The sequence below is a fragment of the Teredinibacter sp. KSP-S5-2 genome (genome assembly GCF_032773895.1).
Classification (GTDB): domain Bacteria; phylum Pseudomonadota; class Gammaproteobacteria; order Pseudomonadales; family Cellvibrionaceae.
Genome location: NZ_CP120416.1, coordinates 4,813,676 through 4,929,018, shown reverse-complemented (window position 1 = coordinate 4,929,018; position 115,343 = coordinate 4,813,676). Strand labels below are relative to the sequence as shown.

The following is a 115,343-nucleotide window of genomic DNA, read 5'->3' as shown; positions in this document are numbered from 1 at the left end:
GCGCACGGATAATAGGCAAACGATTCAAAATCGTCCACGTTCGTTTTGGCCGTGAGATCATTGAAGTCACCACCTTCCGCGGACACCACAATGATGCGGACAGTGATACACAAGCTTCCCAGTCCGATCACGGCGTGATTCTGCGAGACAATGTCTACGGCGATATCGAGTCCGATGCCATTCGCCGGGACTTCACAGTTAACGCTCTCTACTACGACCCCAACACCCGGGAAGTACTGGATTTTACCGGCGGTGCCGCAGACCTCGATAAACGCTTGATACGTATTATTGGCGATCCTGAAACCCGCTACAAAGAAGACCCTGTGCGCATGCTCAGAGCTGTGCGTTTTGCGGCAAAACTGGGCTTCAGGATCGAAACAACAACCGATGCTCCCATCCGCGCTCACGCGGACTATTTGAGCCACATCCCCCCCGCGCGCCTGTTCGAAGAGGTACTCAAGCTCTTTATGGCAGGCTACGCGACAGCCACCTTGAATCTGTTACGCGATTACCACTTATTTGGCTACCTGTTCCCAGGCACAGAGCAACAGCTGGAAAAGGGAGCCGAATATGATATTGAATTTGTTACCCAAGCCCTGATCAATACCGATAAACGTATTCGCCAAAACAAACGTGTTACCCCGGCATTTATCTATGCCGCCATGCTTTGGCCACAGCTGCAGGCAGAAATGCGGGCCCTTAAGGAACACAATATTTCCCCTCAAGAGGCCATGCAACGTGCAGCTCAGGGCATTATTAGCCAACAACTTGGGCATACAGCGATACCCAAGCGTTTTCTGATTGTTGTGCGAGAGATATGGAGCCTGCAACTGCGTCTCCCAAGACGGGACGGAAGAAGAGCCTACGTACTGATGGAACACCCAAGATTCCGCGCGGCCTATGATTTTATGCTGTTACGGGAACAAGCTGGCGAGAAACTCGATGGCTTGGGACTCTGGTGGACTCGTTTCCAGTCTGTAGACAAAGAGGGCAAGGAGAAGCTGATTGCTTCGTTAAAAGGAAAAGGTAAGAAGCGACCCAATAGAAACCGACGTCCCCGCAAAAACCCGACAAACAAAGCAGACTCATGACCAACCGAGTGATATCTTATGTCGGCCTCGGTAGCAATCTTGCTAACCCCTTGGCTCAGGTGGAACAGGCCTGCCAATGCATAGAAGCCATTCAGAGCACACAAGTTCTGTCACGTTCCCCCTGGTATAGCAGTACAGCTGTAGGTCCGGGAGATCAACCGGATTATGTCAATGGCGTCATTAAGATTGAGACCGAACTGTCGGCTGATTCGTTACTGGACGCGTTACAATCCATCGAGAATCAACAAGGCCGAACCAGAGAAATACGCTGGGGAGCAAGAACGCTGGATTTGGACATATTGCTGTACGGCAACTCGATCATAATGAGTGAGCGACTAGAAATACCCCACCCTCGTATAGAAGAACGGAATTTTGTGGTATTTCCACTATACGATTTGGATAGCGAACTTTTACTGCCTGATGGCAGAAAAGTTGCGCAACTAAAACACCAATTAACGTCGGTAGGCATAACCCGACTAACATAAAAAATGCTTTATTGAGAAGACGATTTTGATTGATACCGAAGACCTTCAAATTGATCTTATAGGAAAAGACCTACCCAGATACATCGCAGTCGAAGGCCCCATTGGTGTGGGCAAAACCACTTTGACAAAAAATCTGGCACAAACATTCAACTACGAAACACTATTAGAAAAAGCAGAAGAAAATCCTTTTTTGGAACGGTTTTACGCCGGCGAAAAGAATTCTGCCCTATCTACCCAGCTTTTCTTCTTGTTCCAACGAGTCCAGCAAATTAATGAACTCAGACAGGCAGACTTGTTTGAGCCAGTTCGCGTTGCAGACTTCTTAATTGAAAAAGACCAACTTTTTGCGCAAGTCACTCTGGATGATGACGAACTCAAGCTTTACCAACAGGTCTACGAGCATTTAACTATCAATGCCCCGGTACCGGATCTGGTTATTTATTTACAAGCACCCGCTGACGTGTTGATGGAACGCATTGAGCAACGGGGAATTGCAGCTGAACGTTCCATAGACGGCGATTATTTAATGCAATTGAACGACGCCTATACTCGCTTTTTCCATTACTACGATAGCTCTCCTCTATTAATCGTAAACGCGGCGGAAATTGACTGGGTAAATAACCCGGAAGACTATAAAGCTCTAGTTGAATACATGCTATCTATTAGCAGCGGTCGCCATTATTACAACCCACAACCATCTGCCCTATTAAGTTAGACGCACTTAGCATCCTTCAAGCAGGAGAAAGTAAATGGTTTATGCCTCTCACTCACCGAAACCACTTGAAAAAAGCATCACCAACCTGAAACTTCAGGCAATGAAGGCACAAGGGGAGAAGTTTGTCACGGTTGCACTTTACGATGCCCCCATGGCAGCAATGGCTGAGCGCAGTGGTGTTGAAGTGGTGCTTGTGGGAGACAGCCTCGGCATGACAGTTCTGGGATACGACAGCACCATTCCTGTAACGATGGAGCAAATGATTTACCACATTGAAGCAGTGAGTCGCGGGAATAAAAAATCTTTGATCATGGCCGACTTACCGTTTATGACCTACGCCACACCAACACAAGCAATGGAAAATGCAGCGAGAGCCATGCAGGCTGGTGCACACATGATCAAAATTGAAGGTGGCAGCTGGCTGACAGAAACCATAACCATGTTGGCTGACAGAGGTATACCCGTATGTGCACATATTGGCTTAACGCCACAGTCAGTTAACAAACTGGGTGGGTTTCGAGTGCAGGGCCGCACAGAAGAAAAAGCGCAAGAACTTTTTGACGACGCAAAAAAACTCGAAGCCGCAGGAGCAGATATTTTGTTAATGGAATGCGTTCCAGCCGATCTTGCAAAAAAGATAACTGAAGCGTTAACAATTCCAACCATTGGCATTGGTGCAGGAAGAGATACAGACGCTCAAGTGTTAGTCATCAACGATATTCTGGGCCTTACTCCAATACCGCCAAAGTTTTCAAAAAATTTCTTGGTGGAAACGACAGATATCCCTGGCGCTCTAGCAAAATATGTCGGTGATGTAAAAAACGGTGTGTTCCCTTCTAACGAACATATATTTGAATAGACAGAATTAATAATAAAAATAACAACAAAAACATCAGGAGAATATCGCCAACTGGCGATACGGTTTCTTATATATAAATAACGGAATTATTATGCTTAAAAAAATTGCATTTATCTCTTTAATTATCCCTGCAAGCAGCTGGGCTTATCAGTTTGAAGGAAGCCTTGGGTACACCGAAAGCGAGACGACATACGATTCATACTTTTTAGAGTACAAGAGAGAAACTCGACAATATCTAAGCTCTCTTAGCTATTATTTTTCCCCACTGCATGCGAACCAATACCCTCTGGATAAACTAGCCTTCAGTCAACATGCTTCCAGCCTAAGCATCTATCAGATGCGAGAAGAAACAGAATACGAAGGAGACAATGAGGCAAAAACGGACTACAACGGCGGAGCGCTTCGCGGCGTCTTTGCCAACAACCTGATTTTTTTAGCCGAACAGGACGAGAACGATAGTTCCACCTTCAAGTATGAATCCCTCAGCCTCGGATTAGGTTATTATTTCGCTGACTTACAGGAAGTAAGCGCCATTTACTCAAAGAGTGAAGCGAAATACAAACACAGCCACACCAATAATTATGAAAAAACCTCGTATGCTTTACGCTACGAAGGACTATTTCCAATTGGTAATAGCCAGCATCTGAACATAGATGCAGCATACTCAGAAGATCTGAATAAAGATCTCACTCATCCCCTTTATATTGATGGTGGCGGTGGTGGCAGCCTCATAGATGAGGAAGAAGATGACTTGAATAAAAGCTACTTGATCGCCGCAACCTATTATCCGATCCAAACCTTTGGAGTAGGCGTAAACTACAACCGAACTACAAACAATAATATAGATATCGACAGCTACCAAGCAGAAGCTAAATACTATTTCACGCCAAGCTTTGCACTGAAAATCGAGGCGGAATACCTTTCTGTTACACCCAACAAAGGCAACTATATTGAGACTGAGACAAACTCTTTATCTGCCACAGCTTCGTTCAGATTTTAGCTAAATCAATACGGGCAGGCTATTCACGAGCTTGCCTGCCACTTTCTGAGCCATTGCCTGAATTCTTCCTCGCACATAGGTTCAGCATAGTGATAGCCTTGAGCTTGATCACAACCTAGATCCATTAATGCCTTGGCATGCGCTTCACTTTCCACGCCTTCCGCGATCACACTCCGATCAAATGCCGTGGCCATAGCGAGTATGCTTTTTACAATAGCCAAGCTATCCCGATCCTTTAGCATTTCCTGCACGAACATTCGATCTACTTTTAACTCTTTCACAGGAAGTTCCTTGAGAAAACTCAGCGTCGAGAACCCCGTACCGAAATCATCTAACGAGAACATCAGGCCAATTTTTTCGCATTGTTTTATAACGGTAGCAATACGCTGCGTATCATTCACAGCACTACTCTCCAGAATCTCGATAATGATTTTTCCCGACGGGATACCGTTAAATATTTTTTCCACTTTTTTGTAGAAAGCTGACCCTTCAATACTTTTAGCACTCACATTGACACTTATATTTAAATTGAAACCCTGCTTCAACCAACGATCCAACTGACGTCTAGCCTGATCCATCACCCAGTCATCCAACACAATTGCTAAAGGATCTTCAATAATTGCCGGAATAAAGTAATCTGGAACCAGCAAACCTTTATCTGGATGAACCCAACGAGCTAATGCCTCAACACCAAATACCTCTTTGGTGCGCATATTGATTTTTGGCTGATAATACAAACACATTTCACCTTCCATTAGAGCCCGCTTCATATCCGAGCGAATCTTACCAAAGTCTTTAAGATTTTTTTCTGTCCGGGAGTCAAAGATAGAAATGCGCTTATCGGAACGCAGCTTTGCCTGGTACATTGCCAAGTCGGCTTGACGGATTAAGTGATCCACTTCTACCGGCTCTTGCTGGGGATAATAAGTCACACCAACACTAGCCATAAGAGAAAGTTCGTGCTTACCTATACTAATTGGACGAGAAATACTGTCTAACAACCTGGCTATATATTTTATATGTTCTTTTTTTGATTCAACTCTGGGAATAACAACAAGAAATTGATCACCACCAATACGACCAACAACATCATCTTCGCCAAGCTGGCTCTCAATTTTTCTAGCCAGGGAAGCCAAAACAAGATCACCCTGCTGATGACCATGTAACTCATTAATGTTTTTAAAATTATCAATATCAATATGTAGCAGGGCTAAGGTTGTACTTTCGCGCAAGGCTTTATCCATCGCCATACGCAGTAATTTATCGAAGAAATACCGATTGGGAAGATTGGTTAACGTATCATAATGTGCAATATGCTCTAATTCCTCCTGATGCTTATTTTGCGCAGTAACATCAGTAAGCAACACAACAACATTCGGTATATCTTGATCATCATTGGCAACAAAACTTATCGCAGCGATAACATGCATCAGCGAACGACTTTTGATTCTCATTGTCAGTTCGCCACGCCAGGAATTATTGACCCTGGCTTTTTCGATTGCATCCTCTAACGAACATTGATCCTTTCTCGGATCAACAAACTCATCAAAACATTTCCCGATTAAATCTATTCGATTTAGACAGGTTAAATCCAGACAAGCTTGATTGACATTTTGTATCTCACCATCTAATGCACAAACCAAAATCGCCTCACTGGCATACTCAAATACGACAGAAGCTTGGCGAAGCATTTTTTCCTGTTCAATTTTCTGTGTGACGTCAATGCACGTCAGGTAATAACACGCCCCCAGAGAGGTAATATCCACCACAGAAAAACGGACTTGATAAATAAATCTCTCATTATTCTCATCAAGAACGGAAGCAAAAAAAGGATGTGCACATGCACCTGTTTTAGCTATATCGACAACCTGCTGAAAGTCATCTTCGTTTTCTGGAGATAACAACGTATAGACAGATTTGCCATAAAGACTTTCGACATTTTCATTAAAAAATGCTTTGTTCAAGTAAACGATCTCAAGATCCTGATTTAGCAGGACAATATTATCCGGCGAGCAACTAGCGATTGTGCGAAAAAGTAATTCATTACTCGTTAGTTTCTGTTCCCTTAAAAACTGCTGGCTGATATCCCAATAAACACCCTGAATCCCTATGATATTACCCGCACCATCCCGCATCGGTATTTTGTATATCTCAACGTATTTTACCTGCTGGGTTTTAGTATCCAGATTCTCTTCAATATCGTGGTAAATACTGTTGGAATCGATAACCTTTTGGTCATCTTCACTGTATTTTTTTGCGAATTCTTCAGGGTGAAGATCAAAAGCAGTTTTACCTTCAAGCTCTGACCATTCTTTCTGCAATTGGTCAGTGAATGCCTTATTGGCATAAGTTAACTCACCTGCCAGGTTTACCCGGTAAATAAACAGCGGCAAAGCATCGAGAGTCTCTGTTAAAAATATCGAATCAATTTCCAAGCGACCTCCCAACATTTCGTTACCCTCTTATTTTAGTAAAAACCATTCTATTGTCGTGGCCACCATGTAAATTGAATTTGAAATTAGCGAAGATAAAGATGATTAACGCGACAGCTCTTGAGAAAAATGAAAGATTAGACGATTAACTCGCTTTGAGTGAGAAAGATGAACAAGATGATTGGCACCAGGAATTTTTTCCACCGAAATGCGATTTCCGGTTAACAGTTTTTCCGCGTAATCTGCGTTCATCGGGTCAACCAAATGGTCTTTGGTTCCCTGAACAACCAACATGGGTACTTCAAACCCTGGCCAGTACTGCTCCAGTTTTTTTAGGCTTCGCGACAACCCAAGTACTTCCTCATTGGCTTTGCACAGTGTTTTAGGTACAAGCGAATTAACCCACAACCAACTCAGTACATGGTTATACCAACGTAGTTGCATGCGCTCAGCAGAAAGGTCTCCGGCAATAACAATCACACCATCAACAAGTTCGGGATATTTATACCCTAACAGTGGCGCCAAAGTACCCCCCAACGAATGCCCCACCACCACAAGAGACGAATGCTTTTGACGCAATAGCCTGAGCAACGGAGCAAGATATTCCACCTGCTTTTCCAGGCTATGCTCAGCACCACCGTCAACAAAAGCTGAACCGCCCCAACCAGGTCGATCAATCGCAACCAAGGCCGCTTTGGCCTGCATTTCGGAGTCGTTCATTTGTGGCCCAAACATGGTCCAGTCCCCTGGCGTACCATGAATAAAGACAATAACCAGCTCTTTGTCTGAAGCTGTAGTCACATAATGCAGGCTCATGCTGCCCATTATCTTTTGGTGTGATGTCAAAATCCCGTGATCATATAAACTCTCCGACGTTACTCGGCTGCGCTTAATCTCTTCCGGCATGTAACAGCTGGAAAGAAATACCACACAAGCTATAAGCACAAAACGAACAGGGGATATAGAGAACACAATTAAAACGCCTTCACTCTCAGACCAGAGTTTTTTATACCCGGGGTTGATAATCCCAACTTCTCGACCCACAAAAACACCGATGAAAACCGCAAATCCTAACCGCTAGCTTTAACTGGGAGCCCAATTCGGTGGCTTTGGTTCCAGAACCAGGAGTTTTAACACGCTTAACGCTTTCAAACTCCCCGTGATGACAATACAATAGCCCGTTATCCAACAAGTCCACACTGCCAACATCGACACACGCCATCTGGTGGCATAGGATTAAACGTGCTCATGCCATTAGGAAGTTCGCGTTAAAAAAAGTTATAACGAATTACACGACATGTTTGATCAAATCCCACTAAAGCGCCCAGATACACCGTTATTGGATACTATTAATGATCCTGCGGATTTAAAAAAGCTTGAAGTTGAACAACTTGAAGTACTGGCGCGCGAGCTAAGAGAATATCTGCTTTATTCAGTGGGACAAACGGGTGGGCATTTTGGCGCAGGCCTTGGTGTGGTTGAACTCACCATCGCATTACATTACGTACTTAACACACCTGATGATCGCTTGGTCTGGGACGTAGGCCACCAGACTTACCCTCACAAAATCCTGACCGGTCGGCGCGAAGAATTAACCACCATGCGCCACAAAAACGGCCTGGCGGGCTTCCCAAAACGCTCGGAAAGCCCATATGACACCTTTGGTGTTGGCCACTCCAGCACCTCCATCAGTGCCGCCTTGGGCATGGCCATAGGCAAAGCCCAGGTTGATAGTCAGAATCACTCGGTGGCGGTAATTGGCGATGGGGCTATGACTGCTGGCATGGCCTTTGAAGCACTGAATCACGCTGCCCACGTGGACACCAACATGATGGTGATCCTCAACGATAACAATATGTCGATATCTCCCAATGTTGGCGGCTTGGCAACGTATTTTTCCAAAATATGGGCAAGTAAAACCTACACCGCGCTAAGAGAAGGCAGCAAGCGGGTATTGACCAAAATTCCCCAAGCCTGGGAATTGGCTCGCAAAACTGAAGAGCACATGAAAGGGATGGTTTCTCCCGGAACTCTGTTCGAGGAACTGGGATTTTATTACGTAGGGCCAATTGACGGCCACGATATTGAGCGGTTGGTACACGATATTGGCAATATGCTGGAAATTAAAGGCCCAAAACTTTTACACATAATCACGCGTAAAGGTAAAGGTTATACCCCCGCAGAAGATGATCCCGTTGGTTATCACGCCTTAAATAAAATTGAACCCAATCCTAAAGTTCAAGTTGCTACCGGCCCCAAAAAGAAAAAGTATCAAGATGTATTTGGCGATTGGTTGTGCGATGTCGCACAAGGCGATCCGCACTTAATCGGCATTACACCAGCGATGTGCGAAGGCTCCGGCATGGTCGAATTCGCCGAGCGCTTTCCGGAGCAATACCACGACGTCGCCATAGCCGAACAACACGCCGTTACCCTGGCAGCGGGTTTGGCCTGCGAGGAATTTAAGCCAGTTGTCGCCATATACTCCACGTTTTTACAACGAGCCTACGATCAATTGGTTCATGACGTTGCCCTGCAAGATCTCAATGTGACCTTTGCCATTGATCGCGCTGGCGTGGTTGGTGAAGACGGACCAACCCACGCGGGAAGTTTCGATATTTCCTATCTGCGCTGCATACCCAACATGGTTATAGCCTCGCCCAGTGATGAAAATGAATGCCGTCAGCTTCTCTTCTCTGCATACCATCATCAAGGCCCCGCAGCAGTACGATACCCCAGAGGTACAGGCACAGGACAAACAATCATTGCAGAGAACCTGCAATACCCAGTCGGCAAAGGCAAAGTCATTCGTGAAGGCCAGGGGGTATGCATTCTTAATTTTGGCGTGCTATTGCCAGAAGCATTAAAAGTCGCGGAGCAATACAACTACACGGTGTGCGATATGCGCTGGGTAAAACCGCTTGATGCTGAACTCATTTTGGAAATGGCGGAAAAACACGCTCACATCGTGACACTGGAAGAAAATGCCATTGCAGGGGGCGCAGGTTCAGGAGTCATAGAGTTACTTATGACACAGGGAATAGCATTACCCGTGCTACCCATTGGCCTACCAGACAGCTATCTGGATCATGGTAAACGTGAAGAACTATTGGCAGACGCGGGGCTAGACGTGTCCGGAATTGAAAGCAACATTCAAGGTTGGGTACAAAAAATTCGGATGCGCTTGGCAACAACCCAACCCAGTGCCGCAAATCTGAATTAGTTCATTAAAAAATCAGGCGTTTGAGTTAGAAACTGACGGTATTTTTCTTTGGTATACTCGAAGTCACTTAAATCTTTTTCGCTCAGCGCTTGAATAATGACGGATTCCACTTCGACAGGGAAATTCTTGGTTCTGAATATTTTCTTCACCAATCTGCAGGCAACCGCATTATCATTTAAGTCCCCCAAGCCTCGCTGTAGCCTGGACAACAAATAAAAATATTCGCTTTCCGTTTCAGATAAAATAAATTCCATCACAAAACGCTGGCGTTTTATTTCAATCCTTAATTTATGCCGACGCTTTTCCGACAGTTCATCCAACTTTCTCAACTGAGCCAGTAAATGCCAGTGATTTTCTCTCAACAATTCACATGCAAAATTGCGAGAAGAATCACCATCACCTTTAGTATTAAGGTCAAGCTCATAGGCTCCGCGTTGGGCATTTAAAATTAGTTGGTGATATCTTGCTGATGACAAACATCCGACCATGGATTTTCGTAATTTTTCTGCTTTGCCTTGAACAAAATCCAACACATCATCACAACCACCTCCCGTCAACGCCATCTTCTTGATAGATTCAGCGAGCACCTCAAAATCCCTGACTTTTCCTAAACTGCATCCAATCCAGCGAATATCTTCAAGCAAAGAATTCGGGAAAAGTGTATTCGAATCAACCAAAGCAATGGCAAATCGCAACCGGCGTAAACCAACTCGAAATTGATGAACAGGTTTATTATCACGCCCAAACATCACACCAAGTTCATTATTTTGCATTTGCTGCAAACACTGAAATAACGCCTTGCGTATAGCAAACTTTATCGGGTCAGGAGAGTAGAACAGTATCTTTTTTTGCTTTCCAGGTTTAGCCACAACCGACGTTTCTCAGGAATAACGGAACTTAGCATTTCAAGGTCATAATCCATTTATAGCCACTATCCTGCTTATATTCCACAAATTCACCGGCATAAAAATTAGCAAACCCTTCCAACAGAAGATGTTTAGAATCCTTATGGTCAACATCCAAATACCCAAGCCTTTCCTTTGAAATCAAAACAATTGTCAGAGTATTTGAGTCTTTTCCCGAAGAAAAACTTGCCGTCAAAGCAGCATTCCCACCTTTAACAATACGAACAAGAGTTTTGAGCATGAGTTGTATATGGCTTCTTTCCAGACGCAAAAATTCGCTCACCCCACACTCACCAAGTTCCGTCAAATCGAACCCCATCTCATGGAAAAGTTCACCAAGCTCTGACTGTTTAATCAACCCACCTCTGTCTCTCTCTTCAAGATTGGCGAGCTCGTAAAAATCATCAAGACTGTCCTTCATATAACGACTTCCCTCGTAAATTTTTTCCACCGCAAACCTTTCCCGTTCAGAAAACCGATTTTGATCACGGGCATACAAATAGCTGCAAAAACCATAAATATGATTTAACGAAGTACGAAGAATATGAGAAGTATTTTTCAGGAACTGGCTACGCGTACTGGCCAGCATGACTAACTCTCTTCGATGCAGCTCAATTTTGGCAACATACGCAAGAATCTGCCGGGAAAGGGGGCGAAAGATGAACAGCGCTTCAAACAGCAAAACCAGAAGGGCAAAAACAAACAATGACGATTCAATGGTTTTGATATGCTCCACATCATCTTCAGCCTCTTGCTGCAGAAGTAATACGAGGTCATCCAACTTTTTCAGCAGTCCATCTTCAATCTCACGCAGATCGGTATAGGTCACTTTCAGATTGGTATTATTATCAGACGCCTGCTGCTTAAACGTTTTAATCTGCTGAAAAAAGCTTTGTACCAACTCATTAAAACCGATTTGATCGGAAAAATAATATTCTCTTACACTTTCCGAGCCTTCCGGCAAACCGATAGTTTTATCGCCATTAATTAGTCCAACATGGACCATTTCCATTTCTTTCACCAATTCATCCAATTGGCTCAAGGATAAATCATCATCCGACGATTGATATCGACGCTCTACATCTAAAAATATTTTTTGCGACAACATTCGCTGCCGACCGGCGAGATTAATAATAAGAGATGCGCTTTTGTTGCTTTCCAGAATATTGGCAACAACAAAGAAATTAACGACAATAATAGCTGCCACAAGACTGAGTGCGGCAACATAAAAGAAGGTGATCCAAGAAAGACTAACCGGTCTATTTTTCATGGCATGCGTAATAATGATTACTCTCGCCACAAAAAGTATAGTTGATAGAAAGGGAGTTATTCCCCTTCTTCAAACAAATGGCCAAGCTTACCTTTTTTTGTCTGCAGGTAATGGGCGTTATGGGGGTTACGTCCTGTCTCGTGTTGAATGCGTTCAACCACGTCAATACCGATTTCCTGCAACGCCTTAACTTTCCTGGGGTTATTTGTCATCAATTTGACTTGCTTAATTCCCAGGGTTTCGAACATGGGCTTCAGAATGGAATAATCCCGCATGTCCGCACCAAAACCCAACTGTTCATTGGCTTCGACAGTGTCCGCACCTTGATCCTGTAATTTATAAGCACGGATTTTATTGAGTAAGCCAATACCTCGCCCTTCCTGCCGAAGATAAAAAATAGCGCCACGCCCGGCCACAGCAATTTTATGCATTGCGGATTGAAGTTGCGCGCCACAATCACAACGCAACGAAAATAAAGCATCTCCAGTCAAACACTCTGAATGCACACGAATCAACAACGGCTCATCAGCTTTAAGGTTTCCCATGGTCAGCACAACATGTTCTTTGTCGGCCTCATCATCAGCAAAACCGTGCATTTCAAAAGTCCCCCAGGAAGTGGGCAACTTGGATGACTCTACATATTTTATCGACACACAAAAACCTTACGCTTAGTATTTTGTTTGCAGAATAAGCACACCGCTTTCAACTGCATAATCAATTCGGCTTAGAAACGTATTTCCCAATAAAATATCAGATGGGAAGCCGCCCTCTGTTACTATGGCTTCAACATTCTCAACTTTGATGTCCCCAATTGCCACACTGAGCAAATTCACTTTAAATCCGGGGACAATTCCACTGGCGGTCTCAACATTTAAACGCCGGCCAAGTTCATAGCGAACGCCGAGATAATTCGCCACATCAGAATTTAAGGCGATAGTGCTTGCACCAGTATCAACCACAAACTCCACAGCTTTGCCGTTAATATAGCCACGAGTGTAATAGTGGCCATTGCTACCGCTATTTATTCTCACTTCTTTTTTTTCTGCCTGGGAAAATTCACTGGCTATTTGTTTAGACAGGTATAACTTTTTCTGTTTACCATCGATTTCCACCAGGGCAAACTGGCTATTGGCATCCACCAATAAAATCCCTTCCGGGGTCGACTTTCCTTTTTTAACCAGCCGCTGTTTACCATTCACAACAATAATGGCGCCATTCTTGAACAAGCCTTTTACGACCATGTCCAATTCGGCAAAAGCCTGATTAATTCCCCCTAAGAGCAATACTGCAGTAACAATAATTGATACCGACAGTTTCATCTCACACTCCCTAAACCCATCCCAGGGTCATAAGTAGATACAAGGCTATCCAGGCAAATACTCCGGCGAGAATATCGTCAAGCATGATACCGAAACCACCGTGAACTTTTTTATCCGCCCAACTAATCGGCCAGGGTTTTACCATGTCAAAAAAACGAAAAAGCACAAAAGCAACGGCCAAAAGCGGCCAGTTAATTCCCTGTGTCGTTACACAGGGCACAGCAAATAACGTAATCCAGAAACCGGTAAATTCATCCCAAACAATGCCTTTATGGTCATGCACCCCCAACGTTTTGGACGCGTAACCACACAAATAATTGCCTATAGGAATTGAAAGGAGGGTGATTGCGCCATAGAGCCATAGAGGTAATTGCGCGATAAGTAAATACAGGGCTCCTGCCACAACTGTTCCGCATGTGCCTGGCACAACAGGCGACAAACCTGAACCAAAACCAAAGGCCAATAACATCCTTGGGTCTCGGAAAACAGTGGACACACTGGGATTAAGCAAAATGGTTGTACCCCATCGTTTTTAGGGAATCCGGTAAATCCTGTCCGACAAGTTCTATGCCATTCCCACTTTGGATTTCGCCAATTTTGGTTAAACGCATATTGTTTTGCTCTGCGCTATCAAGCATTTTCTGCTGCTTGTCTTCGGGCACGGTAAAACATATCTGATAATCATCGCCACCGGTTAACGCCCATTGTCGCATTTGTTCACGGCCGTATAAGTCCAGAGGCCATTGCCCAAGCGGTAACAGGTCAACATCAAGTACAGCTTTTACACTACTCGCATCACAGATATGCCGCAAATCCGCATACAATCCATCGGAGACATCAATCGCTGCGTTAGCGTATTTCAGCAGTTCACGGGCAACATCAAATCTGGGGGTCGGCCGGTAATATCGAACTTTTAAAAACTGCTCTACCGGTTCCGACGACCACGCTTGTTGCTTCATTAACACTGAAAGTGCTGCAGCACTATCGCCAAGCGTTCCACTGACATAAATATGATCACCCGGTTGTGCTCCAGACCGGGGCACCGCCCCACCCGCAGACACAACGCCCATCACCTGCACACCAACAGATAACGGCCCCCGCGTGGTATCACCACCGATAAGCGGACACTCGTATTCATTCAATACGGAAAACACGCCCGCGCTGAAACCCTCAAGCCAGGACTCTTCCGCTTTGGGTAACGTCAGGGCAATTGTCACGCCAATCGGCTCAGCGCCCATAGCAGCAAGGTCGCTCAGCGCCACGCACATGGCTCGGGTACCAATGTCGAAAGCATCTGCCGATGCCAGGAAGTGTACGCCTTCAACCAAAGTATCTACGGAAACAACAAGCTGCTGCCCGGGCGCGATGGATAAAACCGAGCCATCATCCCCAATGCCAAGAACAACCTGTTCCGACTTAAACGGTGCCTTTTCTGCCTGTTGACGAAAATAGCGATGGATTAACGAAAACTCTTCCACAGCCCCGCCGTACCTATTTGCCTGCGCCGACTTCCGCAGCACGCAATTGGGCTGCAGTTTTGTCCAGCACACCATTGATAAATTTGTGGCTGTCCTCGGCACCAAACTTCTTGGCCAAGTTGAGTGACTCGTTAATTACAACTTTATAAGGAACATCAATCCGGTGCTTTAACTCATAGGTGGACAAACGCAAAAGCGCCATAGTGACCGGATCCAATTGGTCTATTACCATGTTTTTTAAGTGCGGCTGAAACAGCGCGTCCAGTTCCGATTTCTGCGCGGCCACGCCATGAAATAGCTCGTGAAAGTATTCGGTATCCACTTTGGACATGTCATTATCGGTGTGAAATTCCGCTTCGATAACGTTCAAAGGATTACCTGTCATTTGCCATTGATATATGGCTTGCATGGCATAATGTCGCGCTCGACTGCGAGTTGCAGCCGTCAGTTTCATACTCACAAAAATCTACCTTTTATAGCTTCTTAATCAGAGAAACCATTTCCAACGCAGTGTGCGCGGCTTCAGCTCCCTTATTACCGGCCTTGGTGCCGGAACGTTCAATCGCCTGCTCAATGCTGTCTACAGTCAACACACCGAATGTCACTGGGATGCCAGTATTTAATGAAACCTGGGCCAGACCCTTGGTACATTCACCGGCCACATAATCAAAGTGCGGTGTTCCTCCACGAATAACTGCGCCTAACGCGATAATCGCATCGTATTTTTTGGATTCCGCCAGTTTCTGCGCAGCCAACGGAAACTCAAACGCGCCCGGGGCATAAATAATTTCGATATCGTCGTCAGTAACACCTTGGCGACGTAAGGTATCCAGAGCGCCTTCTTTCAAGTGTTCAACAACAAAACTATTCCACCGGCTAACCAGTAGCGCGTATTTACCACTGACCGACTGAAAATCGCCTTCAATTACGTTTATCGCCATGTTACTTATCCGTTGTCTATTTCTCGTTTTTTACGTATTCAGTGACTTCCAGGTTAAAGCCTGAAAGTGCGTTAAATTTAAAGGGTGCGCTCATTAAACGCATTTTCTTGACGCCTAACTCACGCAAAATCTGTGAGCCGGTGCCAACCTGTTTGTAAGCCGCATCGCCTTTGGGTTTGAGTGCCTTGCCGGACATAACCCAGTCAATGCTCTCTTCAATTTCTTCTGCTGTTTCATTGTGGCAAATAAGCACAACGATACCAGAACCTTCCGCTGCCACCTTGGCAATTGCTGCCTGACAGTTCCAGCTTGGCGATTCCTGCTCAGGGCTTTGAATAGCCAGGACATCCCGTGAGGTGTTACTGACATGCACCCGTACCAGCGTCGGAGTTTCCGGGTCAATATCCCCTTTGATTAAAGCAAAATGCTTTTCGTTGCGCGCGGTCTCGAGGAAGGTCTTCAGTATAAACTCACCGTACACGGTGGTAACCTTTCGCTCGCTAATGCACTCCACCGTCTTTTCATGCTCAACACGGTACTGAATCAGGTCGGCAATTGTACCGATTTTCAGCCCGTGGGTTTGGGCAAATTTTTCCAAGTCTGGACGGCGCGCCATAGTGCCGTCTTCATTCATAATTTCAATGATCGCTGCAGCCGGCTCGTGGTTCGCCAGCTTGGCCAAATCACAACCGGCTTCGGTATGCCCAGCACGACTTAGCACCCCCCCTTCCTGCGCCATGATGGGGAAGATATGACCCGGCTGAACAATATCGGAAGGCCTAGCATCTTTGGCGACGGCAGCACGAATAGTTTTTGCTCGATCCGCAGCGGAGATACCGGTTGTTACCCCTTCGGCCGCTTCAATTGAAACGGTGAAATTGGTGGAGTGTGATGAACGGTTATCCCGCACCATAATGGGTAAGTCAAGTTGCCGGCAACGCTTCTCGGTTAAGGTCAGACAAATCAGACCTCGCGCGTATTTGGCCATAAAATTGATATCTTCAGCCCGCACCTGATCCGCAGCGATGATGAGATCCCCTTCATTTTCACGGTCTTCATCATCCATCAAGATAACCATTTTGCCCAGACGGATATCTTCGATCAGCTCTTCAGTGGTATTGAGTTTCATAATTTTCTCATGCGAAAAATGGTTTTACTTGGACATACCTACTTAACAAAACCGTGCTCTGCCAGGAAAGCCATAGAAAGTGTTTGCTCACCGGGTTCTGCGGCTTTTTCGCCCAATAGTAATCGCTCCAGGTATCGTGCAATCACGTCAACTTCGAGGTTTACTTTGGTGCCCTCACTGTATGTGGCCATAATGGTTTCTTGCAAGGTATGTGGCACGATATTTAAATCAAAAACCGCCCCGCTGACTTTATTCACCGTCAAGCTTGTGCCATCTACAGTAATAGAACCCTTGTGCGCGATGTATTTCGCCAGCTCTTTTGGCGCGCGTATCTGAAAACGCTCAGATCGGGCATCCGGCGCACGGGAGATCACCTCCCCAACCCCATCCACATGGCCGCTGACAATATGCCCACCCAAACGTGATTCAGGGGTGAGGGCTTTTTCAAGGTTTACCCGAGTCCCGGCCTTCCAATACTGGGCACAAGTCAGGTCCAGAGTTTCGACGGAAACATCCGCAACAAAACCATTACCCGGCAACTCTACAGCCGTTAAACAAACGCCATTCGTTGCAATGGAATCCCCCAATGCGACATCGGACCAATCCATCGATTGGGATTGAACATGAAGTCTTAAGTCTCCGTCTTTTTTTTGCGCGGAAACGATTTCACCTGTTGCTTGAATAATTCCGGTAAACACAATTTCAACTCTCTATATCATGTGGCTTAAGGTGAAGATCCACTCAAGCTTCTAACCACTTGTGTCGCAGTAATAAATCAGATTCCTATGCGTCCGGATCAGGAACCGCAGTAATTTTCCAATCACAACCTACTGCACGAATATCTTTTATGGAAACGGCCAACTGCCCTGCCATGGTATTAATGGGCAACTCGAATAATGGTCGGGCAGATGAGCCCAAAAGCTTTGGCGCCATATAGACGATAATTTCGTCTACCAGCCCGGCTGACAAAAACGCTCCTGAAAGCGTCGCACCCGCTTCAACCAATACTTCGTTGCACCCTTCTTCCGCCAACTTCATCAGCAAGCGCAGCAAATTCACCTGACCGTTTTTTTCCGACATCGGCCAAAACACTTTTTTGCTCGATGCTGGACACGCAGCATTTTCTGAGCAGGCAATAATGGTTTTCCCCGGTTGCTGTAAGATCTCAGCATCTTCAGAACTTCGGTTATGGCTGTCCACCACCACCCGCAGAGGCTGGCGATCCTCACCAGACAGTCGAACCGTCATCGCCGGTTCATCATGAATAACGGTTCCAACACCGGTAACAATGGCGCAGCTTTGCGCTCTCAAACGCTGTACATCTTCTCGTGCAGCTGGTCCAGTAATCCACTTACTCTCACCACTGGCCATGGCTGTTCGTCCGTCCAGGCTCATGGCTAATTTGCAGCGAACATAGGGGAGTTTTCTCTGCATTCGTTTGATAAAACCGAGGTTCAGGGCTCTGGCCTCGTCCTCCAAAACCGGCCCCACAACCTCAATGCCTGCATCGGATAATTTTTCCAAACCACGCCCCGCAACCAAAGGGTTAGGGTCTTCCATGCCAAAAACCACTCGGTTGATTCCCGCCTGAATTAATGCGTCCGAACACGGGCCTGTTTTACCGGTATGACTGCAAGGTTCAAGAGTGACGTAAGCACACCCACCCCGAGCATTTTCGCCGGCAGAATTCAGCGCATTAATTTCAGCATGAGCCTGCCCGGCAATCTGGTGGTAGCCCTCACCAAAAACTTGACCGTCATTAACAATGACGCAACCGACACGGGGATTGGGAGTGGTGGTATAGAGGCCTTTTCGCGCCAGCTGAATGGCACGGGCCATGTATTCGATGTCTTGAGCACTCACGAATTAATATCGCCAATTTGCTCGTGCTTTTTCTGCAGACGATTGATTTCTTCCTGAAACTCGCTGATGTCCTGAAAGCTTCGATATACAGACGCAAAACGCACATAAGCAACCTGATCCAGGCTGCGCAGTTCGTCCATAACCTTTTCGCCAACAACCCGAGAATCCACTTCCCTCTCACCTAATGCCTGCAAGTAAATCTTGACGTTATTGATAGCCGATTCAATGTCTTCTACGCTCACAGGGCGCTTTTCCAATGCCCGCTGAAAACCATTGCGCAGCTTGTCTTCATTAAAGGGCTCACGCTTGCCATCCTGCTTGATGATTTTTGGCATCAAGAGTTCGGCAATCTCAAACGTGGTAAATCGCTCTTTGCATGATAAACACTCCCTGCGTCTTCTGACCTGACCGCCATCAGCCACCAGGCGCGAATCAATCACTTTGGTATCAGTTTCTTGGCAAAAAGGACAATGCATCGCGATATCTCACTATTGATAGAACGATACCCGCACAGAAACAATCCATGGAGCATCTCATCTTACCCACCCTCAAATGAAGGCAAAAAAATAGAAGCGGCGCTTCCCATACCGCGATGAGAGCGCCGCAAGATAAGCTAATTACTTACCGTAAACCGGGAAACGAGAACAGATATCAAGCACTTTCGCTTTCACTTCTTCGATAACTGCATCCGCATTACCCGCTTCAAGGCCGTCCAATACATCACACATCCAACCGGCCAATTGCTTACATTCCTCTTCTTTAAAGCCACGAGTGGTAACCGCAGGCGTACCCACACGCAAACCAGAAGTAACAAACGGTGAACGAGGATCATTTGGAACGGCGTTTTTGTTTACAGTAATGTTTGCTGCACCCAATGCGGCGTCAGCATCTTTACCTGTGTACTCTTTGCCAATCAGGTCAACCAGCATCAAGTGGTTTTGAGTACCGCCAGAAACAATTTTAATTCCACGCTCGATAAAGGTTTCTGCCATTGCTTGCGCATTTTTAACGACTTGCTTTTGGTAGGCTTTGTAGTCATCGCTCATTGCTTCTTTGAAGCTAATCGCTTTGGCTGCAATAACGTGCATTAATGGGCCACCCTGACCACCAGGAAATACTGCGGAGTTAAGCTTTTTCTCAATTTCTTCGTTGGCTTTGGCAAGGATGATACCGCCACGAGGACCACGCAATGTTTTGTGGGTAGTCGTGGTAGTTACGTCAGCAATTTGAACTGGAGATGGGTAAACGCCCGCAGCAACCAAGCCGGCAACATGGGCCATGTCTACAAACAGGTATGCGCCCACTTTATCTGCAATTTCACGAAAACGCTGCCAATCAACAATACCGGAATAGGCAGAGAAACCGGCAACAATCATTTTTGGCTTGTGTTCAACAGCCAGGGCTTCAATTGCGTCGTAGTCAAGCAGGCCGGTTTCAGGGTTCAAACCATATTGAACAGCGTTATAAATTTTACCGGAGAAGTTTGGCTTGGCACCGTGAGTCAGGTGACCACCGGCATCCAGGCTCATACCAAGTACGGTATCGCCTGGAGAAACCAAAGCCTGGTAAACAGCGGAGTTGGCTTGAGAACCAGAGTGAGGCTGAACGTTTGCATAGTCTGCACCAAACAGCTCTTTTGCACGCTCAATGGCCAGCGCTTCAGCCTGGTCAACGTACTCGCAGCCACCGTAATAACGCTTATTCGGGTAACCTTCCGCGTACTTGTTGGTTAACTTGGTCCCCTGAGCCGCCATCACTAACGGGCTGGTATAGTTTTCAGAGGCGATTAATTCGATATGCTCTTCTTGACGAGTGCCCTCGTTCTGAATCGCTTGCCAAATTTCAGGGTCAAAATCAGCTATGGTTTGGTTCTGATCAAACATGGATATCCTCAAGATAAAAATACGCAGGAAGTGCGGCTATGAGCTGCGAGAAAAAAGAGGCGAAATTGTACACCAATCAGATCAACAACTCACGCCTCAATAAAGAGGAAAATCAATCGCTTAAATCCGCCAAAGGCGTTTGAATTTCTGATGCCCTTGCAGTAAATTGCCTCACCAAAATCTAGTCTCATTTGGTTACGCCAGAGTCCAGAAAAACCTTTGGCAGCCCCTTCTACAACGCAAGGTAAAACACTTTATGGCTCAGTACGTCTATACGATGAACCGAGTGGGGAAAATCGTTCCTCCAAAACGCGAAATTCTAAAAGACATTTCGCTCTCGTTTTTTCCGGGCGCCAAAATTGGTGTTCTAGGCCTTAACGGCTCCGGGAAATCCACTTTATTGCGCATTATGGCGGGGGTTGATACGGACTATATTGGTGAAGCCCGCCCTATGCCGGACATCAAAGTGGGCTATTTGCCACAGGAACCGGCTCTGAACCCGGACAAAGATGTCCGCGGCAATGTCGAAGAAGGTGTCCAGGAAGCGGTGGATGCACTAAAAGGTCTTGACGCTGTTTACGCCGCCTATGCCGAACCTGACGCCGATTTTGATGCCCTGGCCAAAAAACAGGGCGAACTGGAAAACATCATTGAAGCCTGGGATGCCCACAATCTGGATCACCGCCTGGAGGTCGCTGCCGATGCTTTGCGCCTTCCCGCCTGGGATGCAGACGTAACCAAACTTTCCGGCGGTGAAAAACGCCGCGTTGCATTGTGTCGCTTATTGCTTTCCCGCCCGGACATGCTGTTACTCGACGAACCTACCAACCACTTGGATGCCGAATCGGTATTCTGGTTAGAAAAGTTCCTACAAGAGTTCTCAGGAACTGTGGTGGCGATTACCCATGACCGCTACTTCCTCGACAATGCTGCCGGCTGGATTCTGGAACTGGATAGAGGCTACGGTATTCCATACGAGGGCAACTACTCCACCTGGCTGGAAGCGAAAGAAGCACGTTTAGCCCAGGAGGAACGCACTGAAGCCTCGCGCAAAAAAGCCATCGAAGCCGAACTGGAATGGGTACGCAAAAACCCGAAAGGCCGACAAGCCAAGAATAAAGCGCGTATTGCCCGCTTCGAGGAAATGCAATCTCAAGAGTTTCAGGAGCGAAATGAAACCAATGAGATCTATATTCCACCCGGAGACAGACTCGGCGACAAAGTGATTGAGTTTAACGGCGTAACCAAAGGCTACGGCGATCGACTGCTCATAGACAACCTGACCTTCTCCATCCCCAAAGGCGCTATTGTTGGCATTGTGGGCGGTAACGGCGCGGGTAAATCCACACTATTCCGTATGATTACCGGTAATGAGCAACCAGATAGCGGCACTATCGATATAGGTGAAACCGTGAACGTGGCCTATGTTGAGCAGGGCCGGGAAAACCTGGACGATAACAAAAGCGTATGGGAAGCCATTTCCGGTGGCCAGGACATCCTCAAAATCGGTAACTACGAAGTCAGTTCCCGAGCTTATGTCGGGCGCTTTAACTTTAAGGGGACCGATCAGCAAAAACGCGTGGGCGACCTTTCCGGTGGTGAGCGCGGCCGCTTACATTTAGCCAATACCCTTAAACAGGGCGCAAACGTATTGCTACTCGATGAACCTTCCAACGATTTGGATGTGGAAACCTTACGGGCACTGGAAGAAGCCATTCTGGCCTTCCCAGGCTGTGCATTGATCATTTCCCATGACCGCTGGTTCCTGGATCGGGTTGCCACCCATATACTGGCCTACGAGGGAGATAGTGATACCGTGTTCTTCGAAGGAAACTTCACCGAATACCACGAAGACTTCATTGCCCGCAAAGGAGAAAATGCCCAACCTAAGCGAATGAAGTACAAACCTATCAAAACCTAATCCTCCTCTCTCCACCAGCCCCACTCCGGGGCTGGTAAACTTTCCCCGGCCATTCTGGTCTACGTATACTTAAGGAACGCTAAATGCGTCCGCACCATCTGGATGAAAAACGTCACAGGGTGGGATAAAGTGGTAGACTGAAACCAAAATAAGTTTCTTTTTCCAATACAACTTATTGGCCAATAATTATGTTTCTCTCTCTTAGCTCAAAATTGAATTCCCCGCATAACAAATATCTGTATGCATGTTTTGTATTCCTGTTTTTATTCAGTCTACCCAGTTACAGTCAACAGCCATTAATCATCTACGCCAATTCAGGTGTAATGGAAATCTATGACGACTTTATCGCGGGAAGAAATAAAGTAGACATTAATGACTACACACTGAACTCTCTTCATTCTTCCCGTTCAGTTACGGAAACCTTATTGTTTGAACAGGCATTGGCATTAGGGGGGTTTGATAAAAAAATCAAACTCGCCAGTGAACGGATAGATTACGACAATAAGTTATATCTTTTGCTTTCGGGAAAAGCGCTGGCCTACACAGAAGCCTTTTATCTAGACGATTTTCTTCCACACCAAAACGACTTACTCATTTCCGACCCAGTAATTCGTAAAAACGAATACTTTGTTGGCCTATACACATCACCAGACAATAAAAAAGCATTATCGGCTACAGCCGACAGCTTAGGTGAACTTACCGCAACCTCCAATAATACCTGGGTGCAGGATTGGAAGGCGTTGAATAGCATTGGGCTGAAAAAGGTTTACCATGTCGCCAGTTGGATATACATGATCAAAATGGTGAAAAATCAACAAGCCGATTTCATTCTCTCCCATTTCCAACCGGGCCCTGAGATGCGATTAATGTGGGAAGGCCATAACCTCGTTCCCATCCCAAACCTGAAACTGGCATTACCCGGCAGTCGTCATTTTGTTATATCCAAAAAACATCCCAACGGACCAGAGCTATTTGAAGCACTGAATAAGGGGATAAAAATCTTGCGGGAATCGGGCCGAGTATCAAAAGCCTATGAACAAGCAGGAATATTTAACGCTCGAGTCAAGGACTGGGTACCTTTAGGGCTCGAAAAAGAGTAAGGCATAAACCCTGGCTTGCCGTTGCAAAAAGCTTATAAATACAAAACAACTGCAAGCCACACAGTCCAAATCAATCACAACCCCGGCAGTTCCTCTACAGAATCAAGGCAATATCAATCATACAGTCCTTCAATTCTCGTAAAACGCCAAACCTATCCTTATCAGCAAGCCATATGCGAGATAAAATATTTGATGCTAAGGTAAGCATAGAGCCATCTCAGCCTCCTACAACACGAATCATTTAGATTCAATTTCCTTGCCAACATCCCCTGTTGCAAAGAACTTAGGATAGGGTGTTTAATCATACACAGCGCTAGAAGGCCCGATAACAATAAAAAATAAGCGGCAACCCCGTTCGTCTTTCAATATGATAGGGCTGACGGTTATAGCTTAATGAATTATCACAACAGGAGCCGATACATCTAATGGCACCCGAAGTCAGCAGAATCAAGTTTACTGATGGCCTTTCGTACAAACAGGCACGGCTGACCATTATTGTGGCCATGATTCTCGGTTTGATTGTTTCTTTACGCGAAGTCAGTGCCGACCTGGATGATACTCGACGCGCAATTGATGAAACCGTGCGAGCCATTATCACCAGTAACCTGAGTGCTGCCGCACATATTACTCAAAGTATCGACTCCGAACTGGCCAACGAATTAGCCGAGGGAATGATCAAACACCCCAGTATCACCCGAGTGTTTCTGGTGGACAGCTTCAACGATGTAATCGGTGCAGCGGAAGAAAAAATTGATCCATCCAAACAAAACCCCCTTATCGAGAGACTATTCGGCAAACCCTACCAGGTAACTCAGTCACTCATTAACCCCTATGCAACGGAATCTGAGCTGGCTTCTCTCGGCCAACTGGTTGTCATTGTCGACAGTTACGAAGAAGGCAAACACTTTCTGGAAAACTCCATTTCCACTTTTGTTGCGACCTTTATTCAAACCCTGGCGTTATCCCTGATTCTCATGACGCTGTTTTATTTCAGGGTTACACAACCATTGAAACGAGTAACGGAAGCGGTGGCCTCACTCGACCCAAGAAGGTCGGACAACCGAAAAATCACTATTCCAGACAGTCATAAGAAAGACGAAATCGGCCAACTGATTCAAAGCTATAACAATCAACTTATGGCAATTAAAGAGCACCTGATAAAACGCCAGGATGCAGAGAAGGAATTGAAGTACTACATGGCGGATCTGGAAGAGCGGGTTGAAGAAAGAACAGCAGAAGCCAATGAAGCCCGTCAGTATATGCAATCCATTCTGGATAACTCACCGGTTGCCATCGCTCGGCTTGATGGTGACGGATTTATCCAACAGGTCAACCCCGCGTTCATTGAAATGTTCGGTTATAGCGAAGAGCAACTTCTCTATCATTCCCCGATCAATCTCTTTGAAGATCCGGCAATTTATGAATTCATATCCGAGACCATAGACCGGGTTGTATCGTATACCCAAAGTTACGAAGTAACTGTCAATATGGTTCGTCGGGATGGGACAGTATTTAGTGCCGCTTCGGGCAATCGCCCTATTGACCCCAACGATTTGAAATCCGGTTACATTTGGTCTCTCTGGGATATGAGCGATCGGGCCAAAATGGAAAAAGCATTGCTTGCAGCAAAAGAGCAAGCGGAAGCAGCAACACGAGCCAAGAGTGACTTCCTGGCAAACATGAGTCACGAACTGCGAACACCGATGAATGCTATTTTGGGGATGACGTGGCTGGCCCTGCGCACGGCACTGGATGATCAACAAAAAGATTATTTAACCAAAGTTCGCACTTCAGCAGAATCGCTTCTCACTATTGTTAACGACATTCTCGACTTCTCCAAAATTGAAGCGGGCAAGCTGGATATCGAAGTTGTTCCATTCACGCTGGAAAATGTTTTGCAAAATCTGGCGGCAATGATATCGCTTAAAGCAGAGTCCAAAGATATTGAGATTATTTACCAAACGGATCTCAACATTCCCTTTGATTTACGCGGCGACCCGTTAAGAATCGGTCAAATACTACTGAATTTATCTGATAACGCCGTGAAGTTCACCGAACGCGGGCAAGTCATTATCAGCAGTAAACTGGTAGAAAAAAATAATAACGAAGCCACCATCCACTTCACTATTGAAGATACAGGCATAGGCATGACCGCAGCCCAACAGAAGCGTTTGTTTGAGGCTTTTTCCCAGGCAGACACATCGACCACACGTCGATTTGGCGGAACCGGTTTGGGGCTTGCAATCTGTCGCCGACTCGTCCAACTCATGCGGGGAGAAATATCCGTAGACAGTAAAGTGGATCATGGCAGCTCGTTCAGTTTTTCAATCAAAGTCGGATATTCGGGAGAGCAAAGTATTGGCTCCGCGGCTTCAACAGAAGAGCTGAAATCACAACACGTTCTGGTTCTGGACAAAAACCAAAGCACCACCAACGCCATCGCAACCATTCTCTCAACCTGGGGGATGCACGTTGACTGCTGCCAGGAAGAACGCGACTTCCTGACGGCACTGGAAAAACTCGCCAGCAATAATAAGCCTCCCAAGTTTGTTTTATTAAATAGAAAACAAACGGCAAAACATCTTCTCAGCTTGAGCCGAACAATTATTCACTGCCATGACAAAGTGAAGCCGCAAATTATTCTAATGGCCAACTCCAGCAACGCAATGCTGAGCGAAAAGGAAAAGGATGTGGGAGTTTCGTCTTTAATTACCAAACCAATCACCCCCCGCAGCTTACTAGACCATGTTCTGGCCAAGAAATCCGATGATCGTTCATCTTCGTCCGCGGTATTCGACCGGATAAATATTGATCTGTCACAGTTCAGTAAATTAAAAGGCCTCAATGTATTATTGGTTGAAGATAACGAAATAAATCAGGTGCTGGCCAAGAAGCTTCTGGAAACAATTGAAGCTGAAGTCACCATCGTAAACGATGGATTAGAGTGTGTTCACGCAGTTAAGAACCGTGACTTTGATATCATATTAATGGATATTCAAATGCCTGTTATGGATGGGTATACCGCGACACGCACTATCAGAAAAAGTGATCCGGATAAAAAAATTCCCATCGTTGCCATGACAGCACATGCGATGGCAGGCCAAAAGGAGAAATGCCTGGAAGCAGGGATGAATGATTATATATCCAAACCGATTGATCCCTACGCGTTATACCAATGCCTGAAAGACTGGACGAACGCCGAGCCAACCGAAAACCACGAAGAAAATTCTATGACTCATCTATCCTCCTCCTTTGAAGTAGAGTTTCCGGAGGAATGGCCCGAGGCCTTACCGGGAATTAATGTCAAGGAAGGCTATTACTACGCAAGTTACAACGAAGAAGTGTTTAAAAAAATTATTTACCGCTTCCTATCCAGCTATGAAAACGGTGTGGAGGAGTTTAAACAACATCTTCTGGACAACGACATGCAATCCGCTTATCGTTGGGTGCACACGCTCAAAGGTGTAGCAGGCAGCGTTGGCGCTGACGGGTTGAACGACGCATCGCAAATGCTCTGCGAAGTATGCGATGAAAATTCAAAGAGTGTCGACAAAGGCCTGGTGAAAGCGCTTGAACAAAAACTGGCTGAAGCCACCCGCTCACTAAGAACTCTGTTAGAAATACTCGAACACAACAATAAGACGAGTGTATGCGGCGAAAAACGTCTCACAGATACTTCCGTTCAAGCTCAACTGGTGAACCTGCAAACTCACTTAAAACATGGCGATGCCAATAGCGGTAATCTGTTGAAGGATATTCAGGAACAATTGACGATAGAGGATCAGGAAAGCTTACAACCGCTAAACTTACTTATTGACGAGTTTGAGCTTGATGAAGCAGCAAGTAAACTCTCACCGTTTATACAGAGATAAAACGAATATCAGAACTTGGCAAGATGACAGGAAATAACGACGGACACTACCAGAAACAGACCGTATTAATCGTTGACGATGAGCCAGCGAACTTACAACTGTTAAGTAATCAATTGCGAGAAGAATATCTGGTTCTTGTTGCCAAATCCGGACAACAGGCCCTGCATCGACTTGAGACCAATAACATCGACTTGGTGTTGCTGGATATTGTTATGCCTGATATGGACGGCTATGAAGTCATTTATGCCATTAAGGAAAACCCCAAATTCAAGAACATCCCAGTCATTTTTATTAGTTCCCGCACTGAAAGCGAGGAAGAGATCAAAGGTCTTCGGCTAGGCGCAGTGGATTACATCGGCAAACCGTTTCAACCGGCCATTGTCCAGGCCAGGGTTAGAACGCATATGGCATTAAAACGTCGAACAGAACTGTTGGACAAAATCTCCCACGTCGACGGCCTTACCGAATTAGATAACAGACGCCGGTTCGACGAGCGCTTGGAATATGAATGGAATCGAGCCAGAAGAAATGGCAGCCCACTCAGCGTGATCATGATCGATGTCGACTTTTTCAAACGTTTTAACGACAGCTTAGGACATATTGCCGGAGATAACTGCCTGCGTAAGGTAGCTCGGGTGCTTGAGTCATTGGTGCAAAGGTCAACCGACGAAGTTGCTCGTTACGGCGGAGAAGAATTTGCCATTATCGCTCCCGAAGTGGACTTGGAAGGGATCTCAGTATTGGCAAAGCGCTGCGTTACCGAAGTAAACGATTTACACTACCCCCACCCGGATTCGGACGTATCAGCTTACGTATCAATCAGTGTCGGCGCAGCCACAGTAATGAATATTTCTCCTGAGGCCAACGCCAGAGAACTGGTCGCTGCAGCAGATCAACAACTGTATCAAGCAAAACAAAGGGGCAGGAACCAATCCTGTACAATTTTGCTCAACAGCTGACGATAGCAAGCAATCACATTGGGTTTTTGTGCGGTTTTTTTGGCGAGGCCTGCCAGCCATGTCTAAACTCAGCATAGGATCTAATCATTTGAGTTACCCCTATGCCCGAAAATACCGCTGAGCGACGAAAATATACGCGTGTCGAATTTAATGCCGACGCATATCTTTCTCAGGGCTTTAAAAAAATCGCAACCCAGATTATTGATATATCACTCAACGGCGTCCTCGTTGAAACACCCGCACACTACGAATTAAATGTTGCGGAACCAGCCACAATTGAAATTGTGCTCTCCAACGACACTCAGATAAACATGCTGGTCAACCTGGCGCACAGTAGCAGTGAAATGCTCGGCTTTCATTGTGTCGGTGTCGACATTGAAAGCCTGGGACACTTACGCAGGTTAATAGAACTGAATATCGACGATCCATCCGCTTCAGAGCGTGTGCTCGCAGAACTACTTCAATCCAACTGTTAACGACGGGGTTATGATAAAACAGAAGAGAGTGGAAGAGATTTGAGTAAAGCAGTACCGGAGTCAACATCAGATAGACGTACTTCCAAACGCGTCAACTATCGCACCCAAGGCAACCTCGTCACCCCGTCCGGGGACTGGTTCGTGTACGTTATCAACCTTTCAATTAACGGCGCACTTATCGCGTTAATCGAACCTCACGATATTCGCCAGGGAACGCTGGTCACATTACACCTCGAACTAAATGACGGCAGTAATCTGATAATGCACGGAGAAATTGCACACAGCAAAGAACATTATATCGGCCTGTCATGCCAACCCCATTCTGAACAAGATCGGCAAGCACTCAAGCAATTAATCGACCATTTAAGCCCATTAGAATTTTAAGCCTGAGCCAATCATATCGCTTCCAGAGCCTCATCCAATTTGCGAATGGCAACAACCTCCATTCCGGGAATAGATTCACGGGGAGCGTTTGCCACAGGTACTATCGCTTTTTTAAAGCCGTGTTTTGCAGCTTCCCTCAGTCGTTCCTGACCGCTGGGTACAGGTCGAATCTCACCCGCCAACCCCACTTCTCCCAGTACCACCAGATCTCTGGGTAACGCCTGATCACGAAAACTGGAAACCAATGCTAACAACAACGCTAGATCAGCGCTGGTCTCAATAATTTTTACACCCCCAACCACATTCACGAAGACATCCTGATCACCTATCATAATGCCGCCGTGTCGATGCAATACCGCAAGAAGCATCGCCAGTCGATTCTGATCTAGCCCCACAGCAATACGCCTTGGATTACCCAGGCTCGATGAGTCCACCAAAGCCTGGATCTCGACTAACAGCGGCCGTGTACCTTCCCATACCACCATCACCACCGAGCCCGCCGATATTTCATCGGCTCGCTGCAAAAAGATAGCGGAAGGATTAGTGACCTCTTTTAACCCCTGCTCTGTCATACCAAAAACACCCAGCTCATTCACCGCACCAAAACGGTTTTTGTGGCTGCGTAATGTGCGAAAACGGGAGTCATGAGAGCCTTCCAACATAATCGAACAATCGATCATATGCTCCAATACCTTGGGGCCGGCAAGACTGCCTTCTTTAGTGACATGACCAACCAGAATCAACACCGTACCGGATTGCTTGGCATAGCGGGTTAGCACCGCAGCGCATTCCCGGACTTGAGATACACTGCCTGGAGCCGACTGAATTTCTCCGTGGTGCATAACCTGAATGGAATCCACCACCATCACCTTAGGCACAACACGCTGTGCGCCTGTCACAATGGCATCGACATCGGTGGCAGACATCATCTGCAACTTATCTGTAGGCAACCCCAAACGCTGTGCTCGCATGGCAACCTGTTGAAGCGATTCCTCCCCCGTCACATACAAAGCCAGTTGCTGTTTGGCCAGCTGACAGAGGGTCTGCAATAATAAGGTCGATTTCCCCGCCCCTGGATGGCCGCCAATCAACACCACAGACCCGGGAACAAAGCCACCCCCAAGCACTCGGTCAAACTCCTCCATACCTGAGGAAAACCTGGGCATCTCTTCTAACTTAATATCCGAAAGCACGGAAATGGAGGACTGATCGCCACCCGCATAGCCTTTAAAATCGGCTTGTCGGGATGAGGAACCTAAACGGACTTCTTTTACGGTATTCCATTGTCCACACTCAGCACACTGCCCTTGCCATTTAGCAAAATCGGCGCCGCATTCAGTACAGACAAAAGCTGTTTTTTGTTTAGCCAAAGATGATTACTCTATTTGATACTTTCGAATACGTTGTGAGAACGCCTGGAGGAAACACTTTAATTGACTCAGGGGATATTGAAAAGCACCTCGACTAGAAACACAAAGGACTATCGTTTGTCCACGAGAACAGCGGGAAGAAACACACAGAAACAACTGCCACGGCCATATTCTGATTCAAAGCATACTCGACCTTTCATGAGCTGAACCATTTCCCCCACAATCGACAAACCCAATCCGGTTCCATGGCCGATCTGAAACCGACTTTGATCATTGAACTGCTCAAACCGTTTGAAGAGACGCTCCTGATCCTCTTTTCTTATACCAACACCAGTATCCGTGACAGAGAACTTAAATGTTTGCTCATCTTCCATTGCCAAACGGACATTTACTTCGCCCTCCTCGGTATATTTAATGGCATTACTAATCAGATTAATCGCAACCTGCTTGAAACGCAGCTTGTCCACCATACCAATAACGTTGTTGGCAATTAAAAATCGAATAGACAAGTCTTTTTTATCCGCCTCCTCATAAAAACTGGAATACAGCGACTGACAGATATCAGAAACGTTGCACTGTTCAATATTTATTTCCAGACGCCCTGCATCCAGTTTTGACAGATCCAACACATCATTAATCAATTCAAGTAAGTGAAGACCACTGGAATAAATTGACTCAATTGCTTTAAGCTGGCGGGAATCCAAATTGGTTTGTGTGCGTAAAATTCGTTTGGAAAAACCTATAACAGAATTCAATGGCGTCCTCAGCTCATGGGACATATTCGCGATAAAATTACTTTTTGCCCGGCTATTTTTTCTCGCATCCTCCAGAGCTTTTTCCCTTTCCCGTTCTGCATTTTTCTTGGCACCAAGCATTTCAGAAAACATGATTTTCACTTGATCCAGTTCATCCCCAACATGAATACTTGAGCTAATCAAGTCCTGCTGATCCATTTCATTACGAATCAAGTCTTTTAACTGATTAATTCTAAACAGCAGGACAGCCCGAATAACAACAACGAAGCCTAATACTAAAATTAATATTGTTGCGATTAATACCCAACCGGTTATTTTGACAGTTCTCGACGTAACAATACTTGCTTCATGAGAGTTTACAATCAAAATCACATCAAGCACTCTTACAGCTAACGAATCAGGGTCATAAATATTAAATTCAGCAATAAAGCTATATTCATTATTATGACGACTAATTAAAAAACCGGATTCTGACCAACTATCAGACGATGGAGTTACACCGTCAATACCGGCTTTCAAGTCATCAAAATCGGCATCAATATATTTGTTCTTTGTTGAAGCAATGACTTTTTTTCCATCCCTATCAACTAAAGCCAGAAATTCAACAGCCTTGAAAGCACCGAGAGAGTTAACAACACGAATAAGATCTGGCTGACTACCATGTATTTGCGCACTTACCACTAAATCATCAACCACTAGTTGGGCAAATTGAATGGCGTTATTTTTTTCCAGATGCAAGCCCTCAGCTCGCACGACAAAATAAATAGCTGACATGAGCAAAGCACCTATCAGAACGATAGGTGCACACAATTTGATAACAAGGGATCGTTTAAAAAACGGCTGAGTATGCATATACGTTTTTAGTCCCGTTCGAATCAGCCATTGTCTATACGATAGATAAGATCTTCAAAACTCTGACACTCTCCAACAAAACGCCTTAAGTCTTTCAATGCACTACATATACTTGCCGCACTGCTGATAATCTCTTCGGGGTTACCGAGAATTTCTTTGGATTCATCAGAGGAAAGAAGATACAAGTCCTCTTCAAAAGTTCGCTTAAAGTCTTCCACAGAAATACGTTCACGCTCTGCCATAATCGTATACGCCTGTTCGGGATACTCAAGCGTATAGGAATATGCCCTTTGCCAAACCTGATGCAATTTTTCGACAAATTCCGGATTTTCCTGCAACACTTTCTCACTGATAGACACCACATCAATGATTTCTTTGGGCGTTTCTGAAGAGGAAAAAATCACATGATAATCAGGATTCTGGATCAACTTGATTGATTCCGGAGGATAACCAACAAAAGCATCAATCTCTTGCTTATCCAATAATTGTTGCCCGCGTAGTAACTCTGCATTCACAACCTTGACATCCGAGATACTCATTCCTGATTTGGCCAGTGCCCGGTCAAGAACAAATAACCCCAGCCCCATTACCTCACAGCCCACACGTTTACCTTTGAGGCTCGCTATATCGGGAATTTCTTTACGGGAAATGATGACGTCACCACCATCACTGTAATCGGCAGCCAAAACTATCTGAGCTTGCCGTCCAGGCTGCATTTTTAATTGAACAGCTTCGACAATTGTCGAGGTAAAACCGTCAACCCGACCGGCAGTAAAGGCTCTCATGGTATCGGATAACGAACTCAACTCCTCGAGCCTCACATTTAGCCCAACTTCCTGATAGAAACCTTTGACTCCAGCTAGATAAAGAAGCTCATAACCTGGCCAGGGATTAATACCTATCGTGATAACCTTTTCAGATCTTTTGCTGCATCCCGTGAAAATCGACAAAAGAGTCAGTACAATAGCGGCTATATATATCCAGGGCTTCCTCATAGACGTCGCTTATCCTTTACAGTTTGTTGTTTGGTCAGCGGTCACTCCGATAACCTGGCAGGGTGTGTGGTTAGCATCCGTTCACATCAATCGAATAACCTCATTTTTCACTATAGAAGACATTGAAATGAACCGCAGAATAGTTGTAGACAGCGATACAACTTCTGCAAATCGGTAGTAGAGTATGCAAGCCTTATGAAGAGTTCTCTGATTCCTGAAAAACCCATACTCGTCTACCCGTCACTCGCTGCCACTCTCGGCTTGGAAGAAGCGGTTCTCTTAACCGTACTATCGGATTTAACCCACAACCTTGCTGGCACTCCCAACAACGGCTATCTCTGGTATCAGATACAGAGGAATGATGTTATTCATGCATTGCCTTTTTGGGATGTACGAGACGTTCAGCGGGTCAGTACCAACTTACGAGAAAAGGGCGTCATCATCATAGCTTCCGCCACGCTTGAAAGTTCGGATGTTTTAAAGTTTGCGTTTAACGAAAAAGCCAGTTCGCGCCCAACATCTTCGATTCCAATTATCAATACGACGCCCACGCCCGAAAACGCTGCGCATAGAAATTTTATACCCAGCCATTGGCAACCCACTGCCGATAACCTCGCTCAGTTAGCACAACACAGTATTCCGTCCCGCTTTGCTCTGGATCTGGTACCGGAGTTTGTTACCTATTGGCGGGAACGCAAAGAAACCCATCGATCCTGGGGCGCAAAATTCGTTCAGCATGTGTTGCGTAAATGGCGGGATTTTCAAGCCCGCCAGGCAACGGGAAAGCAGCCGAGCCATATGACTAAAGACTGGCAACCAAGCCAGGATGCCTGGGAATTTATGGTTAATCACGCAGGAATTAACCGCGAGTTTATCGAGGATGCGATACCGGAATTTATTTTTTACTGGACGGACAGAGGGGAAGTTAACGACAACTGGAATCGAAAGTTTTACGATCACGTTCGCTTACAGTGGGCCAGGTACAATTCTGCCGTGGAAAACAATACACACCCCAAACCCATTCCGGGGAATTGGCAACCTTCAGCGGAAGTTTATGATGTATTGAATATGGCGAATATTGATTTAGAATTCGCCAGGACACTTATTCCTGAGTTCATTATCTATTGGCGCGACTCCAATCAGGTACACACCTCATGGAATACGCGCTTTTTGCAGCATGCCAAAAGGCAGTGGGCAAAACGCCACCAGCTGCAAAACCAAGCACAGGACAGCAACGCAATACCAAACAGGTCTACGCGGGATATAACACTTGAAGAAGAACTCTCTGACAGAAGCTGGGCAAACTCATAGCAGCGCCCAGATGGAAGCTTTGATTGATGCCATTAATCAGAGTTTTGCGCTCTTTCGACGTAACTACCATAACCAGTACTACAAAGCCTTTCCTGACGAAAAAGAACTCAACGTCACCAAACGCTTATGGCTGGATGCAATGAAAGGTTACTCGCCCGAAGCCATTCTGAAAGCAGCAAGGTCCGTGATTGAAACTTCGGAGTTTTTACCCACACTGCACACCATGCTCAAGCATTGCAAACTGCACGTCGACAACGCCTTACCCGATGCCCATAAGGCCTACATAGAGGCCTGCCAGGCTCCTTCACCCAAAGCGGGTTATCAATGGAGTCATCCGGCGGTATATCATGCGGGTAAAGCGGCCGACTGGTTCTTTCTACAGAACAACCCCGAAACGTCAGCTTTCCCGGTATTTAAGGAAAAATACGAGCAGATTTGTGCTCAAATCAGTGCTGGCAAATCATTCGAGGCACCATCAGTACCCGCCCTCCCCAGCGACACGCACACACCGGTTAGCCGGGAAGAAAGTACAAAACGCATTTCTGATTTGAAAAAAGCCCTGGATTTATAAGTAATGAATCATTCACCACTCAAAACGCTTTTCGGCGTGGTACTTGTCGCCTATTTATTTGCTTGTCTGGTATTCGTATTCATTGCCAGTCACATCGGTTACCAACCATTACTCGGGAAACCCAGCATTAGCCCAATAGTTCACCTTCCGGATTTCTCGACCTATGCCAACGTAAAAGAAAAGAAAGCCGCATTCTTTGCCTATCTGCGACCATTGATTGAAGCAGAAAATGCGCAAATCGTAGTCGAGCGCGACCAACTTACCCAGATCAAAGAGAGTTGGGAGCAAACCAACAACCTTACAAGTAAACAGCAAGCAGCACTGGACGACTTACTCAGTAAATATGATGTGGATCCGGAATTTGAGCCAGCAAAACAATTTGACCGGCTGATGCTAAAGGTAAACATCATCCCACCATCACTGGTGCTTGCTCAGGCTGCAAACGAATCTGCCTGGGGAACCTCGCGCTTCGCGCGGGAAGGGAACAACTTATTCGGTCAGTGGTGCTTTACCAAAGGCTGCGGCATTGTGCCCAAACTTCGCGATGAAGAAGCATTTCACGAAGTTCGCCGATTTAACTCTCCTGCCGAGTCCATTGCATCCTACTGCAGAAACATCAATACCCATAATGCTTATAAAGGATTGAGAAAAATTCGTGCTGAGCTCAGTCAAAACGGTCAAACCATATCCGGCTACAAACTGGCGGCCGGACTCAACAGCTACTCGGAACGGGGTGAGACATACATTGAAGAATTAAGGGACATGATGAGAACAAACCGTTTGGAACCGGGTATTCCCAAGCGAGTGAAACCGGCTCCCAAACAGGATGGAGAACAGAACCCAACACCAGTAGAAGTAAAGCCAGATTAAAAATAGCGATTAATCAAAGGCCAAGCCAACGCCTTCATCAGTTAAGCGGATGACGCGCATACAGGCGTGAAAGATGTGATCACACTCAGAGTAAAGTTTGGCCTCAAGTTTATCCCCTACACATAGCCCCTGAAGCAGGTCTTTGCAGTTAATAAACACCCCCGTTTCAGAAATATCACGGGTTTCGGCAAATACTTCACCTATATGATCACTGGAAAGATGGACAGCACACCGGGTTAACTTTCGGCCATGCTTTCTAAAACCGGACATATCTCTTGTTAATCAATAATAAGGGCCTATCCGCTTGCCCCAAACAACATTGACAGCGCGATTGCAGACACCTCTGCTTCTTTCTCACACATCTCTATCCGTAAAAAAGCATCGCGTTACACCGCTGAAAAAACAGCGGCGTAAAGTTTGGCACCAGCCCTTATCTCATTCAAGCCTTAAGGCAGTATCTACCTTATGCTTTGATAAAAATGAGAATTTAAGCAATATTTTTGGCGCCCGTTATCTACACTTATTCCACTGCCACCGAATCCACTTTCTGGAAACCTCTCGGTAATTTATTCCCTCGACGTCCCCGCTCTCCAGCATAGTGTTCAAGCTCTTTAAACTTTAACCCCAAGTGTCGTTTACCAGAGTATATTTTTACCGACTGGGATTCATTCAATACCACAATGGAAACAACAAACTCTTCCCGCGCAACCACCCTTGCGGAAGGGATGTTAATAATTTTATTTCCTTTACCTTTTGCCATCTCTGGCAGTTCCGACACAGGAAATACCAACATTCGCCCTTCGTTAGTTACAGCAACCAACCAGTGCCCCTTTACCCCATCAAACAGCTGTGGCGGCAACACCCGCCCGCCCTTGGGCAAGGTCAACGATGCTTTACCGGAGCGGTTTTTAGTATACATATCTCCCAAGGTGCCGATAAAGCCGTAGCCGGCATCCGAACACAATAAAACCTTCTGCTTATCATCCCCAATCAACAAACCTTCAAAACTGGCACCGCTTGGCGGATTAAGCTTACCCGTTGCCGGCTCGCCCTGCCCCCTGGCAGAGGGCAAGGTATGTGCAGGAAGCGCATAACTTCGGCCGGTGGAATCCAATAAAATCGCGTTTTGGTTGGACTTGCCCAATGCAGCAAATCGGAAACTGTCACCCGCTTTATAGTTCAATGCTGAAGGGTCAATATCGTGCCCTTTGGCAGCACGAATCCAACCTTTTTCTGACAGCACAACCGTAACCGGGTCGCTGGTTAGCAAATCGGTTTCACTGAATGCCTGGGCTTCCTGGCGAACAACGATAGGAGAACGTCTATCATCGCCAAATTCTTCCACAACTTCTTCAAGTTCTTTGCGAATGAGTGTTTTTAAACGGCGCGCAGAACCAAGCACTTTTTCCAGTTCTTTCTTTTCTTTCTGTAACTCTTCCTGCTCCGTGCGGATTTTCATTTCTTCCAAACGGGCAAGCTGGCGTAAGCGCGTATCCAGAATATAGTTTGCCTGATCTTCCGAAAGCTGGAAGCGTTTCATCAACTCTTGCTTGGGATGCTCTTCGGTACGAATGATATGAATCACTTCGTCAAGATTTAAGAAGGCAACCAACAGGCCATCTAAAAGGTGTAAACGTCTATCAACCCAATCCAGACGATGCTGTAGACGCCTGCGCACCGTCACCATGCGGAAACTCAACCATTCGCTGATAAGGGTATTAATTGGCTTAACTGCCGGACGACCATCAATACCAATGACGTTGAAATTAATCCGGTAGTTTCTCTCAAGATCTGTGGTGGCAAACAAGTGCCCCATCAAAGAGTCGATATCAATGCGATTGGAACGTGGAACCACCACTAATCGAGTCGGGTTTTCATGGTCAGATTCATCACGCAGATCTGCAACCATTGGCAGCTTTTTCGCCTGCATTTGTGCTGCAATCTGCTCCAGTATCTTGGCACCACTCACCTGAAATGGCAGTGCAGTAATCACTACTTCGCCATTCTCAGTGTTCCACAGGGCGCGCATTTTCATCGAGCCACGACCTGTTTCATACACTTTTTTCAGCTCTTCCGCAGGGGTAATGATTTCTGCCTCGGTAGGCATATCCGGGCCATGCAGGTGCTCGCACACATCATCCACAGTGGCTTTAGGGTTCTCCAGTACATGAATCGTTGCGTTCACAACTTCACGTAAATTATGTGGAGGAATATCCGTTGCCATCCCCACAGCAATGCCCGTTGTGCCATTCAATAAAACGGAAGGCACACGAGCAGGAAGAATTTTAGGCTCGTCCAAAGTGCCATCAAAGTTGGGCAACCACTCAACGGTTCCCATCGACAGCTCGGACAAAAGCACTTCGGTAAACTTGGACAGTTTGGCTTCGGTGTATCGCATTGCCGCGAAAGATTTCGGGTCATCCTGGGAACCCCAGTTGCCCTGACCATCCACCAAGGGGTAGCGATAGGAAAAAGGCTGAGCCATTAACACCATGGCTTCGTATGCAGCGCTATCACCATGCGGGTGAAACTTACCAATCACGTCCCCCACGGTACGTGCAGATTTCTTGTACTTGGCACTGGCTTTCAGTCCCAATTCACTCATGGCATAGATGATTCGACGCTGTACAGGTTTTAACCCATCACCCACATGAGGTAGCGCGCGATCAAGGATCACGTACATGGAGTAATCCAGGTAGGCCTTTTCAGCGAATTGTCTAAGGGGAAGAGTTTCTTCCGCTTCTGGAGAATAGATTGTTGAGCTCATACGAAAAATAAAATCGGTATTACTTTTTTGGGCGCAAAGTGTATCAAAAAACCTACCCCAGGCGTGGAAAAATCCACGCAAGCTTATTATCCTTTCAGCCAATCACAGCCTTTTGAGTCGAAAGAGAATGGACGCCAGGACACCCCAAATAACCACGCCCTATGAATTAAACGAACAGGGACAACCAATCGGCCTGCCCCTGCCCGGATTTACCTCCGCGCAAACACCTGAATCCAAAGATTTACTCGGGCAGCATGGTCAATTAACTCCGTTAATCGCCAGTAGACATGCCGCTGCCCTGTTTCACGCGTCACAAGAAGATAGCGATGGCCGCCTATGGACGTATTTGCCTTTCGGCCCGTTTGCCGACCAGAACGAATTTACTCACTGGCTGGAGGGAAAAGTTGAACAGGAAGGGGTGATATTTTTCTGTATTAGCTCACCGACTCATACCCCTCTCGGTTTTTTTTCGTTTTCCCGAATACAACCCGAAGCGGCCTCAATCGAACTGGCAAATGTGTATTTTTCACCACAACTAAAACACTCAACCCTTGCCACTGAAGCGGTGTATCTGATGTTGAATTACGCCTTCGAATTAGGCTATCGTCGCTGTGAGTGGAAATGCAACGCACTAAATCAAGCATCAATTCAAGCTGCACTGAGATTTGGTTTTACCTTTGAAGGTACGTTTCGCAATGCTGCCGTAGTCAAAGGCAGGAGCCGTGACACAGCGTGGTTCAGTATATGCGTAGAGGAATGGCCAGCTCTCAAACAAGCTTTTCTCACCTGGCTGTCGCCCGACAACTTCAACCCAGGCGGCCTGCAAAAAGTCAGATTGTCACAGCTGACCGCGAAAGCATTACACGAGGGAACCGAAGGATAACTTTACTATCTAAGACCTTCAGCAACTCATTATTCCAGGATAAAGACGACTTTTACCAAAACCATGACACACTCTATTTTAAAGCGCCTGGGCATATTTTTTCTGCCTCTTGGACTCTGCCTTAACTTGGTGGTAAACGCCGCTGAGACACCTCAAGTGCTGACAGATATCCAGAGCGAAAATATGGCTCCCAACTGGATGATCAGCACCGTATCGGGGAAAGAACTCTCCCTGTATTCCGAGCTGGAACAAGGCAATTCTGTGGTCATGGTATTTTGGGCAAGCTGGTGCCGCCACTGTCGGGAGCTGCTACCTGCCATCAACACGCTTAACCAGGAAATTGAAGGTCGCAAAATTAAAATATTTGCCCTGAATATCTGGGAAGACGGCGAGCCCTTACGCTATCTGAACAACAAAAAGATTGAACTTGAAACCGCGTTAAAGTGCGACAACGTGGCGAAGCGGTTTGGAATAAAAGGCACGCCGGGCGTGATTGTGGTCGGCCCTGATAAGAAAATCGTGTATCGCAGACAGGCGGGACAAAAGGTTAATGAGGTGATCGCAAAAATCAAAGACGTCACTCATTGGGCTCCTGACCCCGCCGCAAAGAAATAGGTGCTTGCGGGTCACTCCTCCATATTTTCAGCGAGCTTATCCACGTCCTCAATCAAATCCAGAGGTTCTATTTCCACCCCTTCCATATCCGCATTCCAGTTGACCCCAACCAAAAGCACATCTTCATGCATGCCGGGTAACCAATCATCCAACAACTCATCCAACGCGATGGGAACAGGCTCGTAATCGCTCCACTCTTCAATGCAATGCTGCTTGGCATACTCCGGTTGAGACCATAACGGCATCACATCCAGATCGTCGTTAGCAAGCGAAGGGCATAACGCCCAACCTTCGCTATTTTCCAACCCCCAAACACACCCGGTGGCAATCGCGTCTTCCAAAAACAAATGGTAGTTTTCTTCGTAGTCTTCACCAAGCTCGATAAGCTGGTCGGCTGCATCACTCATACAACACCCCAATAGAAAGTGGTTTAACCAAAGCGGCTGTCGGCCACAAAGGGATTGGTTTTTCGTTCATGACCAAAATTCGACATTGGACCATGTCCGGGAACAAATTGCACATCATCCCCCAACGGCCATAAACGGGTACGAATAGAATCAACTAGCTGATTGTAGTCGCCTTTGGGAAAATCTGTACGGCCGATTGAGCCGCTAAATAATACATCACCAACAAACGCCGTTTTGCTCTTTGAATCAAACAAAACCACATGTCCCGGTGTATGACCCGGGCAATGCAAGACATCCAACTGTTGATTGCCAACCTGAACACTATCACCATGGTTTAGCCAGCGACTGGGCTCAAAGCTTTCCACCGGCTGGAAGCCCATCATTTGTGCCTGTTGGTCCAGAGCGTAAAGCCAAAAGCTATCCTCTTTGTGCGGCCCTTCAATCGTCAACCCCTTACGTTTACTTAACTCTGCGGTGCCACCGATATGATCCATGTGGCCATGGGTCAGAATGATTTTGCTTAACTCAACACCCAGCTTCTCCACCTCGGCAAGAATCGTGTCGACATCGCCACCGGGATCAACAACCGCAGCCTGAAGCGTTTCTTCACACCATATGATTGAGCAATTTTGTTGATAATGAGTAACAGGGACAATCTTGAATTTCATAATGTATCCAGTATTTATTCACATCAGGGGCAAAGGCAGCAAAAAAAACGGCTTCTTTCCGGCAGCCGCTCGACCTCCCCCAAGAATTTCCTGCATTTTAGCGCTATGCGACTAGAATAGTTAATACATGTCAGAAAAATGCCATTAGAAGGTTTATGAGCGTAGTACTCAATCTCAGCGAGGATCACAGGGACTGCTTACAAGAAGTTAGCAACGTCGCTATGGGGCAAGCGGCCGATAAGCTGGCACGTCTGCTCGATACGTTTGTTATCCTATCCATTCCTCATATTGAAGTCATGAAGCCTTCGGATATTGTCATGGCTCTTCACGCTGTAGACGTCAACGATTCTATTTCCGGTGTCTGCCAAGGATTCACTGGTGGCGGGATCGCCGGGGAAGCTATACTTCTTTTTAGCGATACCAGTTTTACCGACCTCGCCAAGCTGATGAACTATGATGATGAGCTTGACGATCAGGCAGAACGCGAACTACTGATGGATGCAACCAACATATTGTTTGGCGCCTGCCTAAACGGTATCGCAGACCAGATAGACATGGAGTTCAGTTTTGGTCCCCCGTTAGTATTGGGGCAACACCAAAAACTGTCCGAGCTGTTTAACGTCGAAAATGCGCGCTGGGATCACGCCCTGGTAACGGAAATAAACTATCAATTAGAAGACTACGAAGTTAACTGTGACATACTCATAGTAATGACGGACGACTCAATTGAGCGTCTTCTTTTAAAATTAGATTATTTACTCGAATAATCCGGTGCAGTAATAAAGAGACGGAATGTCAGATTCGCAAGAATTCCTACATGATTTCCACTGGTTGATGGATGTTCTGCAGAGCATCGACGTGGGTCTTGTTATTCTTGATAAGCAGTTCAACGTGCAACTGTGGAATAGCTTTATGCAAAACCACAGCGCCATGCTCCCCACTGAAGTCTTGGGCGAAAACCTGTTTGAACTCTTTCCCGAGTTACCGGAGTCCTGGTTTCGCCGAAAAGTCCAATCCATCTATGTGCTGCACAATTCTGCCTTTACCACCTGGGAACAGCGCCCCTACTTATTTCGTTTTAAAAACTATCGGCCTATTACCGGTCAGGCCGATTTTATGTACCAGAACAGCACAATCATTCCACTGAGTGATTCCACCGGCAAAGTAGACCATATATGCATGATCATCTACGACGTAACCGAAGTTGCGGTTAACAAACTGCAACTGCAATCGGCCAATGAGCAGCTGCACCATATGAGTCGTACCGATGGTTTAACCGGCCTATTGAACAGGAAAACCTGGGAACAGGAACTCGATCACCAATACAAACGCTTCCAACGCCATCAGCACACCACCTCCATGCTGATGTTTGATATTGACCACTTTAAACGCATTAACGATACCTACGGACACCCAGCCGGCGATGAAGTCATCAGACAAACATCGGCAGTGGTAAGAGATATTATTCGCGATATTGATATTGCCGGACGCTACGGCGGGGAAGAGTTTGCTGTTTTACTGGAAGACACTAACGCGCAAGGCGCAAAGGTAGTGGCAGAACGAATACGCAAACAAATGGAAAACAACGTTATTTACTACGAAAACCATGTTATCAACTACACCATCAGTATCGGCATAGCCGAACTCACACCGCAAATGGGCGATAAATCATCATGGCTGGATAGCGCGGACAAAGCCCTTTATCAGGCAAAACGTTCGGGAAGAAATAATTCCGTTATTTTCCGAGGGGAATAAGGTTTCACCCACAACGAGTGAAACCTTATGGCATAACTTAGAAGTTAGTGTAGATACCAAACACCAATGAAGTAAGAGAGTCTTCTTCAGCGGTGATATTCTGGTCGGAATTCAATTTTTCCAACCCCAGCTTAAAGTTCGCATTGTGACCTTGAATGTAGTAATTCACACCAACACGAAACATATCATAACTACCTGCTCCGTTTGCAGAGTCGCTATCCCAGGCTTCAAACTCTACCCATGGTTGCCATTGATTAATGTAAAAACCGGTTTGCAAATACCAACCGTTGCCTTGTGACTGCACAGATTGTTGCGTAGCACTACCAAGATCCAAATCAGAATATGCTGCTTCCAAGGTTAAAGCACCTGGGCCAAGAGGTAGATCAGCAAAGGCATCAATACTCCAATAGGTGTAGTCGCCATCACCGACCAAATCTCCGGTATTTTCGTCGACCAAGGTCGCGTCTTGAACTTTATCCTGCACATCATAGGAAAGCCCAAAGCCAACGGTTTTCTTTTTACCGAGGTATGTAGACGAGTTCCAAAAAGCCGCTTCGTCATCCATCAAGTTCAACTGAACACGCGCGGTATAACGTAAGTTGTCTTCCGCTGCTGATGATTTTTGCACACCATCAAACATGCCCGCGTAATACTTCAGATGCACACCTTCACCCAGTTCGCCGGCACCAAATAAACTCATACCCACATCACGCACCGCATTGCGCCCGGAAATTGCAGAGTCATTTGATGGGCCAAATGTAGCGGTGTTAAAACCACTCATGGTTCGCGCACCCCAAGTAAGGTTTTTGGTGTTGTTCCCTGGGCGATCGATGGCCATCATTTTATTTGATGCAGTAAGAGCCTGGCGCGAAGCAGGAGCCATATGTTGACCTGCATACAATTGCAGCCAGTTATCAAACTTGTAATTCACCCAACTGTCGATAACACGCATATCGGAACCCGTACCACCTTCATCGTCAGAGGCCTCTGTCTGGATAAAAAAGGTCAGGTTATCTTGTAACTGGGTTTTGACCAGAAGTCGGGCACGACGAACTCGAAAGTCGTTGTCTTTTTCGTAATCACCGTCGCCATCCAGATCTTTATCTGTACGAATCGCTAAGGCTTGTACTCGAGCACCCACGGTAACCGAAATATTATCATCGACTGCGATTTTGGCCCCTGACCACGCAGTGGCACTTAAGCCCATGCCGGTGACCAAGCCTGCCACTAGGGCAATATTGCTCGTTTTCATTTTAGTCTCACTTATTACTTAGGTTTTTAATGTGACGATGCCCAGAAACATGCTGCATCGGTGTGTTCAAACTAGGAATTTTCTGAGCCGGAATTTTAAGGCAGCATTATGCGTGTTTTGCTCTTTTTTTCCTTGATGTGAGTCAGCGCTTACCTCATGCTTGCATGAAACTGACCCCAGGTTATATTGCTCGCTTATAATTAAAGACTAACACGTTATAAACACCTCGGTTTCCTATGGAAAATTTAAAAAAAGCACTTATTGAACAGGCGAAAAACGATTTCGATTCACCTGACCTTACCGCATTTATCGAACAATTTATCGCCAAAATGAGTGATAGCCCCTCGAGTTCTATCGTTGATTTTTTCTCTCAACGACCATCAAGAATTACCGAGTTTTTAACCGCAACCTATGGCAGTAAGTATTTACAAAAAAACTGGTTAATAAATATCGACAGATTTACCCGGTTTGCAGAACTATCCGACTTCGATCAGACATGGGATCTGGCGACTTACCACGACAAGTTAGCAGAACAAATACAGGAAGCGGACGCAGAACAACTTGCCAGGCAGCTTCGACTTTTTCGCCAAATGGCTATGAGCCGCATCATTTGGCGCGACTTCAATCGTATTGCATCTACGCTGGAAACAACCGCTGAATTAAGTGCTCTGGCAACAGCCTCCGCGCAACACGCGCTTAATTTCCACTACCATCACCTGGCGCAAAAATGGGGCTACCCAAAAAATACTGCTGGAACAACACAACCAATGCTGATTCTCGGTATGGGCAAACTCGGCGCAGGAGAACTAAATCTGTCATCCGATATTGATTTAATTTTTTGCTATCCGGAAAGCGGCGAAACAGATCATCCGCAAAAAAACCTGACTAATCAGGAATTTTTTACTCGCCTGGGTAAAGCCATCATTCAGTCCCTTGACCAACAAACAGCCGACGGCTTTGTCTTTCGGGTAGATATGCGCCTGAGGCCGTATGGCGAAAGCGGCCCTCTGGTCAGCAACTTCAACTCGCTAGAGAACTACTACCAAACACAGGGCCGGGAATGGGAAAGGTACGCGATGATCAAAGCCCGAGTCATCGCCACTACCGGTGAAGCCACTTACACCGAAGAACTGATGAAACTGCTGAGAAATTTCACCTTCCGCCAATACATTGATTTTTCGGTAATCGAAGCCCTAAGAAAACTGAAGCGCATGATTAATCAGGAAGTTGCCCGGCGCCAACTTCAAGAAGACGTCAAACTTGGTTCCGGTGGTATACGTGAAATTGAATTTATTGCTCAGGCCTTCCAACTGATTCGCGGTGGCCGCGAACGGGTGCTGCAGGATAATCGCCTACTGACCATTCTGCCGCTTCTTGAAGAATATAAAAGCCTGCCCGAAGGTAAAGCCAAACAGCTGTCCGACGCATATTGTTTTCTTCGCAACGTCGAACATGCCGTGCAAGGCTACGACGATAAACAAACCCAAAAATTGCCGATCGATGATAAGCAAAAAGCCACCCTGGCAAGAATCATGGGGTTCGAGCACTGGGATGCGTTTTATCAAACACTCGAACAACACAGAGAAATTGTCAGAGAAGAATTTCAGGAGGTGGTTGCCGACCCCAACCAACAGGACCAGACGCAAACCGTGGACTATGCCAAATGGTCGGATTTGTGGCACCTTGCCCTGGACAAAGAAGCTTGCATTAACCTATTACAAGAACACAATCATGAAGACGCCGAGCAATCCTACGAGCAGATAAAAAGTCTGGCCAAAATATCCCGCACCGGCATGCATGCAACAGGCAGGGAACGCCTGGATGAGTTTATGCCAAGGTTACTGGCACAGGTGGCTAAAGCCTCCGAACCCGCCGCAACCCTGAAGCGCATTCTGCATCTGGTGAAGGCCGTTATGCGCCGTAGCGCCTACCTGCTACTACTGAACGAAAACCCTAAAGCGCTGGATCAGCTAATCAAGCTGACCCAGGCCAGCCCCTGGATTGCGGATCAAATTACCAAATACCCTGCGCTTCTGGATGAGTTACTCGACCCCTCTTCGCTGTACTCTCCACCGGAAAAGTCAGATCTGGAAGACGAGCTACGCCGCCTGGTATTGAGGATCGATGAGAATGACCTGGAAGCCCAGATGGAAGCCCTGCGCTATTTCAGGTCATCCCACGCTCTGCGAGTCGCAGCCTGTGAGATCACCGGCGCACTACCATTGATGAAAGTAAGTGATTACTTAACCTATATCGCCGAGGTACTGTTGGACTACATACTTCGCCACAGCTGGAATCAAATGGTAGCCAGACACGGCTACCCCGGAGGCCAGATGAGCGAAACACCTAAAATGATCATCGTGGGTTACGGCAAGCTCGGCGGCATTGAGATGGGCCATAAGTCCGATCTGGATTTGGTGTTTATCCACAATGCCCAATCCAACGGTTCCACCGATGGCGAAAGGCCGTTAGATAACACAACTTTCTTTATGCGTCTGGGACAGAAAATTATTCACTTCCTGACCACCAATATGCATTCCGGCCAGCTATACGATACCGATATGCGGTTACGCCCAGACGGTGCATCGGGAATGCTTGTCCCCTCAATTCAGGCATTCCATAAATACCAGAAAGACAAAGCCTGGACCTGGGAACACCAGGCATTATGTCGGGCGAGAGTGGTGGCCGGAGATCCGGAACTGACAAGCGAATTTGAGCAGATCCGGGCAGAAATCCTGCAGACACCAAGAGACATCGCCCAACTGAAAAAAGACGTGATCGACATGCGCATAAAAATGCGCGAACACCTGGGTAGCGACAAACATAACCTGGGTGAAAAACTATTCGACTTAAAGCAGGATCCCGGCGGTATCGTTGACATTGAATTTATGGTTCAATATGCGGTTCTTGCTTGGGCAAACACTGAACCGGCACTCGTAAAATTCACGGACAACATCCGTATTCTGGAAAGCCTTGCGCAATCCAACCTGCTCGCTACCCAAGAGGTTGAGCAGCTAATCGAAGCCTACAAAGTTCTACGCGCCGAAGGACACCGTCTGACTCTGCAACATAAGACTCGGAAAGTGCCCGGAAACCAGCTTGTTGAGGAAAGGCAAAAAGTTATCGCCATTTGGAACAAGCTTCTTGAGACCCAGCCCTGATTGCGTACTGAGCTCAGTTTTAGAGTAACTGAGCTATACAAGATTTTGCTGTTGAGTGTTTCTACCATAAGCAAGGCAAACGACTTACGGCCATTGGTGCCGTTATTTGACGACAGAATTGATTTATATATTTGGAGTTATTTATGTCTTTCGCCGAACGCGATGGCGTTATCTGGTTTGACGGAGAATTGATTCCCTGGAAGGATGCAAAGGTACATGTTCTTACCCACACCCTGCACTATGGCATGGGTGTATTTGAAGGGGTACGAGCCTACGATGCCGGCAGCCACGGAACCTGTATTTTTCGCCTGAATGAGCACACAGACCGCCTGTTCCGCTCTGCTCACATTATGAATATGGCAATGCCCTATTCCAAAGACGAACTCAACGAAGCGCAAAAGCTGGTGGTTCGTGAAAATGACTTAACCGAAGCTTACCTTCGTCCGATGGTGTTTTACGGATCAGAAGGCATGGGTTTGCGTGCGGATAATTTGCAGACACACGTTATTGTCGCCGCCTGGAACTGGCCTTCTTATATGTCTCCTGAAGCCAAAGAACAGGGAATTAAAATTCGCACATCCAGCTACACACGTCATCACGTCAACATTTCGATGTGTAAAGCCAAGGCAAACGGCCACTATATCAACTCCATGCTGGCGTTGAAGGAAGCACTGGACTGCGGTTGCGAAGAAGCATTGCTGTTGGACAATGAAGGCTATGTTGCTGAAGGCAGTGGCGAAAATATCTTTATCGTCCGCAACGGTGAGCTCTACACACCCGAACTCACGTCCTGTCTGGACGGCATTACCCGGAATACAATTTTCCAACTTGCCGACGAGTGCGGCCTGAAGATCCACGAAAAACGTATTACTCGTGACGAAGTTTACGTCGCCGACGAAGCCTTCTTCACCGGTACGGCTGCAGAAGTACTCCCGATTCGCATGCATGACGGGCGGGTCATTGGTGAAGGTCGTCGCGGTCCAATCACCACTCGCCTGCAAGAGATGTATTTTAATGCTGTTCGCGGTGAAGCCAGTAACCGCACGGAATGGTTGGCTCCGGTCAAATAACTAAAGCGGCGTTTCGCCGCTTTTTTTTACCTGAAACCACAAGCACGACCAAGCTGAACAATTGATTACAATACAATTTTGCGCTTAACAAAACCGCAAACGCCCAAGGCGAAAAGCAAGTCCAACGTTATTCCTGCATATAAAGTGGCTAAGTAAATACATGTATATGAGTTCCGACCCAAAGACACAACAAGGCAACTTATATCGCCGTCTTTTAAACTATGCGTTTCAGTACAAACTGTTCTTTACGCTCAGTATTTTTGGCTTTATTGTTTTTTCCGGTATGGATGCGTTGCTTATTCGTACTGCCGAATTTTTTGTTAACGCGCTGGAAAAAAAACCTAATGATTCACTGTCATTTTTACCCGACCATATCACTGCTTCGATCTATTTTGTGCCCATGGTCATTATCATTCTCAGTGGTATTCGTGGCATAGGTGCCTTTCTCGGAAATTTCTTTATGAGCAAGGTTGGTCTCAATGTGGTCAACTGTTTGCGCAAAGATGTATTTGGCCAACTTGTGTATTTACCGCAAAGCCAATTTGATAAAAACAATAGTGGCGAGCTGGTTTCGCTCCTGATATACAACATCGAGCAAGTAACCGGCTCAGTAACCAATGCGGTTAAAATATTGGTACGAGACGGTTTTTCAGTTATCGCCATTTTCGGCATCCTGCTGTACTACAACTGGAAACTGACACTGGTCTTTGTTCTCACTGCGCCCATTCTCGCAGGCTTGGTTTACATTGCTGGCAGATACTTCCGTAGAATCAGCCGTAAAATTCAAAATGCCGTAGGCAGAGTGACCCATATTGCAACTGAAGCGACGCAAGGCATTAAATTAGTAAAAAGTTACAACGGCGAAGAATACGAGCGCCAACGATTCAATCAAGCCGCCGACGAAAACCTTGAGTTCGGCATTAAGTTCGAGCGGGTAAATGCCGCACAAACACCAATCATGCATTTTGTGATTGCCATTTCCCTTTCCGTCATATTTTTATTGGTGCTGCTGTTCTGGAAATCCTCCACAGCAGAAGCGGTTGCTTACATTACCGCGGCTGGCTTCCTGCCAAAACCCTTTCGCCAACTCAGTACAGTAAACTCGGTCATTCAACGTGGTATGGCCGCAGCGGAAACCATTTTTGCCGTGCTTGATGAACAAAAAGAAGAAGACAAAGGCACGCATTCAATTGGACAGGTTAAAGGGCAGATCGAATTCGACAAGGTGTGCTTTACCTATAACCAGGACACACAAGCCCTCGATTCCGTTTCATTGACCATTAACCCCGGCGAAACCGTTGCACTTGTCGGCGGCTCTGGTAGTGGCAAAACCACACTAACCAGTTTATTGCTGCGTTTTTATCAGGTCACTTCCGGTACGATACGTATCGACGGTATCGAAATTAATGACATACCGCTCAGAGACTTACGTAACAATATCGCCCTGGTAAATCAACAAACCATTTTATTTAACGACAGTATTAACGCCAATATTGCCTACGCCGACAACAGCAGTGATAGCCAACACGAAAAAATTGTAGAAGCCGCAACCCAGGCAAACGCGCAGACATTTATCCAGGAATTGGATCAAGGGTATGAAACCCTCGCAGGGGAAAGTGGAACCCGATTATCCGGTGGACAAAAACAACGCATCTCCATCGCCCGAGCGCTCTATAAAAATGCGCCGATTCTAGTTTTGGATGAAGCAACATCCGCATTGGATAATGAATCTGAAAAACAAATTCAACTGGCCCTTAACAAACTCAAACAAAACAGAACCACATTAGTAATTGCCCATAGACTGTCCACAATCGAAAACGCGGACAAAATTGTGGTCATGGACGCAGGCCGTATTGTTGAAGTTGGAAACCACCAGACATTACTGGCTCAAAACGGCTACTACACCAAGCTATACAACGCACAGGCCTCATAAACCACTCATGAAGTTACCGATGCGCTCGCTGTATTCCCTCGCTTTTTCAGTCATGCTACCTGCAGTGTTTATTAAGCTTTGGCGTAGAGGGAAAACCCAACCGGCCTATCGCCAGCGATGGAAAGAACGACTCGGCCTTATTGATTACCCCAAATTAAATCAACAACCGATTTGGATTCACACCGTATCGGTCGGAGAGTTTTTAGCGGCACGTCCGGTTATCCAGCATATTCTGGATACATACAACGCACCCGTTGTTGTCACCACCATGACTCCCACGGGCTCAGAGCAAGTGGTAAAAGCATTCGCTGATCAGGTTTATCACTGCTACCTACCCTACGACTTGCCCTATTTACTGTCTCCATTTTTTAGCACACTCAAACCTAAAGCCGTCATCATCATGGAAACCGAGCTGTGGCCAAACCTGATTGATGGCTGCCATAAGCGGCAAATACCAAGCTACGTTATTAATGCGCGGCTATCCGAAAAATCCGCAAAGGGGTACAGCAAGTTCGCTCAACTTTCGCGAGAGATGCTGCAAAAAATAACGCACATTGCCGTACAAAATAGTAACGATGCGCAACGGTTCATTAATTTAGGCTTGGCGGAATCCGCCATGTCAATCACCGGCAGCATCAAGTTCGATCTGGATATCGCCCCAGAACTTCAAGAAAAAGCCAAACAATTAAAAGAACAACTCAGCCAACAAAACAGCCGCCGAATTTTTATCGCGGCCAGCACCCACCCAGGTGAAGACGAAATTATTCTTGAAGCATTTAAAATCATTCGACACACCATCAAAGACTGTTTATTGGTGCTTGCTCCCCGACATCCCAATAGAGCCCAGGATATACAAACACTCTGCCAACAATCCGGCTATAGCAGCATTTTTCGCAGCGAGAATATCACGCCGGATTCATCCACAGATGTTTTAATTGGCGATACTCTTGGCGAACTGTTACTTTTTTTTGGCGCTGCAGATCTAGCCTTCATTGGTGGCAGCTTCGTTGACAATGGTGGTCACAACTATATTGAACCCGCAGCCTGGGAACTGCCTGTGCTCAGCGGCCCAAGCACATTTAACTTTGCAGAAATCACCAACCTCTTGCTCGCAGCAGGCGGTATGGCAATCACTGCGAACGCAGAAGAACTTGCAGAACAAACTGTTCAACTTCTTTCAGACGAGCAACTTCACATTAAAATGGGATCAGCAGCCAAAGGCGTTGCGGAAGAAAACAGAGGCGCACTAAAAAGACTACTAACCTATTTGGACTCGCAACTTCTCGATAAGTAATAATACTGCAATAAAATACTAATTTTTACGCTAGAAATTTCTCTTCAACTGTGCCCAACCTATAAACAACAAATCACAACCGACAAAACCGTAAAATAATAATGCCAGATACACGACCGTTGGTATTTTTGCTTTTTCGCCAGTATCATCCTCAAACAAAGCCGTTCTTGTCATTATAAATAACAACGCAGATTCACCCAGATAAGGTGCATCAATCAGGTTCGAGAGCAACCGAGGAACTAAGAGCGTGCCATTCGGAAGAGGCCAGGAAAAAACTAACGCTTCTGCAGACAACACCAAGGATTGTCTGGGTTTTTTATTTACTCTTGCAGCGGCAAGGCCAAACGCACTGGCTGCAACCCCGAAGCCATCAATCACAGGACCGGAATCCACATCCGAAAATGATTCTATCGAATCGGAGTATTTTGAGAACTCCCGAAAACCCGAGACCCAACTCCCCTCACTCCAAAAATGACTTTCATATTGTCGATACCAACTTTTTGCTTTTTCAGGCCAGAGCTCGGGAGCCCAGATTAGCATATAAGACATCCCAACTCCTCGTGCAGGGCCAATTCCCAAGCCGGTCTCGGGATCAGCCACGTATGCAGGCAAACCAGTTTTGGGGTCTAGCCTTGCGCCTTCAAAAGCTCGAACTGACCGTTCCACAAACGGCGTTGTATCCAAGCCCAATAATTTCCCGGCCCGATGTATGACGGCAATAGCAGGTAAGATATCAACGGGATAACATTCACCAGGGTAATCATCGATAAGACCGAAAGGTGAACTATCAAGTTCACTTGCTAGTGACTGCACCTGCTCATATAGAAATCCTGTGTACTGATTTTCCCCCACTAGTTTCTGATAACTTGTGAGGCCTGCGATCAACAACATTCTATAAAAAAGATTTTCTTTTTCTAAATAATCATCGCCCCAATGACGAATAACCCAAGAAGCGTTACTCGGATCAAGAATCAATTTAATTGACGCCTCAATTGACTGTCTTGCATATATTTTTGGCTCAGTATCCAGATCAATAGCCCCATTCTCCCACTCACTTTGTAATGCTTCTGTTGCCCACAAATAAAATACAGCACTAAACATTGGCCATTCTGTGCCTGAGACATCATCTATTTGTAGTTTGGCCCCTTTCTCCGAATCAACTCGGTCATTTGCCCAAACATGAATTTCTTCAGATAAATGCTTATGCCATCGTGCGGTAATATAAGGAAGTTTATTTTCCTGTACGCCTGGATCGGTCAGATCATGAATAATCATTCCCATCGGCACCAAGAAGAAATAGAAGGCCATGACCATATAAAAAGTAACACTTAGTACAGTCACTATCGACTTTGTTTTCATTTTTCTCATTTCCCTTCCCCCCCCGAAACGAATATACCAGGAAGGAACCTTTACCACACACTAGCGACTTAAGCAGATCATATCGAATACAAAAAGAACAAATTTAATATATCCTTAGCCTGAATTTTTGTTATTTTATAGAGAACACAAAATCATCCAACCCAGTTATCCATATTTCCCGGTCACTTATCAGTATCAACCAAAACAATACGTCACTCCCACTTTGGTATATATGCGACAATTTGTCACACGGCAAATTCCCTCTCCCCCGCTAAAATCGCCAGTCGAAAATCAGGGGAAAAATAATGAATAAAAAAATATTAACAATAGCAATAAGCCAGGCCATTGCGACTTCTGCCTTGGCCCAAACAACCGATATCGAAGAAACCATTGTAACCGGGACACAAACCCACGTTATTGAATTGACCAATACCGTTGAGATCACTGCCGACTCAGCATCCTTGCTCAGTAAAGCACCCGGAGCCAATTTTAATAGCAATGGCCCTCTAACCGGCATTGCGCAGCTGAGAGGCATGTTTGGCACTCGCGTATCGGTTAGCATCAACGGTCAGCAAATCAGCGCCGGCGGCCCGAACTGGATGGACCCACCACTCTCTTACGCGCCTTCTGCGCAGCTCAATACCCTAGAGGTATATCGAGGTATTGCCCCTGTTAGCGCAGGACAAGAAACCATAGGTGGTGCCATACACGCAACCACATGGTCTGGAGACTATTCTTCCAACTCTGAACTCAACAGCGACGGACGCCTTCGTGTAGGCGCTCAAAGCGTCAACTCTGGCACGGTTGTTAGCCTGGCGGGAAATGTCGCCACGCAATCAGCAAAAATCAAGCTCGCCGTTATGGATGAAAAAGCCGATGATTCAGAGTTTCCAGATGGCGAAATTACGCCAACAGAGTATGAGCGATCCCGCTATGACATCGGTGCAGGCTTTAAGGCAAGCGAGCATGAGTTTTACCTTGAATATACCCGCAACGAAACCGGCGATTCCGGCACCCCGGCATTACCGATGGATATACAGTACATAGACTCGGATATCGGTAGTTTGAACCATGTTTACACGGGCGATAATTTTGTTCTGGATACTCGTCTATCCTATAGCGAAATTGAGCATGGCATGACGAACTACCACTTGCGTATGCCACCAATGATGACCAGCATGCACCGCAGAAATATAGCCACCGGTGAAAATAATGGTTTTGCCACTAACCTGAAGTTCAAAAACTTTAATTTTGGCATTGACTATCATTCGGAGAAACACAATTCAGATATCGACAATATTCACAACCCAATGTTTTTTGTGGTGAACTTTAACGATGCCGAAAAAGAAATTGCCGGTGTGTATTCAGAGTGGAACAAGCAATTTTCTGACAAACTCGATACCGAGTTTGGTTTACGCATAAATAAGGTCTCTATGGATTCCGGCGAAGTCAATGGAACACCTGCGATGATGATGCCCGCAGCCGAAGCATTAAGAGATAATTTCAACAACGCCGATAGAGATCAATCTGATACTAATGTCGACGCCGTTTTCAAGCTGCGCTCAAAAGTAAATGACGAAACTCAGCTCTACATCGGGTTAGCACAAAAGACGCGCTCACCATCCTACCAGGAAAGATATTTGTGGTTACCAATGGAAGCCACCGCCGGCCTGGCTGACGGTAGAACCTATACCGGTAATGTCGAGCTGGATTCCGAAGTGTCCAGGGAAATTGAATTTGGAACGGACTTCAGCAATAACGACATATATTTTTCGCCAAGATTCTTCTACCGAAAAGTTTCGGATTATATTCAGGGTACCACCTCAACCAACATGCCGGCTATTATGTTTGCGAGTATGATGAACGCGCAGGAGCCGCTCGAATTCAATAATGTCGATGCGACCTTCTACGGTTTCGATCTTGACTTCAGCAAGCAAATTACTTCCTCTCTGGATTTTTCTGCGATCCTCAATTACGTTCGCGGTAAACGAGACGATATCGACGATAACCTTTATCGTATCTCCCCGTTAAATACCACTCTCGGCTTGAACTACCATAAAAACGACTGGGGAATCACTCTGGAATCCGTTCTATACGCGCGCCAGGACAAAGTGTCTGAAACACAAACAGAGAAAGAAACCGCGGGCTACGGATTGGCTAATATCAAAGGTTACTGGAAAGTCAGTAATCGCTTCCGAGTATCTGGCGGGGTCGATAATATTTTTGACAAAGCCTATCAAAACCATTTATCAGGTTATAACAGAGTCAACGGATCAGATATTCCAAGAGGGGATCGTCTATATGGCACTGGTGTCAACGCATACCTGCGCCTGGATTACACTTGGTAAAAGTACTGCCTATACGAATTAAACACTTTGATAGCAAAGTGTTTAGCAAAAAAATGCCCAACAGATGTTGGGCATTTTTTTGTATAAAGAAAAGATCAAAACTAATTATTTGCTTTCAACGTCATATACACCAATGTCTGGTTGAGAAGCTGATAAGCAACCTCACCGAACGTAATTGGCCCAGTAATATCCTTGGTTGATTTACCTTCAAGTTCTGAATAAAGAAAATTCAAAATACAGTTACAAGAAAACGAAATGTGGTCTGTCACGTCTTTGGTAACTGCTTTATCGAACTCAGTAATGTAATCCTTAACAGGCTCGGCAAAATAGTAACTAACGTCAGAGAATACCGGCGCGTACAAATCAACACTATTGTCAGATTCGTTTACGGCTTGAATACTTACATTCACTTTGATACCACTGTAATCCGCAACAAGGGGAAGTCGTGTATCAATATTGGCATCTTTAATGTAAGTAGCCAGATTCGTTTGCTCGCCGTTAATCACACAATCAGAGACATTAAACCCGGTTTTATTAAATTTAATTTCAGCGCCTTTACCCTGCTCAAATAAATTAATGGTATTCACTTCTGCAGTTTGTTCATTTGATAAAGGAACATGAATAGCAACAGCATGGGAATCCATGAGCATTCCACCCGCTGGGCCAAAACCAGTTTTTGGTGTTTTCTCACCTAAATCATCAAGGTGTACACCAGATATCCAACCGATAATTGGTGAAAAATACATATTAGGGAAATTTGGCGCGTTCTGAGCAAAGTTTATATGAACATCTGAAGTCGCGGGTAAAATTGTAATTGTGAACCCGTGCTCTGGTGCATCTTGAGCAATTCTGGAGATGGTGTTTTCATCATAAAGCATCACACGGGGAGGATTATTCGTTAAAACACCATTAATCGTATTCACAAAAATTTTATCGCGCGTAACGATACCGCCTTCATCGGCCATAAAATAGGGGATTGTTCCAGCAATCCAGTTTCCTGCAGGTAAACTGCTGAGAACAGACTCATCGGCAGCCAACACCAAGTACTCTCCCTGTTCAATCTTTGCAACTACTTCTTCTTTGCTCAAAAGCTGGTTGGAAAACCATACATTTGATTCGTTCGCCATAATAATAGACTCCAGACTGCTTAAATTGGCTTAAATGGTGAATTGGCTTTTTAAATAGCGTTTACTACGTTAGGCAGTTTGCGCCAACTGTATAATCTGATTGACTTCTTTCTTCATCAGACCTTGATTCTTTATAAAAAACATACGTAACCGATTTGCTGCATTGGCTTCCGCCTCACGTGTTCCGGACTCTCCCAGAGATGCACGTAAATTGGTAAGCAGCAACTGATAGGGTAAATTATTTGCAGGCAAATAACCGTCATCATACAAAATTCGCTGCCAGATTGAATGATTAGATGCAGGCAATATGGTTGTTGTCTGCGGCGACGAATCTTTTTGCAGTTGCTTAGTTAAAAATAGTAGCTCGGGTTTTAAAGTGCGTGCGTTCTTATGGAAAAAGCTGCGCAATTCGGCATAAAGTTTAGCTCTATCTTCTCCAGGTCGACCGTGAATAAGCCTCATTTTTGAGATGAGTAAATTTAATGCCATATTGTTTGTTGGAATTTTAAGCACACCCGTTAACACTTCGTGCCATATCTGATTTTTCACGCCAGGCAAAATTAATTTAACTTTATTCGCGTTCTGCGCTTTTCTCGCTGTACCAACAAATCCACCTGATACCTGAGCAATTTCATTTTTCAATTCAGAAGCATGAGACTCAAAAAATGATCGCAATTCTGCAACTGATTTTTGTAAGACAACAGGATCGTCACTTCTTTCAGAAACTTTAAGTTTCAAGTTGGACAACAATAATTTCAGCGGGAATAATTTGGTACTCAAGCGAGTCTTGTCTGTCAAAATACCGCGCCAAACGGGGTCGGTATCAGGAGGAATCGGGTTGGAATATTTCTCACTGGACAAACTTTCGCTGATATCAGATTGTATTTTTTTCAATAAATCCATATCCAACTGACAAATCGCGCTCATGTTATCCATGCTCACTTGCCGCGAACTTGCAATACGAACAAGTTGCTCCAAGTGAAACGAATAATCTTTATCAATTTCACCAATAAATGGAATCCGTGCTTTAACAGCACTAACGGATTGAGATAAAGCGGCTTCAACGTAGGATTGTTTGGTCTCAATGACAGTTGAATATTTCCCTAATCGAATATGATTCCAACGACATATGGCGCTATTTTCAACTTCACTCTTTTGGCGTCTTTTATTTATCCCCAGTAACGAGTAGCTCGTTTTTTCAACCGCCTGAGCTAGAACAATATGCATTTGTTCTGAACGTTGAATAAATTTAACGTCTTCAATGTACCAAGGTTCGAAAATACCCAAAACCTGTTCCAGCTCATTTTTACTGATTTTACTCATTGTTAAATTCTTACTGGTTTTCATTGTTTTCTAATCATTCCGTATTAAAACGTCACACTGACTATATAGCATCAATCGCTTGCATTAAATAAAAAAATGCACTTTTACTATACATACACAATAGATTATTTCAGATATTGATTCATACTTTTTTACCACCCTATTACCACTTCATTAAAATCATCAGACATCTATCTGCGCCAATTTTTGTGACCTATAACGCAGATCCAAAACACTGTAAAAAATGTCGACAAAAGTGTAGTTAAACTAAAAATCGATAAGCGACTGACTTTATTGACTTAAATATGGTCACTAAATAAATCATCGTTTTTTTTGGCGCGTGTTGATTTATTTTTTCACCCATCCTAAAGAATGAGTTTTTAAGGTTAACTATCACGGAATAGTAGTAAGTCGTTGTTTTTTAGTGCTAATTAATCTCAAATTTCGACGGATTGGAGTAAGAATATGTGGTTCGTAAGAAAGGCTTTTACAAAGAATTCATCTAAAAATATTAAGACTAATACATTAATGTTAGATGAAAAAATCAAGGTAGGTATTCTAGGCACAGGGAAAATTGGTACCGATTTACTAATAAAAGTTCTTCGTTCTGAATATTTGGATTGTAGAATTTTTGCTGGAAGAAATTTAAATTCACCAGGCATGCAAAAGGCCGCAATGTTAAAGGTGCCAATTTCCGACCGAGGAATTGAAGCGTTTAGAAGTGGTGATTACGAATGCGATATCGTATTCGATGCGACTTCTGCTGCTTACCATATTGAGCATGCTCAGATTTTTGATCAGCTTGGTATTTTTGCTATCGACATGACGCCTTCTCAAATTGGTGAATGCATCGTTCCTGCAATCGAGATTGATGGTGTAGCTGCTCACAAGAATGTCAGCATGATTTCTTGCGGTGGACAATCATCGATTCCGATCGCCTACATGCTTTCTGTTGCAATGCCGGAAATTAAACAATTAAAAGTTTCATCTGTGGTTGCCGGTGAATCAATCGGCCCCGCCACGATTGCAAATATCGATGAATATTATCGCAATACGAAATTCGGTTTAAGTAAATACACTGGTGTTGCGGACAGCGATATTGACGTCGAACTAATTGTTGATGACATCAATCCACCATCCGATATGCGCACAACAATTTATGCCGAGTGCGATACAAAAATCGAAGCGGAATCACTAGTGAGTCCTTTGGAGGATATTTTACGGCGCGTCCAACGATATGTTCCGGGCTATCGTTTGGAACGAAAACCTGTTGCAGAGGGTGGTAGTGTTCGGGTTGATATCAGCGTCCGAGGTTTGGGTGATTATTTACCTGAGTACGCTGGCAATCTGGATATTATTAATTGCGCAGCGATTGCCGTTGCCGAAGAGTTTGCTCGCACCAAAGTTTCTCAGAGACAAACCCAATCATTGGCATTTAGTTAATTGCATCTTCGGCAATAATTTTTTAAGAAGGCACTTCGGTGCCTTTTTTCATTCTCCCAATCCACTTTCCTCGCTACGAATACCCAAAAAGAACCTTTCGCAAAAAAATGGTGTCATATATCTGTGAGTTCAATGGGGAGAAGTTCCGATGCGCTTTTTAACTGCCGTTACCGCCTTGCCAATCCTTTTTTCTTCGTATTTTGTACAGGCATCAAACCAACATATTACCGAACTGGTTAATGCAGCCAAGAGCAGGACCTTAGTGCAGATTACTTATGATGGAAGTTATCGACGCATTTCATATCCAATGGGAGACGTTCCAGCACACATTGGCGTATGTACTGACGTAATCATCCGTAGCTATCGTCAACTGGGAATTGATTTACAACAACAGGTTCACGAAGATATTTCTGCGCATTTCGATAGTTATCCCTCTAACAGAATTTGGGGAATGAAAAAACCCGACAGTAATATCGATCACCGTCGCGTTCCTAACTTACAAACTTTTTTTACCAGACACGGTGAACAACAAGCAATAAGTAACCAGCCAGAAGATTATCTACCAGGCGATATTGTTACCTGGATGTTGCCAGGAAATTTACCCCATATTGGTATTGTGGTGGATATAAAAGACCCCGAGACCCAAACACCTTTGGTCGTCCATAACATTGGCCAAGGGCCGGAAATGGATAACAGCTTATTTCGTTTTCCGATTACCGGACACTATCGATACATGCCCGATATCAATATCTAGCGCATTTAGTTAATGGGCTCGTTACCAGGTTTCCATTTAATGTTACACCCCATGGCGGGATATTGCGTCCCGGTCAGGTCATTACCGGCAAGCAGCGTATCCAAAGCGGCTTTCAAATCTGAACCACTGGCCAAATTGCCACTGAAGTCATATTGACCTGAAGCAATACGTGATGGCCGGGTATCATCAAACTGTCCTCGATACGCTAACGCTCTATTCTCATCAAACACAAAGAAGTCTGGCGTACACGCCGCGTTATACACCAATGCAACTTCCTGAGTTTCGTCCAGAAGATAAGGAAAAGTGTATTCTCTCTCAATCTTTTCCTGTTTCATTTTTTCCAACGAGTCTTCTGGATACGCCTCAACATCATTACTACTGATCCCAACAAACCCGACATTTTTGGCCGAATACTCACTGGCCACTTGAGCAAGCGCTGTAGCAATATGCTTTACATAGGGGCAATGATTACACATAAAAATAACGACAAGTAACTTTTTATGTTTAAAGTCATCAAGGGAAACAATATGCCCTTCCGTCGAAGGCAAACTAAAATCTGGTGCGGATGTTCCCAACGCCAGCATCACGGATTCGGTTAAAGCCATAAGATTCTCTCTGCACTCAATGGATCTTTTTGGCCGAGTATTATCATTATCTCAGAGGACAAATTCCAGCATAGATTTAATTGGCGGCTAATTCAACCGTCACTCTATAGCCTGAAAGAAATGTTTCTTCAACACTTCCGCCTCATCACGCAACCAAACAATCTCATCCTGATTCATTTGATAACAATCGGAATATCTTGCTTTATACGAAGCATCAGAAAAACGTTCGAAACACCGCTTTCTTATTTTTGAATCTGGCACAAACACCTTTTCCAAAACAGGGAAATCGGTGATAAATTCTAAAGCGAGGCGGTGCAGAGACAGAATGTTTTTTGTTTCCACCTGACACCCGGAGATATATTTCAACAAATATTTATAAATTGCCTCCACGGCTTGATGAAGGTAGAACGAAGCCAGCTTGTAATCATGCCGATTGATAGAACGATCACAATCAATAAAATATTCATTAATTGATGTTACTTGATACAAATCGCAATAATGATTCATATCGTGATGATCATCGATTATCTCGGGCAGAATAAAATTCTTCTTGTTTGAAAGAAGAAAGATACCTTCTTGCGCAACTTTTTTAATCCAGTGTTTTGGTAAATGGGCATCTTCCATTACCTGGTCGTTACTCAAAGCAATGACACTGACAGGCAGCCTGGTGTACCTGACTGCCTTCTCTTCTACCGCCGAACTCAATTCAAGACCCGACTCCTGATATTTCTTATTCAGAATAATAAGTACAAAACACGCATCCTCATCAGAAACTGATCCAATCGTTTTTCTCGCATAAGGTCCAAAGAGAATAACATGCTCAAGAAGATCAATCGGGGATTCATCAAAGAGCTGATCAGCCTGATACTGGATAAGGCGGTAAATTTCCTGAATAGCAACGAGATGGCTATCCGACAAATGCGCTAAACAATTATTCATTCCATCAGAGCTTGGCTTTATTAAATGACATTATTAAAAACAATTGTAGTTCATCTAAGCCAAGCTGATTGTGCTGAATAACGAAGGTAAGAGTAGTGTACAAGAATAAAAAAAAAGAAATACCACACGAATGATTATATAAAAGGCAGGTAGGGCACACATCCAACACCTGCCAAACAACCGAAAGGGCTAATAGTCCGCTAGTTGAAAACCAATACCAAAACGCTCAATATCATGATTGTAGTCGATCAACGATTCTCCATAGCCGTTAACGTATTGGAACAACAAGTCAAAACGTTTGTTTATAGGGTAAGCAAAGTTTAATTCCATATAGCCACGATTATTTTCTGTTCTTAAATTGTTTCTCATCATCATAGTCATTTTGGCTTCTTTGAATTTTGTTCCCAATCGCAATTCAAAGTGCCCCAGGTAGTGTTCAATATCCGGATTGTCATCGCCTTTTGGGGCATCTGGTGTTTCTTTTTTGTCTTCGGGAATGCGATACCACAAACGCAAGGAACCAAACCCATAGCTATTTTCTGCCATCGCACTGACAAATACCCGATTCCAACTTCGGGACCAAGAACTGGATTCGCCATTTGATTGGTGATTTAGCCCAAGCCTTAGCATTAACCATTCCGAATCCCAATATCGTTTTTCCGGATACCAGCTATAGAACAACTCGGGTTCATAATTGGTTTCCCGAAATGGCCTTGAGGTTTCAGAACTGTATACCTGCCACCAGGATTTAGCGGTAAACGCAAAATACAAACCTTCAAGTTCCGTTGCCCGACGATTATATATTGGCGCCTTCATGCTGATCTGATATTTAGCTTCCTCTTTTTGCAAAAAATTTTCACCGAATGGCAGGTAAGGCTCCTGGTTCGGTTCATCCATAACAGTGTACGGCAATACATAATTATTGGCATGCTGCGTAATAATAAACGCGTTATTTAATGAAGCTATTTCCGCATTTACCCGGTCATCCAATACATCTTCGGAGGCACTGACCAAGCTGCAAAAACTGCCTATAACTCCAACCATCAGATAGCCAAAAATTCTTAACCTAAACGTTATACAATTACTGTCTACATAGTGCATGGTAACTTGTCCAAATCGCGTTTTATTTTTGTCTTTAAGGGCAACCGGCGGGCATAATCCAATATTTTTTATCGCAACCATTTTCCCGCTACCGGCTGTTTTCTTCTACTCATTGTTTATTCACCACGATGAATGAGAGAGATAATAAGCCGAAGAGTATATTACTTTGCCACATCAACCAGTTTTTCTCTGACAAAAAGGAGACACCTGTACTTTTTTGTAATCCACATCACAGATTAAACCTTTTGCGTATGAGAAATGCTATGCCAAAGATTGGAACTTGAAGACATAACACCGACTGCTAAATTATATTAGCGTGAATAAAGTAGCGTAATTACAACGCTCGAAATTTTACATATTTATACAATTAGGAAGAAACCCATGCTGATTAGTGCGCTTATCTACCTCTGTGCCGCCGTAATATCCGTGCCCATTGCTAAACGATTAGGATTAGGCTCGGTATTAGGCTATCTCATGGCCGGGGTCGCGATTGGCCCGTTTGTATTAGGCTTGGTTGGCGACCAAACAGAAGTGATGCACTTTGCTGAGTTTGGCGTGGTTATGATGCTGTTTTTAATCGGCCTGGAACTTCGCCCAAACAGGCTATGGCAAATGCGACGACCGATATTAGGGCTTGGCGGTTCTCAGGTAGTTCTGACGAGTATCGCAATTGCGCTCAGTTTATTCTGGCTAACCGATTATGGCTGGCAAACCTTAATAGCCCTTGGATTAGCATTAGCGCTTTCTTCGACTGCAATTGTGCTCCAATCGTTAGCCGAACGGGGTGTACTAAAAACACAAACCGGGCAAAGCGTTTTCTCAGTGTTACTGTTTCAGGATATCGCAGTTATCCCCATTCTCGCCCTATTACCACTGCTCGCCGTTCAGGAGGCTAGCAATGTGCATGGTGGCGGCTTGATGAGCCACCTGGCAATTCACTGGCAAGTAGTTGTCACCGTCGCCACGGTTGCCTTTATTGTTGTAGGCGGTAAATACATTGCCGCACCCATTTTCCGTTTTGTCGCAAGCTCCCGCTTACGCGAAGTGTTTACTGCTTTGTCATTGCTTATTGTGGTTGCGATCGAAGCGCTGATGAAAACCGTTGGCCTGTCACCGGCTCTTGGTGCGTTCCTCGCTGGCGTTGTTTTGGCAGAGAGCGAATTTCGCCATGAACTGGAGGTGGATATAGAGCCTTTTAAAGGGTTATTGCTTGGACTATTTTTTATTACCGTTGGTGCGGGAATCGATTTTCAACTGCTAATCGACACCCCACTAACCATTGGTTTAGGCGTTTTAGCGCTTGTCCTTATTAAAGGTGCGGTACTCGCACTCTTATCTTTCTTGTTTAAATTCCCACAAAATCAGGGCGCTCTGTTTACTGTTGCATTGGCGCAAGGCGGAGAGTTTGCTTTTGTTCTGGTTTCAATGAGTACCCAACTCGGTATTTTTAACACGGACCTGGGTAGTACGGTCACCGTTATTGTGGCCTTATCCATGGTCAGTTCACCCTTAATGCTGATGCTACACGAGCGTTATTTTGGGACGACTAGCCAGGTGAATAACCGGGAAGCAGACACTATTGATTCCCAAGGTGAAGTGATCATAGCCGGTTACGGCCGCTTTGGTCAGATAGTTGGTCGGTTGCTCTCGGCGCAAGGATATAACCTGACGATTCTCGACCACAGCCCAAGCCAAATCGATTTATTACGCCGTTTTGGCAGCAAAGTATTTTACGGTGACGCAGCCAGACGAGACCTTTTGGAAGCGGCCGGCGCAGAAGAGGCGAAGCTATTGGTTGTTGCCGTAGATGAGCCGGATAAATCACTCGATATAATTAAAATGGCACAGCAACATTTCCCTGATTTAAAAATTCTTGCTCGTGCCATTGACCGCCGCCACACTTATGAACTGATGCGCATGAATATTGCCGGAATTCGGCGGGAAACCTTCGACTCGGCAATTCATCTTGGCGTTCAGGCTTTGCAGATTTTAGGTAACTCTCCGGCATTGTCCGAGCGAGCTGGAAAACTTTTTACCGCACATGACGAAGAATCCATCAAAGTCCTATCCGAACTCTGGGGTGACGATCAAAGCTATGGTGTTGCCGTAAGGCAACGAATGGATGACCTAAAACAAGTGCTGCAAAACGATAGAAAGGAGCAGGAAGCAATTAACACCTGCCACGCAGAACAACAGAAAACCACTTCGTCCTAAGATTATCGAACAGTAATAGATTACCGCTATCGCAGTAATCTATTCACTATTTATCAGACACCCAACTCGCGGAGAAACTGATTGATATCCTTCTCCAAATCCCGCTCTACTTTGGGTTTTTCTTTTTGCACTATTTTTCTCAGTTCCTGCGCGATATTCAGTTGCACACCTTCACAATTCAACAATGCATCGGGAATTGGGAACTCCAGGTCAACCGAAGCAACGTAGCCATCCGCTGTTGTTTGCGGAGTTAATAAGATGGAACCTGTAGTATCAAATTCCGATTGGCAGTTCAGCTCTACCTTGACTAACGCCAAGTCCTGCTGAATTTTGCCACGAAGCTTAACCTTGACCGGCAGTCGACCATTGAGCGAAACACTGCCACTATTTATCTGAGGCGCACCCCGTTTGAGAATCGTCAGGTCGTATGTCCCGTACTGCCACTTTCGCCCCAACTCCTCGTGGAGGACCGTAGGAAGCTTACTATCCAATACAGAACCAATAAACGTATCCGTCACTGTAGATGACCAGGCAGGATTAAAACAGAAAGCGGAACAAAGCAGGAAAATTGCTGCGTTTGTAATATTTTTCTTGATCATATTTTTCCTAATACGCTCGAGTTATCGACAATACGAAAGGCGGAGAATATACCACTCTTCACCCGGCATCAGACAAACAATTATTTTCTTGTGATAAACACGACACCCAACATGATCAAAGCAATACCAAAGCACCTATTCCAGGTAATATCAATTTTGGGATAACCTAACCAACCGTGATAATCAAATATCGAAGAAGCGATTACCTGGCCACACAATACCGAGACCGTTAAAGCAACGGCACCAAGTTTCGGTGCAAGATAAATAGATAGGGCGATATTAAACGCACCCAATAAACCGCCCAACCACGCCCACCAGGGGATTGAGGACAATACGCCGTTTTTAAACCACTCTCGCCCCTGCATAGTCGCCAGCACACCCAAAATGATCGTGCCAATTAAAAACGATATAAATGCAGCTTGAATCGGGCTACCAAGGTACTGACGCAATTGCGAGTTCACTCCCGCCTGAGAAACCAAAGAGACACCTATGGTCATACTCAGCAATACCAGCATATAAATCCCGAGACTATTCAACTTAAGTTTCCTATCTATTAAAAGGGTATTTTTCATTGCGCAAAAACTTAGAAAGATTGATTTAATCGACGATAAATCTTACGCTAGCAATTAGGCCATTTTTCACTTCGTATATGAAAATGTATTCCGATGATTTTCCTTCTCTAACCACGGTTTCTCTATTGACCACATAGTTGTCATTTGGCTATGAACAGTGGTTTGAACACTTTTGTCATTGAACAATGGACCGAATATTTTTCTTAAGCGTTCCTTCCCTCCCGAACCAAGTTGAACATTCGGATAATCATACACCTTCACTTCGTCAGCATAGGTTGCCAGAAAGCGATCTAAATCATACTTATTGTGCGCATCGATTCTCTCATTCACGACATCAATAGGCTCTTTTGCCAGAGTTGCAGCTGAAAGCAATAGCAAACCCAATACACACACAAATTTCATTATTATTCCGCTGAGTATCTGAATCATTGTTCCCGGTTTTCTTTTATCAGTTCCTGTTATTTGAACAGATGTTTTCGATTCCTATTGGTCTTTGACATATATAGCCACATAGACGATATCTGTTACAGATAATTGTTCATGGATGATTAATGCGACCTGAGGTGGTGAATACACTTAACCCTATATACCACGTGGAGGGATATCCATGAAACCTATGCTATTTGTTATTGCACTATTGTTCGCCATTGGCAGTTTTCCCAATGTCTATGCTGATGATCACTCTCGAAATCTATTGAAGGATGCGCTGAGCGCAGCACCCCCAACCCTCAGAAATAAAGTGACCGTGCTTGACTGGAACAATAACGTTCTACAGAAAGGAACAAGTCATTATACTTGTTTTCCAACCCCGCCCCAGTTACAAGGTAAGGCGCCAATGTGTATGGATAAATCCTGGCTTGCATGGGCCGATGCATGGATGAACAAAAAACCATTCAAGGCAAAAACTATTGGTATTTCCTATATGCTTGCCGGCGATGAAGGAGCCAGTAATATAGACCCTTATGCTCAAAAGCAGACTCCTGATAATCAATGGATAAAAGAAGGGCCCCATTTAATGATTATCACACCAGACGAAGAGCTTTTAAATTCTCTGCCAACCGATCCCGCAACCGGTGGCCCTTATGTGATGTGGAAGGACACTCCCTATGCCCACATAATGATTCCAGTTGGGGCTCGGAAATAAAACTATTGTTTGATTTCGATTTGTCGAATTTCTGCTTTCGGGAGTTGGATTACATTTCCAGATACCCGCAACGCTATGGGCGATGCCTGAACGTCCATAGCACTTTCAATAGCATACCCAACCTAACTCCGACATAGCGTTTAAATTGCACGCATTAGAGAATTCAAATCCTGGCCATATCGACCAATTCACCATCGATAGTAAACATTACGTTAAAACTTTTTATATGGCTGATTTATTTATTACAGATAACTGGAAGATAAAACGAACTGATATTCAGCATAGCCACATGTGTTTTTGGATTAAAACTGAGTAACAGGTTCTCTTTATTGTCAATTGCAGGGTTATTCCAGGTTAAACCAACCCCGACAATAACAAGAAATGGTTCGCTCGAAAGCACTTCACCTTTACCTTGCCAGCAACCACTGTAAGCACAGACATCAACATTTCCGGCATCACTAAAACTGACACTCAGCGGGGTAAAATTGTCTTTCTCAAAAACGCGACAAGAATCTTCGCTACAACGGGATTCAAAGTCATTAACACAGTCCCATTGCTCTGCGTGGGTTACACAACTTGCAGACAATAACAAAACGAACAGTAGGCATTTAAGATAAGGATATTTTCTGAAACGAAAACTCGGTTCCATTGGTTTTTTCCAACAAAGAGCTTTACATTTAAGGGAGGTATAGACAGAAGAAAACGCAGGTAGATTAAGAATACTCATATCCACCTGCGTTTATAAATTGTTACGCTAGCTTAGGATTTTCACCATATTCATTTTTGTCGTGACTGTCCTGCACCAAAAATACGATTAGCACGATGGCACCAATAAGAGGAATAATAGCAATCAATTGCCACCAACCACTTCTTCCCGTATCGTGCAAGCGTCTTGCCGCGATACTAATACTTGGCACCAATAACGCTAGTGAATAGATGGCAGATAAAAGCACCATACCGATTATTCCGTCGATTATAGATAAAACCACATAAAAAATTATATAGAAAAGAACAAACATCCAATATTCTTTACGCCGTGCTCTACCGGTAAAATCTGCGTATTTCTTAAGTGCGCCTATAAAATATTCCATCTTAAACTCCTAGTTGTTTGCTTACTTGTAAATTTTTATTTCTTCCAAGGCATAGTTTCAACAATACACCATACTTTATTGATCATTACCTGAAAATAATTCTTTGGCTTATTTTTGTAAATCCGTTCTCAACCTAGAACAAACCAATGCTCTTTTATTCTTTAGAATTCATATATTTCTTTAGAAATCTCGTATTCTGAATACCTATCACTGAGAGCGTTCACAGCAAGGTCAAATGCAACCTATTCATTACACGCTAGAGCATGAATCAGGCTTTCTCCCCCTAGTCATTCAGAAATATCCTATTTCTCATTAAACATATTAGACAAGATTTCGTCCACAACAAGATTAGAACATTTTTCACAACATAAATGATTAATCCAGATATATTAGCAAGTATGGAAGTCCATATGAGTTGTAGACTGAACGAAGGAGTTATCTAAGCACATAACCGGCGTCACCCGACCACCTACACACCCAAAGAGAACCCGTTTTCGCTTATATTTCAAACACTTAACTTATCAAACCGGAAAAAGACAACGTTTTTTACTACTCGTCATTAAACCCAAGCCTTATCCAAATGTCCATTCATTGAAAAACTGACACATTTACCTAAATTAGGGAAATTGAAATCTTGTAAACAGTCACTAAGCGTATTTTTTGGTCAGGAAACTTTGCGCAAGCTGTCTAAAACCACACCTATAATATTTATCCTTTATTATTGAAGGCGACATGATTAGAGGGATCGAAAAAAAACAAAAGCAAGTCGTCGAGTATTTGTGTTACCCAGTCGGTACCAAAGAATTTGGTACAGTAACGAGATATTCAGTCTTCTATTCTTAACAACCCTTTCCTATCTGCCTCTTTTAGATATGCTGATTTTAAAAACGAAGCTTCTGTCCAGGGGGACTCGTCACATGTTATGAGTTCTGCTTCTAAAGCCTCTTCAGGTGTGCGTTGATAATTACGGCATTCAATTTTGATGCGGTTCATCCACGCCTTGCTTGTCGCATTTGAGCAACACCTTGCCGATAAACGCTCTTTAATGCTGTAAAGCCTGTTCCAAGTATCCAGTTCCTGCTCATACCCTTGGCAGGTTAGCTCAACCTCCAATTCTGAAGGCGTTTTTGGTAACTGAGCGTCAGGTAGAAATTGCAGTGCAATTTCTACCTCGTAACGCACTTTAGAATAGGGAAAAAATGCTTTTTTAGGTTTACCCGCTTTATCTAACAAAGGATCTTTTGCGCCTTTATATTGCGTATTGCATTTATGGCAGGCCGGGGCGAGGTTCTTCAAATTGACCGAATTAAATGGGTAGACACTTGCGGGCAAGTAGTGGTCGTAGGCTTCCCGTGTGGGGTCATATTCGTTGTCCATTGGCTGTAAGCCGCAGAAGGGGCAACAGGGTAAATCGTTATCTCTGGCAAAATCATTGTAATGGTCATGCAAATCCGCCCCAATGCTATCCTTAACGAGTCGCAAATTAAAAAAGCTGCGGCGATATAATTCAGAGAAAAAACACCTGATGTTTTTATCCAACTCCGTTTGCGCCGAAGAAGAATAACGCACCGGGCTTGCACGCCCTTCGCATAAGGCTTGAATATTGTTATTTGCCAAAAATTGTTTTTTAAGCGTTTTTATTTCGGGCGCTGGTAATGCTTTAAAACCGTTAAAAATATCGTTCACGTGGCGGTAAAAAAATGCGCCTGCGCCATCCTCTTTACCGGCTTTGTCTTGTCGGTCTAGCTCTTGCATAATCCCATACAGTTTTGGCATGCCGCTGAATAAATCCAGGCTGTATTCCACCGTCGGCGCCTTACACCAGACCTTGGCAAAAATATAGGCCACAAAGCCATGCATGTAGCGCATTCGGTGAGGTATTTGAGTATAGGGAAACAGCATTAATCATCCTTGCTTTGGTGGTGAAGGTTATCGCTACGCGCTAAGACCTCTTGAATAGCAAACGAGCGCTCAATGGAATCCCCCAGCGTATCAATAATGCGCTGCGCTAATTGGTGGGGGTCGGTTTCATTAAATTCGCTGGAAAGCAAATGTTGCAGACGATCTTTTGCGTATGCGCCAATGGTTTCCTGTTTTTTAAAGGTTTCCATAGTGATCAAATTAATGGATGCACCCAGTGTATTGTAGGTTGGCGTTTCGATATGTACAAAACCATTGCTGTTGTCTTTGCTGAACACCAATACTTTTTCCGGCTTGCTATCGGAAATTAAAAACGGCGTATGGGTAGTGATCAGCATTTCCTGATTGGCTGCACCATCTTGCGCAAAGCACTGCCTTAAGCGACTAATAAAGTTAGCGCGCCAATCCGGGTTAAAGTGGGTTTCGGGTTCGTCCAGTAAAAACAGGCTATTGGTATTGCGAAATAACAGGCTCAGACCAAGGCTGTGCAGTAATTGGTGTTCGCCGTCGGAAAGGTCTTTTAATTCAACCGTATCGTTAATGTTCTTCTTTTTAATTCTTAAATATTTTATTCGTGTGACGCGATCATCCCATCCGAGTTGCGGAATCACTTCGCTCATATAATTACTGCTCGATTGATAAATTTCCTCTTTCAAATTTTTGTTAACGGTATATAAATTCAGAGTGAGCAATACTTGAAATGCCTGAAACAGAACCAGCGGATCATTGCTGAAGTTTTCTCTAAAGGCTTGTTTGGTGGCCTTATTTACCCAGTAATCCAGAATGAGGGTGTCTGTGCTTTCATCCTCAAAACTCAAGGTGGCGCAGCGTTTAAGGGCGCTGACCATAAGTGACGATTTTTCATCCCCTTCTAATAGCTGCAACAGGTTAAGCCGGTAGCGGGTATTGCCCAGCGCATCCTCTTCGGCACTCAGTGCCGGGTGATTATTAACGATGTGTGCCAGCGTTTGCGGCTGGCTGTCGTTGTCACTGGCAAAGGTTTCTAGCTGTTCGGGTGTGAGTTCAATACTGCGGCGCAGCAGAATGCGAAATTCTGTCAGCGCTTGTATGCCTACGTCTTCCCGAAATGGCTGCAAGGTTGCGTCATCCTGAAATAGCAAATTACACAGCAAAATCGCCTGGCTGAAACTGGTGTCCAAATACACCATGCGCGTTTCCGGCGAACCGAAGTAAGACAATTGTTGTGAGAGCGCCTGCCAGTATTCATCAAATTGAATAAAGCGCATTTTAAAAAATGGCAGGCTTAGAATTTCGTTTTCGCCGGAAGAATACCCCAACACAAACTCCGGTAAGAGTTGACGGGATTCGCTGCGGCTGAGTGTCAGTTGCACGGGCTGCTCGGAATCTTCCTGGTTCAGCAGCCACCATTGCGGCGATTGCCCCGGTGTTTTTTTTATACATACCCGCGCCAGGCCAGCAAAGCCGTTTACCTGAATTGCCTCCACGGGCTTAATCAGGTATTCCAGTTCAAAGCCGTCGGGAATTGCCTGGCTGCCCTGAAAGCCGTTGGGGTTGCGCTCTTCATCGTAGGTAAAACTCTTCGGCCTGTTTTCCAGATACAGGCATTCCATGTGATACAAAATTGCGCCTAACACTTCCAGTAAATTGGATTTACCGCTGCCATTGGGGCCAGCGCAAACAAAGGGGGCAAACCCTTGCGAATTGGCCAGCTCTTTCTGTAGCGTCAAAACCTTGCGGAAGTGATGCTCAAAGCCACAGGGCAAGCTGCGAAAGCCGTTTGGGTCGGTAATTTTTAGGCGTAGCAGCTTCATGCTATTTTGCCTTTTGCTTTGCGGCCTCTTTTGGCCCGCGACCGCAGTTGAAGGCGATTATGTTCGTTGTCAAAAGTTTGCGTGAGTGTGTCGTTTTGCAATGCCTCAAACATCCAGTTTTTTACGTGCTCGTAATCGACCAGAGCAAAAGGCGCGGAATCGTCATCCATATCATCAACAACGCCTAGCCTTGCGGCCTGCCAAAATGCATCGAGATGTATCTTGCCGTTGGCTTTGTTGGTACTGATAAAGCGGTCGAACATCTGCCGCAATACGCCTTCACGCTTTTGCGGGTTAGACATGGCCGCCAGGTCTAAACCAGTAAACAAAAATTCAGCCTGAGACAATTCTGGTTGAATGTCGGCAGTATTGTCTTGCACCTCTTGCGGTATGGCGTTTTTATCCCTCTCAGCTTCAAGTTCAGGTAACGGCACCTGCGATAAATCCAACTCGCCTTTAAAGGCTTGCTGACTAAGCGCGCCGTAAAGGGATTCAAAATCGGTTAGGCTTTGTTGATAGCGGGATTTAAGGGCTTCAACTTTTTCGACAATGGCGGCGAATTGGTTTTGGAGCTCTATTGGTGGAATAACAACCGGAAAATTTTTTAATTGCGAGGAGTTGATAGAGGCAATTCCCGTGGTCTGTTTAGCTGACTTTAAAAAATAAGATTTACCATAACGAGATCCTATAAGGGCGCTTAAATAGTATGAATTTAGTTCTTGATAATCGTTAATTCTAACTCGAAAGATATGATTTTGATGAATACATCGATCTATTTGATTTTCCCATACGGAACCTCTGCCAAGCTTGTCTGGATCACCTCCTTCAGTTAGCAATAGGTCGCCAAACTCGAGTTGATATTTGTCGATCTCATTTTGTGTAACTAATATTGTTTTTATTTCATCTAACACAAAGTGACCATCTTGCACGTTCGCCACGCGCATGTATGGGATGCTAATCAGGTCGTCAGTTTTATATTTTTTTCCTTTGGTTACTCCAGATACCACTTCCGTATACGTTGCCAATTTATCAGCCGTCCATTCTATAAAGGACTTGTCGTTAAACCCAAACATCTCCAGAAACACGCTTTTAAGCAGGTCATCAAGGTGTTGCAGGTGTTGTTTGCGCTGGGCGATCAGCCCTTCAACTTTGCCGAGCAGATGGGCAATGCGGATTTGGTCGTTGAGTTCTTCAGGAACAGGTATCTCGAAATTCCCAATTTCACCGAGACCTATCGCTGGATATGCCGAGTCTTTAATTAGTGTCGACGGAGGGAAGCGCTTCAAAGCCAATCGCAGGTAATCGACATAAGCACCATCTTTTGGGATCAATGTTGCCAGATGGCTAACAACGTAAGCCGGATTTTGAAGAACGTAAACACGGTCTTTGGTGGCAGACATACCACTCTTAGCAAAAAGGATAGTGCCCTTCGGATAGGTTTTCAGTTTACGCTGCTTCGCTGTTTCTTCGTTGACAAGTTCGAGTTCAGATTCGTTTTTTCCTGAAAGCAAAGCTTCCAAACTACCAGCACGGACAAAGGGAATGCCCGTCTCGGAAAATTCATTTACTTTTGGTGCCCCTTGGCCTGCCGATATCGATGTCAGTTGTGATAGCGGTGTTGGCTTCATCTGGATCATCCCACCATCCCCTTTAACTTCAATAACTCCCGCACTATGCCGCTTTGCACTTTGGCCAATTCCTTTTCCTCCACCTCACCCACTTCCGCCTGAATCAATCTGTCTAGAATTACACTGGGTGCATCGTAGTGCACTTCTTCAAATACATCTTCTTTGTAGCGGCTAAGGGATAAGTCATAGCCTTCGGCTTCAATTTCGCTGCGCGGCACAGAAAAATATTTCGCGGTGCGGTCGCTGTTTTTTGCGGCATCTTTTTCGGTATTGCGAGCATGGTATTTCTCGATAATATCTTGCAGGTCGCCCCAACTGTCTTTTCCATCTGGCGTCTTTTGCTTGGTGCGTTTGTCATCCAGCGAATAGCCATCGGCGGCCATTTCGTAAAACCACACATTCTCAGTAGCAGGTTTATTGACTTTGTCTTGTGGCCCCCAAACTTTGGTGAATAATAAAATGGCGGTGCTTACCCCGGCGTAGGGTTTAAATACGCCGCTGGGCAGGGTAATAACGGCTTTTAAATTGCAGCGTTCCACTAATATTTTGCGCAATTCTTTAAAGGCTTTGCCGGAGCCAAACAGCACGCCTTGCGGAATAATGACCCCGGCAGTGCCGCCTTTTTTCAACAGGCGGTAAATATTTTCCACAAACAGTAATTCGGACTTGGTGGTGGAAAGTTGCAGGTTTTGGTTAATGTCGCCTTTATCAATACTGCCGGTAAAGGGCGGATTGGCCATGATGATGTCGTATTCGGCTTCTTGAGTGTAACTTTTACTGAGCGTATCTTTGTAGTCGATATTGGGCTCGTCGATGCCATGCATCATCAGGTTCATTAAGCCCAGCCGCACCATAGTGCTGTCGATATCGTAGCCCCACAGGGAGGCGCTTAAAATTTTCCGCGTATTTTCCGTCAGCGCAGCGGCCACCGAGGTGCGCACAAAGCCGTCTTCATCCGGTTCCAACTCAAGTTTAATCTTATTTTTTTTGGCTGTTGCTTGCGCGAGCTGCGTTACAATATATTGGTAAGCACCCAGCAAGAAGCCGCCGGAACCACAGGCCGGGTCGGCGATTTTATTGCCCAGTTGCGGTTGCACGAGTTCCGCCAAAAGCTTAATGATGTGGCGCGGGGTGCGAAACTGGCCGTTTTTACCGGCGGTGGCAATTTCTGAGAGTAAGTATTCATAGACGTCGCCCTGAATATCCTGAAAGGTCTGGCCCTTTTTTTGCGAATCTTTTTCTATTTCGGTAAAGATGTCGTCGATGGTTTTAACCGCTTCTACCAATAGCGCCGGTTTGGGAATAATGAACACGGCGTTTTTCATATGGTGTGTAAAGTTGCTTTCGTCACCGTTTAAGTCTTTTAAAAACGGGAACACTTTGCTTTGCACATGTTGTAGCATTTTTTCGCCTTGCATGTGTTTAAACTCTTTCCAGCGCAGGCTTTGCTTTTCAATTTGGTATTTTTTTTCGTCTTCGAGCTTTTTTTTCCAATCGGCATCGGTGTCTTTTTCTTCTCTACGTGCTCGATATTCCGGTGGCACCCAGTGGCCTTCAAATTTTGAGGTGTAGGTTTGTTCCGCCCACTCTGCATTGGCCTGGCATTTTGCATCCAGGTCATCGAGCCGTCTCATAAACAGCAAATAGGTAATTTGCTCGATGGCAGTGATCGGGTTGCTAATGCCGCCGCTCCAGAATTTATTCCATAGCTGGTCGATTTTGCTTTTGAGTTCGGGGTTGTTTTGGAGCATGTTACTTTCCTTCCAACTGCTTGAGATTGCTGTCTTCAAGCAGGAGTTTCATTTGATGAATGGCCGTTTGGTTGAGCATTTTGAGCCGATCAGGTTGAGGCAAACCTTGTTGAATAAAATGAGCGTTTAGCGTTTCAAGGTTGGCGAGGCACACCAACTGGGCGATATTGGCCTGGTCGCGCATGTTACCTTTGTCATCCGGGTTGTCATCGCGCCACTGTTTTGCTGTTTTGCCGAACAGGGCCATATTTAGTAGATCCGCTTCGCTCGCGTAGACCAAACTAATTTGTCCGGACGTTAGCTCTGGCGGAATAAGGTTTGTTTTTATCGCATCGGTGTGGATGCGATAGTTGATTTTTGCTAATTCTCGCTCGGCAGACCACCCAAGTTGTTGGTGTTCTTCTGCTTTTAGGCGTTGAAATTCCTTAACGATGTAAAGTTCAAATTCAACAGAAACCCAACTAGCGAATTTGAAGGCGATATCTTTATGTGCATAGGTGCCGCCATATCGACCGGATTTAACGATAAAACCTATTGCCTGTGTGGTGGTTACCCATTTTTGTGGTGATAAAGTAAAAGCATTGAGTCCTGCCTGTTTTTTAAACCCCTCGAATTCGATGGGTTTAAAATGGGGGTTGTATAACGACTCCCAAATGCCTAAAAACTCAATGGTATTGCGATTCCGCATCCAGTTACCGATTACCGTACTAGTGTCGTCTGTTTTGTACTTCGCAATGTCGGTCAGGGAAATAAAATCCTGCTCTTGATGATTAACCAGCGTTATCTGCGCGCCTTGAACTTCAAGTTTTTGGCTCTTAGCCATAACACTTCTCCCTTTGAGCAATAGCAAATTCGCTACGCTTACAATGCAGTATGTATCGGTTCATAATTCCACCTAGATTCAAGCAGACAGTGCTTGCGCAAATTGCAGCACTTCATTGATTTCGGTGGGGCTGAATATGCCCCGTATGCCCTGTGGGTGGAGCACGGTGAAGGGGGCGTGAATTAAATCTTTTTTCTCTATTTTTTCGCGCTCAATAATAACGTTTTTCAGCAGGTTTAAGAATTCCAATTGACGACTGTTGAGTGTGGTGTGGGCACGAATAAACTGGTCAAAGGCGGCACTGACGGTTTCGGGGAAGCTTTTTAATATTTCGATACCGAGAATGTGGCGAATAAATTGAATAAAATGCGCCTTGCGATTTTTATATACTTGGCGTAGCAGGTTTTCGGTGATGTGCGGGTGCTCTTGGTGTAGTAGTTCAGCCAGTTGTGCGGCTTCGTCGCTGTTGACTGTTGCGCCATTTTTTATTTTTTGCAGTATCGGGTTATGGTCGGTGAGTTCGGCAATTAGGCTTTCCACCATTTCCCGGTAGCGGGTGATGCTCACAGCTTCGTTGTGCGGGCCAAATTCTACCCATTCTTTTTTGTGCAATTCGTCCACTAAATCGAGGTGGGCTTGTTGCTGCCCGGCATTGTGTTCGCGGAATGTCATTAAGGGGCCAAGTTTATTGCACAACTCATCGAAGCTGTCTTCGTCGGCCTTGCGCCAGTACAGCGGCGTTTGTGCGGCGCGAATAAGTTCTTCTTCGAGTTTGACAAAAGGCACGGTGAGCGGCAATTCGCTGATTTGTTCAATGATGCCTTCTTTCAGGGTTGCCGCCCGTTGCTTGTGTTCCTGTCGCTCGTTATGCAGCAGGGCCAGCGAGTATTCGAGCAGATCGCGCTCAAAGCGCATGGCTTTGAAGTCGGTTGCGGATAGGTTGCGAAACAGGGGTTTGATTTCGGCACGTAGAAATTCAAGCTTGTCGTGATTCAAAGTAAGCCAGAAGTTGTCATCGTCGAGGCGGGCGAGTTGCGCGGCGGCTTCTTTAATCTCCACGGAATTTTGTGGCAAGGCGGCAATTTGCGTGCGCAGTTTGGCCACTTCGCGCACGGCGATGTCGGGGTGGCCGGTATCCTTAGCCGCTTCGATTTTGTCCAGCCGCAGCCCTACCAGTTTCACCGGTAGCGACAGTTGGGGGGTAGGCTCTTTACCTTTGGGGTTGAGCTTGAAGTATTCAAAGTTGTCCCAGCAGTCGAGAATTAAGAACCGGTCTTTTTCCAGGCACCAGGGCTTGGCTTTGCTGGTTTCCAGCAGGCGCGTGCCACGCCCCACCATTTGCCAGAATTTGGTGTAGGAATATATGGGCTTGGCAAACACGAGGTTGACGATTTCGCGCACGTCGATGCCGGTGTCGAGCATGTCCACGCTGATGGCAATGCGTGGCATGTCGTTGTTGGTGAACTGGTCAAGCAGGCCGCCTTTGCCGTAGACACGCGGGTCGTCTGATACCAGCACTTTTGCCAGTTCGCCGTGGTATTGCGGGTAGAGTGAGTCGAATATTTCTTCAATGCGGCGGGCGTGGGCTTTGGTGGCGCAGAAGAAGATGGTTTTACCGGGCAGCACGCCGTTGACATCTTTGATGGCTTCTTCCATGTATTCGCGCACGATTAGGGTGTTGGTGCCCTTGTTGATCACCTGCTTTTCCAGTTGTGTGCCTTCAAATTGAATGTCTTCAATTTCTTTGCCTTGCAGAATCAGTTTTTTCTGGTCTTCCAGTGAGATGGTGCGTTTGCTAATGCCTTCCATTTGGAATTTGGTCTGGATTTTCATCACCTGAAAATCGCAGAGGTAGGGCGGCAGGTTGTTGACGGCTTCTTCGTAGGTATAGGCAAAGGTGGGAATGCCATTTTCGCAGTGAAACAGCTCGAAGGTGTTGTGGTCGATAACGTCGGTTGGTGTGGCCGTTAGGCCGAGCGTGATGGTTTTGAAGTAATTGAGCACGTCGCCAAAGGTGTTGTAGATGGAGCGATGGCTTTCATCGACGACGATAAGATCAAAGAAGTGCGGCGACAATTGCTGTGTGTGATCACGAATAATGTTGAGCATGGCTGGGTAGGTGGCCACGTATACGCGCCGGTCTTTGGCGATCAGTTTTTCACCCATGTTTGGCCAGCGCGGTTCGTTGGGCAGGTGTTCTTTAAATGCTGCCAGTGCTTGTTCACGCAGCGCAACCCGGTCGACTAAGAATAAGATTTTTTCAGCATGACCGGCACGCATTAGCGCATCGGTTAGGGCGATGCAGGTGCGGGTTTTGCCGGTGCCGGTGGCCATCACCAGCAGGAAATCGCGTTTTTTTTGTTCGATGCCTTCGAGCACGGAGCGAATGGCGCGAACCTGATAATCGCGCCCGGCGATGGAGGTGTTGATAAATTCCAGCGTGAGCGGTTTACGATTGCGGCGGATGTAGGCGAAGCGTTCTAAATCATCACGTGTAGGAAAGCCAACGACTTTACGCGGCGGGGCGTTTTCCAAATCCCAAAAATAGAGTTCGTGCCCGTTGGTGTAAAAGCAAAACGGCAGCTCACCACCTAACTGCTTTTGAATGTTGTAACAGTATTGTTTGGCTTGCTCGCGGCCAATGGCGGCGTCTTTGGTGGTTTTTTTGGCTTCGACCACGGCCATGGGTTTGCGATCTTTCCCTAGCAGTACGTAGTCACTGAATTGGTGACCTTCGTAGGGGCTACGTGACTTGGCTACGCCTACTGGCGAAGCAGTAACAATGTCGAACTCTTCAACAACCTGGGTTGGATCCTTAACATTCCAGCCTGCCTGGGCGAGTTGCTGGTCGATGAGTTCTGACCGGGTTTGAGCTTCAGATTGGGTCACGTATTATTGCTCTTCTTCATCGGATTTCAGTGCTTGGCCTCTTTTTCCCCGCTCACTATAACAAGGTTGCTATCTTTCCTAGTCGTCTGGTTAGTGTGCAGGTAAATCGTTACATTGACTGTAACTAAAGCTTAGGTTTTTAACGTCATTCACTATGTCCGCCCTGCAGGAAGCCAGGCCAAGCTATGCTGGCTTAATACTAATAAAAGGCTTTAGTGCATTTAACATAAAAGCTTTCTGTTACCATGCTCCCTCTAATCGCTTTATAAATTTATGCTTCAATTTAGAGCTATTTACACTTCTGCCAAATTACCTGAGGATTCAAGCCAGGTTTTTCTGTCCGCCGAACGTTTTTTAGCAAGTAACATATCCAGAATTTGGTGCGTATCGTCAGCAGAATCCATGGTTAATTGCACCAAGCGACGCGTATCGGCAGCCATTGTGGTTTCGCGAAGCTGCAATGGGTTCATTTCACCCAAACCTTTAAAACGCTGCACATTTATTTTTCCGCGTTTTTTCTCAGCTTCAATTCGGTCCAATATGCCCTGCTTTTCTGCCTCGTCCAATGCGTAATACACATCCTGACCGATGTCGATACGGAACAACGGTGGCATGGCCACATAAACATGGCCATTACGAACCAGGGCAGGAAAATGCCGCACGAATAATGCACATAGTAATGTTGCGATATGTAGCCCATCCGAGTCGGCGTCAGCAAGGATACATACTTTGTGATAACGCAGTTTTTCTAAGTTGTCCGCGCCAGGGTCAATACCCAAAGCTACGGAGATGTCATGCACCTCTTGCGAGGCTAACACTTCCTGGCTTTCGACTTCCCAGGTATTCAGAATTTTTCCACGCAACGGCATGATTGCCTGAGTTTCTCGGTCCCTTGCTTGTTTTGCAGAACCGCCTGCTGAATCCCCTTCCACCAAAAATAGTTCGCCCATTGCTGGATCATCGGAGGAACAGTCTGCCAACTTACCTGGCAGCGCGGGCCCCTGGGTTACTTTTTTACGAGCAACTTTTTTACTGGAACGCACACGTTTCTGGGCGTTACTGATACAAAATTCGGCCAGCTTATCGGCTTCATCTGTATGCTGGTTCAGCCATAAGCTAAACGCATCTTTGGTCACACCGGAAACAAATGCAGCCGCCTCTCGGGAAGAGAGTCGCTCTTTGGTTTGACCGGAAAACTGCGGGTCGGCTAATTTCGAAGACAAAATAAAACAGCAGTTGGTCCAGATGTCGTCTGGCGATAATTTAACGCCGCGTGGCAACAAGTTGCGAATATCACAATACTCGCGCATGGCATCCATCAGGCCGGTACGTAACCCATTTACGTGCGTTCCGCCTTGCGCAGTTGGAATTAAGTTAACGTAACTTTCCTGAGTTAACTCACCGCCTTCGGGTAACCATTGCACGGCCCAATCCGCCGCTTCGTGGCTGCCCGCAAACGAGCCAACAAAAGGCTCTGTAGGTAATGTCTCCCAACCTTGCGTTGCCGCTTTTAAATAATCTTTTAAGCCATCTTCATAAAACCAGGTATCAGATTCACCGTTTTGTTCATCATTAAAAACAACTTCCAAACCCGGACACAAAACCGCCTTTGCTCTTAGTACATGACGCAGCCTCGGCACGGAAAACTTGTGAGAATCAAAATAACTGGGGTCAGGCAAGAAGCGAACGGATGTACCAGTTGCACGTTTGCCGCAGGTCCCTACTTCGTGCAGATCAATGGCTTTTTCGCCGTGCTGAAAACCGATGCGATGGACAATACCGTTTCGCTTAATGGTCACTTCCAGTAGTTGCGACAGGGCATTAACAACAGAAACCCCGACACCGTGCAAACCACCTGAGAATTGATAATTGTCGTTGGAAAATTTACCACCCGCATGCAGAGTAGACAGAATAACTTCAACACCAGGCTTGCCTTGCTCCGGGTGGATGTCCACAGGCATACCACGACCGTCGTCTTCTACGGTGATGGAGTGGTCTTTATGCAGGGTCACTTCAATTTTTCGTGCGTGCCCCGCCAAAGCCTCATCGACACTGTTATCAATCACTTCCTGGGCAAGGTGGTTTGGCCGAGTCGTATCGGTATACATCCCTGGTCGTTTTTTGACAGGGTCTAAACCGGTGAGAACCTCAATATCTTCGGCGGTATAATTACTCATTCTTGTCGTTTTCTCTTGCGTGTTATTGCTCAGTATTCTGTACTTCAAAAAATTCGATTATTTCAGGCAGCCAGTGTTGGTAACCATCGAAAGTATGGCTCCCCCCTTCTTCAACCAACTGTTTACACCCTTGATATTTTTCCACTGCGTGCCGGTAATCCAGCGTCTCGTCCTCTGTTTGCACCATCAACCAATACTTGGGGTGCAAGGCAACGGTTTCAGTATCGCATTGAGCCAGGTCATTCAGATCGTCGGCACTCAAACAATAAATGTCGTCAGTGTAATAGTTCCCCAGCTCTTGACCCACAAGATTACCAAATCGGGTATGCGGGCTGACCGCCGGGTTAATTAACACAGCCTTATTCCCTATGCCCCGCTCAATAAAGTGGGTGACCCAATAGCCCCCAAGGGAACTGCCAATAAAATACGTAGGCACTCCTTTTAAATGGCTGAGTACATCTTCAAGCTGTTTTATGGCTTCCTTTGGATAGGAAGATAGCTGTGGACAATGAAATTGCCAGTGTGGACGATTCTCGGCCAACCAGGTTTTAGTAACTTGCGCTTTATGGGACAGCGGAGAACTTAGGAAGCCATGTATGTATACAACTGCGCTCATTCAATTGCCAATGCTAAAAAAAGAGGCAATTATAGAGAGGTTTTCACTTCGAATCAGTAGCCGGCTGAAGCAAAATCGATATTGTAGACTTTATCTGCAATACGTTTGACGAAGGTATCGTAGCGCCCGTTGCGATACAACTCGAACATGCGATAACCGGGCATAGCGCTATCGACGGAGAAGTTTTTGGAGCAAGGGGTAAATTGGATACAGGTAGACGGTGTCGCATACAGGTCAACATTACGCCTCTGAGTGTGGAATTCCTGGTGCACATGCCCCCAGCAGATCACTTTTACCTGGCTGTATCTATCGACGATTTTGAAAAACTGATCCGCGTTCTTGACCACATATTGATCAATCCACTCACATTCAACCGGAACTGGTTGGTGGTGCAAAAAGATCATGGTCGGCAACTTGATTGTCGCCAACTCTCTTTCCAGCCTTTCCAATTCTGTTGGATGCAATTCACCACCCTCTTCCATCGGGATTCGGGAGTCGAGGAAAATAAGGTTCCAGCCGCCGGCTATATGGCGGGCTTCAATAGGCAAGTCCTCAACCAGATCCATATTCATCGGATCATCGTGGTTGCCAGGTAACCAGGCGATAGGAGATTGGGGGAAGTAGCGCTTCACAATATGTATAAAACGCTCATAGGAAGCCGCACCGGCGTCATTAGAAATATCACCAGTGGCCAATATCAGATCTGGGGTCTCCTGGGCGCGTACCATCTGTAATACGTCGTACAAGCTTTGGTCTGTATCCAGTCCCAAAAGCTTTTCCCCCGGCTGACTCCCCAGATGACAGTCCGTGATCTGTAAAAGGCGAAATGGCCTCATATCAAGCTTCCCATTCCAATGGCGATTTCGAAGTCAATATGCTCAAAAAGAATTCAAATAATGGCTTCCCTATAGTTTGGCTCTATATGGTCCGAAAGGGTGAATACTATTTTTTGGTTACGAGAACTTCCTCACAATTTTCGCGACAAGCGTAGCCCAGTTCACGACAATAGGTCAGCCACTCTCCCAGAAACCGATTCAAGGCCAACTTCTCATCGGGCTGGTACATTTTGGGGTTCGGATAGGAGTAATGATGGAACCAGTTGCGGTGGTTATCCCAGGAAACGATTTCTGCCATCTCTGCGTCATGATAAAGGCGCACAACAATCTTGGGCTCTGTTTTATCCGCTCTCGACTGGCTGATATCCAGCGTCGTGGTATACGGCGCCTCATCCGTCACTGAGACTTGAATATGCAGGTCTCTTTCAACCTCTGTTGAACGACCGGCATGAAAGGCCCAATACTCCCTGCCCTTACGCAAACCGGGTAACAAACGGAAAAGACGATAGTAGTTCATTTCACATAAGGAGAGGTGGCCGGGCAAATCGACCACAGGGGGCTTTTTGTCAGCCAAAGGCTGGCTTTTAAGCTGCTTCGGGAAATAAATCATATATCCAATTAACTGCCAGATGATCTTAAGCTTTCTCGATTTAACTGCAGCCATTGCAGCCCAATCAATGTTGCGGCGTTGTTTGCTCTGCTATTAAGCATACCAGAGAAGACCTCAGCCGCTGGTATGGTATGCAGGTAGATATCTTCATGCTCTTCATCCAAACCATGCTCTCCACCGCCATCGCTTAAATCGCACAGAGCACAATATAGATGAATTTTTTCACTGCACCCACCAGGGGTAGAATAATAGGTCGTAATATGACGCAAGCTGACGTCAGTTAGCCCCGCCTCCTCCTCTATTTCACGGTGAGCCACCGCCTCTGGCTCTTCGCCTTTTTCAATCATTCCAGCCACCACTTCAAGGCACCAGGGGCCATGCTCTGACTCGATGGCTCCGATACGAAACTGGTCGACCAAGCCCACCAAGTCCAACACCGGGTCATACAAAACAACCGCAACCGCCTGCCCTCTATGAAACAGCTCCCGACTGAGCATTGTTGACCATCCACCTGAGAACAACCGATGCTTAACCTTTAACAGGTACATTTTAAAGAAGCCGTCATAAGCCAATTCATCCGAAACCACTTCGACATCAGACCGATCAAACTTCGGTTTTAACCTTTGCATATCAACAACCTTTTACTAAAAAAATATCTTGCCATAACACACTCAACAATATGGTGATCCCTCACAGTTCTAACAAGTGCTTAATAACTACTGTTTATAAATAGGACACTCTTAACAAAATCGTGCATAAGATTTGACTAAAATTCCCCCTATAATGATTAAACAATAAACATTCTTCGCGCCCAAAATGGAAAAACCTATTTACTCTGCCATTAACACCCACCCGCTGAACCAGCGTCGGCTGAGTACAATAGAGCAAATATCGAACAATGGCGAAAATCCCAATCGCTATGAACGACGACAGGCAAAAGTCGATTCAGATACCATTGAAATATCCGGCCGCCAAAACCTACCCTCACCCGTTTATGATATTCCGCAAATATCATCAGCTTTTGATGCCCGCTTAAGCTTGGAAAACAATCAGGACGACAAAAATTCCAGCAGAAATAACGATGTATTTCGTCTTAACCAAATCGACCAGGGTGAACTCATCGAACACCGCAAACCATTAAGTGCGACAACTTTTCAGCAGATTGCCAACAATAATCAGCAAAAGCAGTACATCGACACTTACGTTTGACGTTTTTTTGCCTGCCTTTCAAGTAAATTTACCTGTAACAAACAACGACATTGTTTAATTTGTTTTTTTATTAACAGCAGATATCATTACGCCTTCGCAAAAAATACGCAGCTTTGGGGGCAGGCCCTCATTCTTGGCTGGGGCTATACGTATTATTGGCAACTTCCGTTTTGACCATTAAGGATTCTCATGACTAAGCGACTCAACCAGTTATTCGTATCTGGTTTGCTCACAACCGGATTACTCATTTCCTCGACATCAAACAGTGAGACATTGCTAGAGGTATACCAACAAGCGCTGCAAAACGATCACCAATTTAGAGCAGCACAAGCACAATATGAAGCAGGCAAGGAGTTAAAGAATCTCGGACGAGCAGGCTTACTTCCGAAGATCAACGCACAGGGAAATTGGAGCGAATCAGAAACAGATAGCTCTGGCTTCCAACAAAACCCCATTGACGGGGCTACAGACCTCTCCAACCCAGATCAATATGAGAGAAAATATTCTGAAACAACGATAGATTCCTCTTCATCAGGCTACTCGGCTTCTCTTGTTCAACCCATCTTTGATTTGGCTGCCTGGCACGGATTTAAGGCCGGCTCCAAACAGGCCCAGATTGCCGAAGCAACCTTCAAAGCGGATCAGCAGGATCTGATTATTCGTACTGCAACAGCCTACTTCGATGTGCTTAAAGCCATAGACAGCTACAACACTGCAGTAGCAGAAGAAACCGCTTTCGAACACCAGTTAAAACAAACCAAACAACGCTTTGAAGTCGGTTTGACCGCCATCACTGAAGTACACGAAGTTAAGGCCGCATACGACTCCGCAATGGCCGCTCGCCTGTTAGCAGAAGGTCAAGCAGGTATCGCCTTTGAAGCACTGGAAGTGATTACAGGCCACCCCTACAACCAACTAAACCCACTTAGAACTGAGTTTCCTGTTAGTCACCCGATCCCAACTGAGCGACAAGCCTGGGTCGAACAAGCATTGCAAAATAATTTCTCCTTAGAACGTGCGCGCTTAAATGCCGGCGCCGCCAAGCACCAAGCCAAAGAAGCAAAGGCAGGTCATTACCCCAAACTTACCGGCAGCGTTATTTACAATAAAAATGATGAGCAAACGGCTAACAACATTCTCGATCCATATTCAGACAACGAAATCGATACTCAAGTATTTAAGCTTGAATTATCTGTACCGATCTATAATGGCGGTGCCACTTCAGCCAGCCGAAGACGTGCAAACAAGCTCTATATTGCAGCTGACGAAGAGTATAAAAAAGCACAAAGAGACACGATCCAAGCAGCTCGATCAACACATTTAAGTGCCACAACAGCAGTGGCTACAGTTACAGCGAGAAAGCAGGCCATTACTTCCAGCAGAAGTGCTTTGGAAGCGACACAAGCCGGTTACGATGTTGGTACTCGCGACCTAGTAGATGTACTGCAAGCACAACGTAATATGTATCTGGCGGAAAGAAATTATTATGAAGCACTGTACGCATACGTACTGTTTAAACTGCAATTAAAACAAGTAGCAGGCACATTAACAGAAGAAGATATTGTCGAACTCGACCAATGGTTAGATAAAAGCAAACCTGTCTCACGTATATAAACGGCACAACTTTCCAAAAGCCACCAACCGGTGGCTTTTTTTATGCCCGTCAATTTATCCTTTTTACGCAATGAATGCGTATTCATTTCTCTAATTGTTATGCCCTATTTCATCAGAGAAAAATACGCACTTCCAGCGTTATCACACGCGCCGGTTCAAAAAGTTGTCATGCTACTCTGACATATTTTAAAACCGGGTCTATTCTTAGTACGGATATGCACATTCAAATGCTCTTCATCATAAAAATACACAAGGAATAATTATGAACTTATTGCTTCGTCTGTCACTTGCGCTTTGCTTGTTCACATCAGTCAGCACCTACGCAGGTACATCTCTTGAACAACTCGCCAGCCAAAACAAAGGGAAATCTCTCGCGATTGTCTCCCTCTCTGCGAATAATTGGGCAAATTCTTTGCAAGGCTGGAATAACTCAGACACATCAGAATTGATGGGCTCTCGGTTGAATACCATGTTGGAAAAAATAGAATCTAAAATGGGAGAAGAATGGAAAGTCATTCCTGCCAGTAAATTCGTTAATAACAAAGCATATCAGGCAATGGCTGGAACAGAACTCGAAGTCAAAGTACCCAATATTAAAGGTAAGGATATGCCACTCCTGGCCAAAGACAGGAAACAAATGGTTAAAGCCCAGCTAGACAAAGATGTTGCAGTCAAACTGGCCAAAACACTGGGAGCAGATTTCACCATGGTGATTTACTCTGAATGGGCTGTCGCTACAGGAAAATTTGTTCCAACCAGCAAGGCCCTGGCGAAGAATGTTGTCAGTATTTATGATGCAAAAGGCAAACAAGTCTATAAAGGGCGTAGTGATCAACAAGGCAATCGTAAATTAGGTGCAATGGGGCGTGTAGCAGTAAATAAAGACACCATCGACGAATGGGTTGTCGCCTACCAAAAAGGCCTTGAAGCCCTGTATAACAAAGGCAGAAAAAACTAATAACCGTTATTATTCCCGTGAAGTAGGTGCACCTGAGCCAGGGTGCCTACTTCATAAGATCACACCTTTTTGAACAGGCAATCATTGCCTCACTGGTTGAATATCCCTATTATCCTCTCTGATTTAGTTTTGACCGAACATCAACATTATCCAACTCTGTAGTCATTTCATGCCTTCGATTAATAGCAGTATTAAGCTGGAAATCCTCGATTTACTGGATTTTATTGAAAAAGAATATGGGGTTATTATTTTTCATGCTGCCGAGAACGGCAGCCGGGCCTGGGATTTCTCAACGCCTGACAGCGACTACGATGTCCGCTTCTTTTATCATCACCCGCTTGATAAGTACCTATCGCCCTTTGAGCGTAAAGAGACAATCGAACTCCCCATTACCGATGGCCTTGATATTTCGGGCTGGGACTTAAAGAAATGTATACGCTTACTTTATCGTGGAAACGCGAGTGCATATGAGCGGCTGCATTCACCGATTATTTATCGTAATCACGAACGAAAATTTCATGCCCTGGGCTCTTTTGCCCACGATCATTTTAATCCCGCATCAGCATTCCATCATTACCTGTCCCTAGCACGGAAAACATTGGGGGCCGACAGTATCGAGGTATCTAGCAAGACGTTTTTACATACCATTCGTTTTGTTCTTTGTGCGAAACATATACAGGAGAGCAATACTATTCCTCCCGTATCACTGAAGGTACTCAGTGAACAACAACTGGACAGCAACTCACAGAAAGCCCTCTATATACTCATCAACAACAGGCAGGAAGAAGAAGCCATTTTCTCTTCTCATCCACTATGGCATTTCTGCGTAGATACCTTCCAGCTACTAGCAGAAAAAATCGTTAAAGAAAAACCACAATTAAACACAACGCCATACGAGAATATTTTCCGTCACATACTAAAAATACCTGGATAAATTCCACATAAAAAAAGCCTGACTTCTCAGTCAGGCCAAGAATATAGGTCACAGACCTACAGGAGATTCGGTACAGGTTTATCAGAGAACGCTCTCTGAAAATAAAAACTACAAATTTATTATAGTAAATAATAACCTTACCCGGAGATCAACCATAGACAATTGCGGTTATTGAACAATAAATTATTTTTGGAAAATGAATTTTTAGAACAGCAAACTCAACAAAAGAAAGGCTTATAACCAATAACAGGAACAGTCAAAATAACTCGATGAATAGGTAGTAAAAACTTAAGATAAAACCGAAATCAAAGGAAGGCGAGCTACACTCTCGCCCCTTGTCGATTTATCTCAAAAAGAAATTCTATTGCTGTGGTAAAACGAAAATATAAACCGTGAAAGAATTCTTGTTGTTTATCCGCATGTCCGGGGTCATGTTTTGGATGTTCAGGCTGATCAAACGGATATTTAAGAAGATGGCGATGTCCCTCAAAGACCATAACGTTCATGAGTAGCTGAGCCTGCCTAGAGTTGATTTCGACAAAATCCCTGGTCTCATCAAGTAGTTCAACCACTTCGCAAAACCCTTCTCTGAGAGCGATGCTTTTTACTGCAGCAATATCTTCAGGGGAAAGTGCAACTTTCTTTTTCATAAAGCCATCTTACTCAATGATTAAAGGCGATAGGCTGATTTACTTAACCATCCCCGTTTAGTGATTTTTTAATTTCCTGCATCACACCCTGACACAGCTGATTGGTGATTTTTAACTTTAACTGTTCTGCACCACTGGAATAATACATATAGCACGCATCTTCACTTTCGGGGCTGGTTAAACGAACAATGTCACCTGCCCTGATAGCGTGATATTCCCGTTCGTTCTCTTCCGCAACCGAAGACGTATTTAAACGAATAAAACCATAACCTAAAGATGACACGCTATAGAACTGTGTAGGCAACCGTCCGGCAAAACTGACACAACTCAATAGCATAAAACCTGATACCAGGAATATCTCTTTCATAACATACCTCTATACACAGTAGCTCAAATACCCAGTCACTGACGGAAACGCGTATTTTTTGCTAACGCCAGAAAACTCTGAACATGTTGAAACCGCTCCTCGCCATCCCGGATACCAAGATGAATCGCTTTATGAATTCCCGCTTTACCACATCGAACTCGGCTAATCGCCAGCTTATCGGCATAATCTTCAGCCAACCAACTCGGCAGTGCAGCAACCCCTCGTCCAGCAGCCACCATCTGTAACATAACTTCCGTGGCCTCAATCGTTTTTACTTTTTTGGGGCTGACACTGGCCGGCAGCAAAAATTGTGTGAACAAATCTAACCTTGCTGTTTCTACAGGATAAGTCAGTAAGACTTCATTGGCCAAATCTTCCGCGACAACGCTTTTCTTAACAGCCAAATTATGCTTATTACTGGTGACGAGGACTAATTCGTAATCAAATACCGGGTAAAAATTTACCCCTTTTTTCTGTAGCGGGTCCGGGGTAACCAAAACATCAATATCGTAGTTAAACAACGCAGCCAAACCACCAAACTGAAAGCGCTGCTTCACATCCACGTCTATCCCCGAATACTGCTCCAGGTAGGGTTCAACCACCCGGAGTAACCACTGATAACAGGGGTGACATTCCATGCCGATTCGCAAGCTGCCTTTTTCCCCTTTGGCGAACTGATTCAGCACACTATCAATATGCTCAAACTGGGGTAGAAGCCTGTTGGCGGACTTCAACAGGTAATGGCCGGCTTGCGTGAGGCGAATAGCACGGCCATCTTTTTCCCACAACACCACCCCCACCTGCCGTTCCAGTTTTTTGATGGAATGACTCAAGGCCGATTGAGTTAAATGCAGGCTGTCCGCAGCCGCAGTCAGGGAGCCCTGAGTCTCGATTGCTCTTAGGATAGACAGATGGATACGTTCAATCATAGGCCAACAAATGAATTATTCTCATAGATTAATGAATATATACCATTATTATTCATAATTTCGAATTAATACAATGCCTCAAAACGCATATGGAGGCATAACATGATCACAACACATAACTTGGGCTTCCCCCGCATAGGCCCCAAAAGAGAACTTAAATTCGCCCTCGAATCCTATTGGCGCGGAGATATTTCTCAGCAGCAACTTGAACAAACCGGTCTGAAAATTCGACAACAAAACCACGCTCGCCACAGGCAGCTCAGTTTTACCCAGACCGGCGATTTTTCATTTTACGATCAAGTTCTGGATACCAGCTTTCTGCTGGGTAATGTCGACAATCAATACAAAAAAGATAATGTTACAGAGCTGGACAGCTACTTCCGCATAGCGCGAGGTCGGTCCAGTTGTGATGACAGCTGTGCCTGTTTTCGAGCTGGCGAAATGACCAAATGGTTTGATACCAATTACCACTATATTGTCCCCGAAGTTTCGGCAAACACACATTTCACCCTGAGCCCAACCCGCTTGCTAAAACAGGTGGAAGAAGCACAACTCGCTGGCAACCAAGTAAAACCGGTTTTGATTGGCCCGCTAACTTACCTTTGGTTAAGTAAAACAACCGACAACAGCAATAAGCTCAATCTGGTTGACAGGATTATTCCTGTTTATGCCCAATTACTGCAGTTGCTTGCGGAAAAAGGCATAACCTGGGTGCAAATAGATGAACCCATTTTGGTTACAGAGCTTACCGACGAATGGAAACATGCATTACAAAAAACCTATCATTCTCTTAAAGCCAGCAACATCCAAATTTTATTGGCCACCTACTTCGGTCAACTCAGGGAAAACCTGCAGCTCGCCTGTGAATTACCCGTTGCTGGCATACATGTCGACACCATTAATGCCCGCGATGAAGTTAAAAAAGTTATTGATTGGCTTCCCGTTCACAAGGTGTTGTCTCTAGGCGTTATTGATGGACGCAACATCTGGAAAACAGATTTAATCAAAACCATTCATTGGCTGCAGCCGATTTATCAAAAGCTTCGGGAGCGATTATGGCTGGCACCATCATGCTCGCTGTTGCATGTTCCCGTTGATTTATCCGTAGAAGAAAATCTCGCAGAAGAAATCAAACCCTGGCTTGCGTTTGCTGAGCAAAAGCTGGAGGAGTTACAACTTTTGGCTCATGCTCTGACATCTGGAGAAGACTCAATTCAAGATGTATTAGCGTTAAATCAGGAAGCCATTGAGAATAGAAAATATTCCCGCAGAGTCAACAAGCAGGAAATCACTAATCAGCTGCTCAAAGTCCCTGAGCTATCCGGCTATCGGCAGACACCATATGCCGTTCGAGCGGAAAAACAGAAGAACACGCTACGTTTACCACTGCTCCCCACAACCACCATTGGTTCATTTCCGCAAACCAGCGATATTCGTCAAACACGAAAACGATTTAAGAATCAGGAAATCACAACGCATGACTACCGTTCCAGCATGCAAAAAGAAATTCAGCAAGCGGTCAGTCAACAAGAAGAGTTAGGCATCGATGTTTTGGTTCACGGCGAAGCCGAGCGCAATGATATGGTGGAATACTTTGCTGAGCATCTGGAAGGCTACATATTTACCCAGTTTGGCTGGGTGCAATCTTACGGCTCGCGCTGCGTCAAGCCACCGATTATTTATGGCGATATCTCAAGGCCTGAAGCCATTACCACTGAGTGGGCGAGCTACGCCCAATCCTTAACAGACAAACCTGTAAAAGGCATGCTTACCGGACCGGTCACCATGCTCAACTGGTCGTTTGTTCGTGATGATCAACCGCTTAGCCAAACCTGTTATCAACTTGCCCTGGCGATTCGACAAGAAGTTTTTGACCTGGAAAACAAGGGTATTCAGATAATTCAAATTGATGAAGCTGCGTTACGGGAAGGTTTGCCTTTGCGTAAAAGTGACTGGCAAAGTTACTTAACCTGGGCGGTCAAGGCGTTTCGGATTTGTGTTAATGGGATAAAAGACGAAACACAAATACACACTCATATGTGTTATTCGGAGTTTAACGACATTATTGAGTTTATAGGTCAAATGGATGCCGACGTGATCACCATCGAAACTTCCCGTTCACAAATGGAGCTCTTACAAGCGTTTGACGATTACCATTACCCAAATGAAATTGGGCCTGGGGTATACGATATTCATTCACCCAACACTCCGAATGCAGAATCGATCGTAAAACTCATTCGTTTGGCGGCAGAGAAAATCCCGGTAAACCGCCTATGGATCAATCCGGATTGCGGATTAAAAACCCGTCGTTGGGAGGAAGTAATACCGGCATTAACCCATATGGTCAACGCGGCAAAACAACTTCGACAAGAGCTGGCTTAGTAGCCGTAAATTATATTTACCAAAATCGCCAGGGACGGTGAAGAAGAACCTATTCTCCGATATTCGTCTGAATATCCAACAAACACCCATGACACAAACAACTCTCCCAGCGCTCAGCAACATACTGCTTTTGCCCGTCGGAGAGTTTTACCTCGTTACAATGACAAATCAGTATTGAGCCAACTTTGCATTCAAACTGCGATTTGCATCTTGGACATTGAACGGTTTCATGATGGGGCATGGAGGAGGTACACCGGGTATTCATAGTCATTACAGTCTTTCAATATAAAATAGTTTACGGTAAAAAATATTAAGCGAAATCAATTTCGATTTAGACAAAAAACGTCAAAACCCTAACACCAAACTGACCCCGAATAAAAACACTCGACAAACGTCGATTATTTGGCATCATAGTCAAACAGGCACAAACACTTGGAGCCCTAATAATTTTATCGACTAAACAAAGCGCTTTCTTCCTTATAAACACGGGCTCTTTTCTCATCTAAACTCATAGAATGAATTTTAATAACGATCTCAAAGCCAAAACACCGGCAAGAATGAAGGGCGCCAGATACATGGTTAACTGGCGTGCTCGCGTAATGACTCAGGATCGAAAAATTTCTGAGGGGCACATCTACGAGCTATTACAAAGCGGAGTATCCATACTCTATTCTCGAGCACTACCGATTAACAGCCCGGTTAATATTGAGTTTTACGTGAACTATAAAAATGAACAAGTCCGTATTCGCGCCAAGACACGGGTAAATTATTGTATGGTGCGATCCAATAATGATGGAGCAGAAATCGAGTTAAAGTTTACGGAGATCGCACAACAAGAAAGACACACTCTAAACAATGTCCTGCAAATTTTTGTGAATGCCAAAGAGTTCAGCTTAAAAAAATAAAACTGCTCACTCAGTAAGGCTATTTTGTACCACCAAGCGAATTATCGTTAACACCCAAAACAGCAAAATATTCCTGATAAAAATCCAACCAGGCTCGGGCTTTACGGGTTAAACCATGCCGACTTGGAAAAAGCGCATAAAAACCAAACGGCGGGGAACACCATTCAGAGAGCACAGCCCTTAACCGCCCCTCCGCCACACTCTCCCTCGCCAAATATCTTGGTAACAACACAATACCCACACTGTTTTCGGCCAGCATTCTCAAGGTTGTCATGTCGTTCACACTCGCCCAGGGAGAAACCTTTACCTTGCAGGACACGTCTGACTTATTAACCAAATGCCAGACCTTGGCGAAACTGCTTTCCGGCATGCAACTTACCTTGAAGTCCTTCAGTTGTTCCGGATGAGTTGGTTCGCCATGCTGCGCGAGGTATTGGGGAGAAGCATAAAGCGCTGCACAGTCGCCGCCAAGACGCCGGCAAATGAGTGATGAATCTTCAATCTGCCCCACTCGAATCGCCAAATCAAAACCTTCCGTAATTAAATCAACCCGCCTGTTTGAAAGGTCTAAATCAACGTGTATTCCAGGGTACATCTGATTAAATCGACTCAAATGCGGCGCAATAACATGCTGACCCAGCGTTAATGATGTACTAACACGAAGTGTCCCACTCAAACCATAATGACTGTCGCATATGGATTCTTGAGCGTTTTGCACTTCTTCTTCAATCCGCTTGCAGTGCTGAAAATAGGCCAAGCCAGAATCGGTCAAACGCACCGAACGGGTATTGCGTTCAATCAGCCTCACCCCCAAATCACTTTCCAGCTGCGCCAGTCGACGGCTGACTCTCGACTTCGGAATCTGCATGGCATCAGCGGCTTTGGAGATCCCCTCCAGCTCAGCCACCCTGGCAAAAATCAACATATCATTTACATCAACCATCTCACTCTTCCAGACTTCCAACCACCGTTCCAATTATGGAACAATAAGTTGCAAAACTCGATCTTTTATCCATCTAAGGAACAGTACATACTGCTACGACTGATTAAGGTCTATGCAAAGTACGAAGGAGCCAAAGATGAAGGTGTTAGCATTTGCAGCAACCAATAGCCGGCAGTCGATCAATAAACAATTGGCAACCTATGCCACTCAATTGCTCGATGCGGAAACAACTGAAATTCTGGACATTAACGATTATGAAGTGCCGCTCTTCAGTATTGAGCGTGAAGAGGAATTAGGCCAACCGGAAAAAATAAAACAGTTTTATCAGAAGATCACCGATGCCGACGCACTGGTTATTGCCTTCGCCGAGCATAACGGTACTTATACCGCCGCATTCAAGAACCTGTTTGACTGGGCGTCTCGCATTAATCAAAAAGTGTGGCAAGGCAAACCTATGGTGCTATTGGCCACCTCACCCGGCCCTGGCGGAGCCAAGAACGTACTCGCCTCAGCAGTCACCTCCGCACCGTTCTTTGGTGGTGAAGTGAAAGGCCAATTTTCACTTCCCAATTTTTACGATAATTTTGATAGCGAAACCGGTGAAATCACTAACATCGATTTTGATGAACAGTTAAAAACAGTGGTCAGCACAATCGCATTAGAAAATGCTTAATAATTCAGGCCTTCCAGCAAGGCCTATACCCTTCTAACAAAAGCAACCAGAAAGCAAATTACAGGATAACTTCGGGCATAAAACCCACAAAAATCAGGGACTTAGCATAAAGGCGGATATTCTGATGTGGGTCATGACCCCGGGCGCTCCACTGGCTACAATAAGCGAGTATAGTTAACGTTTTTTTGGGAGCCCGAGTGAGTATCAAACCTGAGGTAGTGCCGCAGTCGACGCAGGTATATCAAGCCGCAGAAGCCAAGGTATTGCGCAATACGTTTGATCTCGCCATCCAGAAACTTATCCAGCGCATATCCCGGTTGCAGTATCTTCCAGATACTGTTCAGCACGTATGCCAGCCAGTGCCACAAATAGACCCCGTCCTATTTTTGAGAGCCAACCCGGACGAACGAAGCTGTTATTGGCGAAACCGACAGGGGTCATTTTCCATATCCGGTTTAGGTGAAGCACTCCGCTTATCGGCTGAAACTGACACAGAGTTTGCTCAGCTCTTTGAGCAACTTGCGTCATACCTTAATGGCATCCAGTCGGTTCCTCATGAAGACCATGTACCCATTCAGTTCGTTGGTGGCATTTCCTATAACGGTCGCAGCGGCGAACAGCAATGGCGGGATTTCCCAGCAGCGCTATTTGTTTTACCCGAAATTGCTTTAATAAAACGCCACGGCTCACTTCACCTGTCGGCATGCATCCATCCACAAAATGAAGCTGAGTGGTCTGCTAAACAACAGCAACTTATCGACCGATTACGTGCACTTAACTTTGACAGTGAGCAGGCTCAAGAAACACCAGCAAAAATTCGTTCGATTCGCAAAGGCATTCACTACCAGCAATGGCAACAGTGGATAGACAAGACACTGAGCGCGATTCAAGCACAACAGTTCGACAAGGCCGTATTGGCACGCAGCGTTAGCATTGACTTAGATGCGCCATTAAATATTTACGATCTCATCCAGCGCTGGCAAGCCATTAACAACAACGCCTTTTCCTTCATTATTCGCAGTAAAAACAGCACCTTTATGGGCTGCTCGCCAGAACGTTTGTACAAGCGCAAAGGTCGAGCATTAAGCACCGAATCGCTAGCAGGTACGGTTCGAAGAGGCGAAACCCGAGATGAAGATTTCCACTTTGAGCAAGAACTAAAAAGCGACCCCAAACTGGTGCGAGAGCATTCACTCGTCACTGAATATCTAAAAACGCAGATTTGTAAATTCGGCGATCAGTTTGTTTGCCCGGAGGAACCCAGTGTATTTAAGCTGGCGAATGTTCAACATCGCTACCTTCCACTCAAGGTCCGATTGCATCCGGAAGTATCTGACTTACAATTAGTAAACGCCTTACATCCCACGCCGGCAATATGCGGTTTCCCTCGCAATGCAGCGTTTGACTATATTCAACAACACGAAACCACCAACCGCGGCTGGTATAGCGGCATTGTGGGTGTATTCGGTCAGGACTATGTGGAATTTTCTGTGGCCATACGCTCTACCCTGATTCAAGAGAATCAAGTAGAGTGTTTCTCTGGTGTTGGTATAGTTCAGGGTGCCACCGCCGACAGTGAATGGCAGGAAATGGACGCAAAAATCGCATCGTTTCTTAAAGCGCTCAAGGCATAATTTTAGGTTCGGTTAACAGGCCTTAAATCCAACAATGAATCAAACTCAAGAGTATCCCACCGCCAATGAGGCTTGGTGTTACAGCTTACTCATACACCTTATGCAGCATGGCGTTCGGCATATTTGTATTGCTCCCGGGTCCCGCAGTGCTCCGCTAACCATTGCTGCAGCACGCTTGCAACAAACACAGGCATCCCTGGAATTACACAGTCATTTCGATGAACGCGGCCTCGGGTTCTTTGCCTTGGGTATCGCAAAAAGCACTCACGCTCCCGTGGTCATTATCACCACATCCGGAACCGCCGTTGCGAATCTATACCCCGCCGTGGTTGAAGCCAGACAAAGTCACATTCCGCTAATTATTTTGTCGGCGGATCGCCCCGACGAATTACAAAACTGCGGTGCCAATCAGGCCATCCGTCAAAAAAACCTTTTTGGGGAAAACTGTGTTACTTCTTATAACATTGCCCCACCCGATGAACTAGAGGATTTCCAGAAAGAACTGGACATTATTCAGCAACATGTAAAACAGGCGCTACAGCGTTCGGCTGGGCCAATGCAACTTAACTGCGCCTTTCGCGATCCACTTTACGGTGAATCCGAACAGGGGCAATATTCTATTGTTAGAAAGCTCAATCGTGCAGACGCAACAACCCAGTTAAACCTGGACCAATTAAAAACCACCTTACATGGTACCGAGCTTTTTATTACCGGGCAGCTTGATTCAGACGAGGCCAAAGCCGTATTAAACCTGGCCCGCAAAAATAATATTTTAATTTTGCCAGACATCAACAGCCAACTTCGGCTGTTAAAACACCCATCCGTTATTCATCATGCAGACTTATTACTGGCCACACAAACAGGGAAAAAATTATTAAGTCAGTATAAAAATATTGTGCAGTTTGGTGGACGCATGGTCAGCAAAAGACTATTGCAATGGTTGAGTAATAGAGATTTTGAACACTATACCCTCATAAAGAATCATTCAGATGGTTTGGACCCGGCAAAGAAAGCCAAAGAAGTATGCAGCGATATTGTGCAGACCTGCCAATATTTTTCAGAAAACTCTCTGGGAAATATAGCCAACGCCATTCATACGCAGGCTTTGGTCAACTTGAATAATCGCGTTCAAAGCTTTATTAACTCGCACCCGTGTTTTGGCAAACAGCATTTCAATGAACTTAATATCGCACGCGTTATTAGTCAAAACATAATTCCAAGCACTCAGCTGTTTCTCGGCAATAGTCTTGGTATTCGACTGTTTGATATGTTTGCCGACATCACCCCCGAACCAGCGCAAGTGTTAAGTAATCGTGGTGCCAGTGGTATTGACGGTCTTATAGCCACCACTGCTGGCATTCAACAAGGTCGCCAACAATCATTAACCTGTGTATTAGGCGATACCAGTTTACTGCACGATTTAAACAGCTTGCAGTTAGCAAAAAAAGCTGCACTAACTCACAATTCTTCGTTGGTTATCGTCGTTATTAATAATGATGGCGGCAGTATTTTTAATTTACTGCCAGCTAACGAATTGGGGAAAATTCAACAGGATTTTTTCCAAATGCCGCACGGTTTAACATTTGATTCAGCGGCCAAACAATTTGGCCTGACCTATTACAATCCGAAAACCGTTCAGGATTTTATCGGCATCTATTGCACTGCCGCGCAAAGCATGGACTGTTCATTAATTGAATTGAATTTTCGCTCGACCGAAAGCAGCCAACTGATAAAACAGTTTCTACCGGCACTGGCCAAAACGCTGGATCGACCTAATGCAGAAAGTTAGCGAGCATTGGTATACTCAGGGTTCCGAACATAATCCGGCCATTGTTTTTTTACATGGGTTTCTTGGCGATCCAACCGATTGGCAATATGTAGCAAAGCATTTAACGAATCAATACTATTGTCTTTTTGTCGATTTACCGAGTTTCGAAGAATGCTCGAATATTGGAGACTACGCCGAACGTTTATTTTCCAGCTTGCCCCTGAAAAATCCATTTCACTTAATTGGTTATTCACTCGGATCACGCATCGCAATGCATTGGCTACAGCAAAACCCGGCGCAATTACACCGTGTTGTACTGGAAGCCGGACATCCAGGCCTTAAGAATGCAGAACAAAAGAAACAGCGAGAAACCAATGACGCCATTTGGCAACAGCGTTTTGAGCAGGAACCTCTTGCCGTAAGTTTAACCCAATGGTATCAGCAGCCGGTATTTTCTGCAGCGGATGCAGACACCATTAAAAGCAAAGCAACACGTTTAGAAGGTCGACAAACACATATCGGCAGGTTGCTCAAACAAACCAGCCTGGGTAACCAGCAAGACCTTTGGCCAACACTGACACGCTGCGATAATCCCGTACTTTATGTCTCCGGCGGACTCGATACGAAGTATTCGGATATCGGCCAACAACTGGCGCAATACAATTCAAATATTGTTCATAAATGCATTGAAGAATCGGGGCACAATTGCCACAATTTTGCCCCAGAGATTTTTGCCCAATTCACTATCCATTTTCTTACATCATGAAATCAGAATTATGAGTAAACCAGATCCCTCTATCAGCACAATCACGCCCGCACTTGACTGGAAAGATGTTTCCAGCGAACACGGCTTTCAAGATATTTATTACCACAAGGCGGAAGGCATCGCCAAAATCACCATTAATCGCCCGGAAGTTCGCAACGCATTTCGCCCGTTAACGGTAAAGGAAATGATTACCGCCATTAACGACGCGCGCTATGACGAAGAAGTTGGCGTCATCGTGTTCACCGGACAAGGCGACATGGCTTTCTGTTCCGGAGGTGATCAACGGGTTCGAGGCCATGCCGGTTATGAAGACGATAGCGGCGTTCACCACTTAAATGTATTGGATCTGCAAAAACTAATTCGCTCAATTCCCAAACCGGTGATTGCTATGGTTGCGGGCTATGCCATTGGTGGCGGCCATGTTTTACACCTAGTATGTGACCTGACAATTGCAGCGGACAACGCCCGTTTTGGCCAAACCGGCCCCAAAGTTGGATCGTTCGACGGCGGCTTCGGTGCCAGTTATATGGCCAGTGTAGTTGGCCAGAAAAAGGCGCGGGAAATCTGGTATCTGTGTAAGCAATACAATGCCCAGGAAGCGCTGGATATGGGGCTGGTTAACACCGTTGTTCCTATTACAGAATTGGAAAAAGAAACCGTCAGCTGGTGCCAACAAATTCTTCAGCATTCGCCGCTGGCTCTACGCACACTCAAAAGCGCATTCAATGCCGGCATTGATGGTCAGGCAGGCATTCAGGAACTCGCAGGTAATGCAACCATGATGTTCTATATGACCGAAGAAGGCCAGGAAGGCAGAGATGCCTACCTGGAAAAAAGAAAACCGGATTTTACAAAATATAAACGACAACCCTAATTGTCGTGCCCAGTGTGCTGCCGGAAATTCAACAGATAAGGGTATTTCGTTATGACTTACCCTTTTGCCAGCCAGTGTGTTTTAACCTTGGCGGAAAACTTCAACACGCCCAATCCCGTCAGGGATTAATTCTGGCAGCACGCACACCTGACGACAAATTCTATTTAAGTGAGATCGCGCCACTACCAGGTTTCAGCAAAGAATCACTTTCTCATTGCCAAACCCAATTATTACAACTCAAGTTAATAAATTTATTCAATTCAACGGAAAACCTTTTCCCTTCTGTTCGTTATGGTGTTGAAACACTTCAATATCAACTTCAACACACTATTGATACAGAAGTTCTGGCCAAGTGCAGCGCTACAGATGTTTGCCAGTTATACCACAACCCTTCCATTACCGGAGAAACAATACCGCCCACATCAACCAGTGTAAAAGTAAAAATTGGCAGAGCGCCTATTGAACAGGAAAAAGCGCAAATACAGAAACTGATTCGCCAGATCTCCGCCAAGCAAAGATTACGACTTGATGCGAACCAAAGCTGGACATTGGAAGAAGCAATCTCATTCTTCGATCAGTTGAATCTAAGTAAAATTGAATGCGTTGAAGAGCCCTTACGTAATTTTTCTGATTACAGTGCGTTGCAACAACGGTTCCCAGTTCCAATCGCATTGGATGAAAGCCTGCGCGACGACACCTATCAACGCCAAACACTGCTTAACACTATAGGACTCACCCATCTAGTGATTAAACCCATGTTAATTGGATTGCAGTCTTCACTAAGCTGGATCGAGCATGCAAAACATTCTCAACTTAAGGTTATTTTGAGCAGTAGCTTTGAAAGCAATATTTCATTATATTTTTATCATTACCTTGCCCATCAGTTAAAGTTAACTCAAGCTCAAGGGCTAGACACGCTCAAGGCCATGGCGGGTAGCATTTTATTTAGCAATACAAACATTGAACATACAAGCAAAGAAATTTTTGACCTTGAACGACATAACTCGATTCACGAAGTAGGAAAACTATGTCGTTAAATGAAGTCCATATCACAAACTTTCGCGATCTGCTCCAGAGTTCGAAACAAAACTTTGGAGATTATCTGGCCATCGTCACCGAGGACACGCAGCTCACCTACCGAGAGTTTATTCAACAGATTGAAGAACGAGCAGCTTCTTTTAGCAAACGGAAAATTGTTTCAAACCAACTCGTGCTTATCGAAGCAGAGAAAGACATCAATACACTTATCAATATTTGTTCGCTGATGCTTTTGGGGGCAGTTGCCGTTCCCTATAACCCTAAGTTTACCTCCACTCAACGTAGCGTATTACTTGGCAACAATATATTTAATCACCATATACAAGCTCAGTCTGTTTATCCACTGAGTGAAAAAGCTCACGTGCTGAACGCTTCCGATTCCAGCCAAATATGTAACGGCATTTATACCTCTGGCAGCACAGGCACACCCAAGCTGGCAATTCATAGCCTCACGAATCATATCGCCAGTGCCACAGGTTCACATTCATTAATTCCGATTGCGTCCAGTAGCCGGCTTCTCATGTCATTACCGTTGTTTCATATCGGCGGCCTGGCGTTGGTTTTTCGAGCGTTACTTTCAGGCGCAAGCCTATGGTTTCATGACAAAGCAGATGACGCAGAATATCTCGCTACCAATCAGATAACACACATCTCGCTCGTAGCGACTCAGTTACGTAGGCTGATGGAAAGACTGAAAGAAAAAAAATATCCACTGCACATACACGCAGCATTAGTCGGCGGCGGCCCCATTCCTACAGAGCTGGTTAATGAAGCAGTACAAAAAGGCATTCCTTGTTATACAACTTACGGTATGACAGAGATGTCATCTCAGATCGCAACCAACGATTTAAACAACTCGATTTATGTTTTGCCTTATAGAGAATTAAAAACTTCACCGGACAATGAGATATTGGTTAAAGGAAAAGTGTTATTCCAAGGCTATTTACACAATAACAAGCTGGAACTTCCTACGGATGAAGAAGGATGGTTCCATACGAAAGACCTCGGTGAGTTCAATAACGGAACATTAAAGATTCTGGGCAGGTTGGATAATCAATTTATCAGCGGTGGAGAAAATATTCAGCCAGAATCTATTGAGACTATTCTGCTGCAACAAACATCAGTAAAGGCATGCTGCGTTGTCCCCGTCAATGACACACAGTATGGGCAACGCCCCTTCGCATTTATTCTCTCAGAGCAGCCTATGGAAACGGTAATAAATGATATTAAAATTTTTTTGGAAAAGAATTTACCAAGCTATATGCGGCCAATAGGCTATGCACCCATGCCAACTTCATCAGATTTAAAAATAAGCCGTCAGGAATTAATTAAGAAAGCGGAGCAGATTCACACGGGAACCGCTCAGGATTCTCTATAGTCTAAACCTGCTCCAAATTTCCCTTATTCATCCATCCAGTACAAGGTGTTGTCATGTCAATCTGGAAAAAAGAAATCCCATTACACAATCTGAACCGCTCAATGCCCGGCACACTGATGGAAACTCTGGATATCCGTGTAACAGAAGTCCTGGACGACGGTGTAGTCGGCACCATGCCAGTCGACGAAAGAACCTTTCAGCCAATGAAGTTACTGCATGGCGGCGCCTCGGTCGCTTTGGCTGAAACCCTGGGCAGCATGGCCGGGCATCACGCAGCTGAAGAAGGTAAAACCGTCGTCGGCCTGGAAATAAATGCAAACCATATTAAATCCGCGAAATCCGGCCTGGTGACTGGTAAGGCAAAAGCGGTCCATATAGGCAAAAGTACTCAAGTTTGGGAGGTGCACATTTACAATAACCGAGAGCAGCTTATATGCCTGTCACGCCTGACTCTTGCTGTGGTAAATGACCGCAGCCAGCAATAATTGCGGTATGTTATCCATGATCAAGTATGTGAGCACTTTTTAAGCTACAATGCTTTTTTCAGTCCGCTGACCTTCAGGCAGATACTATGAAGGCCGCAGATATAATAACGAGCACAACAGATAAGTCCGAGATATGAAAAATACATTCGATCACCCACTCCCCAATGAAGAAGGCTTTTTCGGTGAATACGGTGGCAGTTTTATTCCCGAACAACTGCAAGCCATTATGCAAGAGATTGATGCCGCCTATCGAGAAATCAGACAGGACCCCGAGTTTCTAAGTCAGCTGACGGAACTCTACCAACACTATGTCGGCCGCCCAAGCCCGGTATTCCACGCGAAAAATCTGTCCAAAAAATACGGCACGGATATTTATTTAAAGCGGGAAGACCTTAACCACACCGGTGCACACAAAATAAACCACTGCCTGGGTGAAGCGCTTTTAGCGAAAAAAATGGGCAAGAAAAAACTGATTGCAGAAACCGGAGCTGGCCAGCATGGCGTGGCTCTGGCAACGGCCGCCGCACTGGTTGGCTTGGAATGTGATATTTACATGGGCGAAGTGGATATCAAAAAAGAACACCCGAATGTGGTGCGCATGCATATTCTTGGGGCCAATGTCATCCCCGCGACCCACGGTCGGAAAACCTTGAAAGAAGCTGTGGATGCGGCCTTTGAAGCCTACCTGAAAGATCCCGTTACGCAACTGTATGCCATTGGTTCTGTTGTGGGTCCTCATCCTTTCCCCATGATGGTGAGAGACTTTCAATCCATTGTGGGTAACGAGGCCAAAGAACAGTTTAATTCCATGACAGGGGGCTTACCCGGCAACATAGTGGCCTGTGTTGGCGGTGGCTCCAATGCAATGGGAATTTTTTCCGCGTTTCTGGACGATAAAGAAGTCAAACTCCATGGTGTTGAACCATCAGGCAGAAACCTGGATGAAGATGGTGAACACGCAGCCACGCTTACAAAAGGCGAACCCGGCATAATGCACGGTTTTAAATCCTATATGTTGAAAGATGCCGATGGTGAACCACAGGAAGTTTACTCTGTTGCCAGCGGCTTGGATTACCCGTCTGTTGGACCACAACATGCTTACCTGAAAGATATTCAGCGAGTGAACTACGAACATATCAATGATAAAGAAGCCATTGATGCGTTTTTCGAGCTATCTCGCCTGGAGGGTATTATTCCTGCAATTGAATCTTCCCATGCGGTTGCCTATGCACTTAAGCTGGCGCAATCGGGTGAGAAAGGCAGCATTCTGGTTAACCTTTCTGGACGCGGTGATAAAGACATTGATTTTGTAGTGGAAAACTACGGCAAGGATTACGGTATCCCTTCTTTACCATAAGTTCATACTAAGAACCTTTACTCAACAGAGTAGAGGTTCTTAGTATTCTGATCTTTTTTTTAACATTTCCCATTACACCCGGAATCGGTTTTTCCGTAATCCGCAACCTTGCCGTTACTGAACTGAATACGACAACACGATAATAGGTCCTGCTTTAGTATTTTCCTTGCTCTGGCAACACGGCTTTTTATCGCTGACACAGAAAGCCCTTGCTCTTGCGCATATTCGGTTAAGGACATACCTTCAATTTGCGTGGCCAATAACGTATCTCGATACTTTTCAGGTAAAGATTCGATAAAGGGCCGCACACATAAAGCCACTTCCTGATGTAATTGCATATTATCATTGCCAGGCTCTGCCAGATCATCCTCCAATTGTTCTGTCGGCACACCTCGACTTCGATATAGATCCACCAGCGTAGTTTTCGCCACAGCAAAAAGCCAGGCATGTATATTATCGATATTTTTTCCCGCCTTCTGAGCATTGAGTGCTTTGAGAAAGGCCTCCTGTATTACATCATCCACATCCGAAATATCCGATAAGCGCTTCCTCAAATACCTACGCAAACGAGTCTGGAGGCTATTTACCGCCTCCTCTAATGCATTCTGCTGTTTGTTCATATACTGTCTCTTAACCACAGCACAAAGCGCTGTCATCCCCAGCATTCGTTGATTCAGGTAGACAACACAATTCCTGTTCTTGCTCCGATTGACGCATTGGAATACAGCACGCTGTCGACTCCGTCCTATTGTCCTCTCCGAAGGCATTGAGAGTATCCAGAGTATGGAAGTGCTCCCAGGCAATACCCTGCGGGTCAATTAACCAGTGTTTGTTGCTTTTAGCATAGCAACATGTTGCTTCACGCTGCTCATGCACACTATTTGACGCTGCCAGGAAGGCGTTGTGCTTTAAGTTCTGTAATTCTTCCTCTGTAGAAGCTTGAACACCAATATGATTAATACCAACCTCATGCCCTCGGGATGAAATAGCAAAGTTCATCATCGGGTCGTCCAGTTCCCATTTGGCATAGTCGTTTCGAATAACACTAGGCTGTACCTCAAATAGACGTCGATAAAAATCGACATTAACAGCCAGGTCTGCGACAGCAATATGAATATGAAAACGTTTCATCATCTTCTCCTGAGAAATAGTTTTGAATCATTTACAGGTTAAGACGGAGAAATTTAAAAATGGTCGCAAAATATTTTGATTGGATTAACGCCAGGGTAGTTGGCCTTATTGATAGACCAGGAGGATATTCGATAAGCCGAACAGATTTCTAACAAACCACAGGGATAGATTTTTATTGCGCACTCGTTAAATATCGATAGATCCAAATGACCGAGAAAGAGAGCTGGTTTAACTAGAATTGCTAATTAAACGTTTGCACCTCTTTTTCGGCTTTATAAATCAATCGAATTAGAACTCATCCTCTTCATCGGCTTCATCATCTGTGTTAGCCGGGTTCGTTTTCTGTATCTCATCAAACGCTTTTTCCGGCTCCATCATATCGAACTTCACTCTTGCGGTTCCAGAGCTCATCACCGTTGGCACATACCCCATCGGTATAACAAACATAGACACATCACTTAAATCCAAGCTCATTCTAAAGTAATACACTTTTCCAGCATCAAAATTTACACGCTGTTGAATGGTATCCGGCGCCCAATTCACCCACTCTTTACCTTTTTTACCAATCAAAAATTCGTGCTCTCCCGGGGGTATTTCCGTCACCAAATAGGTTCCTGCATTCAACACACCCAAATCCTGATCTGAAAGGTATACCTTTGGGCTTGCCATCGAACCGGCAAATCGATATGGTCGATAAACATAAACTACCGCATTACTGTCACTAGTCGGCGCATACGTCTGAAATGGTATCGTTGCCCCGCACGCAATTAGAATAAACAGACAATACAGACACACCAATACTATCTTTAATTTTTTAACCATTAACAAATACATCACTCCACCTTCTTTCACAGCCATTTATTAAATTGGAACAATAACGGTACTTCATGAACACCGTTAAAGGTAAAGATTAAAAGAACAAAAAATTAAAATAGTTCGCATTTTCCAAAATAAAACGACGAAAAACCATACATCAACAATCATAACTGGCACCAAAATTTTCTTTACATGAATATTTGTGAATCCCGTCATTATCATGTGGATTTTCTTCAATTTTCCGTCGAATATATGTCGTAAGTTCTCTCAAATAAAATAAGTTCTTAAATACAATATGCGCGGCCAACGGCCAAGCTACCCAAATGCCAGGCAGGCAGACTTGAGCATTAAAAACTATTTTGGCTGACATGCAACTATGTTGGCAGACTCACGGAGAAATGTATGAAAACATATAGAGCCCTCATCTGTTCACTAATAGCCCTTCCACTTCTAACAATTTCCCAATTGTTATTTGCGGGAACAATTACGTTTAATGGAACCCAGATATGGGATAACGAAGCAACCGGATCCGGCCAATATTTCCACGATAGAACCAATATTGAGTTTTACTCTTTTGAGCTGGCCGCAGATAGCTATTTATCTATTTCTATACAAGCGGATGACCCAGCTAATGCCGCACATTTTGACCCCACATATCGTCTTTTCTATCAGTCAAGCAACAACCCACAGAATACTAGGGATCCGTTGTCATTTTTAGAGGCAGGGCTATATGTATTGGGCGTGAGTTCGGGTTCAGTTACGTCCGATGAATGGACTGAAGGCGGCGACTACAATTACAGCGCATTTCCGGTGACGGATTACATGTTAAACGACGTGGCCTATACCGTGGTTATTGGCGGAGAGATCGCAACAGTATCAGAACCAAACCTCATGGCAATGTCGTTTCTTTCACTCGGTGGAATTTTCCTTGGGATTTTAAGAAGAAGAAAAATTGCTAAAAGGGCTTAATTTTATAAAAATATAAACCACCACCAAGGAATTAAAACTGTGTTAAATATAAGCGCACTAATTAGAGTGCGCTTGTCTCGAATAGCGTGTACCACATCAATCAATATTTCTTTCGAAAGAAATCTATCTGTCGAAAGGCAAAAAGTCTGAGCTAAGCCAGCAGACAAGAGTGTCCCGCCACGACCTGCCAATTGCCAGAGTCAGAGGACCACACCCGGGTAAATCGAAAAGTCCCATTGGCTTCCTGCCCCGCATAACGCCCCACTATCTCAGTTTTAGCTGATACGATAGCCGCGTCAGAAAATGGCATAATTCTTATCTCAGACAAATTGATGGAACGGATTTCAAGCGCACCACTCCTGTGAGCGTCAAGATCCTGCTCTTTGGATATCAGCATACCAAGATGATTGGTAAAGAGAAGTTTCGGTGAAATAAGTTCGTCCAATGTCGCCACATCCGAGTTAAGCATGGCAAGACGAAGACGTTCTTCCAAAGCTGTAATCTGTTTTTCCATCATTCACTCTCACATTAATGCTGGCTTTACTATAAAAAGATTTTCGCTAGCAGATTGCGGTAATTTTACTATCAGATCAGTGAACAAAGGAGAAAGTCATTCTCAATTTTTTTACATACAGCCTTTGCAGAAAATGAACATTTCCCCCAGACCTCTTCCATGAAGCCTGGGTATTGGGTTGGGATATAAAAATTTACTTCTTTTTCATCGCTTGCTGAAATAACGCCGCCATGGTTCCTTGCTGCGGTTTCTGATTTCCGCCACCGAAGTTTTTCTTTTTAGCCTGGTTATCCGGGCGATTATTTCCACCACCGCGATTAAACTCACGTTTTTCACCAGGCTCATCACCCATACGCATTGAAAGCGCGATACGTTTACGAGGCACATCCACTTCCATAACTTTCACTTTTACAATATCACCGGCTTTAACAACCTGATGCGGATCTTTGACGAAAGTTTCAGAAAGGGCAGAGATATGAACCAGGCCATCCTGATGCACACCGACATCGACAAAAGCACCAAAATTTGTCACGTTGGTAACCGTGCCTTCCAGAACCATACCTAATTCCAGATCTTTTATTTCTTCCACCCCTTCCTGGAATTGCGCTGTTTTAAATTCGGGTCGGGGGTCACGACCAGGTTTATCCAATTCCTGAATAATATCCTGCACTGTGGGCAAACCAAATTTTTCACTGACATAGTCATTAGCTGAAAGCTTACGTAAAAATCCCGTATCGCCAATTAAGCCCTGAACATCTTTGTTATTTTTCTTGGCAATTTCTTCTACCACGGCATAGGACTCAGGATGCACAGCAGACGAGTCCAGAGGGTTATCGCCATTTGCAATACGTAAAAAGCCTGCAGCCTGTTCAAATGCTTTGGCACCGAGTCGAGGAACATCCTTAAGCTGTTCACGATTTTTCAGTGCACCATTTTTATTTCGAAACTCAACGATATTATTGGCAATAGATTGGTTTAAGCCTGACACTCGGGCAAGCAATGGAGCGGAAGCAGTATTAATTTCCACACCCACTGCGTTTACACAATCTTCTACCACAGCATCCAAGGTTTTGGATAAACGAGTTTGCGAAACATCATGTTGATACTGGCCAACACCAATCGACTTGGGCTCGATTTTTACCAATTCTGCCAGAGGATCTTGCAATCGCCGAGCAATGGAAATCGCACCACGAATGGTGACATCCAGATCCGGAAATTCTTTCGCGGCAAATTCAGAAGCAGAGTACACCGATGCCCCAGCTTCACTCACCACAACCTTTTGTGCATGAATATCTTTATGGGTTTTTAAAATATCGCCAACAAACTTGTCCGTTTCACGGCTCGCCGTGCCATTACCAATCGCAATTAAACCTACGTCATATTTTTTGCACAGCGCTACTAATACGCCTTCCGCTTCACGAATTTTATTTTGCGGAGGATTGGGGAAAATTGCGCCGTGATCCAACACTTGCCCAGTGGCATCGACCACAGCAACTTTAACTCCCGTTCTCAAACCCGGATCAAGACCGATAGTGGCTTTTTGCCCTGCTGGTGCGGCTAGTAACAAATCCTTCAGGTTGCGGCCAAATACCTCAATCGCACCGGCTTCGGCATGCTCTCGCAAATTACCGAATAAATCGGTTTCCAAATGGGTTAATAGTTTAACTCGCCATGTCCAACGCACGACTTCCGCCAACCATTTGTCTGCGGGTCTATCTTCATCGTGAATATCAACATGTCCCGCGATCATCGTTTCACAAGGGTGCTTCGCTCCTGGCTCCAACTCGTTTTCTAAAGTCAGTTGAAGATTCAAAAAGCCTTCTGTTCGCCCGCGAAACATAGCCAATGCACGATGTGACGGAACCTTATGAACAAGTTCTTTGTGGTCAAAGTAATCCCGGAATTTTGCTGCCTCAGATTCCTTGCCTTCGACAAGTGTCGCGTGTATATAGCCTTCACTATTTAAAAAGCTTCTCAACTTTTCAAGCAGCTGCGCGTCTTCACTGAAACGCTCCATTAAAATCTGTTTGGCGCCGTCCAATGCAGATTTCACATCCGTAATCTTATGCTCTTCGTTGAAGAAGGCTAACGCTTCTTCCTCTGGAGTCTTGCTTGGGTCAGCCAATAGCATGTCTGCCAGAGGCTCTAACCCGGCTTCTCGGGCTATTTGCGCTTTGGTTCGACGTTTGGGCTTGTATGGCAGGTAAAGGTCTTCCAGCTGGGTTTTGGTTTCCGCTGCCTGGATTTGCGCTTCCAACTCCGGCGTGAGTTTTTCCTGCTCAGCAATGGACTTTAAGATAGTCTCCCGGCGATCCTCCATCTCCCGAAGGTATTGCAACCGCTCTTCCAGCTTCCTGAGCTGCGTGTCGTCCAAGCCTCCGGTTACCTCCTTTCGATAACGAGAGATAAAAGGCACGGTAGCACCTTCATCAAGCAGCCCCACAGCCGCAGTAACCTGAGATGGATTGACATTGAGTTCTTGAGATATCGTTTGGAAAATTTTTGACATAGATACTTAAACTGCCTGGATTGGTTTAATAAGGCAACACGACCACAGTCGCCCAATTTCGGTGGCGAATTATGGCCAAATACCCGACCAAGCAACAGTATTGAAATCCAGTTTTTTTTATGCCTGGGCCAGCAATTTACCCCCTGATAGCATGTTTTTTCGCGTCATAAACAAGACCCACCTCACAAAATAAGAGGCCTTTTGGTGGATGTACACGCCACCTAACAAATCTGTTAACTAGCACACAAGTACCAATATCGAACACCGCTAGAATACTACAAAAGTACCAAACAAATCATTCAGAGGTAAACGGATGAACACGCCACTTAAACTTATATTAGCTCTGGGCATTGCCAGTACTCTTGTGGCCTGCGGAGGATCAGGTGAAGGCAGCGGCCTTATTGCTGAAAAGCCACCTGTAGAAAACCCCGGTACTCAGCCAACTGAACCATCCGACCCTATTGCTGATCCAACAGACCCCGTCGATCCAGTTTCCCCCACTGAGCCAAGCCCACAGAAGGTTTCCGCTTCAGTTGAGTGGATGATTCCAACAACTCGAGAAAATGGTGCAGATTTACCCCTTGGGGAGATTGGAGGTTACGTCATCATATATCGTCGTACCGACCAATTGACCTACACGGAAGTGGAAATAAACGATCAAACGATTACTGAATACGTCATTGAAAATCTGGATGCCGGCGAATACGAATTTTTGATTACTGCGTATGACACAGACAATTTATTCAGCAGTTACTCCGATCCAATTATTGCTCAACTAACAATTTGATCAGGACGTTTTTTAGCAGGGATGCGCCATCATTTTGCAAATAAAAATACATTCCTATTCGTGTCATCTTAACCAACAAATCGAACTCTAATTAGATTATAATAGACATCACCTTTGATTATATTAATCTGTTTTTTTCTTTTATTTTTGATATTTCAAGCTTTCTATTGCTGATCAACAATCACCGTTTTGACGCTAAGAATAAAAGGCAGAACATAAAAATTACGGCTATTTGAACAGCAGAAATAAGAAAATAAAAATAGCTCAAGATAATTCTCTATCACGGCTGGATTTTACGGAAATCTGTGTCTAATTTTGTCTTACACTTTTTGCGTTAATGAGAATAAAAGCCTTTAACATTTGAAGGGTATTTGGCAGATCAACCACCAAGTTTTTACCGGCCGTTATTCCGTAGAGTTCGCAGACTTATTCCAAATCAAGGAAAGGTTACATCACAAATTAAAACTTGATGTGCGTCAATCGCGAATATTTCTCAAAAAGTACCCCTTTTGTATTATTGACCCAAACGAAATACCGCTGAAAAACCAGGCACAACCGGGTTCGAAGCAAACAACCTAACCACACATTAGGCCATCAACTAAGCAGGAGACTATAAATGTCTGTGAATCTAGACCTTTCCAAGTATGGCATCCAAGGCGTAACTGAGATTGTTCACAACCCATCTTATGAACAACTATTCGAAGAAGAAACTAAACCAGGTTTAGAAGGCTTCGAGAAAGGCATTGTTACAGAGTCAGGTGCTGTAGCAGTACACACTGGCGAATACACTGGCCGCTCGCCAAAAGATAAGTATGTTGTTTTAGACGATACAACTCGCGATACATTATGGTGGACCAGCGATAAAGCAGTTAACGACAACCGCCCTATCTCTCAAGAAGTATGGAACGACCTAAAGGGCACAGTAACTGAGCAACTTTCAAACAGCCGTTTATTCGTGGTTGACGCTTTCTGCGGTACTAACGATGACACTCGCTTAAAAATTCGTTTCATCGTTCAAGTAGCATGGCAAGCACACTTTGTAACAAACATGTTTTTGCGTCCAACTGCTGAAGAGTTGGAAAACTTCGGTGAGCCAGACTTCGTTGTAATGAACGGTTCAAAAACTTCTAACAAGAAGTGGAAAGAGCACGGTTTGAACTCTGAAGTATTCACTTGCTTCAACATGACAGAAAAAATGCAAGTTATCGGCGGTACTTGGTACGGCGGTGAAATGAAGAAAGGTATGTTCGCAATGATGAACTACTTCTTGCCTCTACGTGGCATTTCTTCCATGCACTGTTCTGCTAACGTTGGTAAAGACGGCGACGTTGCAATTTTCTTCGGCTTGTCTGGCACTGGTAAAACTACTCTTTCTACTGATCCAAAACGTGCACTTATCGGTGACGACGAGCACGGCTGGGACGACAACGGTGTATTCAACTTTGAAGGCGGCTGCTACGCAAAAACCATCAAGCTTGACCCAGAAGCCGAGCCAGATATCTACGCCGCTATCAAACGTGATGCTCTATTGGAAAACGTTGTTGTTCATGGCAACAAAGTGGATTATGACGACGGTTCGCTTACTGAGAACACTCGTGTTTCTTACCCAATCTACCATATCGAAAACATTGTTAAGCCAGTTTCTCGTGCAGGCCATGCAAACAAAGTGATCTTCTTAACTGCAGACGCATTTGGTGTATTGCCTCCAGTAGCAAAACTAGACAAAGAACAAACCAAGTATCACTTCTTGTCCGGTTTCACCGCGAAACTAGCAGGTACCGAGCGTGGTATTACTGAACCAGTACCTACTTTCTCTGCTTGTTTCGGTAAAGCGTTCTTGACTCTTCACCCAACTAAGTACGGAGAAGAGCTTGTTAAGAAAATGGAACAGCACGGTGCAGAAGCTTATCTAGTAAACACTGGTTGGAACGGTACTGGCAAACGTATCTCTATCCAAGATACTCGTGCAATTATCGATTCGATTCTTGAAGGCACTATCGATAAAGCAGAAACCAAAACTCTGCCTATCTTTAACCTTGAAGTACCAACTTCATTGCCAAATGTTGATGACAGCATTCTTGATCCACGCGACACTTATGAAGATGCTGCTCAGTGGGAAGAAAAAGCGAAAGATCTTGCTGGTCGATTCATCAAGAACTTTGAGCAATACACTGACAATGACGAAGGTAAAGCATTGGTTGCAGCTGGTCCTCAACTGTAAGCAATTATCGAACACAACGGCTTAGCCGTTAAATCCAAGCAGAAGGCGGGCTTCCCCCCTTCTGCTTTTTTATACCCTCACGATTCCCACCACCACTACAACACCAAAAGTGAAACAGCTCAATAAGAAACGGGCGTATTTTTTACGGTTTCTGTACATTCGAAACAAACTCTGTATGGCGTTCAAAAGTTATTAAACACTTTGAATAGGTTAGTTTTTTATTAATTTTTGGTTTTTAAAACTTTTATAGCCATAAATGTTGTTTTAAGCGCAAACCAAAAACGCAGTTATACCCTTTTGTTGTTACAACTTAACCTAAACAGGCTGTATAAAATAAAAACGCTCGTTCCTATAATTAAAGATAGAAGTGGAGACTGTTTCATTTAATGCACGTATACGAGAGAGAAGCACCATGATTTATTTAATGATCGCGATTGTTATTCTGCTGCTCGATGCCTATGCAAGTTATTTAACCCTCGAAAGCAAGGCTCTGGGCTGGATGGAAAAAAGCCTTATCATGGAGTTTGTATGGTTGATCCCAATATTAGGTGCGACTATAACCCTAATATCCCACAACAGAGGCGATATTAATCGCTTAACCATTAACCACAACAGCAATTAACCCCGACCCAATACAGGCCCCCATTGTCGAGGGGGCCTGTATAATTCCCCGACATACAACCTATATACACCTGTAGAAACAGACGCCATTGTCGGCAATTCTTACAGCACTAATCCCCTTACACGCTAAGTCATTGAAAAATAAAGAAAAAAAAGTTGGCACACCTAATGCATATCTAAGCGTCATATCGTGATAGAAATCGCGGGATAATTAACTTTTAACCTTTGGACGTGGTAATAAACAATGAAACTAGTGAAATATTTATCTGCAGTTGCTCTTGTATCAGCTTCAGCTTTTTCTCAAGCAGCAGTAATGGATTTCTGGGCGACAGACGGCTGGAACATGATTGCTTCAGAAGACCAAACTGGAGATTTTGACCGAGTAAGCCCAGGGCTTGGTGGTCAGGACTTCGACGCTGAGTATCTTTTCTACCGTTATGACCAACAAACAAACGTACTTTCTCTAGGTCTTCAAACTGGTTTTGACATGGTTGACGGTCACGTTTTCCACGACGGTCAAGACTTCTACGCTGGTGACCTAGCTGTAGGCTTCAACGGTGCTGGCCTTAACTACGCTGTAGACTTCGGCCTATACACTATGGACTTCACTACAGACACAAGCCGCTGGCACTATGACCCAACTGAAGTAAACTCTTCAGCAGGCGCGAATGGTGTTGACCCAGCTGGTTTCTACTCTGTATCTGAGTGGAACAACAACATCACTTACCCAGAATCAGTACCTTTCGCTATGGACGAAGGTTCTCTAGTAACTGGTTTGCTTTCTAACGAAGCCGGTCAACAAGGTGACAGCTACTTCCGTACAGTATCTTTCGATCTTAGCTCTCTAGGTCTTGGTGATACTTTCGAACTTAGCACTCACTGGACTATGTCTTGTGGTAACGACGTAGTTGCAGCAACTGTTAACGTTCCAGAGCCAAACAGCATCTACTTGTTTGCTCTAGGTCTTCTTGCTCTTGCTGGTGTACGTCGCATTAAAAAGGCGTAAGTCTTAAAGAGCAGCAAAGAATGCTGCACAAAGAAAAAGGCTTGCCAGGTACATCTGGCAAGCCTTTTTTGTTTCCGCTTTAAAAGATGAGAAGGTTAAATCCTTAAGGTAAATTTTCTACCATATCCCTTCTGCTACTAATCATATCCTGGTAGGTCTGAAGTGTTGTGAAGTCCAAGAAGTCATTGCGGAGCTTCAATCGCTCTAATTGACGTTCCAAACAGTCTATCTCCCTGGTTAACTGTTTTTTTAGCGAGGACGTCCGACCATACACTTTAGTTCGCGCTTCTGAGTATACAGCTGGCTCCATTATCAATCCCCTTACTAATTTAGTGCTTTAAGTCCGAGAAATACTGTTGATCAACAAGACCAACCGTTACAGTCTTATAATCTTAGTTCAAGGATTTGA

At 45.1% G+C, this 115,343-nt stretch carries 103 protein-coding genes (1 of these 103 cut by a window edge); 48 read left to right on the top strand and 55 right to left on the bottom strand.

Annotation, left to right across the window (positions count from 1 at the left end; all coding sequences use genetic code 11):
• From pcnB to P5V12_RS21205, 5 genes are all read left to right on the top strand, one after another.
• Window positions 1-1,091 carry the 3' portion of a polynucleotide adenylyltransferase PcnB gene (gene pcnB / locus P5V12_RS21225; protein WP_316955084.1) on the top strand. The gene continues 253 nt to the left of window position 1, outside the view, so only the last 1,091 of its 1,344 coding nucleotides appear in the window; its start codon lies beyond the left edge, outside the window; the stop codon is at window positions 1,089-1,091.
• Window positions 1,088-1,576 (top strand): 2-amino-4-hydroxy-6-hydroxymethyldihydropteridine diphosphokinase, encoded by a 489-nt coding sequence (folK, locus tag P5V12_RS21220; protein WP_316955083.1) that lies wholly within the window; start codon window positions 1,088-1,090, stop codon window positions 1,574-1,576. Before pcnB ends, folK begins: the two co-directional genes overlap by 4 nt.
• Window positions 1,577-1,601: 25 nt before the next feature.
• A complete protein-coding gene (locus tag P5V12_RS21215) occupies window positions 1,602-2,291 on the top strand; it encodes a deoxynucleoside kinase (RefSeq protein ID WP_316955082.1) in 690 nt (229 codons plus the stop codon).
• A gap of 34 nt (window positions 2,292-2,325) precedes the next feature.
• Window positions 2,326-3,150, top strand: coding sequence for a 3-methyl-2-oxobutanoate hydroxymethyltransferase (panB, locus tag P5V12_RS21210; RefSeq protein WP_316955081.1), 825 nt, complete (start codon window positions 2,326-2,328; stop codon window positions 3,148-3,150).
• 91 nt (window positions 3,151-3,241) lie between these two features.
• Entirely contained in the window at window positions 3,242-4,150 is a 909-nt protein-coding gene (locus tag P5V12_RS21205; protein ID WP_316955080.1) for a hypothetical protein, read from the top strand.
• A 23-nt stretch (window positions 4,151-4,173) separates the two neighbouring features.
• Here P5V12_RS21205 and P5V12_RS21200 read toward each other — a convergent pair whose 3' ends face one another.
• Window positions 4,174-6,600 carry an EAL domain-containing protein gene (locus P5V12_RS21200; protein WP_316955079.1) on the bottom strand — a complete coding sequence of 809 codons (2,427 nt, stop codon included), beginning with the start codon at window positions 6,598-6,600 and terminating at the stop codon, window positions 4,174-4,176.
• 87 nt (window positions 6,601-6,687) lie between these two features.
• Window positions 6,688-7,626 (bottom strand): alpha/beta hydrolase, encoded by a 939-nt coding sequence (locus tag P5V12_RS21195; protein WP_316955078.1) that lies wholly within the window; start codon window positions 7,624-7,626, stop codon window positions 6,688-6,690.
• 253 nt (window positions 7,627-7,879) lie between these two features.
• On the opposite strand from P5V12_RS21195, the gene dxs reads away from it, so the two are divergent.
• The gene (gene dxs, locus P5V12_RS21190) at window positions 7,880-9,805 is read left to right on the top strand and encodes a 1-deoxy-D-xylulose-5-phosphate synthase (RefSeq protein WP_316955077.1); all 1,926 of its coding nucleotides are present in this window, start codon (window positions 7,880-7,882) and stop codon (window positions 9,803-9,805) included.
• Here dxs and P5V12_RS21185 read toward each other — a convergent pair.
• The 13 genes from P5V12_RS21185 to glyA form a co-directional block, all read right to left on the bottom strand.
• Window positions 9,802-10,674 (bottom strand): CHAD domain-containing protein, encoded by an 873-nt coding sequence (locus P5V12_RS21185; RefSeq protein WP_316955076.1) that lies wholly within the window; start codon window positions 10,672-10,674, stop codon window positions 9,802-9,804. The two genes, dxs and P5V12_RS21185, sit on opposite strands and share 4 nt — an antisense overlap.
• A gap of 28 nt (window positions 10,675-10,702) precedes the next feature.
• Complete coding sequence (locus P5V12_RS21180; RefSeq protein ID WP_316955075.1) at window positions 10,703-11,980, bottom strand: type IV pili methyl-accepting chemotaxis transducer N-terminal domain-containing protein; 1,278 nt, start codon at window positions 11,978-11,980, stop codon at window positions 10,703-10,705.
• A gap of 56 nt (window positions 11,981-12,036) precedes the next feature.
• The gene (gene ribA, locus P5V12_RS21175) at window positions 12,037-12,633 is read right to left on the bottom strand and encodes a GTP cyclohydrolase II (protein ID WP_316955074.1); all 597 of its coding nucleotides are present in this window, start codon (window positions 12,631-12,633) and stop codon (window positions 12,037-12,039) included.
• 15 nt (window positions 12,634-12,648) lie between these two features.
• On the bottom strand, window positions 12,649-13,299 hold the full coding sequence (locus P5V12_RS21170; protein WP_316955073.1) for a TIGR02281 family clan AA aspartic protease: 651 nt from the start codon (window positions 13,297-13,299) through the stop codon (window positions 12,649-12,651).
• 10 nt (window positions 13,300-13,309) lie between these two features.
• Window positions 13,310-13,768 carry a phosphatidylglycerophosphatase A gene (locus P5V12_RS21165; RefSeq protein ID WP_316955072.1) on the bottom strand — a complete coding sequence of 153 codons (459 nt, stop codon included), beginning with the start codon at window positions 13,766-13,768 and terminating at the stop codon, window positions 13,310-13,312.
• Window positions 13,769-13,802: 34 nt separating this feature from the next.
• On the bottom strand, window positions 13,803-14,777 hold the full coding sequence (gene thiL / locus P5V12_RS21160; RefSeq protein WP_316955071.1) for a thiamine-phosphate kinase: 975 nt from the start codon (window positions 14,775-14,777) through the stop codon (window positions 13,803-13,805).
• 13 nt (window positions 14,778-14,790) lie between these two features.
• On the bottom strand, window positions 14,791-15,231 hold the full coding sequence (gene nusB, locus P5V12_RS21155; RefSeq protein ID WP_316957466.1) for a transcription antitermination factor NusB: 441 nt from the start codon (window positions 15,229-15,231) through the stop codon (window positions 14,791-14,793).
• A gap of 19 nt (window positions 15,232-15,250) precedes the next feature.
• Complete coding sequence (gene ribE, locus P5V12_RS21150; RefSeq protein ID WP_316955070.1) at window positions 15,251-15,718, bottom strand: 6,7-dimethyl-8-ribityllumazine synthase; 468 nt, start codon at window positions 15,716-15,718, stop codon at window positions 15,251-15,253.
• A 16-nt stretch (window positions 15,719-15,734) separates the two neighbouring features.
• On the bottom strand, window positions 15,735-16,847 hold the full coding sequence (ribBA, locus tag P5V12_RS21145; RefSeq protein WP_316955069.1) for a bifunctional 3,4-dihydroxy-2-butanone-4-phosphate synthase/GTP cyclohydrolase II: 1,113 nt from the start codon (window positions 16,845-16,847) through the stop codon (window positions 15,735-15,737).
• 38 nt (window positions 16,848-16,885) lie between these two features.
• Window positions 16,886-17,545, bottom strand: coding sequence for a riboflavin synthase (locus P5V12_RS21140; protein WP_316955068.1), 660 nt, complete (start codon window positions 17,543-17,545; stop codon window positions 16,886-16,888).
• An 85-nt stretch (window positions 17,546-17,630) separates the two neighbouring features.
• On the bottom strand, window positions 17,631-18,686 hold the full coding sequence (ribD, locus tag P5V12_RS21135; RefSeq protein WP_316957465.1) for a bifunctional diaminohydroxyphosphoribosylaminopyrimidine deaminase/5-amino-6-(5-phosphoribosylamino)uracil reductase RibD: 1,056 nt from the start codon (window positions 18,684-18,686) through the stop codon (window positions 17,631-17,633).
• A 20-nt stretch (window positions 18,687-18,706) separates the two neighbouring features.
• Entirely contained in the window at window positions 18,707-19,186 is a 480-nt protein-coding gene (gene nrdR, locus P5V12_RS21130; protein WP_316955067.1) for a transcriptional regulator NrdR, read from the bottom strand.
• A gap of 141 nt (window positions 19,187-19,327) precedes the next feature.
• Window positions 19,328-20,593 (bottom strand): serine hydroxymethyltransferase, encoded by a 1,266-nt coding sequence (gene glyA / locus P5V12_RS21125; RefSeq protein ID WP_316955066.1) that lies wholly within the window; start codon window positions 20,591-20,593, stop codon window positions 19,328-19,330.
• A 256-nt stretch (window positions 20,594-20,849) separates the two neighbouring features.
• Here glyA and ettA point away from each other — a divergent pair, with 256 nt between their 5' ends.
• The 6 genes from ettA to P5V12_RS21095 all read left to right on the top strand — a co-directional run bounded on the left by ettA (window position 20,850) and on the right by P5V12_RS21095 (window position 29,305).
• Complete coding sequence (gene ettA, locus P5V12_RS21120) at window positions 20,850-22,514, top strand: energy-dependent translational throttle protein EttA (RefSeq protein ID WP_316955065.1); 1,665 nt, start codon at window positions 20,850-20,852, stop codon at window positions 22,512-22,514.
• Window positions 22,515-22,702: 188 nt separating this feature from the next.
• Window positions 22,703-23,614: a hypothetical protein gene (locus tag P5V12_RS21115; protein ID WP_316955064.1), complete on the top strand. Its 912-nt coding sequence runs from the start codon at window positions 22,703-22,705 to the stop codon at window positions 23,612-23,614.
• Window positions 23,615-24,039: 425 nt separating this feature from the next.
• Window positions 24,040-27,486, top strand: a complete 3,447-nt coding sequence (locus P5V12_RS21110) for a response regulator (protein ID WP_316955063.1) — start codon at window positions 24,040-24,042, stop codon at window positions 27,484-27,486.
• Between the two features lie 23 nt (window positions 27,487-27,509).
• The gene (locus P5V12_RS21105) at window positions 27,510-28,445 is read left to right on the top strand and encodes a diguanylate cyclase domain-containing protein (RefSeq protein WP_316955062.1); all 936 of its coding nucleotides are present in this window, start codon (window positions 27,510-27,512) and stop codon (window positions 28,443-28,445) included.
• A 101-nt stretch (window positions 28,446-28,546) separates the two neighbouring features.
• Window positions 28,547-28,921, top strand: a complete 375-nt coding sequence (locus P5V12_RS21100; RefSeq protein WP_316955061.1) for a PilZ domain-containing protein — start codon at window positions 28,547-28,549, stop codon at window positions 28,919-28,921.
• A 39-nt stretch (window positions 28,922-28,960) separates the two neighbouring features.
• Window positions 28,961-29,305 (top strand): PilZ domain-containing protein, encoded by a 345-nt coding sequence (locus P5V12_RS21095; RefSeq protein WP_316955060.1) that lies wholly within the window; start codon window positions 28,961-28,963, stop codon window positions 29,303-29,305.
• Window positions 29,306-29,316: 11 nt separating this feature from the next.
• Here P5V12_RS21095 and radA read toward each other — a convergent pair whose 3' ends face one another.
• From radA to P5V12_RS21080, 3 genes are all read right to left on the bottom strand, one after another.
• Window positions 29,317-30,675, bottom strand: a complete 1,359-nt coding sequence (gene radA, locus P5V12_RS21090; protein WP_316955059.1) for a DNA repair protein RadA — start codon at window positions 30,673-30,675, stop codon at window positions 29,317-29,319.
• 110 nt (window positions 30,676-30,785) lie between these two features.
• Window positions 30,786-32,204, bottom strand: coding sequence for a HAMP domain-containing sensor histidine kinase (locus tag P5V12_RS21085; RefSeq protein WP_316955058.1), 1,419 nt, complete (start codon window positions 32,202-32,204; stop codon window positions 30,786-30,788).
• A 101-nt stretch (window positions 32,205-32,305) separates the two neighbouring features.
• Window positions 32,306-33,277: an ABC transporter substrate-binding protein gene (locus P5V12_RS21080; protein ID WP_316955057.1), complete on the bottom strand. Its 972-nt coding sequence runs from the start codon at window positions 33,275-33,277 to the stop codon at window positions 32,306-32,308.
• A gap of 195 nt (window positions 33,278-33,472) precedes the next feature.
• Between P5V12_RS21080 and P5V12_RS21075 the strand changes: the two genes are divergently transcribed.
• From P5V12_RS21075 to P5V12_RS21065, 3 genes are read left to right on the top strand one after another with little or no spacing between them, the layout of a single operon-like run.
• Entirely contained in the window at window positions 33,473-34,588 is a 1,116-nt protein-coding gene (locus tag P5V12_RS21075) for a DnaT-like ssDNA-binding domain-containing protein (protein ID WP_316955056.1), read from the top strand.
• Window positions 34,548-35,159, top strand: coding sequence for a replication protein P (locus P5V12_RS21070; protein WP_316955055.1), 612 nt, complete (start codon window positions 34,548-34,550; stop codon window positions 35,157-35,159). Before P5V12_RS21075 ends, P5V12_RS21070 begins: the two co-directional genes overlap by 41 nt.
• A 3-nt stretch (window positions 35,160-35,162) precedes the next feature.
• A complete protein-coding gene (locus P5V12_RS21065; RefSeq protein ID WP_316955054.1) occupies window positions 35,163-36,029 on the top strand; it encodes a glucosaminidase domain-containing protein in 867 nt (288 codons plus the stop codon).
• A 9-nt stretch (window positions 36,030-36,038) separates the two neighbouring features.
• Here P5V12_RS21065 and P5V12_RS21060 read toward each other — a convergent pair whose 3' ends face one another.
• Together P5V12_RS21060 and parC are read right to left on the bottom strand one after the other, a co-directional pair.
• Window positions 36,039-36,299, bottom strand: a complete 261-nt coding sequence (locus P5V12_RS21060) for a PilZ domain-containing protein (protein WP_316955053.1) — start codon at window positions 36,297-36,299, stop codon at window positions 36,039-36,041.
• A 250-nt stretch (window positions 36,300-36,549) separates the two neighbouring features.
• On the bottom strand, window positions 36,550-38,796 hold the full coding sequence (gene parC, locus P5V12_RS21055; protein ID WP_316955052.1) for a DNA topoisomerase IV subunit A: 2,247 nt from the start codon (window positions 38,794-38,796) through the stop codon (window positions 36,550-36,552).
• Between the two features lie 127 nt (window positions 38,797-38,923).
• Here parC and P5V12_RS21050 point away from each other — a divergent pair, with 127 nt between their 5' ends.
• Window positions 38,924-39,679 (top strand): GNAT family protein, encoded by a 756-nt coding sequence (locus tag P5V12_RS21050; RefSeq protein ID WP_316955051.1) that lies wholly within the window; start codon window positions 38,924-38,926, stop codon window positions 39,677-39,679.
• 63 nt (window positions 39,680-39,742) lie between these two features.
• On the top strand, window positions 39,743-40,294 hold the full coding sequence (locus P5V12_RS21045; protein ID WP_316955050.1) for a TlpA disulfide reductase family protein: 552 nt from the start codon (window positions 39,743-39,745) through the stop codon (window positions 40,292-40,294).
• 11 nt (window positions 40,295-40,305) lie between these two features.
• Here the strand turns inward: P5V12_RS21045 and P5V12_RS21040 are convergent, their stop codons facing one another.
• Both P5V12_RS21040 and P5V12_RS21035 read right to left on the bottom strand, forming a co-directional pair.
• On the bottom strand, window positions 40,306-40,701 hold the full coding sequence (locus P5V12_RS21040) for a DUF2750 domain-containing protein (RefSeq protein WP_316955049.1): 396 nt from the start codon (window positions 40,699-40,701) through the stop codon (window positions 40,306-40,308).
• A 23-nt stretch (window positions 40,702-40,724) separates the two neighbouring features.
• Complete coding sequence (locus P5V12_RS21035; RefSeq protein ID WP_410483309.1) at window positions 40,725-41,369, bottom strand: MBL fold metallo-hydrolase; 645 nt, start codon at window positions 41,367-41,369, stop codon at window positions 40,725-40,727.
• Window positions 41,370-41,524: 155 nt separating this feature from the next.
• Between P5V12_RS21035 and P5V12_RS21030 the strand changes: the two genes are divergently transcribed.
• On the top strand, window positions 41,525-42,136 hold the full coding sequence (locus P5V12_RS21030) for a histidine kinase (protein ID WP_316955048.1): 612 nt from the start codon (window positions 41,525-41,527) through the stop codon (window positions 42,134-42,136).
• Window positions 42,137-42,161: 25 nt separating this feature from the next.
• On the top strand, window positions 42,162-43,124 hold the full coding sequence (locus tag P5V12_RS21025) for a diguanylate cyclase (RefSeq protein WP_316955047.1): 963 nt from the start codon (window positions 42,162-42,164) through the stop codon (window positions 43,122-43,124).
• A gap of 37 nt (window positions 43,125-43,161) precedes the next feature.
• Here P5V12_RS21025 and P5V12_RS21020 read toward each other — a convergent pair whose 3' ends face one another.
• Entirely contained in the window at window positions 43,162-44,376 is a 1,215-nt protein-coding gene (locus P5V12_RS21020; RefSeq protein WP_316955046.1) for a porin, read from the bottom strand.
• 236 nt (window positions 44,377-44,612) lie between these two features.
• On the opposite strand from P5V12_RS21020, the gene glnE reads away from it, so the two are divergent.
• From glnE to waaA, 4 genes are all read left to right on the top strand, one after another.
• Complete coding sequence (gene glnE, locus P5V12_RS21015; RefSeq protein WP_316955045.1) at window positions 44,613-47,537, top strand: bifunctional [glutamate--ammonia ligase]-adenylyl-L-tyrosine phosphorylase/[glutamate--ammonia-ligase] adenylyltransferase; 2,925 nt, start codon at window positions 44,613-44,615, stop codon at window positions 47,535-47,537.
• A 143-nt stretch (window positions 47,538-47,680) separates the two neighbouring features.
• On the top strand, window positions 47,681-48,607 hold the full coding sequence (locus P5V12_RS21010) for a branched-chain amino acid transaminase (protein WP_316955044.1): 927 nt from the start codon (window positions 47,681-47,683) through the stop codon (window positions 48,605-48,607).
• A 166-nt stretch (window positions 48,608-48,773) separates the two neighbouring features.
• Complete coding sequence (gene msbA / locus P5V12_RS21005) at window positions 48,774-50,540, top strand: lipid A export permease/ATP-binding protein MsbA (RefSeq protein WP_316955043.1); 1,767 nt, start codon at window positions 48,774-48,776, stop codon at window positions 50,538-50,540.
• 7 nt (window positions 50,541-50,547) lie between these two features.
• Window positions 50,548-51,834 carry a lipid IV(A) 3-deoxy-D-manno-octulosonic acid transferase gene (waaA, locus tag P5V12_RS21000; protein ID WP_316955042.1) on the top strand — a complete coding sequence of 429 codons (1,287 nt, stop codon included), beginning with the start codon at window positions 50,548-50,550 and terminating at the stop codon, window positions 51,832-51,834.
• 30 nt (window positions 51,835-51,864) lie between these two features.
• Here the strand turns inward: waaA and P5V12_RS20995 are convergent, their stop codons facing one another.
• Window positions 51,865-53,202, bottom strand: a complete 1,338-nt coding sequence (locus tag P5V12_RS20995) for a hypothetical protein (RefSeq protein ID WP_316955041.1) — start codon at window positions 53,200-53,202, stop codon at window positions 51,865-51,867.
• 296 nt (window positions 53,203-53,498) lie between these two features.
• On the opposite strand from P5V12_RS20995, the gene P5V12_RS20990 reads away from it, so the two are divergent.
• A complete protein-coding gene (locus P5V12_RS20990; protein WP_316955040.1) occupies window positions 53,499-55,541 on the top strand; it encodes a TonB-dependent receptor plug domain-containing protein in 2,043 nt (680 codons plus the stop codon).
• A 101-nt stretch (window positions 55,542-55,642) separates the two neighbouring features.
• On the opposite strand, the gene P5V12_RS20985 is transcribed toward P5V12_RS20990, so the two are convergent.
• Both P5V12_RS20985 and P5V12_RS20980 read right to left on the bottom strand, forming a co-directional pair.
• Window positions 55,643-56,668, bottom strand: a complete 1,026-nt coding sequence (locus tag P5V12_RS20985; protein WP_316955039.1) for a DUF6976 family protein — start codon at window positions 56,666-56,668, stop codon at window positions 55,643-55,645.
• A gap of 69 nt (window positions 56,669-56,737) precedes the next feature.
• Window positions 56,738-57,991 carry a hypothetical protein gene (locus P5V12_RS20980; protein ID WP_316955038.1) on the bottom strand — a complete coding sequence of 418 codons (1,254 nt, stop codon included), beginning with the start codon at window positions 57,989-57,991 and terminating at the stop codon, window positions 56,738-56,740.
• Window positions 57,992-58,519: 528 nt separating this feature from the next.
• On the opposite strand from P5V12_RS20980, the gene P5V12_RS20975 reads away from it, so the two are divergent.
• The gene (locus P5V12_RS20975; protein ID WP_316955037.1) at window positions 58,520-59,434 is read left to right on the top strand and encodes an acetaldehyde dehydrogenase (acetylating); all 915 of its coding nucleotides are present in this window, start codon (window positions 58,520-58,522) and stop codon (window positions 59,432-59,434) included.
• Window positions 59,435-59,582: 148 nt separating this feature from the next.
• Entirely contained in the window at window positions 59,583-60,188 is a 606-nt protein-coding gene (locus P5V12_RS20970) for a DUF1287 domain-containing protein (RefSeq protein WP_316955036.1), read from the top strand.
• Window positions 60,189-60,193: 5 nt separating this feature from the next.
• Here the strand turns inward: P5V12_RS20970 and P5V12_RS20965 are convergent, their stop codons facing one another.
• The 3 genes from P5V12_RS20965 to P5V12_RS20955 all read right to left on the bottom strand — a co-directional run bounded on the left by P5V12_RS20965 (window position 60,194) and on the right by P5V12_RS20955 (window position 62,776).
• Window positions 60,194-60,793 carry a thioredoxin family protein gene (locus P5V12_RS20965; protein ID WP_316955035.1) on the bottom strand — a complete coding sequence of 200 codons (600 nt, stop codon included), beginning with the start codon at window positions 60,791-60,793 and terminating at the stop codon, window positions 60,194-60,196.
• 99 nt (window positions 60,794-60,892) lie between these two features.
• Complete coding sequence (locus tag P5V12_RS20960; RefSeq protein WP_316955034.1) at window positions 60,893-61,732, bottom strand: HEPN domain-containing protein; 840 nt, start codon at window positions 61,730-61,732, stop codon at window positions 60,893-60,895.
• Between the two features lie 189 nt (window positions 61,733-61,921).
• Entirely contained in the window at window positions 61,922-62,776 is an 855-nt protein-coding gene (locus tag P5V12_RS20955; protein WP_316955033.1) for a phospholipase A, read from the bottom strand.
• Between the two features lie 438 nt (window positions 62,777-63,214).
• Between P5V12_RS20955 and P5V12_RS20950 the strand changes: the two genes are divergently transcribed.
• Window positions 63,215-65,047: a monovalent cation:proton antiporter-2 (CPA2) family protein gene (locus tag P5V12_RS20950; RefSeq protein ID WP_316955032.1), complete on the top strand. Its 1,833-nt coding sequence runs from the start codon at window positions 63,215-63,217 to the stop codon at window positions 65,045-65,047.
• Between the two features lie 53 nt (window positions 65,048-65,100).
• Here the strand turns inward: P5V12_RS20950 and P5V12_RS20945 are convergent, their stop codons facing one another.
• The 3 genes from P5V12_RS20945 to P5V12_RS20935 form a co-directional block, all read right to left on the bottom strand.
• On the bottom strand, window positions 65,101-65,646 hold the full coding sequence (locus tag P5V12_RS20945) for a hypothetical protein (RefSeq protein WP_316955031.1): 546 nt from the start codon (window positions 65,644-65,646) through the stop codon (window positions 65,101-65,103).
• Window positions 65,647-65,726: 80 nt separating this feature from the next.
• Window positions 65,727-66,161 (bottom strand): DMT family transporter, encoded by a 435-nt coding sequence (locus P5V12_RS20940; RefSeq protein WP_316955030.1) that lies wholly within the window; start codon window positions 66,159-66,161, stop codon window positions 65,727-65,729.
• A 123-nt stretch (window positions 66,162-66,284) separates the two neighbouring features.
• On the bottom strand, window positions 66,285-66,620 hold the full coding sequence (locus tag P5V12_RS20935) for a hypothetical protein (protein WP_316955029.1): 336 nt from the start codon (window positions 66,618-66,620) through the stop codon (window positions 66,285-66,287).
• Window positions 66,621-66,825: 205 nt separating this feature from the next.
• Between P5V12_RS20935 and P5V12_RS20930 the strand changes: the two genes are divergently transcribed.
• Window positions 66,826-67,362: a hypothetical protein gene (locus P5V12_RS20930; protein ID WP_316955028.1), complete on the top strand. Its 537-nt coding sequence runs from the start codon at window positions 66,826-66,828 to the stop codon at window positions 67,360-67,362.
• 235 nt (window positions 67,363-67,597) lie between these two features.
• Here P5V12_RS20930 and P5V12_RS20925 read toward each other — a convergent pair whose 3' ends face one another.
• The 13 genes from P5V12_RS20925 to P5V12_RS20865 all read right to left on the bottom strand — a co-directional run bounded on the left by P5V12_RS20925 (window position 67,598) and on the right by P5V12_RS20865 (window position 84,125).
• Window positions 67,598-68,089, bottom strand: a complete 492-nt coding sequence (locus P5V12_RS20925; RefSeq protein WP_316955027.1) for a hypothetical protein — start codon at window positions 68,087-68,089, stop codon at window positions 67,598-67,600.
• 22 nt (window positions 68,090-68,111) lie between these two features.
• Window positions 68,112-68,453 carry a DUF805 domain-containing protein gene (locus P5V12_RS20920; RefSeq protein WP_316955026.1) on the bottom strand — a complete coding sequence of 114 codons (342 nt, stop codon included), beginning with the start codon at window positions 68,451-68,453 and terminating at the stop codon, window positions 68,112-68,114.
• An 825-nt stretch (window positions 68,454-69,278) separates the two neighbouring features.
• Window positions 69,279-70,355 (bottom strand): hypothetical protein, encoded by a 1,077-nt coding sequence (locus P5V12_RS20915; RefSeq protein ID WP_316955025.1) that lies wholly within the window; start codon window positions 70,353-70,355, stop codon window positions 69,279-69,281.
• Window positions 70,355-72,166 (bottom strand): restriction system-associated AAA family ATPase, encoded by a 1,812-nt coding sequence (locus tag P5V12_RS20910; RefSeq protein WP_316955024.1) that lies wholly within the window; start codon window positions 72,164-72,166, stop codon window positions 70,355-70,357. The genes P5V12_RS20915 and P5V12_RS20910 overlap by 1 nt, the downstream gene beginning before the upstream one ends.
• Window positions 72,163-73,794 carry a restriction endonuclease subunit S gene (locus P5V12_RS20905; protein WP_316957463.1) on the bottom strand — a complete coding sequence of 544 codons (1,632 nt, stop codon included), beginning with the start codon at window positions 73,792-73,794 and terminating at the stop codon, window positions 72,163-72,165. Before P5V12_RS20905 ends, P5V12_RS20910 begins: the two co-directional genes overlap by 4 nt.
• Window positions 73,795-73,799: 5 nt before the next feature.
• Window positions 73,800-75,545 (bottom strand): N-6 DNA methylase, encoded by a 1,746-nt coding sequence (locus P5V12_RS20900; RefSeq protein ID WP_316955023.1) that lies wholly within the window; start codon window positions 75,543-75,545, stop codon window positions 73,800-73,802.
• 1 nt (window position 75,546) lies between these two features.
• On the bottom strand, window positions 75,547-76,368 hold the full coding sequence (locus P5V12_RS20895; protein ID WP_316955022.1) for a KilA-N domain-containing protein: 822 nt from the start codon (window positions 76,366-76,368) through the stop codon (window positions 75,547-75,549).
• 78 nt (window positions 76,369-76,446) lie between these two features.
• The gene (locus P5V12_RS20890; protein WP_316955021.1) at window positions 76,447-79,257 is read right to left on the bottom strand and encodes a DEAD/DEAH box helicase family protein; all 2,811 of its coding nucleotides are present in this window, start codon (window positions 79,255-79,257) and stop codon (window positions 76,447-76,449) included.
• 293 nt (window positions 79,258-79,550) lie between these two features.
• The gene (parE, locus tag P5V12_RS20885) at window positions 79,551-81,434 is read right to left on the bottom strand and encodes a DNA topoisomerase IV subunit B (RefSeq protein WP_316955020.1); all 1,884 of its coding nucleotides are present in this window, start codon (window positions 81,432-81,434) and stop codon (window positions 79,551-79,553) included.
• Window positions 81,435-81,456: 22 nt separating this feature from the next.
• On the bottom strand, window positions 81,457-82,050 hold the full coding sequence (locus tag P5V12_RS20880; RefSeq protein ID WP_316955019.1) for a YqiA/YcfP family alpha/beta fold hydrolase: 594 nt from the start codon (window positions 82,048-82,050) through the stop codon (window positions 81,457-81,459).
• A 53-nt stretch (window positions 82,051-82,103) separates the two neighbouring features.
• On the bottom strand, window positions 82,104-82,886 hold the full coding sequence (gene cpdA / locus P5V12_RS20875; protein ID WP_316955018.1) for a 3',5'-cyclic-AMP phosphodiesterase: 783 nt from the start codon (window positions 82,884-82,886) through the stop codon (window positions 82,104-82,106).
• Window positions 82,887-82,992: 106 nt separating this feature from the next.
• Entirely contained in the window at window positions 82,993-83,496 is a 504-nt protein-coding gene (locus tag P5V12_RS20870) for a DUF1249 domain-containing protein (protein WP_316955017.1), read from the bottom strand.
• A gap of 8 nt (window positions 83,497-83,504) precedes the next feature.
• Complete coding sequence (locus tag P5V12_RS20865) at window positions 83,505-84,125, bottom strand: NUDIX domain-containing protein (RefSeq protein ID WP_316955016.1); 621 nt, start codon at window positions 84,123-84,125, stop codon at window positions 83,505-83,507.
• A 187-nt stretch (window positions 84,126-84,312) separates the two neighbouring features.
• Here P5V12_RS20865 and P5V12_RS20860 point away from each other — a divergent pair, with 187 nt between their 5' ends.
• From P5V12_RS20860 to P5V12_RS20845, 4 genes are all read left to right on the top strand, one after another.
• A complete protein-coding gene (locus P5V12_RS20860) occupies window positions 84,313-84,705 on the top strand; it encodes a hypothetical protein (protein ID WP_316955015.1) in 393 nt (130 codons plus the stop codon).
• A gap of 189 nt (window positions 84,706-84,894) precedes the next feature.
• Window positions 84,895-86,319: a TolC family outer membrane protein gene (locus tag P5V12_RS20855; protein WP_316955014.1), complete on the top strand. Its 1,425-nt coding sequence runs from the start codon at window positions 84,895-84,897 to the stop codon at window positions 86,317-86,319.
• 262 nt (window positions 86,320-86,581) lie between these two features.
• Entirely contained in the window at window positions 86,582-87,277 is a 696-nt protein-coding gene (locus P5V12_RS20850) for a hypothetical protein (RefSeq protein WP_316955013.1), read from the top strand.
• A gap of 169 nt (window positions 87,278-87,446) precedes the next feature.
• A complete protein-coding gene (locus P5V12_RS20845; protein ID WP_316955012.1) occupies window positions 87,447-88,211 on the top strand; it encodes a DNA polymerase beta superfamily protein in 765 nt (254 codons plus the stop codon).
• Window positions 88,212-88,531: 320 nt separating this feature from the next.
• Here P5V12_RS20845 and P5V12_RS20840 read toward each other — a convergent pair whose 3' ends face one another.
• From P5V12_RS20840 to P5V12_RS20830, 3 genes are read right to left on the bottom strand one after another with little or no spacing between them, the layout of a single operon-like run.
• Entirely contained in the window at window positions 88,532-88,861 is a 330-nt protein-coding gene (locus tag P5V12_RS20840; protein WP_316955011.1) for a hypothetical protein, read from the bottom strand.
• A gap of 43 nt (window positions 88,862-88,904) precedes the next feature.
• Window positions 88,905-89,228, bottom strand: a complete 324-nt coding sequence (locus P5V12_RS20835; protein ID WP_316955010.1) for a hypothetical protein — start codon at window positions 89,226-89,228, stop codon at window positions 88,905-88,907.
• Between the two features lie 35 nt (window positions 89,229-89,263).
• Window positions 89,264-90,157, bottom strand: coding sequence for a LysR family transcriptional regulator (locus P5V12_RS20830; protein ID WP_316955009.1), 894 nt, complete (start codon window positions 90,155-90,157; stop codon window positions 89,264-89,266).
• 102 nt (window positions 90,158-90,259) lie between these two features.
• Here P5V12_RS20830 and metE point away from each other — a divergent pair, with 102 nt between their 5' ends.
• A complete protein-coding gene (gene metE / locus P5V12_RS20825; RefSeq protein WP_316955008.1) occupies window positions 90,260-92,539 on the top strand; it encodes a 5-methyltetrahydropteroyltriglutamate--homocysteine S-methyltransferase in 2,280 nt (759 codons plus the stop codon).
• A gap of 49 nt (window positions 92,540-92,588) precedes the next feature.
• On the opposite strand, the gene P5V12_RS20820 is transcribed toward metE, so the two are convergent.
• Window positions 92,589-92,780, bottom strand: coding sequence for a cysteine-rich CWC family protein (locus tag P5V12_RS20820; protein WP_316957462.1), 192 nt, complete (start codon window positions 92,778-92,780; stop codon window positions 92,589-92,591).
• A gap of 274 nt (window positions 92,781-93,054) precedes the next feature.
• On the opposite strand from P5V12_RS20820, the gene P5V12_RS20815 reads away from it, so the two are divergent.
• Complete coding sequence (locus tag P5V12_RS20815) at window positions 93,055-93,444, top strand: hypothetical protein (protein WP_316955007.1); 390 nt, start codon at window positions 93,055-93,057, stop codon at window positions 93,442-93,444.
• 19 nt (window positions 93,445-93,463) lie between these two features.
• Here P5V12_RS20815 and P5V12_RS20810 read toward each other — a convergent pair whose 3' ends face one another.
• Window positions 93,464-94,387: a LysR family transcriptional regulator gene (locus P5V12_RS20810; protein WP_316955006.1), complete on the bottom strand. Its 924-nt coding sequence runs from the start codon at window positions 94,385-94,387 to the stop codon at window positions 93,464-93,466.
• Window positions 94,388-94,523: 136 nt separating this feature from the next.
• Between P5V12_RS20810 and P5V12_RS20805 the strand changes: the two genes are divergently transcribed.
• The 9 genes from P5V12_RS20805 (at window position 94,524) to trpB (ending at window position 104,360) form a co-directional block, all read left to right on the top strand.
• Window positions 94,524-95,060: an NAD(P)H-dependent oxidoreductase gene (locus P5V12_RS20805; protein ID WP_316955005.1), complete on the top strand. Its 537-nt coding sequence runs from the start codon at window positions 94,524-94,526 to the stop codon at window positions 95,058-95,060.
• A gap of 197 nt (window positions 95,061-95,257) precedes the next feature.
• A complete protein-coding gene (locus tag P5V12_RS20800) occupies window positions 95,258-96,694 on the top strand; it encodes an isochorismate synthase (RefSeq protein WP_316955004.1) in 1,437 nt (478 codons plus the stop codon).
• A 34-nt stretch (window positions 96,695-96,728) separates the two neighbouring features.
• A complete protein-coding gene (gene menD, locus P5V12_RS20795; protein WP_316955003.1) occupies window positions 96,729-98,483 on the top strand; it encodes a 2-succinyl-5-enolpyruvyl-6-hydroxy-3-cyclohexene-1-carboxylic-acid synthase in 1,755 nt (584 codons plus the stop codon).
• A complete protein-coding gene (locus P5V12_RS20790; protein WP_316955002.1) occupies window positions 98,470-99,228 on the top strand; it encodes an alpha/beta fold hydrolase in 759 nt (252 codons plus the stop codon). Before menD ends, P5V12_RS20790 begins: the two co-directional genes overlap by 14 nt.
• Window positions 99,229-99,238: 10 nt before the next feature.
• On the top strand, window positions 99,239-100,102 hold the full coding sequence (gene menB, locus P5V12_RS20785; RefSeq protein ID WP_316955001.1) for a 1,4-dihydroxy-2-naphthoyl-CoA synthase: 864 nt from the start codon (window positions 99,239-99,241) through the stop codon (window positions 100,100-100,102).
• Window positions 100,103-100,116: 14 nt separating this feature from the next.
• Window positions 100,117-101,139: an o-succinylbenzoate synthase gene (gene menC, locus P5V12_RS20780; protein WP_316955000.1), complete on the top strand. Its 1,023-nt coding sequence runs from the start codon at window positions 100,117-100,119 to the stop codon at window positions 101,137-101,139.
• Entirely contained in the window at window positions 101,130-102,518 is a 1,389-nt protein-coding gene (gene menE, locus P5V12_RS20775; protein ID WP_316954999.1) for an o-succinylbenzoate--CoA ligase, read from the top strand. Before menC ends, menE begins: the two co-directional genes overlap by 10 nt.
• A gap of 53 nt (window positions 102,519-102,571) precedes the next feature.
• A complete protein-coding gene (locus tag P5V12_RS20770; protein ID WP_316954998.1) occupies window positions 102,572-103,003 on the top strand; it encodes a hotdog fold thioesterase in 432 nt (143 codons plus the stop codon).
• Window positions 103,004-103,136: 133 nt separating this feature from the next.
• Window positions 103,137-104,360, top strand: a complete 1,224-nt coding sequence (trpB, locus tag P5V12_RS20765; protein ID WP_316954997.1) for a tryptophan synthase subunit beta — start codon at window positions 103,137-103,139, stop codon at window positions 104,358-104,360.
• Between the two features lie 59 nt (window positions 104,361-104,419).
• Here trpB and P5V12_RS20760 read toward each other — a convergent pair whose 3' ends face one another.
• The 3 genes from P5V12_RS20760 to P5V12_RS20750 all read right to left on the bottom strand — a co-directional run bounded on the left by P5V12_RS20760 (window position 104,420) and on the right by P5V12_RS20750 (window position 106,349).
• Window positions 104,420-104,980: a sigma-70 family RNA polymerase sigma factor gene (locus P5V12_RS20760; protein ID WP_316954996.1), complete on the bottom strand. Its 561-nt coding sequence runs from the start codon at window positions 104,978-104,980 to the stop codon at window positions 104,420-104,422.
• Between the two features lie 10 nt (window positions 104,981-104,990).
• Window positions 104,991-105,494 (bottom strand): ArsI/CadI family heavy metal resistance metalloenzyme, encoded by a 504-nt coding sequence (locus P5V12_RS20755; RefSeq protein ID WP_316954995.1) that lies wholly within the window; start codon window positions 105,492-105,494, stop codon window positions 104,991-104,993.
• A 285-nt stretch (window positions 105,495-105,779) separates the two neighbouring features.
• Window positions 105,780-106,349, bottom strand: a complete 570-nt coding sequence (locus P5V12_RS20750) for a DUF2846 domain-containing protein (protein ID WP_316954994.1) — start codon at window positions 106,347-106,349, stop codon at window positions 105,780-105,782.
• Between the two features lie 360 nt (window positions 106,350-106,709).
• On the opposite strand from P5V12_RS20750, the gene P5V12_RS20745 reads away from it, so the two are divergent.
• On the top strand, window positions 106,710-107,276 hold the full coding sequence (locus tag P5V12_RS20745) for a hypothetical protein (protein WP_316954993.1): 567 nt from the start codon (window positions 106,710-106,712) through the stop codon (window positions 107,274-107,276).
• A 151-nt stretch (window positions 107,277-107,427) separates the two neighbouring features.
• Here the strand turns inward: P5V12_RS20745 and P5V12_RS20740 are convergent, their stop codons facing one another.
• Window positions 107,428-107,793, bottom strand: coding sequence for a nuclear transport factor 2 family protein (locus P5V12_RS20740; RefSeq protein ID WP_316954992.1), 366 nt, complete (start codon window positions 107,791-107,793; stop codon window positions 107,428-107,430).
• A 190-nt stretch (window positions 107,794-107,983) separates the two neighbouring features.
• Entirely contained in the window at window positions 107,984-110,299 is a 2,316-nt protein-coding gene (locus tag P5V12_RS20735) for a Tex family protein (protein ID WP_316954991.1), read from the bottom strand.
• Window positions 110,300-110,612: 313 nt separating this feature from the next.
• Between P5V12_RS20735 and P5V12_RS20730 the strand changes: the two genes are divergently transcribed.
• The 4 genes from P5V12_RS20730 to P5V12_RS20715 all read left to right on the top strand — a co-directional run bounded on the left by P5V12_RS20730 (window position 110,613) and on the right by P5V12_RS20715 (window position 114,934).
• Entirely contained in the window at window positions 110,613-111,086 is a 474-nt protein-coding gene (locus P5V12_RS20730; protein WP_316954990.1) for a fibronectin type III domain-containing protein, read from the top strand.
• A gap of 616 nt (window positions 111,087-111,702) precedes the next feature.
• Window positions 111,703-113,307, top strand: coding sequence for a phosphoenolpyruvate carboxykinase (ATP) (gene pckA, locus P5V12_RS20725; RefSeq protein ID WP_316954989.1), 1,605 nt, complete (start codon window positions 111,703-111,705; stop codon window positions 113,305-113,307).
• A 412-nt stretch (window positions 113,308-113,719) separates the two neighbouring features.
• The gene (locus P5V12_RS20720) at window positions 113,720-113,929 is read left to right on the top strand and encodes a hypothetical protein (protein WP_316954988.1); all 210 of its coding nucleotides are present in this window, start codon (window positions 113,720-113,722) and stop codon (window positions 113,927-113,929) included.
• Between the two features lie 243 nt (window positions 113,930-114,172).
• Window positions 114,173-114,934, top strand: a complete 762-nt coding sequence (locus P5V12_RS20715; protein WP_316954987.1) for a PEP-CTERM sorting domain-containing protein — start codon at window positions 114,173-114,175, stop codon at window positions 114,932-114,934.
• Window positions 114,935-115,343: the final 409 nt, after the last annotated feature.

What these genes read in the sequence shown, in the direction of transcription:
- P5V12_RS21025 (WP_316955047.1), top strand. Translation starts at nt 42,162, where the DNA reads ATGTCAGATTCGCAAGAATTCCTACATGATTTCCACTGGTTGATGGAT.
- P5V12_RS20945 (WP_316955031.1), bottom strand. Translation starts at nt 65,646, where the DNA reads ATGATCAAGAAAAATATTACAAACGCAGCAATTTTCCTGCTTTGTTCC.
- P5V12_RS20715 (WP_316954987.1), top strand. Translation starts at nt 114,173, where the DNA reads ATGAAACTAGTGAAATATTTATCTGCAGTTGCTCTTGTATCAGCTTCA.
- P5V12_RS20930 (WP_316955028.1), top strand. Translation starts at nt 66,826, where the DNA reads ATGAAACCTATGCTATTTGTTATTGCACTATTGTTCGCCATTGGCAGT.
- parE (WP_316955020.1), bottom strand. Translation starts at nt 81,434, where the DNA reads ATGAGTAATTATACCGCCGAAGATATTGAGGTTCTCACCGGTTTAGAC.
- P5V12_RS20980 (WP_316955038.1), bottom strand. Translation starts at nt 57,991, where the DNA reads ATGAGTAAAATCAGTAAAAATGAGCTGGAACAGGTTTTGGGTATTTTC.
- ribE (WP_316955070.1), bottom strand. Translation starts at nt 15,718, where the DNA reads ATGGCGATAAACGTAATTGAAGGCGATTTTCAGTCGGTCAGTGGTAAA.
- P5V12_RS20955 (WP_316955033.1), bottom strand. Translation starts at nt 62,776, where the DNA reads ATGGTTGGAGTTATAGGCAGTTTTTGCAGCTTGGTCAGTGCCTCCGAA.
- P5V12_RS21115 (WP_316955064.1), top strand. Translation starts at nt 22,703, where the DNA reads ATGTTTCTCTCTCTTAGCTCAAAATTGAATTCCCCGCATAACAAATAT.
- P5V12_RS20730 (WP_316954990.1), top strand. Translation starts at nt 110,613, where the DNA reads ATGAACACGCCACTTAAACTTATATTAGCTCTGGGCATTGCCAGTACT.
- P5V12_RS20985 (WP_316955039.1), bottom strand. Translation starts at nt 56,668, where the DNA reads ATGGCGAACGAATCAAATGTATGGTTTTCCAACCAGCTTTTGAGCAAA.
- P5V12_RS21165 (WP_316955072.1), bottom strand. Translation starts at nt 13,768, where the DNA reads ATGTTATTGGCCTTTGGTTTTGGTTCAGGTTTGTCGCCTGTTGTGCCA.
- P5V12_RS21050 (WP_316955051.1), top strand. Translation starts at nt 38,924, where the DNA reads ATGGACGCCAGGACACCCCAAATAACCACGCCCTATGAATTAAACGAA.
- metE (WP_316955008.1), top strand. Translation starts at nt 90,260, where the DNA reads ATGATCACAACACATAACTTGGGCTTCCCCCGCATAGGCCCCAAAAGA.
- P5V12_RS20880 (WP_316955019.1), bottom strand. Translation starts at nt 82,050, where the DNA reads ATGAGCGCAGTTGTATACATACATGGCTTCCTAAGTTCTCCGCTGTCC.
- P5V12_RS20940 (WP_316955030.1), bottom strand. Translation starts at nt 66,161, where the DNA reads ATGCTGGTATTGCTGAGTATGACCATAGGTGTCTCTTTGGTTTCTCAG.
- P5V12_RS20935 (WP_316955029.1), bottom strand. Translation starts at nt 66,620, where the DNA reads ATGAAATTTGTGTGTGTATTGGGTTTGCTATTGCTTTCAGCTGCAACT.
- P5V12_RS20860 (WP_316955015.1), top strand. Translation starts at nt 84,313, where the DNA reads ATGGAAAAACCTATTTACTCTGCCATTAACACCCACCCGCTGAACCAG.
- P5V12_RS20830 (WP_316955009.1), bottom strand. Translation starts at nt 90,157, where the DNA reads ATGATTGAACGTATCCATCTGTCTATCCTAAGAGCAATCGAGACTCAG.
- P5V12_RS20790 (WP_316955002.1), top strand. Translation starts at nt 98,470, where the DNA reads ATGCAGAAAGTTAGCGAGCATTGGTATACTCAGGGTTCCGAACATAAT.
- P5V12_RS20735 (WP_316954991.1), bottom strand. Translation starts at nt 110,299, where the DNA reads ATGTCAAAAATTTTCCAAACGATATCTCAAGAACTCAATGTCAATCCA.
- P5V12_RS21080 (WP_316955057.1), bottom strand. Translation starts at nt 33,277, where the DNA reads ATGAGGAAGCCCTGGATATATATAGCCGCTATTGTACTGACTCTTTTG.
- P5V12_RS20895 (WP_316955022.1), bottom strand. Translation starts at nt 76,368, where the DNA reads ATGGCTAAGAGCCAAAAACTTGAAGTTCAAGGCGCGCAGATAACGCTG.
- P5V12_RS20740 (WP_316954992.1), bottom strand. Translation starts at nt 107,793, where the DNA reads ATGATGGAAAAACAGATTACAGCTTTGGAAGAACGTCTTCGTCTTGCC.
- menB (WP_316955001.1), top strand. Translation starts at nt 99,239, where the DNA reads ATGAGTAAACCAGATCCCTCTATCAGCACAATCACGCCCGCACTTGAC.
- P5V12_RS20845 (WP_316955012.1), top strand. Translation starts at nt 87,447, where the DNA reads ATGCCTTCGATTAATAGCAGTATTAAGCTGGAAATCCTCGATTTACTG.
- ribD (WP_316957465.1), bottom strand. Translation starts at nt 18,686, where the DNA reads ATGGCCCGTGCCATTCAGCTGGCGCGAAAAGGCCTCTATACCACCACT.
- msbA (WP_316955043.1), top strand. Translation starts at nt 48,774, where the DNA reads ATGAGTTCCGACCCAAAGACACAACAAGGCAACTTATATCGCCGTCTT.
- ettA (WP_316955065.1), top strand. Translation starts at nt 20,850, where the DNA reads ATGGCTCAGTACGTCTATACGATGAACCGAGTGGGGAAAATCGTTCCT.
- P5V12_RS20840 (WP_316955011.1), bottom strand. Translation starts at nt 88,861, where the DNA reads ATGAAAAAGAAAGTTGCACTTTCCCCTGAAGATATTGCTGCAGTAAAA.
- P5V12_RS20920 (WP_316955026.1), bottom strand. Translation starts at nt 68,453, where the DNA reads ATGGAATATTTTATAGGCGCACTTAAGAAATACGCAGATTTTACCGGT.
- P5V12_RS20815 (WP_316955007.1), top strand. Translation starts at nt 93,055, where the DNA reads ATGAATTTTAATAACGATCTCAAAGCCAAAACACCGGCAAGAATGAAG.
- folK (WP_316955083.1), top strand. Translation starts at nt 1,088, where the DNA reads ATGACCAACCGAGTGATATCTTATGTCGGCCTCGGTAGCAATCTTGCT.
- cpdA (WP_316955018.1), bottom strand. Translation starts at nt 82,886, where the DNA reads ATGAGGCCATTTCGCCTTTTACAGATCACGGACTGTCATCTGGGGAGT.
- menE (WP_316954999.1), top strand. Translation starts at nt 101,130, where the DNA reads ATGTCGTTAAATGAAGTCCATATCACAAACTTTCGCGATCTGCTCCAG.
- nrdR (WP_316955067.1), bottom strand. Translation starts at nt 19,186, where the DNA reads ATGCATTGTCCTTTTTGCCAAGAAACTGATACCAAAGTGATTGATTCG.
- P5V12_RS20900 (WP_316955023.1), bottom strand. Translation starts at nt 75,545, where the DNA reads ATGCTCCAAAACAACCCCGAACTCAAAAGCAAAATCGACCAGCTATGG.
- menD (WP_316955003.1), top strand. Translation starts at nt 96,729, where the DNA reads ATGAATCAAACTCAAGAGTATCCCACCGCCAATGAGGCTTGGTGTTAC.
- ribBA (WP_316955069.1), bottom strand. Translation starts at nt 16,847, where the DNA reads ATGAAACTCAATACCACTGAAGAGCTGATCGAAGATATCCGTCTGGGC.
- P5V12_RS20865 (WP_316955016.1), bottom strand. Translation starts at nt 84,125, where the DNA reads ATGCAAAGGTTAAAACCGAAGTTTGATCGGTCTGATGTCGAAGTGGTT.
- P5V12_RS21020 (WP_316955046.1), bottom strand. Translation starts at nt 44,376, where the DNA reads ATGAAAACGAGCAATATTGCCCTAGTGGCAGGCTTGGTCACCGGCATG.
- P5V12_RS21040 (WP_316955049.1), bottom strand. Translation starts at nt 40,701, where the DNA reads ATGAGTGATGCAGCCGACCAGCTTATCGAGCTTGGTGAAGACTACGAA.
- P5V12_RS20805 (WP_316955005.1), top strand. Translation starts at nt 94,524, where the DNA reads ATGAAGGTGTTAGCATTTGCAGCAACCAATAGCCGGCAGTCGATCAAT.
- P5V12_RS20820 (WP_316957462.1), bottom strand. Translation starts at nt 92,780, where the DNA reads ATGCCCCATCATGAAACCGTTCAATGTCCAAGATGCAAATCGCAGTTT.
- P5V12_RS21105 (WP_316955062.1), top strand. Translation starts at nt 27,510, where the DNA reads ATGACAGGAAATAACGACGGACACTACCAGAAACAGACCGTATTAATC.
- P5V12_RS20750 (WP_316954994.1), bottom strand. Translation starts at nt 106,349, where the DNA reads ATGGCTGTGAAAGAAGGTGGAGTGATGTATTTGTTAATGGTTAAAAAA.
- P5V12_RS21200 (WP_316955079.1), bottom strand. Translation starts at nt 6,600, where the DNA reads ATGTTGGGAGGTCGCTTGGAAATTGATTCGATATTTTTAACAGAGACT.
- P5V12_RS21030 (WP_316955048.1), top strand. Translation starts at nt 41,525, where the DNA reads ATGAGCGTAGTACTCAATCTCAGCGAGGATCACAGGGACTGCTTACAA.
- parC (WP_316955052.1), bottom strand. Translation starts at nt 38,796, where the DNA reads ATGAGCTCAACAATCTATTCTCCAGAAGCGGAAGAAACTCTTCCCCTT.
- glyA (WP_316955066.1), bottom strand. Translation starts at nt 20,593, where the DNA reads ATGTTTGATCAGAACCAAACCATAGCTGATTTTGACCCTGAAATTTGG.
- P5V12_RS20915 (WP_316955025.1), bottom strand. Translation starts at nt 70,355, where the DNA reads ATGCTGTTTCCCTATACTCAAATACCTCACCGAATGCGCTACATGCAT.
- P5V12_RS20925 (WP_316955027.1), bottom strand. Translation starts at nt 68,089, where the DNA reads ATGAGTATTCTTAATCTACCTGCGTTTTCTTCTGTCTATACCTCCCTT.
- trpB (WP_316954997.1), top strand. Translation starts at nt 103,137, where the DNA reads ATGAAAAATACATTCGATCACCCACTCCCCAATGAAGAAGGCTTTTTC.
- pckA (WP_316954989.1), top strand. Translation starts at nt 111,703, where the DNA reads ATGTCTGTGAATCTAGACCTTTCCAAGTATGGCATCCAAGGCGTAACT.
- P5V12_RS20910 (WP_316955024.1), bottom strand. Translation starts at nt 72,166, where the DNA reads ATGAAGCTGCTACGCCTAAAAATTACCGACCCAAACGGCTTTCGCAGC.
- P5V12_RS21075 (WP_316955056.1), top strand. Translation starts at nt 33,473, where the DNA reads ATGAAGAGTTCTCTGATTCCTGAAAAACCCATACTCGTCTACCCGTCA.
- P5V12_RS20975 (WP_316955037.1), top strand. Translation starts at nt 58,520, where the DNA reads ATGTTAGATGAAAAAATCAAGGTAGGTATTCTAGGCACAGGGAAAATT.
- P5V12_RS20745 (WP_316954993.1), top strand. Translation starts at nt 106,710, where the DNA reads ATGAAAACATATAGAGCCCTCATCTGTTCACTAATAGCCCTTCCACTT.
- P5V12_RS20970 (WP_316955036.1), top strand. Translation starts at nt 59,583, where the DNA reads ATGCGCTTTTTAACTGCCGTTACCGCCTTGCCAATCCTTTTTTCTTCG.
- P5V12_RS20720 (WP_316954988.1), top strand. Translation starts at nt 113,720, where the DNA reads ATGATTTATTTAATGATCGCGATTGTTATTCTGCTGCTCGATGCCTAT.
- P5V12_RS21035 (WP_410483309.1), bottom strand. Translation starts at nt 41,369, where the DNA reads ATGAAATTCAAGATTGTCCCTGTTACTCATTATCAACAAAATTGCTCA.
- glnE (WP_316955045.1), top strand. Translation starts at nt 44,613, where the DNA reads ATGGAAAATTTAAAAAAAGCACTTATTGAACAGGCGAAAAACGATTTC.
- P5V12_RS20850 (WP_316955013.1), top strand. Translation starts at nt 86,582, where the DNA reads ATGAACTTATTGCTTCGTCTGTCACTTGCGCTTTGCTTGTTCACATCA.
- P5V12_RS21110 (WP_316955063.1), top strand. Translation starts at nt 24,040, where the DNA reads ATGGCACCCGAAGTCAGCAGAATCAAGTTTACTGATGGCCTTTCGTAC.
- waaA (WP_316955042.1), top strand. Translation starts at nt 50,548, where the DNA reads ATGAAGTTACCGATGCGCTCGCTGTATTCCCTCGCTTTTTCAGTCATG.
- nusB (WP_316957466.1), bottom strand. Translation starts at nt 15,231, where the DNA reads ATGAAACTGACGGCTGCAACTCGCAGTCGAGCGCGACATTATGCCATG.
- P5V12_RS20950 (WP_316955032.1), top strand. Translation starts at nt 63,215, where the DNA reads ATGCTGATTAGTGCGCTTATCTACCTCTGTGCCGCCGTAATATCCGTG.
- P5V12_RS21045 (WP_316955050.1), top strand. Translation starts at nt 39,743, where the DNA reads ATGACACACTCTATTTTAAAGCGCCTGGGCATATTTTTTCTGCCTCTT.
- P5V12_RS20905 (WP_316957463.1), bottom strand. Translation starts at nt 73,794, where the DNA reads ATGAAGCCAACACCGCTATCACAACTGACATCGATATCGGCAGGCCAA.
- P5V12_RS21060 (WP_316955053.1), bottom strand. Translation starts at nt 36,299, where the DNA reads ATGTCCGGTTTTAGAAAGCATGGCCGAAAGTTAACCCGGTGTGCTGTC.
- P5V12_RS20965 (WP_316955035.1), bottom strand. Translation starts at nt 60,793, where the DNA reads ATGGCTTTAACCGAATCCGTGATGCTGGCGTTGGGAACATCCGCACCA.
- P5V12_RS20760 (WP_316954996.1), bottom strand. Translation starts at nt 104,980, where the DNA reads ATGAACAAACAGCAGAATGCATTAGAGGAGGCGGTAAATAGCCTCCAG.
- P5V12_RS21065 (WP_316955054.1), top strand. Translation starts at nt 35,163, where the DNA reads ATGAATCATTCACCACTCAAAACGCTTTTCGGCGTGGTACTTGTCGCC.
- P5V12_RS20770 (WP_316954998.1), top strand. Translation starts at nt 102,572, where the DNA reads ATGTCAATCTGGAAAAAAGAAATCCCATTACACAATCTGAACCGCTCA.
- P5V12_RS20995 (WP_316955041.1), bottom strand. Translation starts at nt 53,202, where the DNA reads ATGAGAAAAATGAAAACAAAGTCGATAGTGACTGTACTAAGTGTTACT.
- P5V12_RS20990 (WP_316955040.1), top strand. Translation starts at nt 53,499, where the DNA reads ATGAATAAAAAAATATTAACAATAGCAATAAGCCAGGCCATTGCGACT.
- P5V12_RS21205 (WP_316955080.1), top strand. Translation starts at nt 3,242, where the DNA reads ATGCTTAAAAAAATTGCATTTATCTCTTTAATTATCCCTGCAAGCAGC.
- P5V12_RS20855 (WP_316955014.1), top strand. Translation starts at nt 84,895, where the DNA reads ATGACTAAGCGACTCAACCAGTTATTCGTATCTGGTTTGCTCACAACC.
- dxs (WP_316955077.1), top strand. Translation starts at nt 7,880, where the DNA reads ATGTTTGATCAAATCCCACTAAAGCGCCCAGATACACCGTTATTGGAT.
- P5V12_RS20870 (WP_316955017.1), bottom strand. Translation starts at nt 83,496, where the DNA reads ATGATTTATTTCCCGAAGCAGCTTAAAAGCCAGCCTTTGGCTGACAAA.
- P5V12_RS21085 (WP_316955058.1), bottom strand. Translation starts at nt 32,204, where the DNA reads ATGTCAGCTATTTATTTTGTCGTGCGAGCTGAGGGCTTGCATCTGGAA.
- P5V12_RS20960 (WP_316955034.1), bottom strand. Translation starts at nt 61,732, where the DNA reads ATGAATAATTGTTTAGCGCATTTGTCGGATAGCCATCTCGTTGCTATT.
- P5V12_RS20755 (WP_316954995.1), bottom strand. Translation starts at nt 105,494, where the DNA reads ATGATGAAACGTTTTCATATTCATATTGCTGTCGCAGACCTGGCTGTT.
- P5V12_RS21170 (WP_316955073.1), bottom strand. Translation starts at nt 13,299, where the DNA reads ATGAAACTGTCGGTATCAATTATTGTTACTGCAGTATTGCTCTTAGGG.
- panB (WP_316955081.1), top strand. Translation starts at nt 2,326, where the DNA reads ATGGTTTATGCCTCTCACTCACCGAAACCACTTGAAAAAAGCATCACC.
- P5V12_RS21100 (WP_316955061.1), top strand. Translation starts at nt 28,547, where the DNA reads ATGCCCGAAAATACCGCTGAGCGACGAAAATATACGCGTGTCGAATTT.
- P5V12_RS20835 (WP_316955010.1), bottom strand. Translation starts at nt 89,228, where the DNA reads ATGAAAGAGATATTCCTGGTATCAGGTTTTATGCTATTGAGTTGTGTC.
- P5V12_RS21180 (WP_316955075.1), bottom strand. Translation starts at nt 11,980, where the DNA reads ATGAAAAATAGACCGGTTAGTCTTTCTTGGATCACCTTCTTTTATGTT.
- P5V12_RS21010 (WP_316955044.1), top strand. Translation starts at nt 47,681, where the DNA reads ATGTCTTTCGCCGAACGCGATGGCGTTATCTGGTTTGACGGAGAATTG.
- P5V12_RS20810 (WP_316955006.1), bottom strand. Translation starts at nt 94,387, where the DNA reads ATGGTTGATGTAAATGATATGTTGATTTTTGCCAGGGTGGCTGAGCTG.